Origin of the sequence: Kitasatospora sp. NPDC089797, from assembly GCF_040684795.1 — a bacterium.
In the GTDB taxonomy this organism is placed as follows: domain Bacteria; phylum Actinomycetota; class Actinomycetes; order Streptomycetales; family Streptomycetaceae; genus Kitasatospora.
Genome location: NZ_JBFBGS010000009.1, coordinates 1 through 113,911, shown reverse-complemented (window position 1 = coordinate 113,911; position 113,911 = coordinate 1). Strand labels below are relative to the sequence as shown.

Below are 113,911 nucleotides of genomic sequence, written 5' to 3'. Positions count from 1 at the left end.
CTGCTGGACAACCCTGCCACCGCCGTCTTCTACGGCTGCCCGCCGATGGCCCTGCTCTCCGTCGGGCTCGGCACCCTGCTGCTCGGCTCCCGGGTCATCGGCACCGGCCCCGCCGTCGCCCTGGACGCCGTGCTGTGGGGCGTCGGCACCCTGTACGCGCTGGCCGTCGCGGCCGGCATCCCGTACCTGATGATCACCCGGCACCCGGTCTCCGCCCTGGAGGCCAACCCCACCTGGCTGCTGCCCGTGGTCGCCCCGCTGGTCGCCTCCGCCTGCGGCCCGGCCCTGGTCCCGCACCTGCCCGCCGGAACGCCGCAGCAGGCGATGCTGTACGGCTGCTGGGCGCTGTTCGGGGTCGGCCTGCTGGCCACCCTGGTGCTGCTGCCGGTGGTGTTCACCGGCCTGTTCCACAGCAAGCTGCCCACCCTGGTGCTCACCCCCGCGCTGTTCCTGGTGCTCGGCCCGCTCGGCCAGTCCGTCACCGCGATCCACCAACTCGCCGACGCCGCCCGCCCGGTGCTGCCCTCGCTGGCGCCCGTCCTGCTGCCGCTGGCGGAGCTGTACGGCGTCGCGGTGATCGGCGTCGCGATGCTCTGGCTGGCCGTCGCGCTCACCGCCAACCTGCGCGCCCGGCGGGCCGGCATGCCGTTCGCGATGACCTGGTGGGCGTTCACCTTCCCGGTCGGCACCTGTGTCACCGGCGCCGCCGCGCTCGCCCGGCACACCGGTTTCGGCGGCTTCACCGGGCTGGCCGTCGGGCTCTACCTGCTGCTCGGCACCGCCTGGGTGCTGGCGGCGGGCGGCACGGTCACCGGGCTGCTGCGCGGCCGGCTGCTGGCGCGCTGAACCCGGTGCCCGCCCGCCGGGGCCTGGGCACCCGCCCGACGGCTCCGCCGCCGGCCTTCCCCCTGCTCACCAGCACGCCGGCGTTGCAGGAACGCGCACCGGCGGGACGGCGGAGCACGGCCGACCGGCCGCCGCCGCCCCCACCCCCCGCTGGCCTCGGCCTTTACCGGAATCCCGCCCGCCGCCCCCGGCCCCCCGGCCGCCCCGGGATGCAGATAGCTGCAATTGCGCGAACCTGCACCCGGACGGCACTTGTCCACCGGGCGTCCCGCTGTGAGGGTGGAGGAACGCCAGGCCGTCCGGGCACCGCAGCCCGATGGTGGCGACTTGCTCTTCAGAACGAGCCACCGGTGCAACGTCCCGCACCGGTGGAACGGGGGGGAAGAGCCCCGGCCGGGGTCCATGTGTGGTGATGGCCCCCGGACGGAGCCGGCGAGGCGTTGCTGCTCCGCCTCGACGGAAGCGTCTGAGCCTTGGCGTGCCGATGGCGGCCCCCGGGAGCCCGTGTGCGACGGCACCCGGCCCCGGGGGTCCGCTGTCCGACCGGTACGGTGGGACGCCCGGTCACCGGCCCCGCGCAGCGCACGGAGCGCGCACGGGCGGGAGCACCAGGGGGACACGTCCGGCAGGGGAGAGAGCGACGTGACGGCGGAACCGGCGGTCACGCCGCACCACGCGGCACTCGAGGGCGAGGAACCCGACGAGGCCGCCCGGCAGCTCTACCTGGCGATCATCGCCGAGGGCGGCCGCATCCCGTTCGCCGACACCACCGACGCCGACCGGGCCGCGCTGCGGCAACTCCTCGACATCGGCCTGGTCATGGTCAACCGGATGGACCGCTGCTACACCGCCGTCAGCCCGCGCTCCGTCAGCGACCGGCTCGGCGCCGAACTCCGCAGCGAGGCCACCCGACTGCTGGTCCGCGCCGAGAACCTGCCCGGCGCCCTCGACGGCCTGACCCGCGCCTACGACGCGATGCCCCGCCCCTCCGGCCGCCCCGGCGGTGCCGTCTACGTCGAGGGCCACGTCCACATCCGCCAGCGGATCTCCCAACTGGTCTCCGACTGCCGCTCCGAGGTCCTCACCGCCCAGCCCGGCCAGCGCCCCGCCGACACCCTCCAGGTCGCCCTCGCCCAGGACGTCCAACTCCTCCAGCGCGGCTGCTCGCTGCGCACCATCTACCAGCCGGTCGCCCTCGCCGAACCGGCCGCGCTCGCCTACGCCGACATGGTCACCCGGCACGGCTCGCAGATCCGGGTCCTCGACGAACCCTTCCAACGGCTGATCGTCTTCGACCGCAGCGTCGCCGTCATCTCCGCGAACGACGACAACAGCACCGCCGCGTTCATCAGCGACCCGGCCGCCCTCGCCTTCCTGATCGGCGGCTTCGAACGCGACTGGGCCCGCGCCGACACCGCCGAGGCCGCCGCCCTCGGCCAGAGCCCCGCCCGTACCGTCCCCGACCGGGTCGGCCGGCTGCTCGCCCGCGGCCTCACCCAGCGGGCCGTCGCCACCCGCCTCGGCCTCAGCGAACGCACCGTCGCCGCCCACATCTCCCGCCTGCGCGACCGCTACGGCGCCCAGACCCTCTTCCAGCTCGGCTGGCTGATGCGAGGCGCCCGCGATGACCGATGAGCCCGGCCCGGCCGAACGCGCCCTCTACCTCGCCGCCGTCCGCGCCGGCGGCCGGCTGTTCCCCGAGGACCTCGCCCCCGACGACCACCCCACCGTCGCCGCCCTCGTCGCCCGCGGCCTCCTCACTCCCACCCCCACCGGCTACACCGCCGCCAACCCGCGCTCCCTCGGCGACCGGATCGGCGCCGAACTCCGCCTGCGCGCCACCCGGTTACTGCTCCACGCCGAACGGCTCCCCGGAGACCTCCGGCCGCTCTCGCACGCCTACGAGGCGCTCCACGGGCCGTCCGCGCCCGCCGCCGCCGACGGGCCCGGCGGTGTCACCCGCGTCCCCGACTGCGTCCCCGAACTGCTCGCCGGCTGCACGGAGGAACTCCTCGCCGCCCGCCCCGGCCCGCAGCCCGCCGCCGCCCTCCGGTCCACCCTCACCCAGGACCTCGCCCTGCTCCGGCGCGGCTGCGCACTGCGCGTCCTCCACCAGCCGGACACCCTCGGCGACCCCGCCGCACTGCGCCAACTCTCCCTCCGCAGCCGGCAGGGCGCCCGGATCCGGGTCCTCGGGGAGCCGTACGAACAGGTCCTGGTCTTCGACCGCAGCGTCGCCGTCCTGCCCACCGAGGACCCCGACCGCGGCGCCATCGTCACCGACCCCGGCACGGTTGGCTACCTGGTCGCCCACTTCGAACGCGACTGGGCCCGTGCCACCCCCGCCGACCACTACCTGCGCGCCCCCCACCCCACCACCGTCCGGGTCGGCCGCCTGCTCGCCCGCGGTCTCACCCAGCGGGCCGTCGCCACCCGCCTCGGCCTCAGCGAACGCACCGTCGCCGGCCACATCGCCCGCCTGCGCGACCGCTACGGCGCCCAGACCCTCTTCCACCTCGGCTGGCACCTCCGCGGAGAACGCCATGACTGACCCCACGGCCCTCCCGGACCCCGCCGCCCGCGAGCTGTACCTCGCCATCCTGCGCGAGGGCGGCTGGATCAGGAGCGCGGACGTCCCGGAGGAGCACGCCGAGACCGTCCAAGCCCTCGTGGGCCTCGGCCTGTTGAAGCCGTACGCCTCCTCCGGCTCGCTCAGCGCGATCGACCCGCGCGCGGTCACCGCCCGGATCTCGGCCGGTCTGCGGGCGGCCGGCACCCGTCTGCTGGTCCAGGCGGAGGAGGTGCCCGACCTCTTCGACGACCTCACCACCGCCTACGACTCCGCCCCACGGCGCCACGGCCACACCGGCGGCACGCAGATCGTCGAGGGCTTCGACAACATCCGGCACCGGGTCTCCCAACTCGCCGAAGAGTTCCGCAGCGAGGCCCTCGCCCTCCACCCGGGCGGCGCTCGACCGGCGGATGCCGCGGACGACATCGTGGAGCACGCCCGCCGCTACCTCGAGGCGGGCGGATCGCTGCGCACGATCTACGAGGTCGGGGCCCGGTACGACGGCCCGACGGTCCGGACGGCCGCACGGCTGACGGATGTCGGCTGTCGCATCCGCCTCCTGCCCGTCCCGTTCAGGCAGTTGATGATCTTCGACCGGGCCGTCGCGGTGATCCCCGCGGCCCCGGACAACAGCAGCGCGGGCTTCGTCGAGGACCCGACGGTGGTCGACTTCCTGGTCCGGGACTTCGAGACGCACTGGCAGCAGGCCGAGCGCGTCAACTGGCGCGCACTCGCCGAGGGTTCCGGCGACTCCGGCACCCGCGACCAGGTCGGCCGCCTGCTCGCCCGGGGCCTCACCCAGCGCTCGATCGCGGCCCGGCTGAACCTGAGCGAGCGCACGGTCGCCGGCCACATCGCCCGCCTGCGCGAACTGCACGACGCCGAGACGCTGTTCCAACTCGGCTGGCAGATGCGAGGCGAGCGCCGATGACCGACCACGGCATCACCCTCCCCGACGCCGCCGCCCATGAGCTGTACCGCGCGATCCTGCGCGAGGGCGGCCGCATCCGCGCCGCCGACATCGGCCCGGCGGACCGGGAAGCGCTCGACCGGCTGATCGAGTTCGGGCTGCTGGTGCCGCAAGTGGTGGACAGCTCCTACAGCGCCGTCGACCCCCGCTCGGTCGCCGAGCGGATCGGAGCCGACCTCCGCCGTACCGGAGCCCGGCTGCTGGTCGAAGCGGACCGGATCCCCGATCAACTGCGCGAGCTCACCCGGGCCTACGACACCGCGCCCCGCCGGGAGCCCGGCCGTGGAGGTGCCCGGGTCATCACCGGCAAGGCGGCGATCCGGCACGAAGTGGAGCAGCTGACCCAGGAGTTCCCCAGCGAGAGTCTGACCGCCCAGCCCGGCGCCGCCCGCGACGCCGGACAACTGGAGGAGTCCCTCGTCCGCACCCGGCGCTACCTCGAACGTGGCGGCACCATGCGCTGCCTGTTCGAGCGCGCGGCCCGGAGCGACACCCCCTCGGTCTCCTACGCCGCAGGCGCCGTCCGGCTCGGCTGCGCGGTCCGGGACCTGGACCGCCCGTTCAAACGCTTCCTGGTCTTCGACCGCACCGTCGCCGTCATCCCCGCCGATCCAGACCTCAACAGCGCCGCCATCGTCGACGACCCGGCGATGCTGGCCTTCATCGTCGATGCCTTCGAGCAGCTCTGGCAGCAGTCCGATGCGGTCAACTGGGATGCGTTGGAGGAGCGTTCACCCCAACCGGAGGTCCGTGACTAGGTCGGCCGCCTGCTCGCCCGGGGTCTCACCCAGCGCTCGATCGCGGCCCGGCTGAACGTCAGCGAGCGCACGGTCGCCGGCCACATCGCCCGCCTGCGCGAACTGCACGACGCGGAGACGCTGTTCCAACTCGGCTGGCAGATGAGGGGTGCCCGCGATGTCTGACCTCGATCTCCCCGACGCGGCCGCCCGCGAGCTCTACCGCGCGATCCTGGCCGAGGGCGGCCGGATCCGCACCTGCGAGGTCCAGCCCGAGGACGAGCGGGCCGTCGAGCAACTCGCGGGCCTGGGGCTGCTCGTCCTCCGGACCGCTGACAGCACCTACAGCGCGGTGAACCCACGCGCCGTCGGTGAGCGCATCGGGGCGGACCTGCGGGAGGAGAGCGCCCGCCTGTTGGCCCGGGCCGCCTTGGTCCCCGATCTGCTGGAGGACCTGACTCACGCGTACGACACCGCCCCGCGCCGCGTCGAGCCTGTCGGCGGAGTGCGGCGGGTGGCCGGGATGGTGGAGATCCGGCACCTGATCTCCCAACTGGTCAAGGACTACCCGCACGAGGCCCTCTGCGCACAGCCCGGTGGTGCGCGTCCGCCGGAGCACATGATGGATTCGTTGAGGCAGAGCCGCCGCTACGTCGAAGCGGGCGGCTCCATCCGTACGACCTTCGAGCCCTCGGCGTGCTTGGACAAGGCCACCGTCGACTTCGCCCGGGAATCGACGCGCATCGGTTCCCCGATCCGCGTGCTGGAAGGCGCGTTCACGCGGACGCTGATCTTCGACCGCACGGTCGCCATGATCCCGGCGGCTTCGGACAACACGGTCGTCGCCCTGGTGGACGACGCCTCGGTGATCGCGTACCTGGTCGGGGTCTTCGAGCAGCAGTGGGAGCAGGCGCAGGCCGTCGATTGGGAGTTGCTGGCCGTGGCGGGTTCGGGGCCCGCGATCCACGAGCAGGTGGGTCGGCTGCTCGCCAGGGGGCTCACGCAGCGGGCGATCGCCAGCCGGATGGGGCTGAGCGAGCGGACGGTGGCCGGCCACATCGCCCGGCTGCGTGAGGTCCACGACGCGGAGACGCTGTTCCAACTCGGCTGGCGGATGCGGGGAGCCCGGACGGGGGAGTCCGGTGGGTGAGCTCCGCTCAGCCGGTGGCGGCGCCGGTCGGCCAGTAGCCGGGGACGGCGGACTGCTGACGGGGGACGTTGAAGCGGTCGCCGGGGGCGGTCCAGAAGCCCTCGCGGAGGGAGAGCGCCATGCCGGCCCAGTCGAGTGCGGTCTCCACGGTGTGGTGGAGGGCCTCCTGGGACCAGGTGTCGTCGAAGACCAGCGGCAGGACGGGGGCGACCTGCTCGATGGTGGCGATCAGCGGGTTGTGGGTGATGGCCTCGTCGACGAGCAGGACGATCGGCTTCCGCAGCGCCGACGCCCAACCGAGTTCGAGGCTGACCCCAGCCGAGAGCGGGGCTCCGACGTAGGCGAAGACCAGGTCCGCGGACTGCAGGGCCCGGAAGTCGGAGGGCACCCGGGGCTCGGGGGCACGACCGGCGACGGTCCAGGCGTCGCTGTGGTGCGCGCTGTACACGGCGGCACCGCTGCGGAGCAGGGTGGTGCGGAGCGTCGTCAGCCGCGTCCGGCTGGCGAGCGTCACCACACTGTCCGCGGGGCCGGTCAGCCGCATCAGCGGCGCGGCCAGGAAGACACGTGCACGCCGACCCTCAGGGTCATTGCTGAGGTGACGGGAAGCGGAGCCCTGGTAGTGGTCAGTCATGTCGACTCCATTGAAAGGCCGACCGGGTCGGGGGGACGGGGCCCAGCGGCTGCTGCTGTTTGGTGGTTCTCACACCGAAGACGGTCGTTCAGAGGAAGTTGATGTGAACACATCCGATGTGTCACGCTCGTACGTGGCGATCAGTCGGTGCACTGATCGTGTCGCCGGGCCGGCCTGCGCGTCCACTGGCCTGAGGTGTCATCTCGCTGCATGGCAGAGAGATGACATGCTGGCCGTCTTCGACTGCGCTCGGAACTTTGGAAGAGTTAGGCCGGACAAGAGTGTTGTGGAGCACCTCTCGCTGACACGTTCGGGATTGTGCAGCATAATCAGCGCTGTGGCTCATGCGCGGTCGATTCGCTGAGCGTTCAACATTGTCCGAAGGGGAGTGGTCACAGTGCGTGAGGCGCGTCGGTGTGCGACCGCTATAGCACTGGCTGTAGTGGCGGTTCTGTTTAGTTCGGCTCCCGTGCACGCCGACGTGATCTGGACCAAGCAGCCTGCTGCCTTCCAGGCGCAGTCCACGGCTGCCCGGAACCTTGCCGCTGCCACCATCGCTGATGATGTGATTTGGACTTGAGCGTGCCTCAGTAGGGCGTCTCGGTGTCGTTGAACAGCGGCATGGTGCGGTGACTTTCGGACAGCTTCCAGCCCAGTTGGAACAGGGTGTCGGCCGCGTATTCGTCCCGTAGCTCGGCGATGTGGCGGGCGAGTGTGCGCTCGCTCAAGCCCAGGTTCCTGGCTATGACGCGATGGCCGATGCCCTGCAGCATCATCCTGAGGATGTTCTCGCGGAGCCTCGAAACGACCTCTGGGGGGACGTCAAGCCCTCCTTGGAACGGGATGGCGCGTTCCCAGAAGCTTTCGAACAAGCTGACCATGAAGCCGATCACGGCCTCGTCCTGGATGAATGCTGCCCGCTGCTGGTCGCCGCTGACCGGAATGATCGCGGCGGTGCGGTCGACGATGATCATCCTGGTGAACGGCTCGCCCAGCGTACGGACCTCGCCGCCGGCGGTGGTCATGGCCGCGACGTAGGCCCGCGTGGGAGCGGAGTACCGCGTGCTCGGCTGGTACAGCGTGCGTCGTGAGACTCCGCGCCGGAGCATGTCGGTGTCCAGGGCGATGGCCGCCTCAGTCGGGAAGGAGCGGGAGCCCCCACCCGGCTGGGCGCTCAGCACCTCCTCGCGGCTGCCTTCCATGAGGTCGACCAGTCGGCGGTTGATCTCGGCCAGGCCGTGGAGGTGCTCGATCGGGCCACCGTCGTGCGCCTCGTTTCCCCCGTTGCCATAGGCGTGGGTGAGCTCTTGGAACTCGGTGGGCAGAGCAGCGGCCCGGCTGAGCAGATCGAGGGCCTTGCGTTGCCAGGTCGCCGTGAGAGCGCTGGCGAGTTGCTTTGGGTCGACGGCGACGAGCATTCCCGGATCCTCTATATCCGGTACCAACAAGCCGATATCGACCAATTCGCGGAGGGAGCCGCGATCGCCTTCGTCCGCTATGGCAGCGATCACCCTCCCGGGTTCCCGCAGGACGGCCATGTAGAGAGATCTGGCCTCGGGGGAGAGCTGACTGTAGGCGTTGGCCATGGGACCGGATGCCTCAGTCCCACTCATGTCTTGCTCCCTGCCTCGGCTTGGACCTTTCGGCCTTACTCGGTTGTATTCACTACCAGATTTCGCTGCAACTGTCGCATGACCGAACCTGCTCCCACGTGGCAGGAAGGAGCCTGCCACGCCGACACAACCGCCGGCACCCCCCGAACAGGAGGGAGCCGGCGGCTGGTGGTGCGGTGCGGGTCCCCGGTCAGCGCTTGGGGCGCCAGACGACGAGGGCGCTGGATTGCGGGCTCGGCGGCTGGTACGGGACGAGGTCGCGGCGGTAGGACGCGTGGACGGCGGCCTCGCGCTGCTGGAGGGCGCTGGCGGCGCCTTCCAGGGAGTCGGCCAGCTCGGCGATGCGCGACTGGAGGGCGGTGACCTGGTTCTCCAGCTCGATGATCCGCTTGATGCCGGCCAGGTTGATGCCCTCGTCCTGGGACAGCCGCTGGACCTCGCGCAGCTGCTGGATGTCGCGGGCGGAGTAGCGGCGGCCGCGCCCGGCGGTGCGGTCGGGGCTGACCAGGCCGAGGCGGTCGTACTGGCGCAGGGTCTGCGGGTGCAGGCCGGAGAGCTCGGCGGCGACCGAGATGACGTACACCGGGGTGTCCTCGGTGAGTACGTACTGCGGCGGGGCGGCGGCCCGGCGGGGGCGGCGCGGGCCGTTGCCGGGGAGGCCTTCGCCGAGGCCGGGGCCGATGGCACCGTCGGGGCCGACGGGGTTCATCGGGTTCGGGTTCATCGGGTTCGGGGACATCTGGTCGTCACGCTCCCTTCGCCGCCCGGAAGAGAGCGGCTCGCGGGTCGTCGGAGGCGGTGGCCTCGCGGTACTGCTCCAGTGCGTCCAGCGCGTCGCCGGTGACGTGCTGCGGCACCACGACCTCGACGGTGACGAGGAGGTCGCCGCGGGTGCCGTCCTTGCGGGTGGCGCCCTTGCCGCGGGCGCGCATGGTGAGGCCGTTGGCGCTGCCCGCGGGGAGCTTGAGCTTCACGGCGGGGCCGTTCAGCGTGGGCACCTCGATGGTGGCGCCGAGGGTGGCCTCCGGGAAGGTGACCGGGACGGTGACGGTGAGGTTGTCGCCCTTGCGGCCGAACACGGGGTGCGGGTCGACGTGCACGGTGACGTAGAGGTCGCCGGGCTGGCCGCCGCGTTCGCCCTGGGCGCCCTTCCCCTTGAGCCGGATCCGCTGGTCGGCCTGGACGCCGGCCGGGATGCGGACCTGCATGGTGCGGGCGGAGCTGGCCCGGCCGCTGCCGTGGCAGTCGGGGCACGGGTCGTCGACGATCATGCCGCGGCCGCGGCAGTCCTTGCACGGCTCGGAGAGCGCGAAGGCGCCCTGGCCGCGGCTGACGGTGCCGGCGCCGACGCAGGTCGGGCAGACCCGCGGGGTGGTGCCGGACTTGGCGCCGGTGCCGTTGCACAGACGGCAGGGGGCCTGGCTGGTCATCCGCAGCGGGACGGTCGCGCCGTCGACGGCCTCCTCGAAGGAGAGCGTCACCTCGGTCTCGACGTCGGCGCCGCGCCGGGGCTGGGCCTGCCGGGTGCCGCCGCGGTTGAAGAGGCCGCCGAAGACGTCGCCGAGCCCGCCACCGCCACCGCCGCCCTGGCTGCCGTTGAAGAGGTCGCCGAAGTCGAAGTTGTAGCTGCCGGTGCCGGGGCCGCCGGTGCGGAAGCCGCCGTTGGCGAAGAGGCTGCGGGCCTCGTCGTACTCCTTGCGGCGCTTCTCGTCGGAGAGGACGTCGTACGCCTCGGAGATGTCCTTGAAGCGCTCCTCGGCCTTGGCGTCGCCCTTGTTCGCGTCGGGGTGGAACTCGCGCGCCAGCTTGCGGTAGGTCTTCTTGATCTCGGTGGCGGTGGCGTCCTTGGGCACGCCGAGGACCTTGTAGTAGTCCTTCTCGACAAAGTCCTTGCCGCTCATGGCTTCCGCCACCTCCCGATGTCCATCGTCACTGCGCTGTCAACAGGGGCCGGATGAAGCGCTGTTGACAGCGCGCTGCGGAGTCGGCCGCCGTTTCGGTCGGCGTGTGACTCCGCAGCGCACTGGTTGTCAGCTGTCACAGGTTGTCAGCTGTCCGAGCCACCGTCGGACTTGTCCTGGTCGGCGGACTTCGTCTCGGCGTCCGGGCCGGGCGTCGTCTGGGTGCCCGGCTGGGGCTCGGCCACGGCGACCATCGCCGGGCGGATGATCCGCTCGCCGATGCGGTAGCCGGGCTGGAGCACCTGCACGCAGGTGTCCTCGGTGACGTCCGACGAGTAGCTGTGCATCAGCGCCTCGTGCTGCGTCGGGTCGAAGGGCTCGCCCTCCTTGCCGAACTGCTGCAGGCCCAGCTTGGCGACGACCGTCTCCAGGGACTCGGCGACGGACTTGAAGCCGCCCGTGACCTCGCCGTGCTCGCGGGCGCGGCCGATGTCGTCCAGGACCGGGATCAGGGACTCCAGGATGTTGGAGACCGCGATCTCGCGGACGGTCAGCCGGTCGCGCTCGACCCGCTTGCGGTAGTTCTGGTACTCGGCCTGCAGCCGCTGCAGGTCCGCGGTGCGCTCGGCCAGCTCGCGCTTGGCCGTCGCGGCCTCCTCGGAGCCCTCGCCGGCACCGCCGGCCGCGGCCTCCTCGGCAGCCTTGATCACGGCTTCCTCGGCGGCGGAGTCGTCGCCGGGCTTGCCGCCCTGCGGCTTGTCCGTCATGCCGACGCACCGCCCTTGGGCTTCTCGTCGTCCACGATCTCGGCGTCGACGACGTCGTCCTCCTTGGCGTGGGTGGACTCGCCGGCCGCGGCGGCACCGGCACCGGCGGCGTCGGCGTTGGCGTAGAGCGCCTGGCCGAGCTTCTGGGCGGTGGTGGAGACCTTCTCGGAGGTCTCGCGGATCTTCGCGATGTCCTCGCCCTTGAGGGCTTCCTTGAGCTCGCCGATGGCGGTCTCGACCTCGGTCTTGACGTCGGCCGGCAGCTTGTCGGAGTTGTCGGCGATGAACTTCTCGGTCGAGTAGACGAGCTGCTCGGCGGAGTTGCGGGTCTCGACGGACTCGCGGCGCTTGTGGTCGTCCTCGGCGTACTGCTCGGCCTCGCGGCGCATGCGGTCGACCTCGTCCTTCGGCAGCGAGGAGCCGCCGGTGACGGTCATCTTCTGCTCCTTGCCGGTGCCGAGGTCCTTCGCGCCGACGTGCATGATGCCGTTGGCGTCGATGTCGAAGGTGACCTCGATCTGCGGCAGGCCGCGCGGCGCCGGCGGCAGGCCGGTCAGCTCGAACATCCCGAGCTTCTTGTTGTACGCGGCGATCTCGCGCTCGCCCTGGTAGACCTGGATCTGCACGGACGGCTGGTTGTCCTCGGCCGTGGTGAAGATCTCGGAGCGCTTGGTCGGGATCGTGGTGTTGCGCTCGATCAGCTTGGTCATGATGCCGCCCTTGGTCTCGATGCCGAGGGACAGCGGGGTGACGTCGAGCAGCAGGACGTCCTTGACCTCGCCCTTGAGGACACCGGCCTGGAGCGCGGCGCCGATGGCGACGACCTCGTCCGGGTTGACGCCCTTGTTGGCGTCCTGGCCGCCGGTCAGCTCCTTGACGAGCTCCGCGACGGCGGGCATGCGGGTCGAGCCGCCGACCAGGACGACGTGGTCGATCTCGGCGAGCGAGATGCCGGCGTCCTTGATCACGTTGTGGAACGGGACCTTGCAGCGCTCGAGCAGGTCCGCGGTCAGCTGCTGGAACTGGGCGCGGGTGAGCTTCTCGTCCAGGTGCAGCGGGCCCTCGGCGGAGGCCGTGATGTAGGGCAGGTTGATCGAGGTCTCGGAGGACGAGGACAGCTCGATCTTGGCCTTCTCGGCGGCCTCGCGCAGACGCTGCAGGGCCATCTTGTCCTTGGACAGGTCGACGCCGTGGCCGGACTGGAAGACCTTGACCAGGTGGTCGACGACGCGCTGGTCCCAGTCGTCGCCGCCGAGGTGGTTGTCACCGTTGGTGGCCTTCACCTCGACGACCCCGTCGCCGATCTCGAGCAGCGAGACGTCGAAGGTGCCGCCGCCGAGGTCGAAGACCAGAATGGTCTGGTCGTCCTTGTCCAGGCCGTACGCGAGGGCGGCCGCGGTCGGCTCGTTGACGATGCGCAGGACGTTGAGGCCCGCGATCTCACCGGCCTCCTTGGTGGCCTGGCGCTCGGAGTCGTTGAAGTACGCCGGGACGGTGATGACGGCGTCGGTGACGGTCTCGCCCAGGTAGGCCTCGGCGTCGCGCTTCAGCTTCTGCAGCACGAAGGCCGAGATCTGCTGCGGGTTGAAGTCCTTGCCGTCGATGTTGATCTTCCACCCGGTGCCCATGTGGCGCTTCACCGAGCGGATGGTGCGGTCGACGTTGGTGACCGCCTGGCGCTTGGCCACCTCGCCGACCAGGACCTCACCGTTCTTCGCGAAGGCGACGACGGACGGCGTGGTCCGCGCACCCTCGGCGTTCGTGATGACGGTGGGTTCGCCACCCTCCAGAACGCTGACGACCGAGTTCGTCGTACCGAGGTCGATGCCGACCGCGCGTGCCATCGTAGATACCTCCACGGAAGAGTTGAGCTTTACAGGCTCAAGGATGCACGACTCGACGGGGGGCGTCAACAGCTATGAGCGTTGAGCGCTCAACTTTGCTGAGGCCGACCCCGGCGGCCGGGTGCTCGGCCGCGGGCCGCCGGACGGCGGGCGCGCCGGTCACGTGACTGCCGCCATAGCTTGGGAACCTTCTGGAGAACTGTTGTCCACCGGTAATGTCCGGGCCGTCGGCCCGGCAAGTTACCGACCAGTACAATCACTTCGGAAAAGACTGCTCAACCGCAAGCCGCAGGAGACGGAGAGCGATGCAACTAGCAGCGATCGTCATCTCGCTGGTCACGTTCGTGATCGGCACCGCGCTCGCCCTCCGTGCGGCGTGGCACATCTTCAGGGTGGTGCTGGCCGGCGCGCCGGACGCCACCCGCTTCGGGAAGCCCGCCCAGCGCGTGAAGACCGTCGCGACCGAGTTCTTCGGCCACACCAGGATGAACCGCTGGGGGATCGTGGGCATCGCCCACTGGTTCGTCGCCGTCGGCTTCTTCAGCCTGGTGCTCACCATCGTCAACGCGATGGGACAGCTCTTCGACGCCGAGTTCGAGCTGCCGATCATCGGCCACTGGGTGGTCTGGCAGCTCTTCGTCGAGCTGGTCGGCACCCTGACCACGCTGGGCATCGCCACCCTGATGGTGATCCGGCTGATGAGCCTGCCGTCCAAGTCCGGCCGCAAGTCCCGGTTCGCCGGCTCGATCGCCTGGCAGGCCTTCTACGTCGAGTACACGATCCTCGGCATCGGCCTCTGCATCCTGATGCTGCGCGCCCTGGAGGGCGCCATCAACGGCGTCGACTCGTACGGCCCGGCGCACCTGGTCTCGTACCCGATCGTCTCCGCGCTGAGCGGCCTGTCGCACGGCACGCTGGAGAACCTGATCTGGATCTTCGCCACGGCGAAGATCTGCATCTCCTTCGCCTGGGCGATCACCATCGGCCTCAACCCCTCGATGGGCGTGGCCTGGCACCGCTTCCTCGGCTTCTTCAACATCTACTTCAAGCGCGAGGAGGACGGCGGCACCGCGCTCGGCGCCCTCCGTCCGATGACCAGCAAGGGCCAGCCGATCGACTTCGAGGACCCGGCCGACGACGCCGTCTTCGGCGTCTCCCAGGTCGAGCACTTCTCCTGGAAGGGCATCCTCGACTTCTCCACCTGCACCGAGTGCGGCCGCTGCCAGTCGCAGTGCCCGGCCTGGAACACCGGCAAGCCGCTGTCGCCCAAGCTGCTGATCATGAGCCTGCGCGAGCACGCCTACGGCAAGGCCCCGTACCTGCTGGCCGGCGGCGGCAAGGACATGGAGGGCACGGAGCAGGCCACCGCCGAGCAGCTCGCGGACGTCCCGGCGGCCGCCCTGGCCGAGGCCGAGCGCCCGCTGATCGGCACCGCCGAGGAGAACGGCGTCATCGACCCGGACGTGCTGTGGTCCTGCACCACCTGCGGCGCCTGCGTCGAGCAGTGCCCGGTGGACATCGAGCACATCGACCACATCGTCGACATGCGCCGCTACCAGGTGATGATCGAGAGCAACTTCCCGACCGAGGCCGGGACGATGCTCAAGAACCTGGAGAACAAGGGCAACCCGTGGGGCATGGCCACCAAGGCCCGTCTGGACTGGGTCAAGGAGCTCAAGAAGGAGACCGGCATCGAGGTGCCGGTGATCGGCGAGTCCATCGACCCCGCCGAGGTCGAGTACCTCTACTGGGTCGGCTGCGCCGGCGCCCTGGAGGACCGGGCCAAGAAGACCACCAAGGCCTTCGCCGAGCTGCTGCACACCGCGGGCGTGAAGTTCGCCATCCTCGGCAAGGAGGAGACCTGCACCGGTGACTCCCCGCGCCGCCTGGGCAACGAGTTCCTCTTCCAGATGCTCGGCGCGCAGAACGTCGAGACGCTGAACGCCGCGCTGGAGGACGCCCCGACCAAGCGGATCGTGGCCACCTGCCCGCACTGCTTCAACACCATCGCCAACGAGTACCCGCAGCTCGGCGGGCACTTCGAGGTGATCCACCACACCCAGCTGCTCCAGCACCTGATCGACGAGGGCAAGCTCGTCCCGGTCAACCCGGTCGAGGGCCTGATCACGTACCACGACCCCTGCTACCTGGGCCGCCACAACAAGGTCTACAGCCCGCCGCGCGAGATCATGGACAAGGTCCCCGGTCTGCGCCAGCAGGAGATGCACCGCCACAAGGAGCGCGGCTTCTGCTGCGGCGCCGGCGGCGCCCGGATGTGGATGGAGGAGCGCATCGGCAAGCGGATCAACACCGAGCGCGTGGACGAGGCGCTGTCGCTCGACCCGGACATCGTCTCCACCGCCTGCCCGTTCTGCCTGGTGATGCTCTCCGACTCGGTCAACGGCAAGAAGAACGAGGGCGCGGCCAAGGAGCACCTGAAGGTGGTCGACGTGGCCCAGCTGCTGCTCGACTCGGTGAAGGCGGCCCCGCCCGCCGAGGCCGAGGAGCCGGCGACGGTGGACGCGTAACGGCACCCGCTGTTCGACAGTTCTGCTACAACCGCCCGGCCCGGTGGACGCCGCCAACGCGCCCGCCGGGCCGGGCGTTTCGGTGCCCGGGGCGACGTCCGGAGGTACGGCGGGCGGACGGTGAGTGACGCTGATCGCACGGCTGCCGGACGGGCATTCGGTCGGAAGGAAATACAGTAGGCGCCGGACCGGCTGCGAGCCGGTCGACCCGTTCAGCACGGGTACCGGCCCGTTCAGGACGGGTTCGGACCACCGACGGAGGTATCGGCCGGCCGGGCCGGGCCGCACAGAGCACAAGGGGAACAGCGCAGACCATGACCGAGGCGATCATGCTCGTCGGTGGTAAGGGCACGCGACTGCGTCCGTTGACCACCCACACCCCCAAGCCGATGCTGCCGGTGGCCGGTGTCCCGTTCATCGCGCACCAGCTGGCCCGCGCGGCCGCCGCCGGCGTCACCCGGGTGGTGCTGGCCACCTCCTACCTGGCCGAGGTGTTCGAGGACCACTTCCAGGACGGCACCCCGTACGGCATCGAGCTGGTCTACCTGACCGAGCGCGAGCCGCTGGGCACCGGCGGGGCCATCCGCAACGCCGCCTCCGGGCTGACCTGCGGGCCGGACGAGCCGGTCCTGGTCTTCAACGGCGACATCCTCTCCGGCCTCGACATCGCCGCCCTGCGCGACGGCCACGTGGCCGCCGGGGCCGACGTCACCCTGCACCTCACCCGGGTGGAGGACCCGCGGGCCTTCGGCCTGGTCCCGACCGACGCCGACGGGCGGGTGCTGGAGTTCCTGGAGAAGCCGGAGACGCCGGAGCAGATCGTCACCGACCAGATCAACGCCGGCTGCTACGTCTTCACCCGCTCCGTCATCGACCGCATCCCGGCCGGCCGGGAGGTGTCCGTCGAGCGCGAGACCTTCCCCGAGCTGCTCGCCACCGGCGCCCTGCTGCGCGGCGTCGTCGACACCTCGTACTGGCTGGACCTCGGCACCCCGGCCGCGTTCGTCCGCGGCTCGGCCGACCTGGTGCTCGGCAAGGTCGACTCCCCGGCCGTCCCCGGCCCGACCGGCGACGCCCTGCTGCTGCCCGGCGCCACCGTCCACCCGGGCGCGGTGCTCAGCGGCGGCACCGTGGTCTCCGCGGACGCGGTGGTCGAGGCCGGCGCGATCGTCGAGGGCAGCGTCATCCTGCCCGGCGCGGTGATCGGCCCGGACAGCCTGGTCAAGGACTCGATCGTGGGCGCCTTCGCCAGCGTCGGCGACCGCTCCGCGCTGGACGGCGCGGTGATCGGCGACGGCGCCATCGTGGAGTCCGACAACGAGCTCCCGAACGGCATCCGGATCGCCTGCGGCACCCTGCTGCCGGTCGGCGCGGTCCGCACCACGGCCGGCCCGGGCGGCTGCCCGGCCGGCACCACCGCGGCCGCCGCGGTGCACGGGCCGGCCGTCACCGCCCAGCGGTAGCGGCCGCCCGCCGGGGCGCCTTTCGGCCCCGTTCGTCTCAGGCTCGCTGCAAACCGGCCCCGGCTCCGTACGGGGCGGACGCGCACTGGGCCGGACGGGTACCTTCGGAGCGTGGCTGGTAATCGATACGACAGCGGTCAGGGCGCCGACCGTCCGCACGGCGGATGGCCGGCCCCTCCGCCGGCGACGGCGGGGGCGCCCGGGGGGTACGGGCGGACGGACGGGCCGGTGGACGGCCCCGAGTACTTCACGGCCGCGCACCCGACGGCGTCGGCCGGCGGGCCGGGCGGTGGTCCGGGCGGGCCGGGTGCGCCGGGCGGTGGTCCGGGGGGCACGGTCGGCGACGGGTACGACCCGTACGCGGCCGACCGGCCCGGCAACACCCGGTCCTTCCCGGTGGGCGGCGGGTACCCGGGCGGCGCCCCGTACGGGCAGCAGCAGCCGTACGGACCGGACTACGGCCAGGACTACGGGCCGGACCACGGCCACCACGGACACCAGGGCCAGGGCCCGGGGCACTACGACGACGGCGGCGGCTACGGGCAGCAGCCCCCGTACGGTCAGGAACCCCAGCCCCCGTACGGCGACCAGCAGCCCCCCTACGGCCAGGACAACGTCACCGTCTACCGGGCCGGCGGCCAGTCGGCCCCGCACGCCGGCGGCCCCCGGCCGCAGTGGCGCGAGCTGTTCGTCGGCCTCTTCCGCACGCCGACCGCGATCTTCGACCGCACCCGCGACCACCAGGTCTGGCTGCCCGCGCTCACCGTCTCGCTGCTCTACGGCGTGCTCGCGGTGCTCGGCATCGGGCTGACCCACGACGACATCGTCAACTCGGCCTTCTCGGTGGCGCTGACCGGCCTGGTCGCGGCCGCCGTCGGCTTCACCCTGGCCGGCGCGGTCTTCGGCGGGGTCACCTACGCGCTGGCCCGCCAGCTCGGCGGCGACGGCCCGTGGAAGTCGACGGTCGGCCTGGCGGTGCTGATCGGCTGGCTCACCGACGCGCCCCGGCTGCTGCTCGACCTGGTGCTGCCCTCCGGCAGCGCGGTGGTCCAGGTGGTCGGCTGGGTCAGCTGGATGCTCTGCGCGTACCTGCTGACCAGCATGGTCCGGCGGATCCACGACCTGCCCTGGGGCAAGGCGGCGGGCGCCGCGGCGGTGCAGCTGATCGCGCTGCTGGTGCTGATCAAGCTGCCGACACTGGGCTGAGGGGCGAAGGGCACAATGGTGGGCGGGTCCGGCCGGTAGGCACGGGGCCCGCCCAACCCCCGTCCAGCCCAGTACCGGAGCCAGCCATGACCCTCCCCACCACCCACGTCAGCTTCCCGGCCGGGGCGGTGACCGGAGAGTCCGCGGTGCTGGCGGTGCACCCGCTGGCGGACGGCCGGTACGCGGTGGTGACCGAGGCCACCCCGTTCCACCCGCTCGACCACACCTGGCCCGACCAGCCCGCCGACCACGGCACCCTCACCGTCGACGGCACCGAGCTGGCCGTGGTCGACTGCCTCACCGGCGCGGTCGGCCCGGACGGCGGCGCCCCGCTGGTCGGTGCCGAGATCCCGGTCAAGCGCGGCGACGAGGAGTGGTCCTGGCTGGTCCTGCACGTCCTCGCCACCGACCCCGGCGACCTCACCGGCCGCACCGCCGCGCTCGCCGTGGACAGCGGGCGCCGGGCCGCCCTGAGCGCCGCGCACAGCGGCTGCCACCTGCTCGCCCTCGCCCTCAACGCCGCGCTCGCCCCGCGCTGGCGCAAGGACCCGGGCCGCTCCGACGCCTTCGGCAACCCCGACTTCGACAGCCTCGCCATGGCGAGCTCGGTGATGGACACCGAGGCCAGCACGGACACCTACCGGCTCGGCAAGTCGCTGAAGAAGAAGGGCTTCACCGTGGACGCCACGGAGGAGTTCCCCGCCCTCGCCGACGCCCTGCCCGCCCTCACCGAGGACGTCAACGCCCGGCTCGCCGCCTGGGTCGCGGCCGACGCCCCGGTCCGGATCGACGTCCCCGGCCCCGAGCTGACCGCCCGCCGCCAGTGGCACTGCGAGCTGCCCGAGGGCGGCGCGCAGATCTTCTGCGGCGGCACCCACCTGCACCACCTCGGCGAACTCGCCGCGCTGCGCACCGAGCTGCGGCTGTCCGAGGACGGCGCCGAGCTGGTCGCCGTCACCAGCCCTGAGCGGGCCTGAGGAACGCCGCGGGCGGTCGTCCCCTCCAGGAGGGGACGACCGCCCGTCGTGCGTGCGCTCCGTGCCGGTGCGGTCAGACCTCGCTGCGGTGGAAGTTCAGGTACGAGCGGGACGGCGTCGGACCGCGCTGCCCCTGGTAGCGCGAGCCGTAGCGCTCGGAGCCGTACGGGTGCTCCGACGGCGAGGACAGCCGGAACAGGCACAGCTGCCCGATCTTCATCCCCGGGTAGAGCTTGATCGGCAGCGTCGCGACGTTCGACAGCTCCAGCGTCACGTGGCCGCTGAAGCCGGGGTCGATGAAGCCCGCGGTGGAGTGGGTGAGCAGGCCCAGCCGGCCCAGGCTCGACTTCCCCTCCAGCCGGGAGGCCACGTCCTCGGGCAGCGTGATGACCTCGTACGTCGAGGCCAGCACGAACTCGCCCGGATGCAGGATGAACGCCTCGTCGCCGTCCGGCTCGACCAGCCGGGTCAGGTCCGGCTGCTCCTCGGAGGGGTCGATGTGCGGGTACTTGTGGTTCTCGAACACGCGGAAGAAGCGGTCGAGGCGCACGTCGATGCTCGACGGCTGGATCATCGCCGGGTCGAACGGGTCGACGACGACCCGGCCCAGGTCGATTTCGGTCCGGATGTCCTTGTCAGAGAGCAGCACGCTTCGAGGTTACGTGCACGACGGGGCCCCGGACGAATCGTCCGGGGCCCCGGTGTCCTTCCGTCGGCCGTCAGGCCAGGAACTCCGCGGCCTCCAACCGCATCGCCTGCGCCAGTTGGGCCGTCGACAGCTCCCGCACGTCGGCCAGCACCGAGCTCCGGAGCCGCCCGCACTGCGGGCAGCGGATCAACCGCCCGGGCCCCAGACGCCCGGGACCGAGGTTCTGCATCGGGAACGTGGTGGTGCTGAACAGGTGCCCCTCGGCACAACGAACGACGGCGCGCTGCTCCATCGATCCCCTTCCCATCCCTAACCCAGTACTCACCCGTACTCATCGCACCCCGGCGGCCAGGCCCCGGGACAGCGTCACATTAGGGGATGTTCCGGACATTCCACACCATGGCTCGCCGCCCCGACCCCACACCCACCGGGGCACTCTCACGCGGCCCAAACAGTACGCCCCCACCCCGCCCCGCCCCGGCTCCGCCACGGGCCCGGCCCGGCCGTGCAACCACTGTCGCGAATGGGGTACAGTGACACTGGATTGAGCGGTCTCTGACGGCTCATCAGGCGGGCGTAGTTTAATGGTAGAACATGAGCTTCCCAAGCTTAGAGCGCGAGTTCGATTCTCGTCGCCCGCTCCAGTATTAAAGCCGCAGGTCACAGACCTGCGGCTTGTTTGTTGTCTGGACCAATCGGGGCCTTTCGTGCCAGAAGGCCACTGGCGTGGCGTCTGAGTAGCGGATTCCAGCTCGCCGACTCGACCCATGGAACGCGTGGGCGACAGTCGCCCCAAACGGCGAAGTCCACTTCCTGTGGCCCTCATCACGTACCTGCCAGGGTCGACTGCTGATCACCGTGTGTGGCCGCGTGTCGAGTACGGCGAGCGGCCAGACCCACTTGTCAGTGCTCGACAACTCGTATGTCCAGTGGGGCTGCCAGGTGCCGTCGTCAGATGGCGGTGCCGAGGGCTTCCGCGAGGCGGGCGGAAGTGCCCTGATGCGGACCAGGGCGGCGACGGCAAAGGCGAGATCGAGCGAGCCGCGTCTTCAAGCGCCAGGAGCCCGGTCAGCGGATAGACCGGGCCCCTGCGATATGGGCGGTTACACCTCACTGGCATGCGGTAGAGCGCCCAGGCAAGGTCACGCTGGCGTGTGGGGGTCAGGTTCGCTGAGGTCTCCCCAGGACCCCACCGAGCCGCCACTGAGCCTTCTTGTTCTGGTGTCAGGCGGTCGTGTCAACGATGGGGGAGTCGGACCGGCTCTTGTCGATGGCGCTGAAAGTGATGGGGGCTCGTCCAGCTTCCACTGTGGAGGCCGGCGCCACGAGGGAGAAGACCATGGCGACGTGCCCGGGCGCCACTTCTCCGTTCCGCACGATTGTCGATGGTTCCTCCTCGATGACCGGATAGAGGAGGATCGCTCCGCGTCGTTCTCGCGAGAACGACTCTGTTACTGGGTCTGAGGTCGGCGGTAGGGCGCCTGCGATGCGTCGGGCCGCATCACGGTGCTTCGCGTCGCTGATGTATCCGAAGATCTGGACGCGACGGCGCGTGCGCTTTGAAAGGGCCAGCGGAACTGAGCCGCTCACGCTCGCTGACGTGCCGCGGTGGCCCTCCTGGTAATGGGGGGTGATCAACAACCAGTCGTCGATCAGGTGGGGGTTTTTGGTGATCTCGCGGAGGAAGCGCAGATGAGGCAGGAACGGGGTGGCATTCCACCAACGAACGTTCTCGAGTACCCGCATGAGGTCGGCATGGGAGACCGTCGTCGTCAGCGCGGTGAGGCGGTGAGTCTTGTTCTGTTGCTTGTTGAAGGTTGTGAAGGTCACCGGTGTCGGTGAAAGGTGCCGGAGCAGCGGAAGCCACAGTTCGGTGTTGTGGGCCAGATCGAGTTGGTTCGTCGGGTGAGCCGTTGGTTCGATGATCTGCCCCGGCCTGGCTATCTCTTCTATCTGGGCGTTATACATCTTCGTCCGGCTGCTGGGTTTGAGCCAGGGCAGGTGTTGGGAGACAAGCGGCGGTATTTGCTGGGGAGTGACGAGTGGCTGGCCGTCTTCGCCGAGTTCGGCGTACTGGGCGAGCTGGTCGCGGAAGGTTTCCTCGTCGAGACAGATGGCCTCGAATGCCTCGTAGAGGTCTACCGTGGATTTGCTCGCCTTTGTGAGCTTCTCCGCGCGGCTGATGTAGAGGCGAACGAGGTCCTGGTATCCGGGGCGGAATCCGAACCAGCGGCCCATTTGCATGAGGGTGTCGGCCTGCTGGGTGGTGCGGCGGTAGTAGGTGACCGTGAGGCCCTCGACGGTGAAGCCACGTGAGAGCTTGGTGCCGCCAACGAGGATCTTCCAGACGTGCGGCTGACGGTCGAAGTCGAGGTCGAGCTGGTCGAAGAACTTGTCGCTATCGCCGTTCACGATGACGACGGGATTGCCACCCTTGCGGATCAGGCTGCAGGCCTGGATCACGTACGGGCGGAGGTCGTCGTAGCAGGAGGGGGCCGGCAGGTCGGCGGCGCGGGCCCGGGTGACCGGAAGGACATCCTTTTGGAAGAGGTCGGCTAGCCGCTCGTGCCCATGAGCGCTCGTGGTGTAACCGGCGTGGAGCCACATGGTGTTGAGACGCCGAGCGAGCTCGGCGTGGTCGTCCTTGCGTACGGACTCGTGGACCAACATGGTGTGGTGCCGATATGGGCCGTCGGGGACTCCGTGAGCCGCGCGGTAGAGCTTCATCGCGCCAGTGAGGACGAAGGTGTCCATGGCAGCCTGCATCGACTCGTCATCGATCTCATCCGGCGAGTAGATGCCACGGACGTGGGCCTTGGCACGCGAGTTGGCGTACGTACGCTCGTCCTGCGGAATGGGGGAGTCCAGGTCATGGAAGTCTTGGACGCCCATGTAGCCCTCGGGCCGTGGGAGTGAGATCAGGAAGTCCTTGGGGAAGATGTCCTCACTATCGCTCGGGTCGATGAAGACGTTGGCAAACGGAGTCGCGGTGTATCCGACGTACTGGGAGCGCGGGAGCAGCGACAGCAACTGGGCGATGCGGGAGTTGATGGCCGTGCGCTTGGGGCGGTCTGATTCCCACTTGGCCGGGTTGGTGGTGTTGACCGATGCCTGATCAGACTCGTCATCGATGATCAGGGCCGGGAGTTCGCCGAGGAGACCCTGGATCTGTTTGAGGTCCTTGATCAGTTTGTCGAGGACGGACTTGTTCTTCTTGACGACCATGACGCGGGCGTCCGCGTGATGGAGGTTGCGCGGATCGTAGAGCGCCAGGCCGCGCTCGCGCTTCTCAAACTCGATGCCACGGATGCCCTGAAGGAGACTCTGATAGTCCCGGTCACGGGTGGTGAGGCGTTCGATGTCAAAGGCGTGGAGGGCGGAGGGGCGCCCGCCGTGCGAGACGAACTGAGGCCACTCCTCGTCGTCGCCGATGTAGTCAATCCCGACTAGCGAATCGAGGTCCTCGGGGTCAGCCCCGCGCAGGATGTTCTCCTGGCCGATGAGCTCCATGTCGAGGCGGCGTTGGGTCTGCTTGCGCAGGAGGTTCAGGGTGCCGCCGAGGATGATGACCAAGCGGTAGCCGGCGTCGATGGCCTTGGCAGTGACACCGGTGAAGTTAGCCGTCTTGCCAGACTGAACGTAGCCGACGACCAGGCCGCGCGCCTGCCGGCGCGCCACCTGCTCGGGGTCCGTCAGGCGCTCGACGACCGCCCGGCTAGCCTCGTCGAGGCCGGAGATTGCCTCGCTGCTCCAACCCTTGGCGCGTAGCCGGTTCTCGTAGGCTGGCCAGTAGAATGCCCGTGCTGCGGCGCGTTCCCTGGTGTACCAGGGTGTGAAGTCTGCCGTGATGGTGGTGTGTCCGGGACTCTTGGAGACCACGGCGGCATTCGTGAGGGCCTTGCGGACGTTGTCTTCGAAGCCGAGGCGGTTGTATATCTCCGCGCGACGTTCGCCGGTACGAGGAGGCGTAGCGGCCCAGACGGCCCGCTCTTCGAAGTCCCAGGCTATGAGCTTGCGCTCCCAAAGGGCGGTGAGGGCATCCGCCTCGTCGGCGAGGCGTTGGCTGAAGGTGGTGTCCGTGAGGTCAACGGAGGGAAAGTCCTCCGCCTCGGTCTCGGCCCGGCAAGCGAATGGTTTCGGGCCGCGGGTCATTCCGCCCAAAACAGCGGTGTGGATTTCGAGCAGTGCGTCGGTCACGGTGGGCCGTCCTTCAGTGGATGGAGCGATCACGTTGGGCGCTTACGGCGGCGAGCAGGATCACGTTCCAGTAGTCGAGCTGGTCGCTTCGTTTCTTCTCCCAGCGGGTGAAGCCGAACAATTCCTCGACCATCAGGTAGAGGAGGGTCTTGATGACCGGGGCGTCGTTGGAGCCGCTGTGCTGGCCCATGGTGAAGGTGCTGCGGTGGCTCTTGTTGAGCAGGATCGCGCGGTTCTCGCGGTCCAGCTCGAAGAAGCGGTCGTCGGGGAGCGAGACCCAGGCGAAGGTGATCGGGTCCTCGCTCGGTTTTTCAGGCAGTTCTTCCTGGATAACGCGCTTGACCTTCGGGGAGAGGCCCTTGCCGGGGGGAATAACCGCCCTGCGCTTGATTTCGGTGCGAGAGGCCCCCTCGCGGTAGACGGCTTCCGCGTCTTCGAGGAAGCTGCGGAAAGTGTGGCCCTGCGCGTCCACAGCCTTCTCGACTCCTCGGGCGAAGGCCTGCGTCGCGTTGATGCCTTCCTTCTTCACAGTGAGGCTGAAGACCTGATTTGGCTGTGAAGGGAGATCGACTGCGATACGGGCGAGGTTGAGGTGCCCCTCAGCCGCGCCCCGCTGGCCGTTCCAACCACCGGCCTGGACCAGGCGGTCGTTGCGGTAGAAGTAAAATCCCTGACGCTCCGCCAAGGGCCCGATGAGCTTGTACTCCGCGCGCGGGGACTTGGGTGGCCAGATGTGGGCTGTCAGCTTCACGTCGCCAACGCCTTCGACCGGTGCTGTGAAGGTACGGGGATAGCCAGCCTTGCCCGGGACCTTGTAGTTGAAGGGGTTGAGCGGCTCGACCTCAACGCTGTCGAGAAGTTCCCGGGAGCGCAGGTTCTCCACGGCGATGTCGATTCGGACACTGCCGCTCTCAAGAAAACGGTGAAGATACAGACCGAGGTGGGTTGCCAGCCTCTGTACCGCTTCGGAGAGGAAGCGGTCAGTCTGACTGACCTCCACGGTCTCGAAGGTCCTGACCCTGTCCCACCGCACGACCGTGCCCTGCCATTCGATGATTCCGTTGTAACGATCGAGGAGGGACTGGGCGTAGTCCGGGGTGACGGTGTCACAGCGGTAGTCGTCGGCGAGGGATGAAGATGTCAGCTGGCGTCCCGCAGCGCGGCTGGTCTTGGTCTTGCTGACAAGGGTTAGCGCGTCGGCGTGCGAGAGTGACGCCGACTTGAGGCCTGTTCCGTACATGCCGAGGGCGGTGCCGCCATATGCGCGACGGCGGCCAACGGTCATGGCAGCGTCAAGACCGGGGTCGTTCAGGCCTTGACCATTGTCGACGATGAGCAGGTTGAGGAGCCGGTCGTCATCGCGGAGGAAGTGGACGACGATATGACTGGCCTTCGCATCCACGGAATTGTCTATGAGGTCGGCAACCGCGACCTCGAATCCGTACCCCTGGTTTCGGAGGGCTTCGGCATACCCAGCGTCAGGCGGGAGCCGCTTGCTGCCGCCGGTGGGGACGTCGTAGTGCCAGTCGGCATCCGGCTCGTAAGGCATGGATCTCGCATGGGTAACCAGGCCAGCGCTGAGCGGATGGAATCGGCCCAGGAGGCGACCAAGAGTGTGATGGACAGGTATGACCGTACTTCAGTAGCCCTGGCCCGGGGGGATGATCCCCAATAGTGGGAGCTTCCCCCTCCGACGCGCACATGAGAGAGGGCGCTGGATGGGTCGCTTATGGGGGCGCTGGTCAGCCTTGGCGGGGGGAGTTGGGCTGAGCTGTGCCAGAACCGCGCCATAAGGGTCGTTGAACGGCGGTCGGCGGCGGTCGGAGCTGATCGCCTCGCGCGCCCAGTTGAACAGCTAGCGCCACAGGTCAGAGGCCAATCTCGGCTCGAAGGACCAAAGATTCCCAAGCTTAGAGCGCGAGTTCGATTCTCGTCGCCCGCTCCATACCGAAAGCCGCAGGTCATCTGACCTGCGGCTTTCGTGTTTCCCGGCGCGATCCGGCGCCACTGTGCCAGTGCCGGTGCCCGACCGGCGCGGGCGCGGGGAGCCGGTCGGATCGGGGGGCCACTGACCGGGGCGGACGCGGTGGTCAGCCGGCGTCGAAACGCCGGACCCTCACGTCGCCGTCGTCGTGTCCGGAGGCGTTCGTTCGCCGCCGAACGCTGCCGCGTGCGGCGCTCTGGACGGGTGTCAGCACGGTGGTCGCGAGCGAGGCCGCGATGAACGCGGCGCCGATCGTGTGCAGGCCTGCGGCCGAGGGCATCTGCTGCCCGACCATGGCCAGCGGCGTCCACCACAGGATGCCGCCGACGACGAGAACGACGCTTGCCGATCCGGCGACGGCCACCAGGAGGCCCAGCCCGATGAGGGCCACCCCCGAGGCGAGCCACAGCGCATTCATCAACTCCCCGATCTGCATCACCCGATGGGGGTCGCTGGCCACGGCTCGGGATTCCGACAGGATCTGCAGGGTTTCGTCGGCCGTATGACGGAACCAGAGGAACCGGACCACCGCGAGCGCGCCCGCCAGCGCCGCGCAGCCACCCGCGACCACCCGGACCCACGGTTTGGCCAGGCCGTCGACCAGTGCGACCCAGCAGCGGATCGACCAGTGCAGGAAGCGTCGGTTGCCGATCACCGTGAACAGAAAACGCGTGAACACCGGCTCTCACTTTCGCAGTGTGTCCCTGCCTTTGATCATTCCGTCCCGTTCGACGGGATCCCAGCGCTGAACGGCGGTTCTCGCCCCGTAGACCGGCTGGTTCTGACCCCGCTGCCCGACGGATCCGGTCTCCTCCTGGCGAACGAGCCGGGCGAACGACGGGGCGAATGTCCCTTGCTTGCCCGCCTGCCACCGCCGCGGAACGGGCGGCACCACCACGGGGCCCGGCACCGTCGTTCCGGCGCCACGGGAGTCGCATGAGCCCCGGTGCGGCGCTCATGGCCACAAGGTCCCGGGCTGCGCCGTATGGTGCAATTCGGGTTCGGCCGGGTGCGGAACTGTCCATGGCCGACCGCCGTCCAAGGAGTGACGGAACGCCGGCCCGGGTTGAACGCCGGGAGGAGTACGGAGGGTCCAGTGCAGTCAGGTGGTGCCGAACTGAACCTCGGTTGCCCGGGCGGGTTCCGCCGCGGCGCGTCGGTGAGGCCGCCGGACTGGTGGCCGGTGCTGGCTCCGGATGTGACGGTCGATCAACTCGACGCTGCGGCGCACTGCGAGGCGCTGCTCCGGGACACCGTGGACGCCCTGCGGCCGGCGCCGGCCTGGCAGGAGACGGTCCCGAGGGCGGGGGCGCGGCTGTCGGCGCCGGGGCGGCGCGGGCCCGAGGTGCTCTGGTACGTCACCCGGGGGCGGGATCTGCTCACCGTCGTATCGCCGGGCCGGCGACGGGAGTTGGCCGAGGTGGTGGAGCGGCAGTGGCGGCTGCAGGGCTGGACGATCACCTCGCTGAATGCCGGACGGGATCGGCCCGGGGTGGCCGCCACCACCCGGTACGGCTCTCAACTGACGCTGTGTTTCGGAGAGTTCGGCGAGATACGGCTGACCGCGAGCCTGCTCGGGGTGGCCTGCTCGGAGCGGGTTCCCGCGCTGCCGGGGGCCGGTGAGCCCGACCCGGCGCCGCTGCCCCATGTGCACTGCGCGTACTGGAGCGCGCTGATGTGACCGCTGGTCGGAACGTAGGGGCGGGTGGCGAGGAGGCGTGGAGCGAGTCCCCCCGGACCCGCTCCACGCCGCCTCCTCGAGCGGCTTCGGCGCTGCCGCTCCCCCCGACACCCCGGCAGCCTCGCCGTTCCCCCCTGGTCACTCTCCGGCGAGAGCGTCCGCACAGACCCCGGCGAGTCCCCACCCCCGGGGACGTCGTGGTCTCACGGTAACAAACCGCGTGGTTGGTTTGTCAATAGTGGGATCCACGGAAAACACACAATCGTGATGGTCCGGTCGGATCGGCGTGAGGGGCCTCCCACCAGGCGGTTGCGGGCCTGTCAGGGGATGACGGGGGAGCGCCCGCGTGCCCCGGACGCACGGAGCGCGCCGCCCGGAATCCGACATTCCAAGCATCATGGCAGCACGGAGTGACACTGCGCGAGTGCCCAGCGCAGTGATGTACGTCCGGTCGGGGCACTCGGCCCCGCGACCCCCGCGGACCGGGCCGAGCCGTTCAGCGGAGCAGTCGGCGCTCCGTGGCCACCGCCACCGCGCCCGTCCGGGTGTCCACGCCCAACTTGTCGTAGATCCGCCCCAGGTGCGTCTTCACCGTCGCCTCGCTGATGAACAGCGCCCGCGCGATCTCCCGGTTGCCCAGCCCCTGCGCCAACTGCTCGAGGATGTCCTGCTCGCGCTCGGTGAGTTGGGGCGCGGGCGTCCGCATCTGCGCCATCACCCGGGAGGCGACCGGCGGTGAGAGCACCGTCCGGCCCCGGGCGGCGGCGTGGACGGCGGCGAACAACTCCTCCGGCCGCTCGGCTTTCAGGAGGTAGCCGGTGGCGCCGGCGGCGATCGCCCGGGTGATGTCGGCGTCGGTGTCGTAGGTGGTGAGCACCAGGACGTGCGGTCCGCCCGGGGTGGCGGTGAGCCGCCGGGTGGCCTCCACGCCGTCGATGCCGTCGCCGAGTTGGAGGTCCATCAGGACGACCTGCGGCGCCAGCTTGGCGGCCAGTGCGACGGCCTCCTCCCCGGTGCTCGCCTCGCCGACCACCTCGATGTCGCCCGCGCTGGCGAGCAGCGCCAACAGGCCCGCCCGCACCACCGCGTGGTCGTCGCAGACCAGCAACCGGACAGGGATCGCGTTCATCGGTGCTCCAGGGGGATCGCGGCGGAGACGACGGTGCCCTCGCCGGGGGTGCTCTCCACGGTCAGCGTGCCACCCAGCTGCCGCAGCCGGGCGCGCATGGCCGGCAGGCCGTACCCCCGCGTCCCGCCGCCGGTGCGTCGGTGCCCCGCCGCGGGGTCGAAGCCCTGGCCGTCGTCGGCGATGTCCAGCACGGCCTGGTCGCCGAGGAAGGACAGCGTGATCGCTGCCGTCGAGGCACCGGCGTGCTCCCGGATGTTGGCCAGCGCGCCCTGGGCGATCCGCAGCAGCGCGGACTGCGCCGCCGCCGGCAGCGGGACGGGCGTGCCGTCCAGGTGGAAGCGGACCGGCAGCCCGCTCTCGGCGGACTCCCGCCCGGCCAGCGCCCGCAGGGCCCGGTCGAGGGTGCCGCCGTCGGCGAGTTCGGCCGGGGCGAGGTCGTGGACGAAGCGACGGGCCTCGGCGAGGTTGCGGGCGGCGACCTCGGCGGCGGTGCGGACGTGGATGCGGGCGGTCTCCGGGGCCGCGTCCCAGGTGCGGTCGGCGGCCTGCAGCAGCATCTGCTGGCTGGACAGGCCCTGCGCCAGGGTGTCGTGGATCTCCATCGCCAGCCGCTCGCGCTCGGCGAGCGTGCCCTCCCGCCGTTCGGTGGCGGCGAGTTCGCGCCGGGTGCGGACCAGATCGGCGATCAGCGCCCGCTGCCGGGCGGCCTGCCGGGCCATGAACAGGAAGACCCCGGTGGCCAGCGCGGCCACCGCGGGCGGCAGCAGGACGAGCGTGGCGTCCGCGGTGCCGGGCAGCCGGAACTCGGCGATCAGCACCAGCAGCGTCAGGGCCGCGACCAGCGGGATCGCCGCCCGCGCGGGCAGGGCGCGCAGTGCGGTGTAGATCAACGGGACGGCGCACCAGGCGAAGCTCGGCGCGAGCAGCACCAGGACCACCCAGAGGGCGATCACCGGGGCCAGCGGCCACCGGCGGGGCCGGTCCGGCGCCACCGGACGGCGGTGGTCGAGCCAGGAGGCAGCGGGCTGGGCGACGGCCAGCGCGGCGCTCAGCCCGATCACCCAGGGGATCCGCGGGCTCCCGGCGTGGTGGGTGAGGTAGCGGCTGAGCGCGGCGGCGAGCAGCAGCAGGAAGGCGGAGTCCAGCAGCAGGGCCAGCCGGCCGGCGTCCGGGTCCCCGGCGTCGCGCCCGCCGAGCGGACGGCCGGTGGACGGGCGGGTCTGCTGCACGGGGGGCTCCTGGCGGTACGGGTTCTCGCTGCGCGTTCTCGCGACGGGTGCTCGCGACGGGTTGTCGTGGGGTTCCGGTCGGGGCGCGGCCGGGAGGGGGCGGCCCGCGCGGCGCACGCTGTATACCGACCTGCGCCGATCCCTCGATGGTGGCCCGCCCGGGCCGGTCCCGCATCAGCCGATCGGTTGACGGCGGCGTCCCCCATCATGCCCGGACGGCCGCGCCGGACCGTCGATGCCGCGCGCCCCGGGCCGGCCGGAGGATCGGAGCACAGCCGGGCGGTCCCCCCGCCGCCCGGCCCCGAACCCTCGTGGCGGACCCCGTGGACCGCGGACCCCTCGATCCCGTTGAGCTGAGGAGCTGGACCATGAAGAAGACCTCCGTGCGCGCCCGGGTGCTGACCGGCACCGTCGCCGTCGCCGCGCTCGCCGCCGCCGGCGTCGGGGCCGTCTCGGCCAGCGCCGAGACCACCGAGACCCCGGCCGTGCAGGCCGCGGCCAAGGTCGACGCGCAGAACCGGAACCTCGCCCAGAACACCGGGCTGACCATCGACGCCGCCACCCGCGCCGCCCAGGCCGCCCTGGACGCGGCGACCAAGGCCGGCCAGCACGTCTCGGTCGCCGTGGTCGACCGGGACGGCGTCACCCGGGTCCTGCTCAAGGGCGACGGCGCCGGCCCGCAGGCCCCGGAGTCGGCCGAGCGCAAGGCCTTCACGGCGGTCTCCTGGAACGCCCCGACCTCGGAGCTGGCCAAGCGCCTGGCCCAGGCCCCGAACCTCAAGGACATCCCGGGCACGCTGTTCCTGGCCGGCGGCGCCCCGGTGCAGTCCAAGGGGGCCCCGGTCGCGGCGATCGGCGTCGCGGGTGCGCCCAGCGGCGACCTGGACGAGCAGTTCGCGCAGGCCGGCGTCGCCGCCCTGGCGAAGTGACCCGCTCCGGTCGGTCGGCCCGCCCCCACGGTCGACCGACCGGACGTACTCCCTTACCGACCGGCCGGACGCACTCCTGCACCCGCCGCGCCGCGTGCCGACCGGCGAACTCCCGGGCGGGCGGCCCGAACCGCCGCCCGCCGCGGTCCCGCCCGGCGCCGCGTGGTGTCCTCGTTCGGGTGAACAAGGGGAGGGTCGCCGCAGAACAGGCGATGACCCTTTGAAAAGCCGGTGTCGTTGTCAGTGCCGCGTGGCAGGCTTCCCGGTATGACGGCGTGGACCCTCAACGACATCGAACGTGCGATCCGCTCCTCCTGGGGTGTCGACACCTGTGCGCCCGAGGACTTGGCCCACTGGCGTCCCGACAACCCCGCCCGCGGCCAGTGCGGCGTGACGGCCATGGTGGTGCACGACCTGCTCGGCGGCGAGCTGATGATGGGCGAGGTGCACGTCGATGGGGTCCGGACGGACCTCCACTGGTGGAACCGCTTCGCCACCGGCTTCGAGATCGACCTCACCCGTGAGCAGTTCGGCCCGGGCGAGCTGGTCGGCCCCGGCCGTCCGGTCGCCCGCCCGGCCCGCCCCGGCCGGCTCCAGGCCCAGTACGAGCTGCTGCGCCACCGGGTGGTCACCGAGCTGGAGCGCGGGGCCGCCGCCGGACGGCTCTGCCGCCCGGTCCGCGTCGCCTGACGCCGGGCAGCCCCCGGCTCGTCCGGCCGAGCCTCCGCCCCTGACGTACAGTCGGCCGGGACGGACCACCGGACGGACGGCTGCGGCGACGGGAGTACGCGGATGAGCGGGGCGACGATCGGTTTCGTGGGGTTGGGCGGGATGGGCCAGGGCATGGCGGGCAGCCTGCTGCGGGCCGGTCACGCCGTACGGGTCTGGAACCGCTCGCCCGGGCCGGTGGCCGCCATGGTGGCCCAGGGCGCCGAGGCGGCCGGCTCGCTCGCCGAGGTGTTCGAGGCCGACACGGTGGTCTCGATGCTCGCCAACGACCAGGCCGTGGAGGGACTGTTGCTCGACCCCGCGCTGCTCGCGGGCGCCCGGGCGACCCTGCACGTCAACATGGCGACCGTCTCGCTCGCGCTGGCCGAGCGCGCCGAGGCACTGCACGCCGAGCACGGCGTCGGCTACGTGGCCGCGCCCGTCCTCGGCCGGCCCCCGGTGGCGGCGGCGGGGAAGCTCAACATCCTGGTCGCGGGTGCGCCCGAACTGCTGGACCGGGCCGGGCCGCTGTTCGCCGCGATGGGCGAGCGCAGCTGGCACTTCGGCGACCACCCCCGGCAGGCCAACACCGCCAAGATCAGCATCAACTTCCTGCTGGCCTGCGCGATCGAGTCGATGGCCGAGGCGTGCAGCCTCGCCGAGGCCCAGGGCGTGCGGCCGATCGACCTGGTCGAGCTGCTCAGCGGCACGCTCTTCCCCGGGCCGGTCTACTCGGGGTACGGCTCGATGATCGCCGAACGCCGCTACGAGCCGGCCGGGTTCCGGGTGCCGCTCGGCCTCAAGGACGTCGGCCTGGCCCTGGAGGCCGGGGCCGCGTGCAACGTCCCGCTGCCCTTCGGCGGCATCCTGCGGGATGCCTTCCTGGACGCGCTGGCGCACGGTGACGGCGAGAAGGACTGGGCCGTCGTCGCCGAGGTCGCCCGCCGTCGGGCCGGCCTGACCGACTGAGAGCCGACCGAAGCCCGACCGGAGCTCGACCGAGCCCCGAGACCCCGAGCCCCGAGCTCCGAGACCCGAGACCCCAGGCCCCGGGGCGCCGGGGGCCCGGGGATCGGGGTGCGGGCACGAAACAGCTGCGGACGCGTCATAAGTGCTAGCGCGGAATATCGCGGTTGCGGAATACCCGGACCACGACGGACGCTCGACCTCCTGCCAGCAGTACCGACCAGGGGGAGTATCCGATGACCGAGCAGTCGTCCGGCGCCGCGGCGCCGCGCCGTTTCCTGTTCCTCGACGCGAGTTCGCGCGTCGGGGGCAACACCGAACAACTCGCCCGGCTGGCAGCCGAGTCGAGCCTGCCCGAGGGGGCCGAGCAGCACTGGCTGCGGCTCGACGAGCACCCGCTGCCGCCCTTCCAGGACCTCCGGCACACCGGTGACGGCAGCTACCCGGAGCCGGTCGGCCACGAGCGGACCCTGCTGGAGGCCACCCTCGCGGCCACCGACGTGGTCTTCGTCGCGCCGCTGTACTGGTACACCCTGCCGACCAGCGCCAAGCTCTACCTCGACTACTGGTCGGCCTGGTTCCGGGTGCCGGGGGTGGAGTTCCGCGCCGGGATGCGCGGGGGCACGCTGTGGGACGTCACCGTCCTGGCCGGTGCGGAGGAACTGGCCGGGCCGCTGATCGGCACGCTCAAGCTGACCGCCGACTACATGGGGATGCGCTGGGGCGGCGCGCTGATCGGCAACGGCACCCGCCCGGGGGACGTCCTGAACGACGACCGGGCGCTGGTCGCCGCCAAGTCCTTCTTCGCCGGCTGACCCCACCGGCCAACGGCGGACCCGGCCCCACCGCCGACCCGCGACCGACCCCGCGGGGCCCCGCGGGCGCCCCCGCGACGCACCCCGCTGCGACCCCGGAGACCGGCCGCACGGGCGGACCGATGGATTCACGCCATTCCCGCCCGTGCGGTACCGTCCTCCGGACGTGTACCCGTCACCTTGTGGCCATCCCCGCGCCATCGCAAAAGCCCTACGGTAGGACGGAGTTGGGCGATTCGGACGCCCCCGGCCGGACAACGGCCCACAACAGGGCACCTGCCTTCCGGAGTGGCTGGATCGTTCGGTACTCTCCGTCGGACTTTCAGCTTCGCGGGGGGCATGCGGCGTCTGCGGCCGCCCCCTCGCGCCCGGGCCTCGCCCGGACACTTCCGTGAGGTCTCCTTGTCCATACGTCGCAGTCTTGCCCTTGCCGGCGCCGCCGCGCTCGCGTCCTCGCTCGTGCTGGCCGGTGCCCAGGGCGCCATGGCCGTCGGCACCACCGGCGCGCCGTCCGCCGCCGCCCCCTCCGCCGCCCAGGCCGAGCAGGCGCGGCACCAGAGCCTGGACCTCTCGGTGCGCGGCGTCCCGGACACCTTCGTCGCCGGTGGCGACGCCCGTGTCTTCTCCTACCGGATCCAGAACTCGACCAAGAACGACTTCGTGGCCTTCCCGCTGCTGAAGTTCAAGAACAAGGCCGGCACGCTCAAGGCGAAGGACCTCAAGGTCGAGTACCAGCTGCCGGCCCGCCTGCCCGGCGGCGGCACCTGGAAGACCGGCTCCATCGCGCCCGGCGGCGGTGACGGTGACGACAGCGCCGTGCTGATGCTGCTCGGCGGCGTGAACGGTGACGGCGACGCCGCCGACGACGCGCTGCTCTACCTCGCCCCGGGCAAGCGGATAGACATCGACGTCCGCGTCTCCTTCACCAAGGACACCCCGCTGGGCAAGGCCGGCGTCGTGCCGGTGGTCTTCTCGGCCAACGCCGACGACGAGTCGGACAACGGCCACTTCAGCTGCGACGGGATCAAGGGCGCCGGCTTCACCATCAAGGCCGGTGGCGGCGGCAAGCCCAGCCCGACCCCCACCCCGACCAAGACCGGCAAGCCGAGCCCGACCGCCAGCGCGTCGGCCACGGCCACCGCCACGGCCACCGCGACGGCCACTGCGACGGCGTCGGGAACCCCGACCACCACGCCGACCAGCACCGCGCCGACCACCGGGACCCCGACCACCCCGGCCACCGGCTCCGCCTCGCCGTCCGCCTCCCCGAGCGACTCCGGCCCCGGTACGACCACCAGCCCGGCCCCGTCGAGCAGCAGCACCGACGTCCAGCAGCCGATCGACTTCCCGGTGGACGTGCCCAAGGTCACCCCGCCGAAGATCACCCCGGCCGTCGTCACCAAGGCCAAGACCGCCGCCGACAACGCGGAGAAGACCCTCGCCACCACCGGTGGCGGTGACGACACCACCGCGCTCGCGGCCGCCGGCGGCGCCGTCCTGGTCGCCGGTATCGGCACCCTCGTGGTGCTGCGTCGCCGCAAGTCGGCTCAGCAGGGCTGACGTCCGGGCCCAGCAGGGCTGACGTCCGGGCTCAGCAGGCTGACCCCCCCCGGGGCGGCAGAGCTGACCCGGGGACGGACCGGCGCCGCCGAGCCGGCGCCGGTCCACGGGGCATCCCGAGTGCTCCCGGGCCGTCCGGGCCGCCCCCCAGGGGCGGATCCCCGGGCGGCACGGGCCGTACTCTCCCGTCACATAGGATGTCCGGCCGGAGGGGGCGGAACGGCGGGGAGAGGGACAGGTGCGGGGACTACGCTCGGCACGAGCCACCACCGACTACGAATCCGCAGCCGGTCGGATCGCGGGCCTGCCGCTCCGCAGGCACCACGTGCTGCTGACGGCCTGGACGGTGCTCTGGTTCTTCCTGGTGGAGCCCAGCGGCGGCTTCTCCTGGCACTACCTGCGCCAGGGCGAGCAGCTGCTCTTCAGCGGCCAGCCCGACGGCGGCCTCTCGCTCTACGCCCACCACCCCGAGCTGCAGATCGGCCCGGTCAGCCTGGCCGCGGCCCGGCTCACGGCGCCGTTCCCGCCGCACATCGGCCAGCTGGTCGCCGAGGCGGTGAGCGCCGGGCTCGGTCTGGTGATGCTGGTGGTGGTCGGCCGCACCGCGGCGCTGTACTACCTCGGCACCGGGACGAACCACCGTCGCCTCCAGCAGCGGCTGCTGATCGCCGGCCTCGCGTTCATCCCGATGTGGGTCGAGGTGTCGGTCCGCTTCGCGCACCTGGACGACGTCCTCGCGCTGTTCTTCACCACCCTCGCCGCGCACGCGCTGGCCCGCGGCAAGCCCGTCCAGGTCGCGATCTTCCTGGCCCTGGCGGTGGACTCCAAGCCCTGGGCGCTCGCCTTCGCCCCGCTGATCCTGGCACTGCCCCGGCCGGCCTGGCTGCGCACCGTGCTCTGGTTCTGCTTCCTGGTCGCGATCGCCTGGCTGCCGTTCTACCTGGGCAACCTGGACACCATGGCGGCGGCCAAGTTCACCATTCCGAACCAGCCCGCCTCCGCGCTGCGCTGGTTCGGGGTGACCGACCCGGCCACCCCCTGGTGGGACCGCCCGACCCAGTTCGCGCTCGGCATCGGCCTCGGCTGCATCGCGGTCTGGCGCGGCCGCTGGCCCGCCGTGGTACTGCTCGGGGCGGACGCCCGGATCCTGCTCGATCCGAGCGTCTACACCTACTACACGGCCTCGATCCTGCTCGGCACCCTGCTCTGGGACGCGGTCGGGCAGAAGCGGCTGGTGCCGTGGTGGAGCTGGATCGCGCTGGTCGCCCTGTACGGCGGCACGCTGTTCCTGCCGTCCGACTCGGCCCGCGGCTTCGTCCGGCTCGCCTTCGTGGTGGTCTCCGCCGGGTACGTGCTGCTCTGGCCCACCCAGCAGACCCGTCGGCCCCGGACACCCGCCCAGGGTGGCGGGGAGGGGCGCCGCCGCTCGGCCCGGCGGCGCGAGCGCGAGCTGATCAACGCCTGATCAGCGCCTGACCGGTGCCTGATCAGCGGCTGACCGGTGCCTGGCCAGCGCCCGATCCCCGTCTCCCGCGACACCGGCTTGACCCTCACGCGACGTGAGAGCGGAGGGTGGTGGTCACCACCAGGGAGGAGTTCCGGATGAACGGGGACGAGGGCTACCCGGTCGGCGCCGTGGCGAAGATCGCCAAGGTGACCGTCCGCACCCTGCACCACTACGACGAGATCGGGCTGCTGTCCCCCGAGGGCCGCACCCGGGCCGGCTACCGCCGGTACGTGGACGCCGACCTCGACCGGCTGCAGCAGATCCTCTTCTACCGCGAGCTCGGATTCCCCCTGGAGGAGATCGCGGCGATCCTGGACGACGACTCGGTCAGCCCGAGCGAGCACCTCCGGCGGCAGCACCGGCTTCTGACCGACCGGATCAGCCACCTCCAGGACCTCGCCACCGCAGTCGAACACGCCATGGAGGCACGCAGGATGGGCATTCAGCTGACCCCGGAGGAGAAGTTCGAGATCTTCGGCGAGGGCTACCAGGAGGAGTGGGAGCAGGAGGCCGAACAGCGCTGGGGCCGGACCGAGGCCTGGGCCGAGTCCCAGCGCCGCACCGGCGGCTACGGCAAGGAGGACTGGCAGCGGATCCAGGGCGAGATGACCGCGCTCAACACCCGCCTGGTCGAGGCCCTCACCGCCGGCGAGCCCGCCGACGGCACCACGGCCACGGACCTCGCCGAGGAGCACCGGCAGCACATCTGCCGGAACTTCTACGACTGCACGTTCACCATCCACCGCGGTCTGGCCGACCTGTACGTGGCGGACCCGCGCTGGACCAGCACCTACGAGGAGCTCGCCCCGGGCCTGGCGCAGTGGCTGCACGACGCCATCGTCGCCAATGCCGACCGGCGGGAGCACGCGTAGCGGCGCGGGCGTCCTGGAGCGGCGCAGACCCCCGGGAGGCGAGCGGGCCCGGGAGGCGAGCGGGCCCGGGAGGCGAGCGGGCCCCGGAGGCCGGCGGGCCCCGGGGGGGCGAGCGGCCCCCGGGAGGGCCGCGGCTACGCCACCCCGCGCCCGAAGGAGCGCCGGTAGGCGGTCGGTGAGGTCCGCATCACCCGGCCGAAGTGGTGCCGGAAGGTCGCCGCGCTCTCGAAGCCGACCGCCGCGGCGATCTCCTCCACCGACCCCTCCGGCGACTCCAGCAGCGCCAGACTGGCCGCGATGCGCTGGGTGACGACCCAGCGCATCGGGCTGGTGCCGTTGCGGGCGGTGAAGTGCCGCAGGTACGAGCGGTCCGACATCCGGGCCGTGCGGGCCAGCACCGAGACGGTCAGCGGGTCGGCCAGGTGGTCCAGCGCCCACTGCATGCTGCGGGCGACGCCGTCCTCGTCCTCCTCGACCGGGCGGACCGCCGCCTCGATGAACTGCGCCTGCCCGCCGTCCCGGTGCGGTGCCACGACGAAGCGCCGGGCCACGCTGTTGGCGACCCTGGCGCCGTGGTCCCGGCGGATCAGGTGCAGGCACAGGTCGATCCCGGCCGCGCTGCCCGCGCTGGTCAGCACGTCGCCGTTGTCGACGTACAGCACGTCCGGATTGACCCGCACCCGCGGATGGAGCTGCTGGAGCAGCTCGGCGTACCGCCAGTGGGTGGTCGCCTCCTTGCCGTCCAGCAGCCCGGCGGCGGCCAGCGCGAAGGCGCCCGAGCAGATCGACACGATCCGGGCGCCGCGCTCGTGCGCCGTCCGCAGCGCCTCGACCAGCTCGGGGGAGACACCCCCGGCCCGGCGGCCGGTGCCGCCCGGCCCGCCGCCCGGACCGCCGCCGAAGGGGTTGCGCACCCCGGGGACGATGACGGTGTCGGCCGCCGCGAGGTCGTCCAGGCCGTGCCGGGCGGTCAGCGCGAAGCCGCCCACCGCGTCCAGCGGCGTCCCCGGCCGGTCGGCGCACACCCGCAGCCCGTACCAGGGCGCCGCCAGCAGCCCGCCCAGCTCGGGCCGTGCCAGCCCGAACACCTCGACCACGACGCCGAGTTCGAACGGGGCCATGCCCTCGAAGGCGTACACCGCGACGTCGTGCACGGGCTCCGGGCGGCGGCCGATGGTGACGGCGACCGGGTGGGACCGGACGACCCGGCCCTCGGCGGCGTCTCCGGTCGTCGGCCCGGGGAGGTGCCCGGCGGCGTCTGCGGCGGCCGGTCCGGCGAGGCGTCCGGCGGTCGGCCCGGTGCCGCGGTCGACGCCCGGCCCGGCGGTCTGCTCGGCCATGCGAACCCCCTGCTCACGGGTGGCGGAATCCCGGTGAGTGTAGCCCTCGCGGCCACCCCGGAAGTTTCTTCGAATCCCCCTGCAACCTCCGCCCGCGCCACACGTCCATCACCACGGGGGCGGAGGGAACCGGGCCGCACGCGGCTGCGAGGATCTCCCCCGATCACGATCTTGATCAGGTGACCGACGGTCACGGCGGACACGCCGTCACCGTCCCGGGGGAAAGCAGAACCGCACATGTCCATGGCCATCGGGCCGTTCGCCGCGCCACGGCGCGGGCGCGGGCTCTCCGTCCGCGGAGCCCGTGGGATCCGCGGCGTGGTCGTCGCGCTGTTCGGAGCGCAGGAGGTCGACGAGCCGCTCTCCACGCCCACCGTCGACCAGCCGGTGGAGCAGCGCCGCTCCGGTTTCCGGCTGCTGCGCGGCGGCCGCAAGCCCGCCGAGGACCGGCCCACCCTGACCGACCTCTACCACGCCCACCGGCTGGGCCTGGTCCGGATGGCCGTCCTGCTGGTCGACCACCAGGACCTGGCCGAGGACGTCGTGCAGGAGGCCTTCACCCAGCTCTACCAGCGCCACGGCGAACAGCTGGACGACCTGGACAACGCGCTCGGGTACCTGCGGACCTCGGTGGTCAACGGCGCCCGCTCGATGCTGCGCCGCCGCAGGACCGCCCGGGAGTACGTGCCCCCGCACGAGGCGGACGCGCCCTCCGCCGAGGACCACGCGGTGCTCAACGACGAGCACCGGCGGGTCCTCGTCGCCCTGCAGGAGTTGACCCCCCGCCAGCGCGAGGTGCTGGTGCTGCGCTACTGGTCCGACATGTCGGAGGCGCAGATAGCCGAGACCCTGGGGCTCTCCCGGGGTGCCGTGAAGTCCACCGCCAGCCGGGCCCTGGACGCCCTGGAGAAGCATCTGGAGAAGGTTCGATGACCGACGAGTTCCCCCGCTCGGGCGGCGCCGGCGGCGGGCCGGCCGAGACCGCCACCGAACGGCTGCTGCGCGAGGCGATGACCGCCCGGACGTCCCGGATCACCGCCCACGACCTGCGCCCGGCCGAGCCCCCGAAGGGCCGGGTGCGCCGACTGCGCCCGGTGTACCTGACCGCCGTGCCGATCTTCGCCCTGGCCGCCTCCGCGGCGATCGGCCTGCTCGCCCTGCACGGCGACCCGGTCGCCCGGCAGGACGTCCCCCCGCCCCCGGCGGCCAGCCTCACGGCCGCCCCGAGCCCGACGGCCGACCCCTCCCCGTCGGTCGCGCCGAGCGCCGACGCGACCGACGGGACGCAGACCGGTCAGCCGCTCTCCGACGCCACCCCGACGACGAGCTCGCCGACCACCGGCGCGCCGACCGGGCCGGGCACGCCGTACACCTTCCGCGGCGTCCGGCTGAAGGTGCCGGCGGGGTGGCGGGTCGCGCCGGCGGACCCGGCCGACGTCCACCTGTGCGTCCTGAGCCCGGGAGCCCCGCAGGACGCCACCGCCCGGGACTGCCGGCCGTACGGGGTGGACCTGGCGGTCTTCGACGGGGATTCGGCGGGCTGGCCGTCGGTCGAGGACCTCGACGCGCAGGGCGGCTGGGCCCACCAGCCCGACTGCCCGGTCTGGGGCAGCCCGCACCCGCCCGCCGCGGGGGAGTCCGTCCGGGCCACCGGCCCGGTGAAGAGCGCGCCCACGGTCGCCGGCCGTCCCGCGGTCAAGTCGCAGTGGCAGGTGACCTGCGGTCAGTCGCCCTTCACCGCACAGGTCTGGGCGCTGCCCAAGGACCAGGTGTTCGTCTCGGCGGTCGGCCTCAAGGACGACTACCGCTCCGGCCTCGCGTCGATCGTCGACAGCCTGGACCTGAGCGGCCGGTCGGCCCCGTCGCCGTCGACCACCCCCACCCCGACCCAGAACGACATCGCGGTCAGCATCGACGGCCTCGCGTCCGGCCAGCAGCTGCGGGTGGGGAACGCGGTCGTCACCTTCTCGGTGACCTTCCGGAACACCAGCCGGACCGCGTACGGCCAGGTGGAACCCCTGGTCTACACGGACCGCTACGCGGGCACGCCGACCCGGCTCGGTGCCCAGCCGGTCAACGACGGCAAGCTGGAGCGGCAGACCGACAGCGGCTGGACGGCGGAGCCGATGTCGCCGGACGCCGGCATGGCCTACGCGACGGCCCGGGACGAGGAGCTCTTCGCGCTGGCCCCGGGGCAGAGCCGGACGCTGACCTACCGGCTGACGACGGGGCCCGGCAGCGGCGCCGGGGACATGCCGTTGCGGGCCCAGGCGGTGCTGCCGTACCACGGTGGCGACCTGACCCTGCTCGGGCGGCAGGACCTCTCGCTCAAGCTCGTCGTCTGGTAGCGCGGAAGGGCCCGGCCCCCGTACGGGAGCCGGGCCCTTCACCGTTCACCGGGTCAGGCGAGCGAGGCCATCCAGGCCTCGACCTCGTCGGAGCGGCGCGGCAGGCCGGCCGAGAGGTTCTCGTTGCCGTCGGCGGTGACCAGGATGTCGTCCTCGATCCGGACGCCGATGCCGCGGTACTCCTCCGGCACGGTCAGGTCGTCCTGCTGGAAGTACAGGCCGGGCTCGACGGTGAGCACCATGCCGGGCACCAGCAGGGCGTCGACGTGCTCCTCGCGGCGCGAGTGGGCGCAGTCGTGGACGTCCAGGCCGAGCATGTGGCCGGTGCCGTGCAGGGTCCAGCGGCGCTGGAGGCCGAGCTCCAGGACCTTCTCGACGTCGTACACGGAGGCGTCCAGCAGGCCCCAGGCGAGCAGCCGCTCGGCCAGGACACGCTGCGAGGCCTCGTGGAAGTCGCGGAACCGGGCGCCCGGGCGGACGGCGGCGATGCCGGCCTCCTGGGCCTCGTACACCGCGTCGTAGATCTTCCGCTGCAGCGCGGTGAAGGCGCCGTTGATCGGCAGGGTGCGGGTGACGTCGGCGGTGTAGAGGGTGTGGGTCTCCACGCCGGCGTCCAGCAGCAGCAGCTCGCCGGGACGCACGTCGCCGTCGTTGCGGACCCAGTGCAGGGTGGTGGCGTGCGGGCCGGCGGCGGCGATGGTGCCGTAGCCGACGTCGTTGCCCTCGACCCGGGCGCGGCGCCAGAAGGTGCCCTCGATCCAGCGCTCCGAGGTGGCGACGGCCTGGCCGAGCTCGCGGACCACGTCGGTGAAGCCGTTGACGGTGGCGTCGCAGGCGGCGCGCAGCTCGCCGACCTCCCACTCGTCCTTGACCAGCCGCAGGCCGCTCAGGAACTCCTTGAGGTCGGCGTCCCGGTCGGCGTCCAGCACGTCGGCGAGCGCGGCCTCCAGGCCGGCGTCGTAACCGCGGACGATCCGGGTCGGCACGGTGGTGTCGGCGGCGAGCGCGACCAGTTCCTCGGCGGCCTTGCGGACGTCACGGGCGGGCAGGCCGAGCAACTGCTCCTGCTCGCTCAGGCTGTGCCGGCGGCCGACCCACAGCTCGCCGTAGCCGTCGAGCCAGAACTCGCCGTTCTCGCGGTCGGAGCGGGGCAGCAGGTACAGGGTGAACGCGTGGCCGCTGTCGCCGGTGGGCTCGCCCACCAGCACGGCGTCCTCGGTCTGGTCGCCGGTGAGGTGCACGTACTCGCTGGCGGCGCGGAAGTTGTAGTCGGTGTCGTTGGAGCGCACCGCGAGGTTGCCGGCCGGGACGACCAGCCGGACGCCGGGGTGGGCGGCGGACAGCGCGGCGCGGCGCGCGGCGGCGTACGGGGCCTGGGCGATCGGGGCGAGGCCGTGCAGCTCGGTGTCGGCCCAGCCGGACTTCATCGAGGCGGACAGCTCGTCCGAGATCTCGCCGTAGAGGCCGTTCTTGCGGCCCTTGAACTGCGGCGACTCCTCGCCGCCCTCGGCCTCGGGGTTCTCGGCCACCGCGGGGGTCCGGTCCTCGGTCACGTGCAACGCCTCCTTGGGGGTGGTACCGCCGCCCTCGGGGGAGGTGTCGGGTCGCGACACGCGCGGGCGGCCGTGCGTCCATGGTACGGACGCCCGGCCGCCGATCCGTTCCGGGTTCGAACCTCTACTCGAAGCGGGCGGCCAGCAGCAGCAGGTCGTCGGTGGCGGGGGCGGTGTCCGGGGCGGGGCAGACGGCCAGCAGGTGGGCGCAGAGCCGGGCCGGGTCGACCCGCACGTCGCGGGGGGCGTCGGCGGCGGCCCGGCGCAGGTTGGCCTGGCCGGCGTGCAGGGTGGGGCCGCAGCGGCGGGCCAGGCCCTCGGTGTAGAGCAGCAGGGTGTCGCCGCGCGCGGCGGTGAGGTCGACCCCGGGGGCCTCCCAGCAGGCCAGCATGCCGAGCGGCGCGGAGAGCGAGGTCTCGACGAACTCGGCGCCGTACCGGCCGACCAGGACCGGCGGGCAGTGCCCGGCCCCGGCGAGGGTGATCCGGCGCTCCTCCGGCTCGATCCAGGCGTAGACGGCGGTGGCGGTGCGGGTCGGCTCGGTGGTCTTGAGCAGCAGTTCCAGGTCGCCCAGGACGGAGACCGGGTCCTCGCCCTCCAGCACCGCGTAGGCCCGCAGCGCGGCCCGGATCCGGCCCATCGCGGCGGCCGCGCCGGGCGCGGATCCGGGCCCGGCGCCGGGCCCGTCGCCGGAGACCGAGCCGACGGTGAGGCCGACCGTGCCGTCCGGCAGCGGGATGGCGTCGTACCAGTCGCTGCCGCTGGAGCGGTCCAGGCCGGCCGGGACGAGCCGGGCGGCCAGCCGCAGACCGGGGGTCTGGGGGAGGTGGTCGGGCAGCAGGCCGCGGCGCAGCGCCTCGGTGGTGCGCCGGGTGCGGTCGGCCTCCAGCTGCTTGGCGAGCAGCGGGGCGGCGATCCCGCAGTAGTGGCGGGCGAGTTCGCGCTGGCAGTCGGTGGGCTCGGCGGGCCGGTCGTAGAACCAGACGGCGGCCGCGAGCGGGCCGTCCTCGTCGGTGGCGAGCGGGAGGCCGTAGGCGCCGCCGAGGCCGAGGTGGACGGCGAGTTCGCGCAGCCGGCCGCCGACGGCCGGGTCCTCGGCGAGGTCGACGGAGTGCAGCTGGTCGGGCCGGTCCTGCTCGCGCAGCAGCCGGGCCAGCAGGCTCTGTTCGGTGGGCACGGTCTCCAGGGCGCCGAGGCTGGCCCGGTCGAGGCCGAGGCCGACGGGCTGGCCGGGGCCGCCGCCGGGCAGCAGGGTGACCAGGACGCCGCGGGCGGCGCCGAGCAGGGCGGCGCCGGAGGCGAGGACGGCGTCCAGGGTGGCGGTGAGGCCGCGGGCGCGGGCGAGCCGCTCGGTGTGCTCGTGCAGGCTGGTGATATCGGACAGGCGTCCGGCCAAACGGTCCTGCACCGTGCCGGGCGGTGCCCCGGGGCCGTCGGCGGTGCCGGCGGCGCCGTCCTCCGGCGCGTCGGCGGGGCCGGGCAGGCCCGGCAGCGGGTCGAGGACGGTGAGCCCGCCCGCGCAGCCGGTCTCGGCCGGTTCTGCGGTCGGCGTCGACGGCTGGGACGCCGACGGGTGGGACTTGGTCATGCCGCCACTCCTGACGCGGTGCTACGTGCCATGCGGAACCCCCAGATACGGCCACGGTGGAGCGAGCACGGCCAAAGGGCGCGTTTCGCCTCGATTCGCTACTACTCGTCATTGATCGACAGCAATGCCACCACTTCTACACAGGCCATTCGGGGCATGTCCAGATCCAGGACGACGCGGTGGCCGGTTCCACATCGGCGCGACCCGGTCGGAGGGCGTGCACGGTTCGTGCGCGCGCCGGTCGGGGCCGGAGGCATGGAGGGAGCCGGGAGCGGGCAGAACGGAGGGAACGGACCGGGCGGCCGTCCGGATCGTATGTCCGCGCCGCCCGCGCTCCGGGCTGGCCGGAAGTCTCTCACTCGTACGGTGGAACCAAGCGTGCCCGGGCGGCGTCCATCCGGTCGCATACGGGATTCTCGTTCCAAGGGCTGTTCCAGTGCGCGGCCCTTCTCATGTCGTGCTCCACACCGTGCTCCACGTCGTAGCCGCGCCGTCCGCCATGCCGTCCGCCCCGCTCCGCGCCGTCCGGGGCCGTGCCGCCGCGGGCCCGTGCGGCGAGTCCCGACGGATGCCGGTGGGGCGGAGCGAACCGAGCGGTCAGGGAAAGGAACGAGCGCCATGCGTGAGAACCCGAAGAGCCCGAACAGCCGGTCGCACGAGTCGCACCGGTCGCAGGACCCACAGGATCCGCAGGGGTCGTCCGCCCGGCTGGCCGCGGCCCTGACGGCCGCCGTGGAGCACCGCTGGCCCGTGGTGCCGGGCACCGTGCTGCGCGGCGGGCGCTGTTCCTGCGGGGAGCCGGACTGTCCGGCCCCCGGCGCCCACCCGCACGACCCCTCGCTGCTGGCCGCGACCACGGACCCCCGGATGGTGCGCTGGTGGTGGGAGCGGCAGACCCCGGACGCTCCGGTGCTGGCGGCCACCGGCACCGCGGTCTCGGCGGTCAGCCTGCCCGCGGCGGCCGGTGCCCGGGCGCTGGTCTACCTGGGCGCGCTGCGGCTGCCGCTCGGACCGGTGCTCGCGATGCCGGGCCGCTACGCGTTGCTGGTGGCCCCGTACTCGCTCGACGCGCTGGGCGAGATGCTCGTCCAACTCCCTTGGGTGCCGGGCTCGTTGCGTTACCACGGGCCGGGCGGCTTCCTGCCGCTGCCGCCCGGTGGCGGGGCCGGGCGGGTGCGCTGGGTGCTGGCGCCGCGGCCGGCCGAGGAGGGTGGGGTCCGGCTGCCGCAGGTCGGGCCGCTGCTCGGCGAGTTGGTGGAGGCGACGGTCCGGCTGGACAGCGGCCGCTCGGCGTACTGACGGACCGCCGGGCCGGGGCCGGACTCCGGGCCCGGTGGTGCGGGGCGTTCCGGAAAAGAAAAGATCCGGCCGCTGGCGACGGGGGATGCACCAGCGGCCGGACTCTTTAGACAGTAACAAGGATCCGCGCCCGCGCCAATTTCCAAGACGCCCTACAGGCCCGGAAATTGCGGCTTCACGGCGACAATGTGACGCGTATCACCCGGATCCCCTGCGCTTTAGTTCAAGGTGACCTGACGGTTCACCAGGTTCGCGCGGGTGCGCCGCTCCTCGGCGGTCAGCGGGGAGCCGTCGGAGAGGACGGCGGCGAGCCGCTCGCCGAACTCGGCGGCGGGCTTCTCGCAGTCGGCCGCGGTCATGCCGAGCGGGAGGTCCCACACCGGGACGGTGAGGCCGTGCGCGCGGAAGGAGCCGACCAGGCGGGTGTCCGGGCCGAGCGAGGCCTCGCCGGCGGTGTTCAGCCGGGCCAGCGCGTCCAGCAGCTGCTCCTCGGGGACGGTCATCACCCAGCGCAGGTGGTTCTTGTCCGGGGTGCCGCACCAGTAGGCGGCGTCGACGCTGCCCAGCTTCTCGGTCGGGATGGCCGAGGCGTTGGCGCGCTCCAGCGAGGCGGCGACCTCGCCGGTGGCGGTCTCGGCGTCCTCCAGCCAGAACTCGAAGCCGGTGTGCACGGTGGGCGTGAACGCGGCGGAGGCGTCCAGCAGGTCCTGGAGGCGGCGGCCGCCCGGGACGGTCCGGCGGGCCGGGACCGGGCTGCCCGGCTCGGTGGCCAGGGCCAGCTCCAGGGCGTCCGCGAGGTCGCGGCTGAGGTCGCCGGAGGAGGACTGGGTCTGCAGGCCGAGCAGGATCGAGCCGTCCGGGCGGCGCAGGGCCGGCCAGGCCAGCGGCAGCACGGTGGCCAGGGTCACCGACGGGACGTCGCCGGTGGTCGCGGTCACCCCGGCGGCCAGCGTCAGCGGCACCGTGGCGGCCGGCACCAGCTCGCGCAGCGCGACCCAGTCGGCCTCGCCCGGCAGGCCCTCGAACGGGCGGTGCACCAGCTCCTGCACCGCGTGCGAGGCCTCCCGGCCGTGGCAGGCCTTGTAGCGGCGGCCCGAGCCGCAGGGGCAGTCCTCGCGGGCCCCGACCACGGGGATCTCGCCCGTGACGGCGGTGGTGGACTGGCGCTGCGGCGCCTTCTTGGCGGCCTTCTTGCCCATGCTGCGGCTCTCCCGGGGACGGTGGTCCTGTTCACCGGGAAGCCTACTGACACTTTCTCCGCGACCGGCTCGCCCGGAGGCGAGCCGGTCGGAGCGGGACGCGCCCTACGCGCTGCGGGCGGTGCCGCCCCCGGTGCGGCGGGCGTGCCGGGCACGGGCGGGCAGCGCCGCCCAGACCGTGACCTCGCCGGGGGCGTCGCGCACGCCCCAGTCGCTGGCCAGCTGGTCGACGATGCTCAGGCCGCGGCCGCCGCCGGAGGTCAGCGAGGGGCTGGCGGGCAGCGGCCGGGTGGCCGCGCCGCCGTCGGTGACCTCCAGGGTGAGCACGCCGTCGGCGTGCATCTGCCAGCGGACCAGCACGCCGCCGTCCGGCTCGGTCGCCTCGTCCTCGTGCTCCCGGCCGCCCGGCGCCGGGTGCGTCCCGGAGGGGACGCCGACCAGCAGCTGGTCCACCACCTCGGCCCGGGCCGAGCGGCCCAGCGCGGGCAGCGGGCCGAGCGGACGGGCGTATCGACAGGCGTTGCTCAACAGTTCGGAAAGGATCAGAACAGCATCATCGATGACCGGTTCCGGTATCTGCCGGTCACCCAGATCTCGACGCAGTCGGCGCCGTGCGACCCCGACACTCGCTGGGCCGTGCGGCACTGCCATGGTCGATGAAGTCGGCACTTCACGCGCCACCATCAACGCCACCCCCGGACCTCCTTCAGCGTATGCCGAGGGATGGATGCCCCTTGTTAATGCGCGGGAAACGACCATCGGAGGATCCCGCGAGCCCATTTCGAGCGGCGCGACTCAGGGTCGACAAGAGGTCATTCCGTGCTCACCCTCCGTCGCCCGAACGCAAGAATTCCGGCAATACCGTGCGCGGAAGGTTTGATTGCCGACCAGGGCGATCAGGCTCCACCGCGTCGCGGTGGAGCCGTTCCGGGTCAGCGGCCGAGCTGGGCGAGCACCTCGGCCGGCTTGTTGGTGATGATCGCGGACACCCCGAGCTCCAGGCAGAGGTCGACGTCGGCCGGCTCGTCCACCGTCCACACGTGCACCTCGTGGCCCAGCTCGCGCAGCCGGGGCACCAGCTGCGGCTTGGCCTTGATCAGCTCGATGCCCGGGCCGGCGATCCGCGCCCCGCCCGGCAGCGGCTGCCCGGGGCGGAGCCGGCCGATCAGCGGCAGCATCCGCTCGATCAGGAACACCCGCCGGTAGTCCGGCGCGGCGGCCGCCACCCGGTTCAGCGCGATCGAGGAGAAGCTCATGATCCGGGCGGACGGGCGCTCGCCGTCCGGGGCGGTGCCGATCTTGTACCGCTCCAGCGTCCGCAGCAGCTCGGCCTCCACCCGGCCGCGGAAGCGCACCGGGTGCTTGGTCTCGATCGCGAGGTCCACCGGGCGGCCGCAGTCCACCACCAGTTCGAGCAGCCGGTCCAGCCGCAGCACCCCGCGCAGGTCCGGGTCGGTGCTGGGCCGGCCGGTCTTCCAGGCGCCGAAGTCGTACGCCTCCAGCTCGGCGAGCGTCATCGCGGAGACGGTGCCGCGGCCGTTCGAGACCCGGCCGATCCGGCGGTCGTGCACGCAGACCAGGTGGCCGTCGGCCGTCACCCGGACGTCGCACTCGACGCCGTCCGCGCCCTCGTCGAGCGCGCGCCGGTAGGCCGCGAGGGTGTGCTCGGGCAGCGCGTGGGAGGAACCGCGGTGGGCGATCACCTGGACGGAGGGCGCGGTGCGCGCCGCCGCCGGGGGCAGGTCTGGGCTGGTCACGGCCCCAACGATAGGGGGCGCAGGTGAAGCGGAGGCGAAGACGGCCCCAACCTGCGGGGCCGGCTCCGCCTCCGGGTCCTGCCGGGCCTCAGCCCCGGACGGCGCGCCGGGTCAGCGGGGCGAGCATCGCGGTGGCCGCGGCCGGCACCAGGAAGGCGAACAGCGAGGCCGAGGTCCACTCCTGCGGGGTGAAGTGCAGCGCCTGCTGGGCGGAGGTCCAGAAGTCCACCCACCAGTCGGCCACCGCGGTCGGCGCGATGAACTGGTAGACCGCGAAGCCCAGCAGCCACGGCAGCAGCATCGTCCAGCGGGACGGCGCCCGCTCGGAGAGGTTCCAGCCGTGCCGGCCGGCGCCGAAGAAGTAGTCCACCGCCAGCACCGCCAACAGCGGCACGAACACCGAGCCGATCAGCCCGAGGAAGTTGCTGTAGGTGTCGGTGAAGCGGTCGATCCGCAGCGCCAGCACGGTGGTCAGCACGCCGATCGCGCCGCTCAGCACCCGGCGGTCCACCCGCGGCAGCAGGTTCTGCAGCGACATCGCGGTCGAGTAGACGTTGGCGAAGGACTGGTCGGTCTCGCGCAGCACCAGCACCAGCAGGAACAGCCAGCCGGCCCAGACGCCGAGGAAGGAGTCGAAGATCCGGCTCGGGTCGCCGTCGGACTGCAGGAGCGCCATCAGGCCCAGCACGTAGCACCAGACCTGGGCGACGGTGTAGCCGGAGAAGCTGCCCCAGAACGCCGAGCGCGGGGTGCGCGAGTGCCGGGTGTAGTCGGCCGCCATCGGGACGAAGGAGATCGACACCGCGATCATCGCGTCGGTGGCGCCCAGGAAGCCGTGCCAGTTGCCCGCGCCCGGGTCCGGCACGCCCTGCCGGCCCAGCTGGACGGTGAAGTACACCATCGCGACCGCGACCGCACCGGCCACGAACCGGCGCAGCACCGCGATCGAGCCCAGCGGCCAGATCGTCAGCGCGGTGGTGAGCGCGCCCGCGAGCAGCACGAACAGCCAGCGGTACCCGGTGGTGTGGGCGACGGTCTGCGCGCCCGCCGCGATGGTCAGCAGTTCGAACACGCCCCAGCCGATGCACTGGACGATGTTCAGCACCGTCGGCAGGTAGGACAGCCGGGTGCCGAACAGGCCGCGCAGGTTGGCCATCGCCGGGGCGCCGGTCCGGGCGCCGATCAGCGCGGCCACGCCGAGCATCGCGGTGCCGACCGCCGTGCCGGTCACGATCGCGGTCACCGCGGCGGCCAGCGACAGCTCGCTGCCCTTCGCGCCGAGCACGGTGGCCGCGGTGGAGAAGCCGATCAGGCTGACGCCGAGGTTCATCCAGAGCGCGAAGTGGTCCCGGAAGCGCAGCGTGCGCGGCGGCTCGGTGTCCAGCACCAGGGGGGCCTCGACCCGCTGGTCGGACACCGCGGTGGCGGTGGGGGAGGCGGGGTCGGTGGGGTCGGTGGGGAAATCCTTGGACGCGGGCGCGTCGGAAGAAGAGGATGGCGAAGCAGGCGGCATGGCCGATACTCCCTACGCCGGCATTACCCGGACAGGTTCCGGCGGTCAGCGCCCCCTCGACGGTCCGCCGGCTGATCGCCTGGCGTACGGTCGACATGCGCACTCTCAGCCTGGTCGGTCCAAGCTCCCGCGTGTCAGTTTGGAGCGACAGGCTAACCGGCACGGGTACGAACGCCAAAGGCCACGGGGTGCGGGGTCCGCATCGCGGGACGCCGGGCGGGGGTGGGGAGCCCCGGCTGTCGGCGCGGGCTAAGGATTCTTATGAGTTCTTCAGAGGGGTCCTTACGGCAATCGAATCGTCGGTGCGAAAAACTATGGTCCTTGGTTCTGTCAGCTATGGAGGTCGTCCGTGAGCACCGAGCGCGAGGTTGGGCCCGCCGGGCCGCAGGGGGAGCAGCCCGCGGGGGCGCAGGAAGCGGCCGCTGCCGCGTCCGAGGGCACCGCCCAGGGCGGTCACACGCCGACCATGGCGTTCAGCCGGGTCCCGGAGCCGGCCGCCGAGCCGGTGGCCGAGTCGGTGCCCGGGCCGACCGCGGACGCGGCCGCCGCCGAGGGCAGCGCCCAGGGCGGTCACCAGCCCACCATGGCGTTCAGCCGGGTGCCCGGGCCCGCCGCGGCTCCGGCCGCACCGGAGGCCCCGGCCGCCGCGCCCGCCGGCGCTCCGGCCGAGGGCGGGCACCAGCCCACCGTCGCCTTCACCAAGGTCCCGCCGGCGGAGGCGCCCGCCGCGCCCGCCGTCGAGGAGCCGGCCGTCGACCCGGTCACCGGCTACATCGACGCCCCGCCGCCGGTCCTGCCGCCGGCGCCGCCCGTCGCCGCCCCGGTCGCCCAGGCCCCGGCCGCACCCGCGCTGCCGCCGGGCGTCCCCGGGACCAACCCGTACGCCACCCCGAGCCACGGCGTGCCCGCGGCCGGTGCCCAGGACGTCTACGGCACCCCGGCCGCCAACGCCCAGGAACCGTACGGCGCCCCGGGCGCGCCCGCCGCGCCTCCCCAGCACCCCTTCGGCGCCGGCCAGCCGCTCGGCGGCTGGGGCGGCCACGACGCCACCTCCGGCGGCGCGGGCTACCCCGGCGGTCCGAACGGCCCGCTCGGCTACCCGGGCGAGTACCCGGGCGGCCCGAACGGCCCCGGCGGCCCGCGCAAGAAGCGCGGCGGCCTGGTGGCGCTGCTCGCCGCCGTCGCCCTGGTCGCCGGCGTCGCGGGCGGTGCGATCGGCGTGGTCGCCACCGACCACGCCAACAGCAGCACCTCGGCGGACGACCACCGCAGCACCACCGTCCAGGCCAGCAACACCCAGAAGAACGAGCCCGTCCCCGGCTCGATCGCCAGCATCGCGCAGAAGGCGCTGCCCAGCGTCGTCACCATCAAGGCGCAGGGCAACGGCGAGTCGGGCACCGGCACCGGCTTCGTCTTCGACACCGAGGGCCACATCCTCACCAACAACCACGTGGTCGCGCCGACCCTGACCGGCAGCGGCGGCAAACTGACCGTCAAGTTCGCCGACGGCACGTCCTACAGCGCCTCGGTGCTGGGCCACGCCGAGGGCTACGACGTCGCCGTGGTCAAGATCGACAACCCGCCGAAGGCCAAGCTCGCGCCGCTGCCGCTGGCCGACTCCGACAAGGTCAACGTCGGTGACGCCACCGTGGCGATCGGCGCCCCGTACGGCCTGGAGTCCACCGTCACCAGCGGCATCGTCAGCGCCAAGGACCGCCCGGTGGCCTCCGGCGACGAGACCGGCTCGCAGGCCTCGTACATGAACGCCCTGCAGACCGACGCCTCGATCAACCCCGGCAACTCCGGCGGCCCGCTGCTGGACTCCAGCGGCTCGGTGATCGGCATCAACTCGGCGATCCAGTCCAACGCCTCCTCCAACGGCCGGGCCGGCAGCATCGGCCTGGGCTTCGCCATCCCGATCAACCAGGCCAAGTGGGTCGCCGACACCCTGATCAAGACCGGCAAGCCGGTCTACGCCAAGCTCGACGTGCTGCGCAACGACGACTACAAGGGCGACGGCGCGCAGATCCAGACCAAGGACATCCAGGGCCAGCCGGCCGTCACCCCCGGCGGCGCGGCCGACAAGGCCGGCCTCAAGCCGGGCGACGTCATCACCAAGCTCGGCGGCGCCCCGATCGAGAACGGCCCCGCCCTGGTCAGCCGGATCTGGACGCACAAGCCGGGCGAGACCGTCGACGTCGAGTACACCCGCAACGGCCAGACCATGAACACCAAGGTCACGCTCGGCCAGCGGGACGGCGACCAGTGACCCTCGGGTGCGCGCAATCGTGTGCACCGAACCCCGCCGGAACCGTTAGGCTGACCTCCGCCTGGAGAGCTGCCCGAGCGGCCTAAGGGAACAGTCTTGAAAACTGTCGTGGCGTGACCCGTCACCGTGGGTTCGAATCCCACGCTCTCCGCCGGTAGGAGAACCACACCTGCTCAGGGCGGGTGCCGAGACCACTCGGCACCCGCCCTGAGGTGTTTCCCGGGGCGGTCCACCGGGCGGGGGTTGACCCTGACACCGTGGGAGGCCGTGGAGTGGGAGCACCATGTTGAACATCGGAGACTTCGCCAGCCACGGCCGGGTGTCGGTGCGGATGCTGCGCCACTACGACGCGATCGGCCTGCTCACCCCGGCCCGGGTCGACCCGGTCACCGGGTACCGCTCCTACGAGGCGGGCCAACTCGCCCGGCTGAACCGGGTGATCGCCCTCAAGGAGCTCGGCTTCACGCTGCAGCAGGTCCGGACCGTCCTGGACGAGCAGCCGACCGGGGCCGAGCTGCGCGGGATGCTGCGGCTGCGGCGGGCCCAACTCGCCGCGGCGATCGCCGCGGACGAGCAGCGGCTGGCCCGGGTCGAGGCGAGGCTCCGAACGATCGAGAGCGAGGGGAACATGTCCCAGCACGATGTCGTGGTGAAGCCCTTGCCGTCCGTCCGGGTGGCCCAACTGTCCGGGGTGGCGGCGAGTTACCAGCCCGAGGACATCACCCCGGTGATCGGCCCGCTGTTCGAGGAGCTGTGCCGGCGGGTGGCCGGGGCCGGGATCGAGGAGGTCGGTCCGGCCGTCGCCCGGTACGAGGACGCGCCGGAGCGGGACGGGTCGGTGGTGGTGCTGGCGGCCGTCCAGGTCGCGCCCTCGGTGCGGGGCGGCCGGGAGGACTTCGAGGTGGTCGACCTGGCCCCGATCGAGGAGGCGGCGACCATCGTCCACCGCGGCTCGATGGACGGGTCGATGGGCAGCATCCAGGCGCTGGCCCGCTTCATCGACGAGAACGGCTACCGCTCGGCCGGGTACGCCCGGGAGCGCTACCTGGAGTGCCCGGAGGACGTCGCCGGCTGGGTCGTGGAGCTCCAGGAGCCGGTGAGCCGCCGGTAGCCGCCGGTAGCCGGGCCGGGGGGAACGGCCGGCCCGGCACCGAGGCCCACTTGCCCACCCCCTGCCCTGCGGGCAGAGTGCGGAGGTGGCGGGGGTGCGGCGGCGCGTGGAGGCGGCGATGAGTGATCTGACGGACCGGCTGGCGCAGGGCCTCCCGGCGGGGGCGGTGGTGGTGGACCCGGACGTGACCGCCGCCTACAGCCATGACATGGCGGGCTTCTGCGCCGCCGGGGTGCCCGCCGCGGTGGTGTTCCCGGAGACCGTCGAGCAGGTGCAGCACGTGCTGCGCACCGCCACCGCGCTGCGGGTGCCGGTGGTGCCGCAGGGGGCCCGGACCGGGTTGTCGGGGGCGGCGAACGCGGTCGACGACTGCATCGTGCTGTCGCTGGTGAAGCTCAACCGGATCCTGGAGATCGATCCGGTGAATCGTGTCGCGGTGGTCGAGCCCGGTGTGGTGAACGCCGAACTGTCGCGCGCTGTGGAGGAGTTCGGGCTCCACTATCCGCCGGACCCGTCCAGCTGGGAGTCCTGCACGATCGGCGGCAACATCGGCACCGGCGCGGGCGGGCTCTGCTGCGTGAAGTACGGCGTCACCAGCGAGTACGTGCTCGGGCTGGACGTGGTGCTGGCGGACGGGCGGCTGCTGTCCACCGGACGCCGGACGGCCAAGGGCGTCGCCGGGTACGACCTGACCAGGCTGCTGGTCGGCTCGGAGGGGACGCTCGGGGTGGTGGTCCGGGCGGTGCTGTCGCTGCGGCCGGCGCCGGCCCCCCAACTGGCGCTGGCGGCCGAGTTCCCGAGTGCGGCCACCGCCGGTGCGGCGGTCTGCGCGGTGATGGAGCACGGGCTGACCCCCTCGCTGATGGAGCTGATGGACGCGGTCTCGGTCCGGGCCGTCAACGAGCTGGGGCAGATGGGTCTGCCGGAGTCGACCCGGGCGCTGCTGCTGGTGGCCTTCGACGGGCCGGACCGGGCGGCCGAGTCGGCCCGGGTCGTGGAGCTGTGCCGGGCGGCGGGGGCGACCGAGGTGGTGCCGGCCGAGGACCAGGCGGAATCCGATCTGCTGCTCGCGGCCCGGCGGTTGGCGCTGCCCGCGCTGGACCGGTTGGGCACCACGATGATCGACGACGTGGCGGTGCCGCGTTCCCGCCTGGCCGAGATGCTCGACGGCGTCGCGGTGATCGCCGATCGGCACGGGCTGACCATCGGGGTGGTCAGCCATGCCGGGGACGGCAACACCCACCCGATCGTGATCTTCGATGCCGCGGATCCGGAGCAGGCGCTCCGGGCCCAGCGCTCCTTCGACGAGATCATGGCGCTCGGGCTGGAGCTGGGCGGCACGATCACCGGGGAGCACGGGGTGGGGCTACTCAAGCGGGACTGGCTGGCCCGTGAGCTGGGGCCGGTCGGGCTGGAGCTGCAGCGGCAGGTGAAGGCGGTCTTCGACCCGCTGGGAATCCTCAATCCGGGCAAGATGGTCTGATTTTCAGAGCACGCAAGTGGTCGGCGGATGCGGATTTCCGCACCCGTCGATCCGTCTTTTCGGTACGACTTTCCGATGGTCTGGGAATGGCTGGAAAGTCGACATGGAAGGGTGGTCGAACTTTTCGGGGGCGTGTTCCCTGTCGCCCTGCGCCGGGGTGGTGCGCCCGGTGGTTTCCGATGAGGCCGCCGCGCCCTTTCCGGAGGGCCGCAGAGCGGCCGCCGTTCGGGCGAAATCGCAGGTCAGTAGCGGTGTGTCGGGGCACTGTCCGGATCGGTGCCCGTTATGCGCGGCCTCGGTGGATATCACGCGAACGGGCGAAAACTGCTCCGCTGGCTAGTGCTTTGTCGATTTGTTGCGGAAGTCTGTGTCCCGGCGTCGCAGCCTGCAGGTGTTCGTCTGGCCGGCGAACCCCCGCACCCCTTGCTCGACCAATGCACGATGAACAGCTTCTTGGAGGCTCACATGGCTCGCATCAACACCCGCCGGGTGTCCGGGTTCCTGCTCGCCGCCCCGCTGGCGGCGGGTCTGCTGCTGCTGGGCGCCGGTGCCGCCACCGCCGACAGCGGCGCGGGCGCCGCGGCCGGTTCCAACGCCGGCGTGGTGTCCAACACCGGCAGCGGCAACGTGTTCGGCGGGGTCGACGGCAACTACGTCTCCACCCAGCAGACGGCGACCGGTTCCGGCGCCTCGAACCAGAGCAACACCCTCGCGGTGAAGGACAACGCGGGCAACATCCTGGCCGGCCAGGGCAACAAGAACATCAACGTGATCTTCGCCCCGATCTTCAGCTGACCCCTCCCGGCACCACCACCGGCGGGGGCGCCGGAGGTGGTGGACGACCGCGGGTGAGCTGAGCATCCGCGGAGGGGTCGCAACGGTCTCCGGACGGCGGGTCCGTCCGGGTGCGGACCGGGGAGATCGGAACAGCGTTGACCGGCCAGCGGAAAGGGTCGCCGCGAAGCCGGCCTCGTGGGCGGTGCCGCCATCGGCACCGCCCACGAGTGCGTCCGGCGCCGGGTGCGTCCCGGGTGCGTCCCGGGTGCGCGACGGATGCCCGCCGGGTGGGCCCCAGCAGCCCGGATCCGTCCACCGAGGGCCCGCGCCCGGTGCCGTCGGTCCACGGCGGTACGGTTGCGCTCCGACAGCGCTCCACGCGCCCGGGCCCGGAACGGACGGCCCGGCCGGGGCGACGACCGCGGCAATCGGAAGGAAGGCGCGCGATGGCGGCGGAGGACGAGGGCCTGACCGGCCCGGACGGGGCCAGGCCCGCACCGGAACCGCAGCCGCAGGCGGGCCCGGCACCGCTGGACGAGCGTCGGCCCGGACCGCGGTCGGTCCCCGAACTGCTGCTCGGCCGCCCGCCGATGGCCCGACCGCTGCCCTCCTTCGACCACGAGGCCGCCCCGGCCGAGCCCGGTCCGCTGTTCGTGGACTGGCTCTCCACCGCGCTGGACGCCGGGGTGCTGGACCCGCAGGCCTTCACCCTCTCCACGGTCGACGCCGACGGCATGCCGGACGCCCGGGTGCTGGTGCTGCGCGACGTGGACGCGGCCGGCACCGGCTGGAACTTCTCCGCCGCCGCGGACAGCCCCAAGGGCTGCCAGCTGGCCCACCACCCGGCCGCCGCGCTGAGCGTCTACTGGCCGCAGCTGGGCCGCCAGGTGCGGGTCCGCGGCACCGTCGAGCGGGCCGCCGACCTGGTCGCCGCCGCCGAGTTCGCCACCCGCTCGCCCGCCGCCCGGGTCGGCGCCCTGGTCGGCCGGCAGAGCGAGCCGCTGGGCGGACTGTCCGAGTACGACGAGGCGGTGGCGGTCGCCCGGCGCCGCCTGGAGGCCACCCCGGACGCGGTCGCGCCCGGCCACGCGGTCTACACCCTGTGGGCGCACGAGGTGGAGTTCTGGCAGGGCGACGCCCAGCGGCGGCACGTCCGGCTGCGCTACACCCGCACCGGCCCGGTCCGCACCCCGGAGTGGTCGCGCTCCCTGCTCTGGCCGTAGACGCCGTTCACGCCGTCAAGCCCGTCTGCACCGTTCACGCCGTCACGGCCGCGGGTGCCGCGGGCGCCGGGACGGTCAGCGCCGCCCGGTCAGCGTGGCCCCCACGCTGGCCGCGACCACGCACCCGATGCCGGCCAACTGCGGCACGCCCAGCACCTGGCCGAGCACCACCAGGCCGACCAGCGCGCTGACCGCTGGCTCCAGGCTGACCAGCACGCTGAACACCCGCTGCGGCATCCGCCGCAGCGCCGTCATCTCCAGCGCGTACGGGAGCACCGGCAGCAGCACCGCGACCCCGGCGACCGAGGCGAGCAGCACCAGCGGCGAGGCCCCGGGCGCGGTCAGTCCGTCCCAGGCCTGGCCGAGCCCGAACGGCGCCAGGGCCAGCGCACCGACCGTCATCGACACCGCCAGGCCCTGGAAGCCCTGGAAGGTGGCGCCGACCTTGTCGGTGAACAGGATGTACACCGCGTAGCAGGCGGCCGCGCCGAAGGCGTAGAGCAGGCCGACCGGGTCGAGCGAGCCGCCGCCGTCCCCCTCGCCGAGCAGGGTCAGCAGGACCACGCCGGCCGCCGCGAGCAGCGCCCAGAGCAGGTGGCTGGCGCGCCGGGCGAAGACCAGGGCGACCGCGAGCGGGCCGAGGAACTCGATGGTCGCGGCGGTGCCCATCGGCAGCCGGTCGATCGCCCCGGCGAACAGGAAGGTCATGCCGGCCGAGGCCACGCCCAGCGCCGCGGCCGCGGCGAGGTCGCGCGGGCGCTTGTCGCGCAGCCGGGGCCGGGTGAGGGCGAGCAGGATGACCGCGGCGAAGCCCAGCCGCAGGAAGGTGGTGCCGCTCACCCCGAGCGGGCCGAACAGCGGCTTGGACAGGGCGATCCCGGTCTGCACCAGGAACATCGCGACCAGACAGAGAAGCGGCGCCGGGATCCGCTCCGGGCGCCGCAGGGCCTTGCCGAGCCGACCGGTGGACCGGCCGGCTCGCACCCCCGGGGGCGCCGCGGAGCCGGGCTCCCCGCCTCGTCGCCGGCCACCGCGCTCGCCGGCGGGCTCGCCCTGGGGGGCGGGCGGCATGGCAAGGGCCTCGGCGACCGCGGCGGCCGAGGTGGGGGCAGCGGTTTCGCCGGCATGGGACGTGGGCATGCGGACGAGTTTGCCGTAAGGAGTGATGAACCAGCAAGCTCGTTACAGAAATCAGGACGGATGCGGACGGGTGCGGCCGAAAGGGTGGACTCGTCGAAGGCCTGCGGCGTGGTTGCCGCGTTCGTCCGACGGTCCGTCAGTATCAAGGCCGGGTGCGCTATCTCCGCCCCGCGGCCCTCCTCGCCGCCTCCCTCGTGCTCCTGCTGGCCACCGACGGGACGGGCGCGAGCGCCGAGGCCCGCACCCGGACCGCCGCCGCGGCCGTCCCGCGGATCCGCGCCCTCTCCCTCCCCGACCGCCTCGGCCCGCCCCGGATCCGCGACCAGTGGAGCGGCCCCGCCTTCGACGCCTGCACCGCACCCGCGCCCGAGGCCCTGCGGGCCTGGCGCCCCGCCTCCCCGTACGGCGCGGTCGGGATCTACGTCAGCGGCTCCCAGCGCGGCTGCTCCCAGCCCCGGCTCACCGTGGACTGGGTCCACGAGGCCCGCGCGATGGGCTGGCGCTTCCTCCCGGTGCACGTCGGCCGCCAGGCGCCGTGCGCCGAGCTGAGCCGCAAGCCCCGGCGGATCGACCCGGCCGAGGCCGCCGAGCAGGGCCGGGAGGAGGCCGGCGAGGCGCTGCACGCGATGCGTGCGCTCGGGTTCGGCCAGGGCAGTCCGGTCTACCTGGACATCGAGGCCTACCCGATGCACGACGCCGGCTGCGGCCAGGCCGTGGTCGACTTCGCCCTCGGCTGGACCCAGGCGCTGCACGCGGCGGGCTACCGCGCCGGCTTCTACTCCAGCCTGGACTCCGGCATCGCCGACCTGGCCGCCGCCGCCCGGGCCGGCAGCAGCCCGCTGCCCGACGCCGTCTGGTACGCCCGCTGGGACGACAAGGCCGACACCGCCGGCTCCGGCCCGCTCACCCCGGACCTCTGGCGCTCCCGCCGGCGCGTCCACCAGTACCGCGGCAACGTCCAGGAGACCTACGGCGGCGTGACCCTCACCGTCGACCGCGACCAGGTCGACGGCCCGACCGCCGGCTGACCGCCCCGGGAGGAACCGGGACGAACCCGTGATCCGTGCAACGGGCCCGAGGTACTGACAGCGGGCGGACGGAACGGCACAATCGGGCACGTCCGCGTGCATTACCGCCCGGTAGGTGCGTCGCGGGAGCCGTCAGTGCCGCCCGGTCGAGGAGGACCCGTGTTCAGCACGATGCAGGACGTACCGCTCACCGTCACCCGGATCCTGGAGCACGGCTCCACGGTGCACGCCCGTTCGACCGTCACCACCTGGGACGGCACGGGGCCGGTCGTGCGGACCTACGCCGAGGTGGGCGCCCGGGCCGCGCAGCTCGCCCACGCGCTGCGCGACGAGCTCGGCGTGACGGGGGACGACCGGGTGGCGACCCTGATGTGGAACAACGACGTCCACCTGGAGGCGTACCTCGCCGTCCCCGCCATGGGCGCCGTGCTGCACACCCTCAACCTGCGGCTGCCCGCGCAGCAGCTGTCCTTCATCATCGACCACGCCGCCGACCGCGTGGTGATCGTCAACGGCAGCGTCCTGCCGCTGCTCGCCGCCGTGCTGCCGCAGCTCGCCCCCACCCTGAAGCACATCGTGGTGGCCGGCCCCGGCGACCGTTCGCTGCTGGCCGGCTTCGCGGGCGGGGTGCACGACTACGACGAGCTGCTCGCCGGCCGGCCGGTCGAATACCCCTGGGAGCGCGACCTCGACGAGCGCCGGGCCGCAGTGCTCTGCTACACCTCCGGCACCACCGGCGACCCCAAGGGCGTGCTCTACAGCCACCGCTCGATCTACCTGCACTGCCTGCAGGTCAACACCGGTGACAACTTCGCCTTCACCCCGCGCGACACCGCCCTGCCGGTGGTCCCGATGTTCCACGTGAACGCCTGGGGCATCCCGCACGCCGCCTTCATGTCCGGTGCCAACCTGCTCATGCCGGATCGTTTCCTCCAGCCCAAGCCGATGGCCGAGATGATCGCCGCCGTCCGCCCCACCGTCAGCGCCGCCGTCCCCACCATCTGGAGCGGCCTGCTGGACGAGCTGGACGCGGGCGACTACGACACCTCCAGCCTGCGCATGGTGGTCATCGGCGGCAGCGCCTGTCCGCCCTCGCTGATGCGGGGCTACGAGGAGCGGCACGGCATCCGGGTGCTGCACGCCTGGGGCATGACCGAGACCTCCCCGCTCGGCACCTTCGCCCAGCCGCCGGGCGGCCTCACCGCCGAGCAGGAGTGGCCGTACCGGATCACCCAGGGCGTCTTCCCGGCCTCGGTCGAGGCCCGGCTGATCGGCCCGGGCGGCGAGCGGATGCCCAACGACGGCGTCGCCGCCGGCGAGCTGGAGGTGCGCGGCCCGTGGATCGCCGCGGCCTACTACGGCGGTGCCGGGCAGGACCCGGTCCGCCCGGACGACAAGTTCTCCGAGGACGGCTGGCTGCGCACCGGCGACGTGGGCACCATCACCGCCGACGGCTACCTGACCATCACCGACCGGGCCAAGGACGTCATCAAGTCGGGCGGCGAGTGGATCTCCTCGGTCGAGCTGGAGAACGCCCTGATGGGCCACCCCGAGGTGGCCGAGGCCGCCGTCGTCGCGGTGCCGGACGAGAAGTGGGGCGAGCGCCCGCTGGCCACGGTGGTGCTGCGGCCGGGCGCGACCGCCGGTGTGCGGGAGCTGCGGGCCTTCCTGGCCGAGCGGATCGCCTCCTGGCAGCTGCCGGAGCGCTGGGCGCTCGTCGAGTCCGTCCCGAAGACCTCGGTCGGCAAGTTCGACAAGAAGGTGATCCGGGCCGACTACGCGGCCGACGGCCTGGACGTCACGGTGCTCGGCCGGGACTGACCGACGGCACGGAGGGCCGGACCCGGATCGGACGGGTCCGGCCCTCCGCCGTGTTCCGGGGCCGCCGGGGGCGTCGCCACCGACGGCCGTCGCTCAGCCCGCGGCGGCGACGCCCGCCTCGCCCATCGCGCCGATCCGCCCGAGCAGGTCGACGATCCGGGACTGGACGTCCTCGCTGGTCGAGCGCTCGGCCAGGAAGAGCACCGTCTCGCCGGTGCGCAGCCGGGGCAGCTCGCGCGGGTCGAGGTCGACCGAGGTGTAGACCACCAGCGGGGTGCGGTGCAGCCGGTCGTTGGCGCGCAGCCAGTCCAGCAGGCCGACCCGACGGCGGCGGATCTGGAACAGGTCCATCACCACCAGGTTCGGCTGCACGCTGCTGGCCCGGGCGACCGCGTCGTTCTCGTCCACCGCGTGCTCGACGTGCATGCCGCGCCGCTCCAGGCTGCTGATCATGGCGGCGGCGATGTCCGGGTCGCCCTCGACGAGCAGCACCCGCGGGGCGTGGTGCTCGCCGTCGCGCGGGGCGAGGGCGCGCAGCAGCACGGCCGGATCGGCGCCGTACGCGGCGTCCCGGGTGGCCTGGCCGAGGCCGGCGGTGACCAGCACCGGGATCCGGCTGTTGAGCGCGGCGGTGCGCAGCGACTGGAGCGCGGTCCGGGTGATCGGGCTGGTCAGCGGGTCGACGAAGAGCGCCGCCGGGAAGCCCGCCACCTGGGCGTCCACCTCCTCGCGGGAGCGGACGATCACCGGCAGGTAGCCGCGGGACTGGAGGGCCCGGCCGGTGGCCGGGTCGGGCTCGGGCCAGACCAGCAGCCGACGGGTGTTGGCCAGCTCGCCGGAGCCGGTCTGCGGCCGCTCGGTGTCCGGCCGGTCGGCCGCTGCGGCGGGCAGCTCGGCCAGCGCGCGCGGTGCGGCCGGCGTCGGCGGCTGCGCCGGGAGGGCGGGCACCGGGGCACCGACCGGGGCGATGACCGGTCGGGGCGGCGTCAGTTCGGCCAGGCCGCTGCCGACCGGGCGCGGGCCGCTCTGCTCTTCGGCGGCGGGCAGCGCGGGCCGGGCCGGCTCCAGCGCGGCGCCGCCGGCCTGCGGGGCGGGGGCCCCGGCCGGCGCGTCCGGCGCGGGCCCGGGCGGTACGGAGAGCCGGCGGCGGCGGCCGGTCGGCGCACCGGGGGGCTCGACCGGGGCGGGTGCCGGACCGGTGGGCAGGGCGTTCTCCAGGCCGGGGTACACCGGGGTGTCGCCCGCTCCGGGCAGCGCGAAGCCGCCCGAGGAGTCCTCGGCGGAGGGCAGCGCCCGGCGTCTGCGCGGCTTGGCCTCGCCGCCGTCCTCGGCGGGCGGAGCGGCGGGCGGCGCGGCGGGCTCCGCGGTGACGGGTGCGGGGCCGAGCGCGAGCGGCTCGCGGCCGCCGGGCCGTTGCTGCTGCGGGCGGCCGCCGTCGACGGGCACGGCGTAGGCGGGGCCGGAGCGGCCGTCGTCCTTGCCCCACGGGTCGCTCTGCGCGGCCTCCGGGGCGGCCGGGCCCCGGCGGCCGTACGCGGGGTCGTTGCCGGTGCCGTTCCACTGCTCGGGGACGGCCCGTTCGACCCGGGCGGGGGCGTTCGGCCACTGGTCGGCCGGGGCGGCGGGGGCGGCGGCCTCGGGGGAGGGCTCCTCGGCGGCGGGCCGGCCGCGGCGGCCGCGGCGCTCGGCCGGGGCCTCCTCGGCGGGTGCCTGCTCCGGCTCGGCGCTCTCGCGGCCGGGCCCGGGGTCCTCGGCGGCGGCCTTCGCTGAGGCCGGGGCGGGCTCGGTGTCCCGGTCGGCATCGCCGCTGCTGGGCAGCTGCGGGATGCCGGGCAGTTCGGGCAGGACGGCGCTGTCGCCGTCCTTGGGCCGGTCGGAGCGGCCCTCGGCGGAGGCGCGCTCGGCGGCGGCCTTGGCGGCGGCCGGGTCCAGCGGCAGCTCGACCACGTAGGTGGTCCCGGCCTTGCCGGGCAGCTCGTGCGGCTGGAGCACACCGCCGTGGCGCTCGACCACCGCGCGGGCTATCGGGAGGTGGACGGGGCTGCCGCCGACGCCGGGGCCGCGGATCTCGACCCGGGCGACCTCGCCGCGCTGGGCGGCGGCCAGCACCACGGTCGGCGGTTCGGCGGGCGCGGTCGGGGCGGGCCGGCCGCCCAGCCCGGGGCCGGACAGGCCCGGGACGGCCAGGCCGGGGGAGGGGGCGGCGGGGGCGTCCAGCGCGAGACCGGTGCCGCTGACGTCGGCGACCAGGTGGGCCAGGGCCTGGGCGAGCCGCCGCTCGTCGGCGATCACCTCGACCGCGGCGGCGTGCACCGAGAAGCGCACCCGGCCGGGGCCGACCAGGTCGCCGGCCTCCTCGACGGCCCGGCGGACCACCTTGTCCAGGCCGACCGGCACCCGGCGGGCGGCCTTGCGCCCGGCCTTGCCGCCGCCGCTCCCGCCGTCCTTGGCGTCCGGTCCGTCCTTGGCGTCCCTGCCCTCGGCCGGTCCGGCCTCCCCGGCCTCGGAGCGCTGGTGTTCGAGCACGCCGTCGATCAGCTTGCCGAACCGGCGGCACTCGTCGGCGAGCCGGCGCAGGGTCCAGTTGGCCTCCGGCCAGAGCTGTCCGGCCGGGTCGGCGGCGAGGGCGTCCAGCCGCTGGTTCAGCGCGTTCAGCGCGCCGCCGAGCTCGCTCTCCAGGACGGCGGTGAGGTGCTCGTTGCGGGCGACCAGGGCGAGTTCGCGGCTGCGGTCGGTGAAGGTCATCACCGCGCCGACCAGTTGGTCGCCGTCCCGGACCGGGGCGGTGGTGAGGTCGACGGTGACCGGGCGGCCGTCCTTGCGCCACAGCACGGTGCCGCGCACCCGGTGCTTGCGGCCGGAGGTCAGGGTGTCCAGCAGCGCGGACTCCTCCAGCGCCAGCGGGGTGCCGTCGGCCCGGGAGTGCTGGATCAGCGGGTGCAGCTCGCGCCCGCCCAGCTCGCTCGCCCGGTACTCCAGGATGTGCGCGGCGGCCGGGTTGACCAGCACGCAGCGGCCCTCGAGGTCGACCCCGAGCACGCCCTCGGCGGCGGCCCGCAGGATCATCTCGGTCTGCTTGTGCTGGCGGCGCAGCTCGGCCTCGACGCCGAGCCGGCCGGTGAGGTCGCGGACCAGCAGCAGGAGCAGGTCGGAGGACGAGGAGGGGCGCGGTCCCTCGCGGTACGGCTCGTACGGGGAGCGCCCGTAGCCGTCGCCGCCGTCGGTGGCGAAGTCGTTGCCGGAGACCTCGACCGGGAAGGTCGTGCCGTCGGTGCGGTGGGCGGTCATCCGGACCGGACGGTCCAGGGCGTCGCCGTCGCGGGTGGCCGGGCGCATCGAGCCGGGGATCCGGCTGGGGTCGAACTCGGGCAGCAGGCCGAGCACGCCCATGCCGACCAGCGAGGTGCCCGGCGCCTGCAGCGCCTGGACGGCCGCGCTGTTGGCGTCCACGACCGTGCCGTTGCTGTTCACCAGCAACAACGCGTCGGGCAGGGCGTCGAGTATGGCGTCGAGGCGAGCAGCGCCTCGGATCGGCCTGCTGCTCACGTCGACAGGTCTCCTCGGCTCAGGGCAGCTCCTCCGGAGTCGGCAGTATCTCATTCTTCTTTGCGGCGGGGACGACCCGCCTAGTAACGTTGGCGGTGGTTGGTGCCGAGCCCCACGGTTGTGGCATCATCACTGACACACGGAACGGGTCCGCTGCAGGCGGGCTTGATCCCTGTGGGGAGGCTTCGCCTAGTCCGGTCTATGGCGCCGCACTGCTAATGCGGTTTCGGGGTTATTCCTGATCGAGGGTTCAAATCCCTCAGCCTCCGCAGTACGGGAGCCCCGTCGACGATCACGTCGGCGGGGCTCTTCGCATGTCCGGGGCGTGCCCGCGGCCCGGTGCGCCGGAGGCCGCCGGGGGTCGGATCAACCGATTTCGTCCTGCGTCGCAGGTCATGTAATGTTGTCCACGCAACGCCCCGGAGGCACAGTTCGCCGGGGCGGGCGCTCATAGCTCAACGGATAGAGCACTTGACTACGGATCAAGAGGTTGCAGGTTCGAATCCTGCTGAGCGCACCAATCTCCGCAAGATCGGGTCCGCCCGTTCCTTGCGCTCATAGCTCAACGGATAGAGCACTTGACTACGGATCAAGAGGTTGCAGGTTCGAATCCTGCTGAGCGCACCAGCGAGAAGCCCCCGGCCACCGGCCGGGGGCTTCTCCGTTTTCCGGCTCCTGGTTCCCCGTTCCCGTCCCGTGGTGATGCCGGTCACCCCAGGTCGGTCCGGTTGATCCACGGCACGTCCCGGCGGGCCAGGAACCAGTCCGAGCTGGTCAGCGGCCGGGCCCGGTCGAAGGTCACCGGCACCGGGTCGTGCCGGACCAGTCCGGCGGTGGCGCCCAGGGTGAGCAGCAGCTCCGCGAGCTCGGTGACCAGCCCCGGCGGGCCGGAGAGGTGGACCTCCCAGCCGGTGAAGTCGCCGTGCCCGAGCAGGGTCCGCCGCAGCAGCGCGGTGGTCCCGTCCGGGCCGGCGGAGCGGTCGGGGGTGACGGTCAGGGCGCGCAGCCGGGGGTTGCGGGTGAGCAGTCGCCGCACGGTGTCCAGGTCGTACTGCCCGGCGGCGGTGCGGGCCGCCAGCAGGACGGTGGCCGCCCGGTCCGGCTGCTCGAGGGTGAGCTGCTCCAGCAGGGCCTTGGTCTGCCCCCAGCCGCTGCCCGCGGCGACCAGCAGCAGCGGCCGGTCCGAGGCGGGGGCGAGCACGGCCTCGCCGAGCGGAGGCCCGAGTCGCAGCAGTTCGCCGGGCATCACGTCCTCCACCAGGACGGGGCTCAGCAGCCCGCCGGGCACCCGGCGCACGTGCAGTTCCAGACGGCCGTCCGGGCGGGGCGCGTTGGCGAGCGAGAACGGCCGCCAGACCCGGGGCGTCCGGGGACTGGTGAGGGTGAGGTACTGGCCGGCGGTGAAGGGGTACGGGCGCATCGGCGCGAGGGTGAGCACCACCAGGTCGGGCGCGGCCCGGCGGCGGCCGGCGACCTCGGCCTCCCACCAGGCCGGGTGGTGCCCCGGGAGGTCGGCGGCGGCGCCGGTCATGATCCGGGTGATCACGGCGTAGGCCTCGGTCCAGGCCCGCTCGGTCTCGGGCGTCCAGAAGTGGCCGGAACACTGCCGCAGTGCGGCGATCAGGCTGGCCCCGACGGCCGGGTAGTGCTCGGGCGCGACCTGGAACTTGCGGTGGTCGCGCCCGAGCGCCCGCAGGTACTCGGTGAGCTGCCCGGGATCGTCCAGCCGCAGCACGATCCGGGTGAGCGCGGCGAAGAGCCGGTCCCGCTGCTCGTGCATCCGGGCGGGGAAGAGCGGGCGCAGGCCGGGGTTGTGGCTGAACAGGTGGGTGTAGAAGAAGGTGGTCAGGTGGTCGGCCCGGCGCTCGACGACGGCGAAGCTGGCGCGGATGACGGCGGGGTCGAAGGCCACCGTGCTGCTCCCGGCTAGGCCGACCGGTGTCGGCGGAAGGGTGCGGCGACGACCGGGCCGTGCGGCGCTACGGCGGCGGAGCTGCGCTTGACGAGTACGGGGTCCATGGTCACGGGGCCCGACTCTACTGAGCGGGTGGGTAATTCGAACAGAGTTCCCCGATGAATGGTCAGGTACCGGACACTGGGGTCCGTCTACTCAGCCGGAATTCCCCCCTCTCGGCCATTCGGGTGGGTTCGGCCGTCCGGGTGGGATCCGTTACCGCCCCATGGATGAAATGCAGCCGATTCGGGTACATCCCGTCCTGCCGCCCGGATGGCCGCCAATCGGGTGGGACGCGGCCAAAAGCACAGGTGTCGCAGTATGACCGGTCCAGGGTCGTGATTCCGTTTTGTCCGATCGTGTGCCCGGACTGCCCGTCACCCCGGCAGTCGACCGTGAAGGAGAGCCGGATGAGCCGACGGTTTCCCCGTACAGCCGCCGCCCTGGCCGTCCTCGCGGTCGGGGCGCTGACCGGTGGGAACGCCCCTCTCGCGATGGCCCAGCAGTCCCCTGACGCCTGGTCGGGCGACCACCGGGCGGTGCTGCCCTCCGGGCTCGCCGTCCGGTTCGACACCGCGGCCGGACCGGGCACCGGTGTCACCGCCGAGGCGGGCCGGCTCGCCGACCGCACCGGAGGGGGGAGTTCCGCCGCGGTGTACGCGGACGGAAAACACCCCGGGGACGCCGCCCAGACCTTCACCCTCACCCCCGACCATCCGCAGACGGACGGTTCCTGGCACACCGTCGGAACACTCCGGCTGAGTTTCTCCCGGCCGGTCCGCAATCCCCGGCTGCACCTCAGCGGACTGGCCGCGGTCGCCGCCGGAGCATCCGGCACCACCAGCACGGCGGCCCGGCTGACCCTCACCGGCGGCGCGCCCGCCGCCCCCGCCCTGGTCGGGCGCACCGACTGGCCCGGCTGGACGGTCGACGCCACCTCCCTCGCCCCCACCGGGAGCGACGGCGGCTCCGACGGCGCCCCGGGCACCGCGGCCGAGGGCACCCTGGAGCTCGCCGGGACGGTCGGCACCGCGGAGTTCCGGATCGACCAGCGTTCGACCGCCCGGGCCGGCAGCAGCACCCCCGCGCCCGTCCTGCGCCAGGCCTACACCGTCACGGTGGACGAGGACCTCGGGACGGCCCCGCAGGCCTACGGCAACGCCTCGCACGTGGTCTCCGACCTCTTCCTGGGCGCCGACGCCACCACCCCGTCCCGCCGGGACCGGAGCCGGTCCGGCGACTCCGGGGCCGACGAGCCGCTGGTCGAGCTCGACCACGGCGCGGTCCGGCGCGGCAACCCCTTCGCGAGACCGGCGGCGGGCCCGCCCCCGCCGCCCAAGCTCCAGCCCGGCCGCGGCGAGTACCAGGGCGCCGACCCCTCGCTCGGCTTCCCCGACCAGGCCGCCATCGGCCGCTCCTACCGGGTCACCGTCCCGGTCGCGGTGGGCGCCCAGCCCGCCACCCTGGCCGGCTGGATCGACTTCGGGCACCACGGCCGGTTCGACCCGGCCGACCGGGTGCAGACCGAGATCCGGCCCGGCGCGGACACCGCGACCCTGGAGTGGACCGTCCCCTCGGACGCCGCCGCCGGTGACACCTGGCTCCGGCTGCGGATCGGCCGGGACACCAGCCAACTCGTCCCGTCCGGCGGCTTCGCCGACTCGGGGCAGGTCAGCGACCAGCGGATCAAGCTGACCGTCGGCGCCGCGCGGCCCGAGGTCGCCGAGCCGGTCGACGGCACCGTGCTGGCCGACGGCCGGCCGCAGATCCGCGGCGAGGGTGCGGTCCCCGGCGCCTCGGTGGAGGTCCGGGACGGCGACGCCACGCTCTGCCGGGCCAAGGTCGAGCGCGGCGGGGACTGGTCGTGCCGCCCGGGCGGCCCGCTCGCCGCCGGCGCGCACGACCTCACCCCCGTGGAGACCACCAGCGGCGGCGTGGTGCTGCGCGGCGAGCCGGTCAAGGTCACCGTGAAGACCACCCCGCCGGCCGCGCCCGTGCTCACCCTGCCGGCCTACACCAACGACCCCGGGCTGCAGCTGACCGGTACCGGCGAGACCGGCAGCACCGTGTCGGTCACCGACCAGGCCGGCTCCGCCGAGCTGTGCAGCAGCGCGGTCCGGCCGGACGGCGGGTGGTCCTGCCTGCCGGTCGAGAACCTGGCGGACGGCAGCCACCGGCTCACCCCGGTCGCGGTCGACGCGGCCGGCAACCGGACGGCCGGGCAGCCGGTCGCACTGGTCGTCGACACCGTGCCGCCGGACAAGCCGGTGCTCACCTCCCCGGCCCCGGGCGAACTGCTCCGGGTCAGCCGGCCCCGGCTCACCGGGCGGGCCGAACCGGGCACGGACGTGCTGGTCACGGCGGGCCCGGCGGCGGACTCCGGGGAGCACACGGTGCTGTGCGGGGCCGCCGCGGCGCTGGACGGGAGCTGGACCTGCACCGCCAACCGGGACGTGGCGGACGGCGCGCAGTGGCTGACCGTCACGGCGACCGACCGGGCGGGGAACGCGACGTCGGCGGACCCGGTGCAGGTGCGGGTGGCCGCCGCGCCGGCCGGGCCGGCGGCTTCGGCTTCGGCCTCGGCTTCGGCCTCGGCTTCGGCTTCGGCCTCCGCCTCGCCTTCGGGTTCCGCCTCGCCTTCGGCTTCCGCGCCGGTCGCCGCGCCGGTGGTGCCGGGTCAGGTGACGCCGAGTCCGGTGGCGTCGTCCTCCGGGCCGGGCGTCCCGGCGCCGACGCCGTCCGCCCCTGCGGTGTCCGGTGCGTCGCCGGCCGGGTCCGCCTCGCCGGGGCCGGTCGAGGCCCCGGAGCTGCGGCCGGTCCCGGCCGGGCTGCTGCCGATCGTCGTCCCGCCGGTCGTCCCGGTCGCGGTTCCGGCGTCGCCGGTGCCGGCCGTCCCCGCGCCCCCTGCCGCCCCGACCTCCTCCGCCGTTCCGACCGCCGCGGCCCGCCCGACCGTCCCGGGCTCGCCGCTGCCGACGACCCGCGCCGCCGTGCCCGCCCCGGGCGGTGCCCCGACCGTCGGCGCCCCGACCACCGCGACCACCCCGGCCGGCTCGCCGAGCCCCGCCCCGGCCCCGCCCGGCGGCCGTCCGGCCCGGGCGGCCGATCCGGCGGCGGCCGAACCGCCGCCGACGGTCGGCGCCGAGCCGCTGTCGGCCGCCGACCAGGACGGACCCCGGGTACGGCCGCTGCCCGCGCCTCCGATCGAGGGGGCGGCGGTCGGACGGCCCCGGGAGGCCCGCTGGCACGGCCTGCTCGCCGGGGTGCTGCTGGTGCTCGCCGGAGTCGGGCTGATCACCCGTCGGGTGTTCGCCCGTGGATCCGGTGCCCGACGGCGCTGACCTGCGCCGAACCGTCCCGACCATCCGCCGATGTGCCTGCGCGTCAGGTCAGCTTTGGACGATTCGTCAGTAAATGTCGACACACCTCGGCTCAAATGTCGCATTTGATGACGTATGAACTTAGCCTGACTCTGGCACTGCCCGTCAGATCCGGGCCGCCCGTTGCGCGACACACCAGACCCAGAGGATCCGTGCATGGACGTCACCCGCGATTCTTCGCAGCGACCCGACCATCTGCCCACGTCGTTCCCGCCGGCCCTGCCGGAACGTTCCGCCACCGGGGCCAGCCCGCTGGCCAAGGTCTCGACCGTCAAGGCCGGCAAGCCGCTCGGCCCGGCCGAGCCGGTCGACCTCGGCCCGGCGACCGCCCCGCTGGCCGTCGTCCCCGGTCCGTCCCCGGCCGGCCCCGCCGACCTGCGGGACCCGCTGGAGACGGCCGCCCCGGAGACCGTCGAACTCCCCGGTGCCGTCCAGCCCGGGGCCCCCGCCGCCGCCACCTCCCGCCGCCCCCCGCGCGCGGACCAGGCGCTGCGGGAGCAGACCGCCACCGTGCTGCCCGGCTGGGTCGCCCTGTCGGTGGTGCTGCTCGGCCTGGCCGCGGTGGGGTACGTGCTGCTGCGCACCGGCGTCCTCCCGCACTGGGACGCGCTGCCCGAACTGCGCAGCCCCGCCGCCCGGGACAGCGGCCGGGCCGAGGTGGACGTCCAGGCGATCGCCGCGGCCGCCGCGGCCGGGCTGCTGATCGTGTTCGCACTGGCCGGGCTGCTGGCCAACGCGGGCGGTGAGACCCGGGTGCTGACCCGCTGGGGCCGCTACCGGGGCACGGTGCGCAGGACCGGGCTGGTCTGGGTCAACCCGCTGCTGCGCCGCCGCCGGGTGGACGTACGGCTGCGGCACTGGCGCAGCGAGCCGGTCAAGGTGGTCGACCGCACCGGCACCCCGATCGTGGTCCGGCTGCTGATCGTCTGGCGGGTCAAGGACACCGCGCGGGCGCTGCTGGCGATCGAGGACCACGAGAGCTACCTGCGCGAGCAGGTCCAGGCGGTGCTCACCCGCACCGCCTCCACCCTGCCCTGCGACAGCAACGCGGCCCCCGGCCCGGCGCTGCGCGACGGGCAGTGGTTCGCCGACGAGATGACCCGGGCGCTGGCCGCCGAGGCCGCCCCGGCGGGCCTGGAGGTCTACTCGGTGCAGCCGCTGGCGCTGGACTACGCGCCCGAGGTCGCCGAGTCGATGCGCCGGCGCCGGCTGGCCGATCTCGACGCGGGCCTGCGGACCGTGCTGGTCGACGACGCGGTGGAGGCGGCGGCGCTGGCCGTCCGCCGACTGGAGCGGGCGACCGCGCACGAACTGGACGAGGCCGCCCGCAGCGCGCTGATGGAGCAGCTGCTGGTCGCCTTCGTCGCCCCGGCCGGAGTGGCCGCCTCGGTACCGCCCCCGGCCGCCCGTGCCGGGCGGAAGGAAGGACGACCCGCATGAGGATAGCCACCGGCGCGTACGCCGAACCCGGCCTCGGCCCCGACGCCGACCCCGGTCCGATCGGCTTCGAGGAGCGCCGCGGCAGCATCCCCGCGATCACGGGCTGCGGCTGCCCGAACTGCGCGGCCCGGCCGCGCACCGCCCCCGCCGCCGCGGCGGGTGGTGGCAGCCGAATACACCGGGCCGTGCGAAGTACCTGCCTGGCCACCACCGTGCTGGCGGGCGCCGGCGTGGTCGGCCTGACCGCAGGGGCCGGTTCCGCGCACGCCGCGGCCGGCAAGCAGGGCTGGGACGGTTCGAAGTACTGGTTCAAGAACGGCGCCGGCCAGTGGCGCTGGACCAGCCACTACGACGTCTACGCCAGCCGCACCGGCACGTCCGGCTCGGGCGGTTCCGGCGGCGGCGCCGCCTCGAACGGCTCGGCCTCCTCCGGGGGGCTGCGCCAGGGCTGGGACGGTTCGAAGTACTGGTTCAAGAACGGCAGCGGAGAGTGGCGCTGGACCAGTCACTACGACGTCTACCTCAGCCGCACCGGGCAGTCCGGCGGCGGTTCGGACCAGGACTCGCGGCCGTCCTCGGGCGGGGAGTCGTCCACCGGGAGCACCGAGTCCGCGATCGACTACGCGCTCGCCCAGCTGGGCAAGCCGTACGTCTGGGGCGGCAACGGTCCGTCCGGCTACGACTGCTCCGGGCTGGTCCAGCAGGCCTACCGGCGCAGCGGGATAAGCCTGCCGCGGGTGGCCGACGACCAGTACGCGGCGACCACGCCGATCAGCGCGGGGCAGCTGCGCCGCGGTGACCTGGTGTTCTGGTCGGACAGCGGCCGGGCCTCGGGGATCCACCACGTGGGGATCTACCTGGGCGGCGGAAAGTTCGTGGAGGCGCCCCGGCCGGGCAAGACCGTCCGGATATCGACGCTCAACTCGGGCTACTACCCGACCCACTTCGGGCGGCCGTAGCCCGCGGTCCGGCGGCGGGCCCCCGACGGCACCGTGCCGTCGGGGGCCCGCCGCGCGTGCTCAGGCGGAGGCCCCGTCCAGCAGCGCGGTCTGCTCCGGGGTGAGCCGCAGGGTGGCACCGGCCAGCAGCGGGGGCAGCTGGTCGACGGTGCGGGCGCTGGCGATCGGGGAGGCGACCGTCGGGCGGGCGGCCAGCCAGGCCAGGGCGACGGCGGCGGGTTCGACGCCGTGCTCGGCGGCGACCGAGTCCAGGGCGGCCAGCACCTTGGGGCCGCGCGGCTCGGCCAGGTAGCGGGCGGCGCCCTCGGCCCGGGCGCTGTCGACGCCGGCGGCGCCCGGACGGTACTTGCCGGTCAGGAAGCCGGAGGCGAGCGCGTAGTACGGCACCGTGGAGAGGCCGTGCTCGGCGACCACCTCGGCCAGCGGCCCCTCGAAGGTGCCGCGGGAGACCAGGTTGTAGTGCGGCTGCACCGCGACGTACTTGGCCAGGCCCTCGCGCTCGGCGAAGGCCAGCGCCTCGGCGAGCCGCTCGGCGGAGATGTTGGAGGCGCCCACCGCCCGGACCTTGCCCGCGCGGACCAGCTCGTCCAGGGCCGTCACGAACTCCTCGACCGGGGTGTCGTCGTCCCGGTGGGTGTAGTAGAGGTCGATGTGGTCGACGCCCAGGCGGCGCAGCGAGCCCTCGACGGAGGACTTGATGGTCGCCGCGCGCAGACCGCTCGCCTCGGGGTGGCTGCCGACCTTGGTCGCGATCACGATCCCGTCGCGGTTGCCCCGGCTGCGCAGCCAGTTGCCGATGACCGTCTCGGATTCGCCGCCGGTGTTGCCGGGGGCCCAGGCGGAGTAGACGTCGGCGGTGTCGACGAAGTTGCCGCCGGCCGCCGCGTAGGCGTCCAGCACGGCGAAGGACTGCTGCTCGTCGGCCGTCCAGCCGAAGACGTTGCCGCCGAGCGAGAGGGGGTGGACGGACAGGTCGGAGGTGCCGAGGCGGACCCGGCTCTGGTTTCCGGTCATGCCCGAAGTCAACCCTCTTGTGCGGCGGAGCATTCCGTCGGTCACACGGATTTCACGATCCGGTCGTACCGCCGTCGCACGCCAGGGTGGTGTGTTCGCCGATGAGGGGTCCGGGGTGTGCCTGAGGTGGGCGGATTCGTTAGAGTCCGTGCCATGGCTGACAACGACTACGACCCCGCCGGTAGCACCCAGATGTTCCGGGCGTTCGTCGACGAGAGCCCGGCGCCTCAGGCACCGGGTTCCGTCTCCACCTACGGCAGCAGCAAGAACAGCGGCAGTCGCACCGGCGTGATCGCGCTGGTCGCCGTCGTCGCCCTGGTCGTCCTGGGCGCCGTCGTCTGGCTGGCGGTCAAGTGACCCTCGCGCGGGTGGCCCTGGCCCGGGTCACCCGCGCGACGGGGAGCACCGGCCTCAGCAGGGCTTGCGCCAGGCGTTGAGGTCGAGCTTCTTCTGCATCGAACTGAAGCCCAGGGCCTTGGTCTTGGCGCAGAACCGGTCCGTGTCGAGCTTGTACTCGACATGGAAGACCGCCTTGCCCGCCTTGATGAAGGGCGACACCCGGTCGCACTCGTCGAACTGCGAGCACTCCTCGTTGACCGCGAAGTCGAAGTCCGGCAGCAGCGCGGGGATCTGGTCGAGGTCGTTCTTCAGTCCGATCGCCAGACCGCGCTCGTGCGCGAGTTGGGCCAGCATGCGGTTGTACGCGATCTGGTCGTCCGGGGTCAGCGGGAAGCCGCTGTTCTGGTTGTAGGCCTCGATGGTGTCCGGCTCGATGGCGTCGAAGCCCTTGCTCCTGCACATGTCGAAGCGGGCGGCCATCAGCGGCTTCAGCTGGTCGAGCTTGCGGATGTCGAACCACTTCTCGCCCTTCCAGCCGGTGTCCGAGCCCTGGAGGGACTTGGCGAAGGCGGCGGAGTCGGGGCGGAAGTCCTCCCAGGAACCGGCGTTGATGTAGCAGATCACCTTGCGGCCCTTGGCGTGCAGCGCGGCGACCACCGAGGCGTCGTTCTCGAATCCGTCGATGTCGTAGACCGGCACGTCCACCGACTGGTCCACGGTGCCGCCGAGCTGCCACTGCCAGGCCAGGCCCGGGGTGGGCTGCCAGCGGGCGCCGGCCGCCGGCGGGGTGGTGGTGCCGGGCGGGGTGGTGCCCGGGGGCTTGGTGCCCGGGGCGGTGGTGGCGCCCGGGGTGCCGGGGGTGCCGGGGGCCGAGGTGGTGCCGGTCTCGCTGGGCGTGCCCGGCGGGGTGGGCGTGTCGGTGCCGGGGGTGCTCGGAGCGGTGGCCGTCGGTGAGGCGCTCTGGGTGCCGTCGGCCGAGTCGTGGTCGTCCTCCGAGTCCGAGCTGCTGCACGAGCTGACCAGCAGGGCGGTGGCGGTGGCGAGGGCTATGGCGGCCGGCAGCAGCCGGGTGCGGCGGTTCACGGTAGTCGAACTCCGGATCGGGTCAGGTCAGTTCAGCGGCGGTCAGGCCGTAGGGCAGGGTGCGCCAGGGGTTCTCCCCGGCGCCCGGTACGGCGCAGCCGACGCCGGCTCGGCGGGCGGCGATCAGTGCGGAGGCGTCCCGGGCGGACTCGGCCGGGACGTCGTAGACCAGGTGGCAGAAGCGGGAGGCCGCGTGGCGGCCGGTCCACAGCGGCAGGGTCATCGCGCGGTACGCGTCCCAGTCGCCCTCGAAGGTGACCAGCAGGTCGGCCAGGCCGACTTCGGCGTAGCCCGGGTCCGGGTGCTCGCCGTGGCCGAACACCACGGTGCCGCAGCCGGCCGCCCGGGCCGCCGTGGCGAGGCGCCGGTAGTGCGCCAGTGCGCCCGGGTGGGTGGTGACCTGGTCGAGGTAGACGCCGGTGATGCCGTGGCGCTGACGGTACGTCAGGATGTCGGCGACCACGGCCGCGTGGGGACGACGGCCGTAGTCGGTGTCGGCGTAGCCGACCAACGGCAGTCCGGCCGCGCGGAGTTCCTCGGCGGCCTCGGCGAAGACGTGGTCCGGGAGCTCGCCCGGGCCGTCCGCGAGGTTGAGCACCACGGCGGCGATCCGGGCGGGGTCGGCGGCGGCGACCGCCCGCCAGGCCGCCGGGTCCACCGCGGGGTGGACGTACAGCGGCACCAGCAGGCGGCCGTCGGGGGTGGTCCCGGTCATGCGACCACCGGGGTCGGCGCGGGCTCGGGGGTGCTGAGCCACAGGTCGCGCAGGGTGTCGGCGAGGTCGGTCGTCGGGTGCCAGCCGAGCTCCCGGGCGGCGGCCGAGACGTCGGCCTGCTGCCAGGAGACCGCGGCCGAGCGCTCGGAGCCGGCCCCGCTCTCGTCGATCCGGCCGGTGAACCCGGCCGCCGCGACCAGCCCGTCGGCGATCGCCCGGACCCGCTGGGCGCGTCCGGAGGCGAGGTTGAGCACCCGGGGGAGCGGTCCCGGGGCGGTGACGGCCAGGCCGACCGCCCCGGCGATGTCCCGGGCGTCGACGAAGTCCCGGAAGGCGGAGAGGTCGCCGACCGTGACCACGCCGTCGGTGCCCTCGGGCGCCGCCCGGCGCAGCTCGGCCGCCAGCCGGCCGGGCAGCGAGCCCGCCGGTGCGCCCGGGCCGACCGGGTTGAACACCCGCAGCACCACCGCGTCCAGCGGCGAGCCGGCCACCGCCAGGGAGCCGGCCAGCTTGGTCGCGCCGTACACGCCGACCGGGCGGGCGTCGGCCTGCTCGGACAGCGACTCGCCCTCGGCGCAGACGCCGTACTCGCCGGCCGAACCGATGTGCACCAGCCGGGCCTTCGGGGCGCCCAGGGCGAGCGCCTCGCAGAGCACCGCCGGTCCGCGGGCGTTCACCTCGGCGAGCTTGACCGCGCTGCCGGCCACCGCGCCGGCGAAGTTGACCACCGCGTCGGGGGCCAGCGCGGCCAGTTCCTCGCCGAGGGGGCCGGCCTGGGCGGTGCCCAGGTCCAGCCGGAGGTCGTGAGCGGGCCGTCGGCCCGCGGTCAGCACGGTGGCCCCGGGCAGTGACCGCAGGACGGCGGAGGCGTGACGGCCCAGGAAGCCGTCGCCGCCGAGCAGCAGGATCCTCACGCGGCCCGTCCGTCGCTCTCGGCGCCCGCGGCGGCGGGCTCGTCGACCGTGTCGTCCGGGGCGGTGCGGGCGGCCGGGATCGGCAGCTCCGCGAGGCCCGGTACGGCGCCGGTGGACTCGAAGGGCATCAGGACCGGGCGGATCGAGGAGAACTCGGCGTTGGCCCGGTCGTAGTCGTCCGGGCGGCCGATGTCCAGCCAGTAGCCGCCGAAGTCGTACGCGGCCGGCGGGGTGTCGGCGGCCAGCAGGTCGAGCACCAGCTCGTCGAAGCCCAGCGGCAGGCCGGGGGTGTACTTGGCGAGCGCCGAGCGCGAGACGCCGTAGACGCCCATCGAGACCCGGTAGTCGATGCTGGGCTTCTCCTGGAAGCCGGTGATGGTGCCGGAGTCGGTGGTCAGCACACCGAAGTCGATCTTCACCTGGCGGGCGTAGGTGGCGATCGTCAGCGGGGCGCCGGACGACTCGTGGTGCTTGAGGACCCCGGCGAAGTCCAGGTCGGTGAGGATGTCGCCGTTCATCACCAGGAAGTGCTCGGGCAGGCGGTCCTGCATGGTGAGCAGCGGGCCCATGGTGCCGAGCGGGCTGTCCTCGACGGCGTAGCCGACCCGCAGGCCCCACTGCGAGCCGTTGCCGACGTAGGCGCGGATGATGTGGCCGAGGTGGCCGATCGCCAGGGTGACGGTCTTGAAGCCCGCGGCGGCGAGCTGGCGCATCACGATCTCCAGGATCGCGTGCTGGTCGCCGATCGGGACGAGCGGCTTGGGAAGCGCGGTGGTGTACGGGCGGAGGCGGACGCCCTTACCGCCGGCCAGGATCACTGCGTGCATGGTGTTTCCCCCACGGAAAAGGTGTGTAGGACACGGACCTTGGCTACCAGGACGAGCATGATCGGTACGGCGGTCAGACGTTGTAGATGTCGGTCTTGTAGCGGGCCAGGTTGGCCGGGTCGCGGAAGAACTCGATGGTCTGCTCCAGGCCCTGCTCCAGCGTGAAGTTCGGGGCCCAGCCGGTGGCCTCGCGCAGCCGGGTGGCGTCCGCGACCAGGCGCATGACCTCGGAGTTGGTCGGCCGGATGCGCTGCTCGTCCTCCTTGACCACCAGGTCGACGCCCATCAGCTTGCCGACCAGGGTGACCAGGTCGCCGACCGAGATCTCGCCGCCGGTACCGGCGTTGAAGGTCCGGCCGACCACCGTCTCGGCGGCCGCGGTGCCCACCGTGCGGAAGGCGTTGGCGGTGTCCTTGACGAAGGTGAAGTCGCGGGTCGGGCGCAGGTCGCCGAGGGTGATCTCGGTCTGGCCGGCCGCGACCTGGGCGATCACGGTCGGGATGACGGCGCGCATCGACTGGCGCGGGCCGAAGGTGTTGAACGGGCGCAGGGTGACGACCGGGGTCTCGAAGCTGGCGTGGTAGCTGTCGGCCAGCCGGTCCCCGCCGGCCTTGGAGGCGGCGTACGGGGACTGGGTGTTGATCGGGTGGTCCTCGGTGATCGGCACGGTCTGCGCGGTGCCGTAGGTCTCGCTGGTGGAGGTGTGCACCAGGCGCGGGATCTCCAGGTGGCGCACCGCCTCCAGCACGTTCAGGGTGCCGGTGACGTTGGTGTCCACGTACGAGTGGGGGGCGCGGTAGGAGTACGGGATCGCGATCAGCGCGGCCAGGTGGTAGACCGCCTCGGTGCCCTTGACCAGGCCGTTGACCGAGCCCGGGTCCCGGACGTCGCCGAGGATGATCTCGACCGAGTCCAGCACCTCCTGCGGCAGGGTCTCCAGCCAGCCGAAGGAGGAGAACGAGTTGTACTGGACCATCGCGCGGACCTGGTGCCCGTCGGCAACCAGGGTCTCGACGAGGTGGGAGCCGATGAAGCCCTCGGCTCCGGTAACCGCAACGCTGCTCATGCGCTTCGCTTTCTCGATGTTCGGGAGCAGCCGGACGCTTGCTCACGGCCGGCCGGTGGTGCCTCGGGGGAGGCGGTTTCTCAGCGGTGTTGGGTGGTGCGGCCGAGCGCGGGCCCGGCGGTTGCGGTGAGGACGAGAGCGGCCGTTCCGCAGCCGATCAGCTGCAGGACGATCGGGTCCGCACCGGTCAGCAGCCCGACGCTCTCGGCGACCGCGGCGGCCAGACAGATGAGGGCGGTGCTCCAGCTGAACCCGAAGGCGTTCAGCAGCAGCGCCAGCCAGAGCGAGCCGCCCAGGAGCAGCATCGCGCCGAGCTGCGGGACGCCGAGCGAGGGTGCGCCCGGCCACAGCACGGTCGCGGCGGCGTCCAGCGCGGCCACGGTGGTGAGGTAGATGAACAGGCAGCCGAGCAGGATCCCGCCGGTGCGGCGGGTGAACTGCCCGGTGGTGTGGCTGGTGCGCAGTGCGGCCACGGCCATCGCCCGGTAGCGGAACAGCAGCCACTCGGCGAGCCCGAGACTGAGCGTCAGCGCGATCATGGCCGGGCCGGTCGGGGTGCTGCCCACCCCGCCGTGCACCGGGGCGTGGGCCGGGTGCGAGGCGGCCTGCACGGCCTGGTGGATGGTCTCGCCGAGGCCGGCGATCAGGGTGAGCGCGCCGCAGGCCAGCCCGAACAGCAGGTGCGGGACCTCCTGGCGGATCGGCAGCTTCAGGTCCACGCCGTCCTGCTCGCCGGCGCGGGCCGCGACCAGCAGCTCCCGCACGGCCAGGCCGACCGCGAGCGCCACCGAGGCGAGCAGCACCACCGTGCGGACCGTCTCCGGGACGTCGACCGCCAGCACCACGCCCGCGCCGACCGAGGCCGGGGCCAGCGCCAGCAGCAGGAACTTCTCCCGCCCGAGCACCAGCAGCGCGGTGGCCGCGCCCAGGTAGCAGGACTGCCCCGCGGCGAACCACAGCGCGCCGAGCGGGCCGCCGACCACGTACGCGGCGGCGGACGCCAGCAGCGCGCCGGCCGGTGCGCCGACGGCCAGGCAGACCGCCGCCTCCCGGCGGCGCAGCCGGCCCAGCCAGCGGTACGCGCGGTGCGCCAGCGCCTGGTTGAAGCCCCAGCTGACCAGCGTGGCGATGGACAGCGCGAGCATGCCCGAGGGCAGGCCGAAGCGCATCCGGGTGGTGGCGAACAGGTTGGCGCCGAGCAGGTAGCCGAGCCCGGGCAGGGCGAACACCAGGCCGCGGACCACGCAGCGCCAGGGGTCGGCCCGCCAGGGGTTGGCGAACTCGGAGCTCGGGCCGGGGTAGCGGCGCTCGACCTTCTCGAACAGCTCCTCGGCGACGGTGAAGGCGTCGGGGCGGCCGTAGAGCAGGGCGGCCTGCTCGTCGGAGAGGCCGTCGGACTCCAGGAAGGCCGCGATCTCGTACGGGTGGACGGCGTCGGCGCAGATGTCGTGCAGGCGCTCGGCGAGTTCGTCCAGCGGGTCGTCGGAGAGGCCGAGTTCCTCGGCGGGGTCGGGCTCGGCGGGCGGGGCGGGGCGACGGCGCTTCAGCGGCAGGGTGCGCAGCTGCATCGTCCGCTCGGCGCCGCCCTCGTCGGGGATGAGGCGGATCGGACCGCTCATGCTCCGACCTCGCTCGGCTCGGGCCGGGCGGCGGCCAGCTGCTGGTCCCAGTCCGGGCTGGGCACCTGGTCGGTGACGGCGACCATGCCGCCGGGCATCCAGCGGGCGGTGCCCAGGAGTTCGGTGTAGATGCCGCGGAAGCCGTCGATGTTCTGGCGGAGCGTGAACTGGTCGATGACCCGCAGCCGGGCGCCCTCGCCCAGCCGGGCGCGGCGAGCCGGGTCGCGCAGCAGCTCGATCGCGGCGGCCGCCATCGGTTCGGGCTCGCGCGGCGGGACGACCAGTCCGGTGTCGCCGACCGCCTCGCGCACGCCGCCGACATCGGTGGAGACGGTCGCGCGGCCGCAGGACATCGCCTCGATCAGGGTGAACGGGAAGCCCTCGCTGATGCTGGAGAGCATCACCACGTTGCCCGCCGCGTACGCGTCGGTGATGTCGGCGACGCGGCCTTCGAAGGCCACCGAGTCGGCCACGCCGAGCTCGGCGGCCAGGGCTATGCAGCCGTCCCGGTACGCCTCGCCGCCCTTGGGGGTGCCCCCGAAGAGCCGCAGCCGCGCCTCGGGGATCTCACGGTGGACGAGGGCGAAGGCCCGGATCAGCGTCTCCAGGTCCTTGATCGGGTCGACCCGGCCGGCCCAGCTGAGGGTCGGTGTCTCGGGCTCCGGCCCGGCGGGCGGGAAGGCCGCCGGGTCCACGCCGTTGTAGACGGTGCGGATGTGCGCGGACGGGGTGCCGCCGCGTTCCTCCCAGCGCCGGTTGTACCGGTTGCCGGGGGTGACCAGCGCGGCGACCCGGTAGCTCTCCTCGGCGAGCATCCGGTAGAAGCCCAGCAGCAGCGCCTTGACCGGCCAGCGGTAGGGGCCGGTGCGGTAGCCGAGGTAGCGCTCGCGCAGGTAGATGCCGTGCTCGGTGAGCAGAAACGGTACGCCGTACTGCTGGGCGGCGATCAGCCCGGGCAGGGTGGCGAGGCCGCCGCTGGCCGCGTGGGCGACGCCGTCCTTCGGCGGCTCGACCGACAGCGGGCGCAGCGCGTGCTCCAGCAGGTCGGTGGCGTTCAGCGCGTCGTGCAGGGTCGGCCGGGAGACGGCCGTGGGCAGGTAGTCGCGGGTCCAGACGTGCTGGAGGGTGCGCAGGGCGCGCTCGCTGCGCAGCGCCGGGCTGAGCAGCCCGCGCCGGGCGAGGTCGGCGAAGCCGTACAGCTCGGTGCCGAAGTGGGTGGTGTAGACCGGATCGAGGATGGAGTGGAGGAAGCGCTCGTACGCGTTGAGGAAGCGCCGCATCTCCTTGCCGCGCGGTGCCCGGGCCTCCGCGGCCGGGCCCCACAGCGGGGCGGTGGTGACCGACCGCACGTTGGCGGGCAGCTCCCAGGCCAGCGGTTCCTGGCCGGTTCCGGTGACGGCGATGACGTCGAAGTCGACGTCCGGCATGCCCTGGACGAGCTGGTCGCACCAGACGCTCACGCCGCCGTGCTGGTGCGGGTACGTCCCCTCGGTGAGCAGGGTGACGCGCATTCCTGTCCCCCCTCCTGTTCTTGCGTCGTTTGTCCGGCCTGGGTGGCCGGAGCGGGAGCCGTGGCGGGGTCGGACCGGTCACCCGGTCCGACCCCGCCAAGGGGTGTCGCGGGTTACCGGTGGCCGGGGTTTCCGGTGCCGGTGGTGCCGTGCGAGGCCGTCCCCCCGGACGGCTTGCCGGTCTGGGCGCCGTTGCCCTGGGTGCCGGCGCCCGGGACGACGTCCTTGCCGGGAACCGGGGTTCCGCTGCCGGGGACGAGCGACTGGGCGGGCTTGCGGGTGACGTCGCTCGGACCCACCGGAACGGGGGTGGCGACGCCCTGCGGCACGACCTTCTTGTCCGCCGGCGCCGGTGCCGGCACGGACTTGGCCGCGACGTTCGGCGTCACGGCGGCCGGGGCGGCCGGCGCGCTGCCGGAGGGGAGCTGCAGAACGACGCTGCTCTGCAGGGCGCCCGGGGACACCCAGCCCGAGAGCGTACCGGCGTAGGCCGAACCGAAGGCGGCCGTACCGATGACCATCTTCTGAGCAGTTCCGGTCGGCATGGTGGCCTGGACCTGAACACCGGCGGGCGCGTTGACGGTGACGGTGTTGCCGATCTTGTACGCGGTGACCTGACCGGCGGAGACGGCCTTGTTCCAGGCGGCGCGCTTCTGGAACTCCTGGCCGATCTCGCGCTCGCCGAGGTTCACGATCGGCGCGCTGTCCGTGTACAGCGAGCGGTAGGTGCCGAGGATCTTCTCCAACACCGGGTACAGGATGCGGTCCTCGGAGAGGTTCGACTGGTGCACGAAGTGCGGCCGCGGGTCGTTGTTCAGCACGTGGCCGAGGTCGATCCGGGCCTCCAGCGGCACGATGTACGACTGGAAGCCGGTGGCGGTGTCCAGCGGCTGGGGCAGGCAGGTGGAGTTGGCGTTGTTCTCGCAGACGCCGCTGCCGCCGTTGGCCTTGCTGGTGTAGATCCAGTTGTACTCGTCGGCCTCCTCCTTCGCCGTACCGGCGTTGTAGAAGACGTTCATCGGGTACCGCGGCACGGTCAGCGTGGACGAGCCGACGGCCCGCTGGGCGGGCTCGCGGGAGGCGTCGCTGCCGGTGTACTTGATGCCGTTGGCGGCCAGCGCCGGCGCCAGGTACGGGTTGTCGCTGGTCTCCTGCGGGGCGGTGAGCAGACCCGAGTGCTCGCCGGTGACGAGCACCTGCGGGTCGACCTTGAGGCCGTTCGCGGTGGCCCAGTCGAAGTTCTGCTTGATCTGGCCGGAGATGGTGTTCTGGTCCACCCAGACGGTGTTGCCCGAGGCGTCCTTGGTGCACTTCCACGGCACCACGGAGACGTCCTGCACGCAGCCCAGGTACGGGTGGGTGAAGGTGTGGTTGACCCACCGGTAGCTGGTCTGGTCGGCGATCAGCTGGTTGGCGGTCGGGTCGACCGTGGTCTGGTGGTCGGACTTCCAGTCCTCGCTGCCGCCGCCGTTGAACACCATGTCGATGGTGAAGTTGTTGGCGGTCTGCCACTGCTTGAGGTGCTGGGCGTCGGCCGGCGTCATCCGGATCGGGTTGGCGGTGTCCGGGGTGCCGGGCGGGCAGGTGACGTCACCGGGGGTGCACTTGAGCACGGTGTCCCAGCGGTCGTCGGCCAGGAACACGTCGTCCACGTGGGTGGCGAAGTAGTTGCGGTCGTAGCCGAGGTGGACGCCCTGGGTGATCCAGTCGACCATGCCGCGGGCCAGCAGCCGGTACTGCTGCTGGTACTGGTTGTAGACGAAGGTGACGACCAGTTCCTTGCGGCCGTCGTGGGTGTACTCGCCGACCAGCGAACCGCGGGTGGTCGAGCCGGGTATCGCGGCGTCGACCAGCGGGACGAAGGAGGCCCCGGACGGCAGGTTGGCCAGCGGGGTGGCGAGGTAGCCGTAGCTCTCGCTGACGTTCGGGTCGTTGTCCTCGAACGGCACGGAGCCCTTGAGGTACCCGAACGGGCCCGAAGTGCCCGCCGTGGTGGTGGCCGCCTGGAATCCGTCGAGGGTGCCCACGAATCCGGGATTCTCGGCGTAGTTGAGGCCGACGGCCGGGCTGGCCCAGGTGTACGCGTCGATCTGCCGGACGTTGAAAGCCGCCTCGTAGGTGGCGATCGCGGTCATCTCGGCCGCGCTGTTGGGGAAGGGGTTTTCGTTGGGCAGGACGATGCCCTGGTACTTGCCCCGGGGGAGCCCGTTCACCGTGTCGCTGAGGAAAGCGGCGTTGATGACGGGGCGGTTGGGGTCATTGAGGGTGACGACCTTGTACGGCGTGCCCTGGCTCTTCAGCTCGGCGGTGATCGCCGCGACGGACGGGCCCCCGTCGTCGATGACCAGGACGGTGAGGTCGATCCTGGGCTGCGGCGTGGTGTCGCCGTGGGCCAGGGTGGTCTGCAGGCCACTGGCCAGCAGAACTGCCGCTGCGCAAGCGGCAACTCTTCGGGTCGCTCGACCCATGTCTGATCCTCCCCTTGGGACAGGTGCCGCGCTGCTCGGCGCTCGCCTGCCCGTGTAGCTGTTCGCGGGCAGCAGGCTGCCCGGCGCCCATCCTGGTCGAGGGTCGGCCGTGCGAGGGACCAATTGGGCGAGAGTGCAGCGAACCTGTTACCAACGTTCATGGTGAAGCCATGGAGGCGCTGATTGTGACCGTAACCGGACCGCCCGCGCAAATAATGAATTGAAAATGAAAAACCGGAAGCCGACCGCTACACCTGGTTACCGACGGTGCTGCTCGCACGGATCCGTGGGGCACCTACACTGTCGTCGTTGCGACATGACACTCTTGCACATCCTGTCGTTCCATTGGGCAGGTTCATGCAATATCGGGCACCGCTGTGCCATGTGACAGTCCGAATATGCAATGGAGGCCGCGGGTGGCCGATCGTCGGATCGCGTCCGAGCGAATCGGGGACGTACGGAATGCGTTCCCGGCGGCGGACCGAACGGTCCTGGTCGGGCGCAGTCTCGGCCTGCGCGGCGCGGTCAACGCCCGCGATCTGGGAGGGTACCGGACGGCGGACGGGCGGTCGCTCCGCGCCGGTGCGGCGCTCCGCAGTGATGGCCTGAACCATGTCACCGCCGAGGACCTCGACCCGCTGGGCGCGCTCGGGCTGCGGGCGGTGGTCGACCTGCGCAGCCCCGAGGAGATCCGCGAGGCCGGGCCGGACCGGCTGCCGGACGGCGTGGTGGCCCACCATCTCCCATTGCTGGCAGTTGACTTCGACATCCACCTGACCCTGCGCGGCGCCCTGGCCGAGCGCAGCCCGGACCGGCAGCGCGGGCTGCTCGGCGACGGCCGGGCGGCCGCCATGATGACCGGCCTCTACCGCTGGTTCGTCACCGACCCGGTCGCCCGGGAGCGCTTCGCCGCCCTGCTGCGGCTGCTGGCCGACCCGGCCGGCGTGCCGCTGCTCTTCCACTGCTCGGCGGGCAAGGACCGCACCGGCTGGGCGGCGGCGCTGCTCCTGACCGCCCTGGGGGTGGACCGCGGGACGGTCCTCGCCGACTACCTGCTCACCAACGAGCGCTCCGCCCCGGTGGTCGACCGGGTGCTGGCGGACTTCGCCGGCCGCGGTCTGATGCGCGAGCCCGAGCTCCTCCTGCCGGTCTTCCGGGCCGACCGCGACTACCTGGACGCGGCCTTCGCGGAGGTCGAGGCCGGTTGGGGCGGCTTCGACGCGTTCTGGCGGGAGGGGCTCGGGCTGGACGAGCGCGTGCTGGCCGGGCTGCGCGCCAACCTCCTGGCGGAGGACGGCGGTTGACCGGAGCGGTGGTCAGCCCTCGTTGATCAGCCCGGCGCGCAGCTGGGTCAGCGTCCGGGTGAGCAGCCGGGAGACGTGCATCTGGGAGATCCCGATCTCCTCCCCGATCTGCGACTGGGTGAGGTTGCCGAAGAAGCGCAGCATGATGATCCGGCGCTCGCGCGGCGGCAGTTTGGCCAGCAGCGGCTTGAGCGACTCCCGGTACTCCACGCCCTCCAGCGCGAGGTCCTCGTAGCCGAGCCGCTCGGCGAGCGGGCCGTCGCTGTCCTCCTCGCCGGGGCTGGAGTCCAGCGAGCTGGCGGTGTACGCGTTGCCCACCGCGAGGCCCTCGACCACGTCCTCCTCGCTGACCCCGAGGCAGGCGGCCAGCTCGGCCACGGTGGGGGAGCGGTCCAGCCGCTGGGACAGGTCGTCCCCGGCCTTGGTGAGCGCCAGCCGCAGCTCCTGGAGCCGGCGGGGCACCCGGACCGACCAACTGGTGTCCCGGAAGAAGCGCTTGATCTCGCCGACCACGGTGGGCATCGCGAAGGTGGGGAACTCCACCCCGCGCTCCGGGTCGAAGCGGTCGATCGCCTTGATCAGGCCGATGGTGCCGACCTGGACGATGTCCTCCATCGGCTCGTTGCGGCTGCGGAAGCGCGCCGAGGCGTACCGGACCAGCGGCAGGTTGAGCTCGATCAGGGTGTCGCGGACGTAGGTGTGCTCCGTGCTCCCGGGCTCCAGTGCGGCCAGCCGCAGGAACAGCGAGCGGGAGAGCGTCCGGGTGTCCAGCCCGGAGCCGGGTGGTGCCTGGGCGGACGACCCCGGACCGGGTGTCCCGGCGCCGGGCCGTTCGAGCGACGTGGCCCGCTGGAGCGGGATCCGGTCCTCGGCGACCGCCGTACCCTTGGCCTGACCAGCGTGGATCTCCGCAGTGCCCAGCTCTCCGGACATGCACCCACCCCCTTGTGACTGACAGTTGAACGGGGGCCGTCGCGCGGAGGTTCCCGCCGGAGGCCCAACCCCCTCCATACCGGAACACGGTGCACGGCAAACCCGGACGTCGCAAGATGTCACGCCGGGGTAACGCGCTGCAATCTCACCCTTCCCAGGAGTTGCCGGTCCGAAGCCTGGTCAGGATCCGCGAGAGCAGCCGGGAGACGTGCATCTGGGACATCCCCAGTTCGGTGCTGATCTGCGACTGGGTGAGGTTGGCGAAGAACCGCAGCATCACGATCCGCCGCTCCCGCTCGGGGAGTTGGACCAGCAGGTGGCGGACCATGTCGCGGTGCTCGACCTCCGCCAGCGCGGCGTCCTCGTAGCCGAGCCGGTCGAGCAGGGCGAGCCCGCCCTCGTGCTCCTGGGCGGCCTCCAGGGAGGCCGCGTTGTAGGCCCGCCCGGCGTCCAGGCAGGCCCGGACGTCCTCCTCGGGGATCCGCAGGCTGGCGGCGATCTCGGGCACCTTGGGGGTCCGGCCGTGCAGCACCGTCAGTTCCTCCATGGCGCCGCTGACCTGGACCCACAGCTCCTGGAGCCGGCGCGGGACGTGCATGGTGCGCACGTTGTCGCGGAAGTAGCGCTTGATCTCGCCCAGGATGGTCGGCAGCGCGTAGGTGGGGAACTGCACGCCCCGGGTCGGGTCGAAGCGGTCGATCGCGTTGATCAGGCCGATGGTGCCGACCTGGACGACGTCCTCCATGGGTTCGCTGCGGCTGCGGAAGCGGGTGGCCGCGTAGCGGACCAGCGGGATGTTCACCTCGATCAGGGCGGCCCGGACCCGCTCCCGCTCGGGGGCGTCCGGGGGCAGCTCGGAGAGCCGCTCGAACAGCACCCGGGTCAGCGTCCGGACGTCCACGACGGGCCGGCCGCCGGGGCCGCGGAGCCCGTCGGGGCGGAGCTCGCCGGCCGGGCTGATGATCGCAGCCAACACGTCGTCCACGGACACGTCACCCCTCCCAAAGTCGACAACGGGGGCCCTGCGGATCGGGTGTCGCGGCTGGTTCGCACCTCGCCATGTCCGGCAAAACCGGTCATAGCATCACAAGGTGGGCACAGGTCGGGCAAGCACCCGGTGGAGGTGTGTTGGTGGGGCCGGCAGGCGGTACCCGCCCGGTCGGCGAGGCGCCGCAAGGGTCGTTCCCGGACAGAACGGAACGCCCCGCCCGGAAGCCGGACGGGGCGGGCGCGGGCCGTCCGGGGGACGGTCGCGGGGGTCAGACCTCGATGTCGGCGATCACCCAGGTCGCGAACTCACGCCACTGGCCGGCCGCGGCCTGGTGCGCGGGGTGGGTCAGGTAGGCCTGGAGGGCGGTGCGGTCCTCGACCAGGCTGTTGATCGCGTAGTCGTACGCGATGTCGCGCTCGGTGGTGTTCCAGCCGCTCTCCCACTCGCGCAGCTCGGGGATCAGCGGGCCGAGCTCGGCGAACGCCTTCGCGCCCGCGAGCACGCGCGGCTCGTCCGCGGCGACGCCCTCGTTGAGCTTGAACAGGACCAGGTGGCGGATCACGATTGCCGCTCCTTACTTGATCAGACCGGTCATGAAGGTGCCGACCGCCTTGGCCGCGTTCGAGATGCCCTCGAAGCCCAGCTGGACGAGTTCGGCGGACCGGGCCGGCGAGGTGATGATCGAGTAGAGCACGAAGATGAGCAGGAGGGCCATGCCGATCTTCTTCGCCTGCGCCATCGTGACCTTCCTCCCAGCGGTGGGCCGCCGTCATCCGGGTCCCCGAGCGGTCCTGCAGGGCAGCTTATCCACCGGACGGGCTATCAAGTGTGCGACGCGTTCGCCCGGCGGGACGAAGGTCCCCGGGAGTGGGGCCTTTCTCCGGATGCCCCGGCGCGGTCCGGGCGGCAGGATGGGACACGTGCCGAGGATCTGGCAGGAATCCCCGGCAGGTGGATCCGGAGTCCCCGCTGTGGGACCGGTCGCCGCGGCTTCCCCCCACGCGGCGCCGGTTGTGGGTCTCCGCCGGGGGAGCGGTCAGTCCCCCCGAACCGCTCCCCCTCCAGGCTCCGTACGAGCCGGGCCATGGTGGTCATGGGCCCGGTGTACGGAGCCCTTTTCGCGTTCCGGGGCGCCCTCGACGCCGGCGTGGGGACGGGACGGTGACGGGGTGGCGGTCCGACGGCCTTTCGGCAGCCCTTCCGGTGCCCCTGCGAAGGCCTTTCCCGCGTGATTCCGGGGTGTGCGGAAACGCCGAGGGCCCGTCCGGATCGGACGGGCCCTCGGGCTTTCGGCGGTAGCGGTGGGATTCGAACCCACGGTGAAGTTGCCCCCACACACGCTTTCGAGGCGTGCTCCTTTGGCCGCTCGGACACGCTACCGAGAGGAACTCTACCGGACGGGCGGCGCGGTCACGAAATCCGTATCCGGAGGCCGCTCCCGGGCGGGGTCAGCGGTGGGCGTCGAAGAAGGCGCGCAGCTGTGCGCCGCACTCCTCGGCGAGCACGCCCCAGATCACCTCGGGCCGGTGGTTGAGCCGGCGGTCGCGCATCACGTCGAAGAGCGAGCCGGCCGCGCCGGCCTTCTCGTCGAGGGCGCCGTAGACCACCCGGTCGATCCGGGACAGCACGATGGCGCCCGCGCACATCGTGCAGGGCTCCAGGGTGACCACCAGGGTGCAGCCGCTGAGCCGCCACTCGCCCTCCCGTCGGCCGCCGCCGTCCGGCGCGTCACGGGCGGCCCGCCGCAGGTTCTCGGCGGCCTGCCGGATCGCGACCACCTCGGCGTGCGCGGTCGGATCGCCGACCGCCTCGCGCTCGTTGTGGCCGCGTCCGATCACCTCGCCGTCCGGGCCCAGGACGAGCGCCCCGACCGGGACGTCCCCGGTGGCCGGCGCCAGGGCGGCCTCGGCGATGGCGAGGCGCATCGGCGCCGCCCAGCGGTCGCGGACCGGGTCGGGGCGGACGGGGGCGGGCAGCGGGGGGACGTACGGGACGGTCAGCGGGGTGGATGCGGGCTGCATGGCATCCAGTGTCGGGCATCCGGCGGCGGGCACCGGTGCGACCGGTGCCGCTACCGGACCGCCTCCAGGACCTCGCCGCAGCCCAGGGCCTCGGCGATCTCCTCCAGGGCGTCGCCCGGCACCGCGCCCTCGCCGCTGAGACCGAGCAGCTCGTCGGCGGCCAGACCGAACTCGGTGAGCAGGTGGGCGTCGCCCAGCGGCCCGACCGGGACGCCGCCCCGGCCGTCCGCGTCCTCGTCGTCCTGCTCCTCGGCCTCGGCCTCCTCGTCCAGCAGGTGGTCCAGGTCGCCGAACTCGCTCTCGCCGGCCTGGTCGACCAGCTCGTCGGTGAGGACGGAGCCGTAGGAGCTGCGGGCGGCGGCGGCGCCGTCGGACACGAAGATCCGCGGGTCGTCCTCACCGTCCACCCGCACGATGGCGAACCAGGAGTCCTCCTGTTCGATGAAGAGCAGGACGCTGTCGTCGTCCTGCGCGGCGTCACGGGCCAGGTCGGCCAGATCGGCCAGGGTTTCGACGTCGTCGAGCTCCGTCTCGCTCACGTCCCACCCGTCCTCGGAGCGAGCAAGCACTGCAGCGAAGTACGCCACCAGGGACACTCCCAAGATCATCGGTCTCGGCTGTCGGCGCGCTCGGGCGACGCGAAATTCTGGCCGCCCCCGCGCCAGAGGCGGTCCGCTTGTTCGGACCGTCCCCTCGGAATCGTGACAGAAAGCCCGCGCTTGCGGGGGGTGTTCTGCAGCGCGTCTTTGCAGGTCGTGTCGGAAGGGCCGGGCGGCGGACGGCGGAACCGGGCCGGGGGTGTCCGAAGCCGGTCGAATCGCGCCCCGAACGCCTGTCGGATTCGCCGTAGGCCTTGACGGGGCCGGGCCGCGGTGGTGCCGGAGCGGCGGCGGACGGCCCCGGCGGGTCAGATCCGGAAGGTCCGCATCCGCATCGCCTCGCGCATCCGGCGCTCCTTGGTCCGCCGGGGCTGGACCCGCTCCCTCAGCTCGCGGGCCTCGGCGAGCTCGCGCAGGAAGACGGCGCGCCGCTTGCGGCGCTCCGACTCGGTCTCCGGGGGGTCGTGCGGGGGCCCGGCGCGGAACGCCGCCCCGCCGACGGGCTCGTCCGCCGAGCCGTCCCCGGCGTTCGGGTTGCTCGTCATAAGACGTGACATTCCCAGAACGGCCGGGTTGATACCACAGGAGACGGTTCCGTCCGGACATACCGGCACTGTCACGGCGTGTCACCGGAAGATGACCGCGGCCGGTGGGCGGCCTGGCACGGCGTGTCGTACGGGCGTCCAGGACCGGGCTAACCTCGGTACATGCGTCTCCACGTCGTCGACCACCCCCTGGTCGCCCACAAGCTCTCCACCCTGCGCGACGAGCGCACCGACTCGCCGACCTTCCGTCGCCTGACCGACGAGCTGGTGACCCTGCTCGCCTACGAGGCCACCCGGGACGTCCGCACCGACGAGGTGGAGATCACCACCCCCGTGGCGGTCACGCTCGGCACCCGGCTCAGCTACCCGCGCCCGCTCGTCGTGCCGATCCTGCGGGCCGGCCTCGGCATGCTGGACGGGATGACCCGCCTGCTGCCGACCGCCGAGGTCGGCTTCCTCGGCATGGTGCGCAACGAGGAGACCCTGGAGGCCTCCACGTACGCCACCCGGATGCCCGACGACCTGTCCGGTCGCCAGGTCTACGTGCTGGACCCGATGCTGGCCACCGGCGGCACCCTGGTCGCCGCGATCAAGATGCTGATCGAGCGCGGTGCCACCGACGTCACCGCCGTGGTGCTGCTGGCCGCGCCGGAGGGCGTCGAGGTCATGAAGCGCGAGCTGGCCGACCTGCCCGTCACCGTGGTCACCGCCGCGCTGGACGAGCGGCTGAACGAGAACGGCTACATCGTCCCCGGCCTGGGCGACGCGGGCGACCGGCTGTACGGCACGGCCGGCTGAGCCCCTTCCCCGTACGACCCCGAACGTCCGAGAGCCCCCGGCACTGCGTCTGCCGGGGGCTCTCCTGGTGTCCGGTGCTCAGCAGCTGCCGGTGGCGGCCGGGGTGGGGGAGGGCTTGACGGCCAGGGCGAGGGCGGCCGCCGCCTGGGTCTCGTCCAGCAGGGCGTTGTAGCTGTCGCCGATCACGAAGTCCACGCTGGCGTCGGTGCGGGCGTCCGCGGTGACGGTGGCTCCGGCGATCTGCGAGCCCACCAGGGTGCCGGCGCCGGCGCCGGTCGGGCCGGCGATCACCTGGGCGGTGCCGGGCACCTTCTTGTCCAGCTCGGCGGGCGCGTTGCCGACCTTGCCGATGACGAAGCCGCGCTTCTTCAGCTCGTCGGCGGTCCGTCCGGCCAGGCCGGCCTTGGTGGTGGCGTTGTAGACGTTCACCGTGACGGCCGAGGGCTGCGGAACGGCGTGCGGGTCGACCGCGGCGGGCGCGCCGGAGGCCGCGGGGGCGCCCGGGGAGGCGCCCGGGGTCGGGGCGGCCAGCGCCTTCCCGGAGGGGGCGGCGCAGGCCTGGGCGGCGGCGTTCTTGTCCTTGCCGCGGAAGATGTCGTACAGCTGCACGCCGCCGAGACCGATCAGGGCCAGGGCGAGGAGGGCCGCGAGTGCGGCGACCACCTTGCGGCTCCTCTTCGGGGGGCGGCCCAGCCGCGGGTAGGCGTTGCCGGTGACGCGGTACTGCTTCCCCTTGAGGCCTTGGGGAGTCAACATGCTCACGGTCTGTCTCCCCCTCGTGCCGGGGCGGGGTCGGGATGACGGGAGGGCCGAGCAGGGAGTTCCCCGGGTGCGGGCGGATCCCCTGGTCGCGGCCGTAGTCAGCAGCGTAGTGCCGGACAGCTGTGAAGGTACTAAACGATCATCATCTGGAGTACCCCGGTACCCGAAAGGGGGTACCCGGGTACGACGGGACCGCCCTCCGCCGGGTGGCGAGGGGCGGTCCGGTGCGGCCGGTACGGCCGTCAGTCCATTTCGAGGACACGGGCGTGCAGCACCTGGCGCTGCTGCAGCGCGGCCCGTACGGCCCGGTGCAGTCCGTCCTCCAGGTAGAGGTCACCGTGCCACTTCACCACGTGGGCGAAGAGGTCCCCGTAGAAGGTCGAGTCCTCGGCCAGCAGGGTCTCCAGGTCGAGTTGGCCCTTGGTGGTCACCAGCTGGTCGAGCCGCACCGGGCGTGGGGCGACGTCAGCCCACTGTCGGGTGCTCATCCGGCCGTGATCCGGGTACGGCCGCCCATTGCCGATGCGCTTGAAGATCACACGGAAAGCCTACCGTTCGGACGGCGCGCGGCGCAGCAGCCGCGGCGCCGCCACGCGCACGGGTGCGAGCTGCGCGCGGGCGATTGCGGCTGTTTGATGGGAAATGTCGTGAACATCGCCCGGTCCCGGCCGGGTTCAGGACCAGCTTCCGACCGCCGATCCCGTCCAGGAGCGTGCATCGATGGACCCCGCCCTCACCCCGCCGACCGTCCGGGAGATCGCCGCCGGGTACGCCTTCACCGGGCCCGCGCTCGACCTCGGCGCGGTGCTGCTGGACGGCACCGCCTATCCCGACGCCCAGGTGCGCATCCCGCTCGCCGTGCTCAACCGGCACGGGCTGGTCGCCGGGGCCACCGGCACCGGCAAGACCAAGACCCTCCAACTGGTCGCCGAGCAGCTCTCCGCGCAGGGCGTGCCGGTGTTCCTCGCCGACATCAAGGGGGACGTCTCCGGCATCGGCGCGCCCGGCACGCCGGGCGAACGCACCGAGACCCGGGCCGCCGAGGTCGGACAGCAGTGGACCCCGCAGGGCTGTCCGGTCGAGTTCTACTCCCTCGGCGGGCAGGGCACGGGCATCCCGATCCGGGCCACCGTCACCAGCTTCGGCCCGCTGCTGCTCGCCAAGGTGCTGGACCTGAACGAGACCCAGGAGTCCTCGCTCAGCCTGGCCTTCCACTACGCCGACCGCCAGGGCCTGGAGCTCTACGACCTCAAGGACCTCACCGCCGTCATCGGCCACCTCACCTCGCCCGAGGGCAAGGAGGAGCTGCGCACCATCGGCGGCCTCTCGGCGGCCACCGCCGGGGTGATCCTGCGGGCGCTGACGGTGCTGGAGAACGAGGGCGCCGGGGCGTTCTTCGGCGAGCCCGAGTTCGACACCGCCGAACTGCTGCGGACCACCCCGGACGGCCGGGGCGTGGTCTCGGTGCTGGAGCTGCCTGCCGTCCAGGACCGGCCGCGGCTGTTCTCCACCTTCCTGATGTGGCTGCTCGCCGACCTGTACCAGGAGCTGCCCGAGGTCGGCGACCTCGACCGGCCCAAGCTGGTGTTCTTCTTCGACGAGGCGCACCTGCTGTTCAAGGGCGGCTCCAAGGCCTTCCTGGAGGCGATCACCCAGACCGTGCGGCTGATCCGCTCCAAGGCCGTCGGGATCTTCTTCGTGACCCAGACGCCGCGCGACGTCCCGGCCGAGGTGCTCGCCCAGCTGGGCAACCGGGTGCAGCACGCGCTGCGGGCCTTCACCCCGGACGACGCCAAGGCGCTCAAGGCCACCGTCTCGACCTTCCCGCGCTCCTCCTACGACCTCAGCGCGGTGCTCACCTCGCTGGGGACCGGTGAGGCCGTGGTGACCGTGCTCTCCGAGAAGGGCGCGCCGACCCCGGTGGCGGCCACCCGGCTGCGGGCGCCGCAGTCGCTGATGGGGCCGATCGAGCCGGCCGCGCTCCGGGCGGCGGTGGACGCCTCGCCGCTGACGGCGCGCTACCGGGACCCGATCGACCGGGAATCGGCGTACGAGAAGCTGGCGGCGCGGGCGCCCCGGCCGGAGGCGGAGCCGGCCGGACCCGCGCCGGCCGGACCCGCCCCGGCCGAGCCCGCACCGCGGCGGGAGCCCGCGGCCCGGCGGGAGCAGCCGAAGGAGGCGGGCGGACTGCTGGGCTCGCTGCTCAGCAACCCGACCGTGAAGTCCTTCGCCCGCTCGGCCGGGAAGCAGCTCGGCCAGGAGATCTCGCGCAGCCTGTTCGGGACCTCCAAGCGGCGGCGCTGAGGCTCCGGGCGGGCTCCCGGGTCGGCCGGCCGGGGGCTCGTGGGCGGGCCTGTGGGTGGTGCTCCGGTCGGCTCGTCAGCCGGCGAGTGCGGCGCCGATCCGGTCGAGCGAGGACAGCCGCATCAGGCCGTAGTGGTAGAACTCGACCTCGGGGACGCCGAGTTCGCGCAGCACGGCGATCTTGGCGGCCAGGTTCTCCGGGCCGTCGCAGTCCGAGGCCATCGGGCGCAGGATCACCGCCATCCGCTCCGGGCGGACGCCGTGCAGGGCGAAGGCGGCGAGCTTCTCCCGGACCGCCTCCGGGGTCCTGGCGTAGCCGAGGGTCTCGATCTGGTCGACGGCCCCGGTGAGGGCGGGCAGGTCGATGCCGGACAGCCAGCCCTTGCCGGGGCCGCCGCCGTCCATGAAGCTCAGCCGCATGCCGTGCCGGCGGGCCTGCTCGGTGAGGTCGGCGGCGAGCGCGGTGACGGTGGCGGCGGAGGCGTCCAGGTAGGCGGCGAAGGCGCCGTCGGCGAGGGTGCTCAGGTCGGCGGGCTCGGCGGCGGCGGTCTCGTCGGCCAGCCGGCGGCGCAGTTCGGCCCGCACCGCCTCGGCGACCTGGTCGGCCGGGACGCCCGCGCGGGTGGCGGCGGCGCGGCAGTGCGGGCAGAAGCAGACGCCGAGCAGGGCCTCGGCGGTCGGGCCCAGCTCCTCGAAGTAGCGCTCGTGGTGGTAGCCGTGGCGCAGGCCGTGGAAGTGCAGGGACTCGGCGCGGATCGCGTCCACGCCGTACCGGGCCAGCTCCTCGAGCAGGGTCAGCGCGTAGGCGCGGACCTCCGGGTGGGCCGGGCAGAGCTCGGTGAGGTGGCGGTCGCCGAAGGCGTTCGCCGGGGCGCAGTCGGGGTGGGCGAAGCCGAGCCGGTCGTTGTGGCAGAAGACCGTCCAGGCGTGCAGCTTCAGGCCCCGGCGGTCCGCTTCGGCGGCGGCCTCGGCGAAGGGGTCGCGGTCGCCGATCGCGCCGGACGGCGCCGGGGCGAGCCGGCGGCCCGACCAGCGGGCCGGGTCCGGGCGGAAGTAGGCGGCGCCGGGCTCCAGGTAGCGGATCACCCGGCGGGGGTTGTGCGGGAAGACGTCGCGGGCCTCGTGGTAGACGGAGGCCAGGGTGACGCCGCCGACACCGGCCCGGTCGGTGAGGTTGCCGAAGAAGGTGTCGGGGCCCTCGTCGAGCAGGTCGGTGGCGAAGGCGAGGACGGACGACTCCACGGTGCGGCTCCGGAGCTGGGGGAAGGTGCGCCGTTCACGCTAGCCGCAGGGGTGGGAATGGTCTATACCTGGCTGCCCCGGGCGGGTCAGAGGCCGAGGTCGTCGAGCTCCTTGAGCAGGGCGGCGTTCGGGCTGGTGGGGTCGGTGCCAGCGGCCTTGGTGCTGCTCTTCTTGGACTCGGCCGCGGGCCCGGCCTGGGTGCGGCCCGCGGCCCGGGCGGCCGGGCGCGGGGCGCGGTTGCGGAAGATCCAGGCGCCGGCCAGTCCGCCGACCAGCCCGCCGAGGTGGGCGGCCCAGCTGATGCCGTGGGGGGCGACGCCGGGCACGGCGCCGGTCACCATGTAGGCGAAGGAGGCGCCGAGGACGACCCCGATCAGGGTGTCGACCAGGTTCCGGTCGATGATCCCGCGCAGCACCACATAGCCGAAGTACCCGAACACCACACCGCTGGCACCGGCCCCGATCGTGTTCGGCGGGTCGAAGACCCAGGCCGTCAGCTCACTGGTCAGCACGACCAGCAGGGTGAGGCCGAGGAACTTCTTCACCCCGCGGTAGGCCGCGAGGAAGCCGAAGACGAACAGCGGGCCCGAATTGGCCTCCAGGTGGGCCCAGTTCCAGTGCAGGAAGGGCGCGGTGACGATGTTCGGCAGCCGGTCCAGCTCCTGCGGGCGCACGCCGAAGTTCCGGCCGAGGTCGTAGTCGTCCATCCAGTTCACCAGCTGGATCAGCCAGAGCGCGGCCAGCACCCCGACCATGGTGAAGAGCGCCCGACGGGCGTCCGCGATCATCCGGACCGGGTCGAGCGTGCTCGCCGTGCTGCTGGGCTGTTCCGTGGCCATGAGCCCGACTCTAGGGGGCGTCGGATCGGACGTGCACCCCATTACAGTGACCGGTGTCATCCCGACCGTGAGAGGTGCACCCATGAGTGTTCGTCCGCCGTTGCCGTACGAGTTCCTGCCGCAGGTGCCGTCCTTCCCGCTGAGCAGCCGGGACTTCGCCGAAGGCGCCACGCTGGGCGAGGAGTTCATCCACGCCGGCGGCAACCTCTCGCCGCAGCTGGCCTGGTCGGGGCTGCCGGAGGGCACCCGGAGCATCGCCGTCACCTGCTACGACCCGGACGCCCCGACCGGCTCCGGCTGGTGGCACTGGCTGGCCCTCGGCCTGCCCGCCGACACCGTCGAACTGCCGCGCGGCGCCGGTTCGTCCGACGACACCCTGCCGGGCGCGGCCTCCTTCCACGGGCGCACCGACTTCCCCGGCAACAAGTACGACGGCGCCGCCCCGCCGCCCGGCGCCCCGCACCGGTACGTGTTCGCGGTGCACGCGCTGGACGTGGAGAAGCTGGACGTCACCGCCGACACCCCGGCGGCCCAGGTGGGCTTCCACCTGACCTTCCACACCCTGGGGCGGGCCCTGCTGACCGGCGAGTACGGGGTCTGAGACCCGATGCCGGTGTCCGAACGTCCGGTCGAGGTCTGGCGGCTGCCCGAGGAGGAGCGGCGGGCCGGCCGCCGGGCCGTGGCCTGGACGGTCGGGCCCGGCGGGGAGTTGGCCGTCCTGCTGGTGCCGGAGGAGTACGCGGCGCCGGCCGGGTCGTGGGCGTCCGTCCGGCTGCCGTTCGACGGCGAGGTGCTGGTGGCGCCGGGGACGGCCGGGGAGCGGCGGGTGCCGCTCGGCCGGGTTCCGGAACCGCCGGACCACCTCGCGCTGCTGCCGGGCGGGCGGGTGCTGCTGGCGGGCGCCCGGGCCGAGCAGCAGGGCGGGGAGTGGCTGCCCAACGGCTCCGGGTACGGCCCCGACGGGACCCCCGGGCCGGAGCTCGCCCTCGGTGACGACATCCGGGTGCTGGTGACCGGCCGGGACGGCCGGATCTGGATGGCCTACGGGGACGAGGGCATCTACGGGGACCATCCGCTGTCCTGCTCCGGACTCCGCGCCGTCGACACCCGGGGCCGGTCGGTGTGGAGCCCCGACCGGGCCGGCCTGCCCGGCCACCCGCTGGAGGGACTGGCCGGCGCGACCGAGGGGCCGCGGGCCTGGCTGGCCTGGTACCCGGGCTCCTCGGGCAGCTACCTCACCCGGGTCGACCCGGCCGACGGCACCCAGTTCACGGTGCCCTGCCCGGTCCGGCTGCCGGTCGGCTTCGCGATCCGCGGCCGGGAGGGCGTCTTCCTCTCCAGGGACGGCGAGTTGAGCCGGCAGCTGCTGGTCGGGAAGACCTGGAAGCGGACCGGGCGGAGCACGCCGGACCTGCCCGGGGAGCCGGACCGGGAGCGGGCGTTCGGGCGGGACGGCGTGCTGTGGTTCCGCCGCGGCGGAAGCTGGTACCGGGTCTCGGTCTAGGGTCTGTGTCCTGGGGCCTCCCTAACCGTCGCCCTCCGCGGCGCGGGCGGCCCGGGTCGCCAGGGTGCGCAGGTGGGCGCGCAGCTCCGGGGGTTCGTGCACCTCGAAGTCGCAGTCCAGCATGAGCAGTCCGGCCGCCATCCACTTCACCGAGTCCGCGCGGGCGCGCAGCCGGCAGCTGTGGTCGTCGATCGGCTCGATCTCGTACTCCCCGGTCCAGGGCATCCAGCCGTCGACCTCGGCGGCGGGGCGGTGGACGGTGGCGACCAGGGAGCGGCTCGGCGAGCGGCGCAGCCGGTTGGCCACGAAGGCGGCGGCGTCCTCGGCCGGGAGCGGGCGCGGGGTGAAGCGGGCGCCGGTGGCGAACGGCTCGGTGATCCGGTCGACCCGGAAGAGCCGCCAGTCGTCGCGGTCCAGGTCGTAGCCGATCAGGTACCAGCGGCGGCCGGTGGAGACCAGCCGCTCGGGCTCGACGTTGCGCCGGGTCTCGGCGCCGTCGCGGGCCCGGTAGGAGAAGCGCAGCCGCTCGTGGTTGGTGACGGCGCCGGCGAGCAGGGTGAGGCTCTCCGGGTCGACGGTCGGGCCGTCCCCGCTGAGCAGCGGCACGGTGGCGTTGTTGAGCGCGCCGACCCGGTGCCGCAGCCGGCCGGGCAGCACCTGGAGCAGTTTGCCGAGCGCCCGTACCGAGGCCTCCTCGATGCCGACCACGGCGTGCCCGGCGGCCGCCCGCAGGCCGACCGCGATGGCCACCGCCTCCTCGTCGTCCAGCAGCAGCGGCGGCATCGCGGTGCCCGCGACCAGCCGGTAGCCGCCGACCGCGCCCATGCTGGCCTGCACCGGGTAGCCGAGCTCGCGGAGCCGGTCGACGTCCCGGCGGATGGTGCGGGGGCTGACGCCGAGCCGCTCGGCGAGTTCGCTGCCGGGCCACTCGCGCGGGGTCTGCAGCAGGGAGAGCAGGTTCAGCAGCCGGGCCGGGGTGTCGGTCATGCCGTCCAGCATGCCGGATGAACTGGGACAGTTCCTGACCTAGATGACCCGTACCGTCGTCCGGGTGCAGCAGACGAGGACGAGCGAGGAGAACGGAATGAGTACGGCGGGAGCCGACCGGCGGAGGTGGATCGCGCTGGCGATCGTGATGGTCGCCTCCTTCATGGACCTGGTGGACGTCACCATCGTCAACATCGCCATCCCGAGCATCCAGGAGGACACCGGCGCCTCCTTCAGCGCCATCCAGTGGGTCACCGGCGGCTACGCGCTGGCCTTCGCGATCGGCCTGATCACCGGTGGGCGGCTCGGCGACATCCACGGTCGCAAGCGGGTCTTCCTGCTCGGGATCGGCGGCTTCACGCTGGCGTCCGCGCTGTGCGGGCTGGCCTCCGGCCCGGAGATGCTGGTCGCGATGCGGATCCTCCAGGGCCTGACGGCGGCCCTCATGGTGCCGCAGGTGCTGTCGATCATCCACGCGACCTTCCCGGCCGAGGAGCGCGGCAAGGTGTTCGGGATGTTCGGCGCGGTGGTCGGGCTGGGCGCGGTGTCCGGTCCGATGATCGGCGCGCTGCTCACCGAGTGGAACCTGCTGGGCCTGGAGTGGCGCCCGATCTTCCTGATCAACCTGCCCGTCGGCATCGCCGGCCTGCTGCTCGGCCGCCGCTTCATCGACGAGTCCAAGGCCGAGCACGCGCTCAAGCTGGACCTGGTCGGTGTGGCCCTCGCCAGCCTCGGCCTGCTGATGCTGATCTACCCGCTGACCCACGGGCGCGAGGCCGGCTGGCCGCTCTGGGGCCACCTGTCGATGGCCGGCAGCCTGCCGGTGTTCGCGCTGTTCGTGGCGTACGAGAAGGCCAAGACCCGGCGGGACGGCTCGCCGCTGGTCGAGCTCTCGCTGTTCCGGGTGAAGAGCTTCGCGGCCGGCATCTGCGTGCAGCTGGCCTTCGGCGTCGCGCTCGGCATCTTCTTCCTGGTCTGGACCCTCTACATGCAGGTCGGGCTCGGCTGGAGCCCGCTCAAGGCCGGTGCCACCGGCATCCCGTTCTCGCTCGCCGTCTCCACGGCGGCCGGGCTGTCCGTGCAGAAACTGGTGCCCCGGTTCGGGCGGAAGGTGCTCCAGACCGGCGCGCTGGTGATGGCGGCGGGCGTGCTCACCTACATCTGGGAGGCGCACCACTTCGGCACCGGGATCACGCCCTGGCAGATGGCGCTGCCGCTGGTCGTGATGGGCCTCGGGATGGGGCTGATCGTCGCGCCGATCACCGACGCGGTGCTGTCCGAGGTGCCGCGCCGGCACGCCGGGTCGGCCTCGGGCCTGATCAACACCGTGCAGCAGGTCGGCAACGCGCTCGGGCTCGGGCTGGTGTCGGTGGCCTTCTTCGGGGCGATGGACGACGTGGTCGCGCCGGACGCGCTGGGGACGGCCTTCGGCGGGGCGTTCGTGCACGCGCTGTGGTGGGTCGCGGGGGTGCTGCTGGCGGTGTTCCTGCTGATGTTCGCGCTGCCGCGGAAGCGTGCGGTGGCGGCCGCGGGTGTGGACGCCCCGGACGCCTCTGATGGTCCGGCCGCGTCGGCTGCGTCGGCTTCCTCGGCCGCCGGGGCCGTTGCGGAGGCCGACGACGAGCAGGCGCCCGCGCTGGTCTGAGGCTTGTCCGTGGAACGAGGGCCCCGGTCGCGCTGCGCGACCGGGGCCCTTGCCGCACGGGGTGGGCGGCCGGGTGGGCTCAACGGGCCCCGGTGAGGCCAGCGGTGACGGACCGGGTGGTGGTGCGCGGCTTGGCGGCGGCCTTGGCCTCCTTCGCCGCCCGCTTCGTCTCCTGCTTGAACTCCCTGACCAGCGTCAGGGATTCGGGCCCGGTGATGTCGGCGACCGAGCGGTGCGCGCCCTCCTCCCCGTACACGCCCGCCGCCTCGCGCCAGCCCTCCGGCCGCACCCCGTACTGCTTGCCCAGCAGGGCCAGGAAGATCTGCGACTTCTGCTTCCCGAAGCCCGGAAGGGCGTTGAGGCGGCTGAGCAGTTCCTTGCCGGTGCGGGTGTCCCGCCAGAGCGCGGCGGCGTCGCCCTCGTACTGCGCGACCAGGAACTGGCAGAGCTGCTGCACGCGTTTGGCCATCGCCGCCGGGTAGCGGTGCACGGCCGGCTTCGCGGAGAGCAGGGCGACGAACTCCTCCGGGCTGTAGGTGGCGATCTCGTGGGCGTCGAGGTCCTTGTGGCCGAGACGCTGGGCGATGGTCAGCGGGCCGGTGAACGCCCATTCCATCGGCACCTGTTGGTCCAGCAGCATGCCGACGAGCGCGGCGAGCGCGCTCCGTCCGAGCAGTTCGTCGGCCTCGGGCTGCTGGGCGAGCCGGACGGTGACGTTCATGAGGTGTGCCCTCCTCGGAGTTGACGTCGGTCGGCGCCCAGTCTGGATGACGCGGCGTGGACGGACACGGTCAACACGCCCGTCTCTGGGGAAGTCTTGGTGTTCCGGCCCTTGTCAGAGCTGCTTTGTTCGTTGGCGGAGCGGTTGTTGGGGACGTTTCGACGGGGTGGCGGAAACATTTTTGTCCGCGGTACCCGTGCCCGCCGCACGCTCCGGGTCGGTGCGGTCTCCGGCCGGAACTGACCGGTTCCGACCGGATCCGATGGGGGGTGGCGCGCTCGGGACGGTGCGGATCGGCCTGTCGCGAGGGGTGGAAAACGGGCGTTCGGCGGGTGGGTTGGGGAATGGGTCATTTCATATGACTGTTTCGGATGTTGCGGTGGGGTGGGTGGGGGCGGGTCATTCTTGGTCCCCAACGACGTGTCCAGAAAGGCCCGCCCGCCGTGACCCAGCCGTTCGAACTGCCGTCCTTCTACGTGCCGCACCCGGCGCGTCTCAATCCCCACCTGGCGGAGGCCCGGGCCCACTCCTCGCTCTGGGCGCGGGAGATGGGGATGCTGGAGGGGTCGGGGGTCTGGGAGCAGGCGGACCTGGACGCCCATGACTACGGCCTGCTCTGCGCGTACACCCATCCCGACGCGTCGGCCGAGGCACTGTCGTTGGTGACCGACTGGTACGTGTGGGTGTTCTTCTTCGACGACCACTTCCTCGACATGTTCAAGCGCACCAACGACCGCGAGGCCGGCAAGGCGCACCTGGACCGGCTGCCGCTGTTCATGCCCGCCGATCCCACCGCCCCGGTGCCCGAGCCGGAGAACCCGGTGGAGGCGGGGCTGGCCGACCTGTGGCGGCGCACCGTGCCGGCGATGGGCGAGGACTGGCGGATCCGGTTCGCGGAGAGCACCCGCAACCTGCTGAACGAGTCGCTGTGGGAGCTCGCCAACATCGACGCCGGCCGGATCGCCAACCCGGTCGAGTACATCGAGATGCGCCGCAAGGTCGGCGGGGCGCCGTGGTCCGCGCAGCTGGTCGAGTACGCGGCCGGGGCCGAGGTGCCGGGGGAGGTGTCCGGCTCGCGTGCGCTGCGGGTGCTGATGGACGCCTTCTCCGATGCCGTGCACCTGCGCAACGACATCTTCTCGTACCAGCGCGAGGTCGAGGACGAGGGCGAACTCAGCAACGGCATCCTGGTGTTGGAGCGGTTCCTGGAGTGCTCCACCCAGCAGGCTGCCGACGCGGTCAACGACCTGCTCACCTCGCGGCTGCAGCAGTTCGAGAACACCGTGTTCACCGAACTGCCGGTGCTGTTCGCGGAGACCGGGCTGGACGCGGCGGGCCGCGCCCGGGTGACGGCGTACGTCAAGGGGCTGCAGGACTGGCAGTCCGGCGGGCACGAGTGGCACATGCGGTCCAGCCGGTACATGAACGGCGGTGGGGCGGCGGCGGGTTCGGGCGGTGAGGTGCCTCCGGGGACGGGCGGGGGCGGGCTGCCGGGGCTTTCCGGGGCGACGGGCCTTCCGGGGCTTCCCGGGGTGGCGGGCAACTGGTGGGACCGGTACGCGATCGGCGGGATCGGCACCTCGGCGCTGGACATCCTGCGTCAGGGCGGTGGGAGCGCCCCGGCTCCGGCCGGAAGCACCGTGGCTCCGGCCGGAAGCACCGTGGCTCCGGCCGTACGGCGGGCGCGGGCGCACGCGCACGTGCCGTACCAGGCCGTCGGGCCCTCCCGACTGCCGGAGTTCAGGCTGCCGTTCGCGTTGACGCTGAGCCCGCACCTGGACGGTGCGCGGGAGCGGGTGGTCGAGTGGGCCGAGCGGGTCGGGATGCTGGCCGCCCGCTCCGACGTCCCCGGGAGCGGGCTCTGGGACGCCGGGGCGATGCGCGACTACGACCTCGCGCTCTGCGCGGCCGGACTCCACCCGGACGCCACCGCCGACCAACTCGACCTCGCCTCGGCCTGGTTGGCCTGGGGCACCTGGGCCGACGACTACTACCCGAGCGTCTTCGGCCGCACCCGTGACCTGGCCGGGGCCAAGGCCGCCAACGCGCGGCTGGAGCTGTTCATGCCGCTGGAGGGAGGCCCGACGGCTGAGCCGGTGAACGCGCTGGAGCGCGGGCTCGCGGACCTCTGGGAGCGCACCGCCGGGCCGATGGCCGTCGACGCCCGCGACCGGCTGCGCGGGGCGGTCCGGGCGATGACGACGAGCTGGATCTGGGAGCTGGCCAACCGGATCCAGAACCGGGTCCCCGACCCGGTGGACTACCTGGAGATGCGCCGCTCCACCTTCGGGTCCGAGCTCACCATGGCGCTCGCCCGGCTCGGCCACGGCCGCACCGTCCCCGAGGAGGTCCACCGGCACGGCTCGATGCGCGCGCTGGAGGACTCCGCGATGGACTACGGCTGCATGGTCAACGACCTGTTCTCGTACCAGAAGGAGGTCGAGTACGAGGGCGAGCTGCACAACCTGGTGCTGGTGGTGCAGACCTTCTTCAACTGCGACTACCCGTCGGCCGTCCGGATCGTCGACGACCTGATGCACTCCCGGCTGGAGCAGTTCCAGCACGTCGCGCAGAACGAACTCCCGGTGATGTACGAGGACTTCGGGCTGTCGTCGGAGGGCCGGGAGCTGCTCGGCGGGTACGTGGCGGAGCTGGAGAACTGGCTGGCGGGCGTACTGAACTGGCACCGGGAGTGCCGTCGGTACGGCACGGCGGACCTGGAGCGGCACTTCGGCGCCGAACGGGACCTCGCGGGCGCGGTCCGGGCCCGGGCGGGCGCGGTCCGGGCCCGGGCGGGGGCGCCCGGGACCGGGGCGGTGTCCGGGGTGGCGCCCGGGGTGGCGTCCGGGGCGGTGGCCGGAGTGGTCGCGGTGCCGGTCGGCCCGACCGGGCTGGGCACCGCCGCGGCCCGGGTGCGCCGCTGACCGGGGCGGCCCCGGGTGCACCCGCGCGGCCAGCCCGCGCGGGTGCACCGCCTCGTGACTAGGCTGGCGAGTCGGGGGCCGCACGGGCCTGCCGGCCCGCGCCCGCACCGCCGGACACGAGGGCTGAGAGATGGCTGCGCTACCTGAGGGCACACCCTGTTGGGCCGACGCGATGTTCACCGACCTGGAGGGCGCCAAGGCCTTCTACGGGGACGTCCTCGGCTGGACCTTCGGCGAGAGCTCGTCGGAGTACGGCAACTACACCCAGGCGTACTCGGACGGCAAGGCGGTGGCCGCGATCGTGCCGCCGATGCCGGGCGGCCAGACGCAGTCCGCCTGGTGCCTGTACCTGGCCTCGCCGGACGCCGCCGCCACCGCCGAGCGGATCCGCGGCAACGGCGGCGAGGTGGTGATGGGGCCGATGCAGGTCGGCGACTTCGGCACCATGGTGATCGCCAGGGACCCGGGCGGGGTGGTGTTCGGCGTCTGGCAGGCCGGGATCCACCAGGGCTTCGAGAAACAGGGCGTGCCCGGCGCGTACAGCTGGGCCGAGATCGTCACCCGCGAGCCCGGCTCGGCCGACGGCTTCTTCCCGGCGGTCTTCCCGTACGGCGTGAAGAAGTTCGACGCCGAGCACTTCGACTACCGGATGTTCCTGGTCGGCGGCCGACCGGTGCTGGGCCGGATGGCGGCGGGCGACTTCCTGCCGCCCGAGGCGCCCTCGTACGTGAGCGTGTACTTCGCCGTGGACGACACCGACGCCGCGGTCGCGCGGCTGACGGCGCGCGGCGGCACGGTGTACCACGGGCCGCAGGACAGCCCGTTCGGGCGGTTCGCGGCCGTCGGCGACCAGCAGGGCGCGGCCTTCGGGCTGATCGACCTGGGCCGTACGGTCGGCGAGCAGCCGCCGACGGTGGACGCCTGATGGGCGAGCGCGAGGAACTCGTCGAGACCCTGGACAAGCACCGCGGCCTGCTGCGCCGCACCGCCCGGGACCTCACCGACGAGCAGGCGGCCCGGCGCACCACGGCCAGCGAGCTGTGCCTCGGCGGCCTGATCAAGCACGTGGCCGCGGTCGAGGCGCGCTGGGCGCGGTTCATCACCGGCGGCGCGGCGGCGATGCGCGGCGGCCAGGACGGCGAGTGGGCGGAGCAGTTCCGGATGGCCGAGGGCGAGACCCTGGCCGGGCTGCTCGCGGGGTACGAGGCGGTGGCGCGCGGTACGGACGAGCTGGTCCGGAGCCTGCCCGACCTCGACCTCGCCCACCCGCTGCCGTCGGCGCCGTGGTTCGAGCCGGGGGTGAGCTGGTCGGCCCGCCGGGTGCTGCTGCACCTGATCGCGGAGACCGCCCAGCACGCCGGGCACGCGGACATCATCCGGGAGGCGTTGGACGGGGCGAAGTCGATGGGGTGAGCGGGTGGGCGCCTGCGGGGGCGGGGGCAGGGGCAGGGGCGGGTGTCAGGGCAGCTCGACGCCGAGCAGCTCGTGCAGGGCCCGGCCGCCGTCGGGGGTGACCCGCAAGGCCCGGCCGGAGCCGATCCGCTCGACCCAGGCGCGGTCCAGCGCGGTGCGGCAGAGCGCGGCGCCCAGCGCGCCGCCGAGGTGGCTGCGCCGTTCCGTCCAGTCCAGGCAGCTGCGTACCACCGGACGCCCGCCCGGACGGCCGGCCCGCGCCGGCAGTTCGATCGCCTGGGCCGCCAGCCAGGCCCGGCCGTGCTCGGTGACGGCGAGCCCGGCGCGGTCGGTGACCAGGCCGCGGGCGAGCAGGGCGTCGGCGACCGCCACGCCGAGGCGGCCGGCCAGGTGGTCGTAGCAGGTGCGGGCGCGGGCCTCGGCGCTCTGCCGGGTGGCCTCGCGGAGGTTGCGGGGCGCCGGGCGGCCGTCGGCGGTGCGGGCCATAGCGGGACGGCCCGTGGCGTGTGCCGCCGCCGTGGCCCGGTCCACGGCCTCGGCGGTGGCTCCGGCGACGGCCTCGGCGGTGGTGTCGGCGAAGACGGTGAGGTCCTCGATCAGGGTCGCCACGGCGGGGGAGGCCAGCCGGACGTACCGGTGCCGCCCCTGCCGCTCCTCGGACAGCAGCCCGCCCGCGATCAGCCGGGACAGGTGCTCGCTGGCCGTGGACGGTGCGACGCCCGCCGAGCGGGCCAGCTCGCCCGCCGTCCAGGCGCGGCCGTCCAGCAGCGCGGAGCAGAAGGCGGCCCTGGTGGGGTCGGCGAGCAGCGCGGCGAGGGCGGCGAGCGGTGAGCCCCGGTGATCCACTGGCATGCGTCCATGGTCGGCCATGCCCCCATGGTCGACCCGGCACGGTTCGGCCGGCGCCGAAACGAGTCGGGGCCACGATGACGGCATGAACGACGGCATGAACGCTCAGACGGAGCAAGACCTGACCTTCTCCCGCTACCCGGACGTGATCGCGGCCCTGGCCGATCCGGCGCTGGTCCCGCTGCCCGCGACGCCCGGCCCCTACGGCACGGTGGCCTGGCTGCGGTCCACCGTCGCCCGGTTCAGCGCGGGCGAGCCGCACGCCCGGCGCCGGGCGCTGGTGCTGGCCGACCTGGAGCGGCTGGACCGGGACACGCTGCGGGTGCTGGCGGCGGGCGGTTACGAGTCGGACGTCCGCTTGCGGGTGGTGCGGGTGCTGGCGAGGGCGCTCGGCCTGGCCGACCCGGAGGCCGTCGCGCGGGACGTGCGGGCGGTGGCCGGGGCGTACTTCGAGCCGGCGGCGTCGCGCGGAGCGGTACGGGACGGAGCGGCGCAGCAGGGATCAGAGCGGGACCGGGAGGCGGACGCGGCGGTGGCCCGGCTGCTGCCCGCGATGGGTGACGACGACCCGGAGACGGCCGCGAACCGGATCGGCCTGCTGGTCCAGGCCTGCGACGCCACCGCCACCCTGGTCGAGCACGCCCGGCGCGGCGAGGGCAGCAGCCCGGCCGCGGTGCTGCGGGACGACCCGCCGGTCCGGTCGATGCGCCGGTTCGCGGCCCGGGCGACCGCGATCGGCGGGGTCGCGGTGCCGACCGGGACACGGGTGCTGCTCGACCTCGACGCCGCTCGGGAGGGGGACCGTGAGCCGCTGGCCTTCGGCGCCCCGCCGCGGCTCTGCCCCGGCCGCACGCACGCCCTGGTGATCGCCGAGGGCATCCTGTACGGCTCCTCCGATCCGTCGGACACCTCGGTGCCGCCCGCCGAGGACCACCTCGATCAGGCCGAACTCGCCGAGCTGATCCCGGAGATGATGGTCCACGTGCTCGCCCTCGCGGACACCTGGACGGCCTGGGACGGCCACCCGGTGATCAACGCCGACGGCCGGACCTACACCCCGCACAAGGTGATCCGCCGGGTCGCCGACCACCTCCTCGACCACCTGGCCGAGGTGGAGGCCCGGCTCGCCGGGGAGACCGCCGCGCCCGACCACTGGCACGCCTCCAACGTCACCACCCCGGCCGACCTGGTGCCGTTCACCGTCGCCGACCTGGACGAGGCGCGCAGCCGTCTCACCCGGATCGGGCGGATCTGGTCCCTGCGGGTCGCCGCCCTGCCGGAGCGGCAGTTGGACGATTCGCCGGGGGCGGGCTGGAGCTTCCGGCAGATCGTCTGCCACCTCGCCAGGACCGCCGCCTACTACGCGGACTCGGTCGGTCCCACGGCGGGCGACAGGCCCACCCCGGGGGATGCCCCTGCCGCAGAGGCCAGCCGCACCGTGGAGGCCGGCCCCGCCGCCACTCCCACCGGCAAGGAGCAGTCGCGATGACTGCCACCCCCGCCGCGACGACCCGGTTCGCCGCCCTGCACCACCGGCCCGGTCACCCGCTGCTGCTCCCGAACGCCTGGGACCACGCCTCGGCCGCCGCCCTCGCCGCCGCCGGTCACCTCGCGATCGGCACCACCAGCCTGGGCGTCGCGGCCGCCGCCGGACTGCCCGACGGCGCCGCCGCCACCCGTGCGGAGACCGTACGGCTGGCGCGTCGGCTGGGTCGTGACGGCTTCCTGCTGAGCGTCGACGCGGAGTCCGGGTTCAGCGACGATCCGTCCGAAGTTGCGGCGCTTGCAGTGGAGTTGGTGCAGGCCGGGGTGGTCGGCATCAACCTGGAGGACGGCCGGCCGGACGGCGGTCTGACACCGTCCGACCTGCACGCGGCGAAGGTCGCGGCGGTGAAGGCCGCCGTGCCGGAGCTGTTCGTCAACGCCCGTACCGACACCTACTGGTGCGGGCACGACGACTCCGGGAGCGACGGTCCCGGCCCGGAGACCCTCCGGAGGCTGGCGGCCTACCAGGAGGCGGGCGCGGACGGCGTGTTCGTGCCCGGGCTGGCCGGTCCCGCGGCGATCGGGCGACTGGTCGGCGGGCTGTCCGTCCCGCTCAACATCCTCTGGACGCCGACCGGTCCGGGCCTCGCGGAGCTGGCCGGCCTGGGTGTGGCCCGGGTCAGCCTGGGGTCGCTGCTGTACCGCTCGGCGCTGGCGGCGGCGGTGGGGACGGCGGCCGCCGTGGCCTCGGGCGGGCCGGTCGGGCCGGTGCCGGGGTACGCCGACGTCCAGGCGCTGAGCGGGAGGTGAGGGTCGGTCGGTGAGGACCGGTCGGGGTCGAGGGCGGGAGCGGGAGCAGGGTCGGGAGCGGGGTCGAAGGCGGGGTCGGGGCCGGGGGAGGTCCGGAGCCGGGGAAGAGGCCGGGGTCAGCCCTTGTGCTGTGCGGTGCGTTGCGCCTCGATCCCACTGATGATCACCTTGATGCCCCGGGCGAAGCTGCCGTCCCGGCTGCCCTCGTTGACCTCCCGCTGCACCTCGGTGGTGTACAGCCGGTGCAGGCGCGGAAAGTCCTTGGTGGCCTCGATGACGGTGGGCAGCAGTTGGCTCAGCCAGACCTGTTCGTCCTGGCCGCTCCTGTTCAGCGCGCTCAGCCAGGCGGCCTCCACACAGGCGGTGCCGATGGTGTAGCCCATGATCGCGCTCATCGCCTCATTGGCTTCGAGGAGCCCGAAGCCCGCCACCTCCATCAGCGTGAGCATGCTCTCGGAGACCCGCATCCAGTTGGGGCCGAGGTAGACCACCCCGACGTCGCCGAACACCGTGACCATCCACGGGTGGCGCAGGATGACCGTGCGCGTGTTCTCGGCGCACTCCAGGATCTTCTCCCGCCAGACCGCCAGGTCCTCGGCGCCCTCCGGGTCGGCCAGCGGGAGCTGACCGAAGACCTGGTCGACCACCAGGGCGAGCAACTCGTCCTTGTTGGCGACGTGGGTGTACAGGGAGGTCGCGCCGGCGTTGAGGCGGGCGCCGAGCTTGCGCATGCTCAGGGCCTCGATGCCCTCGGCGTCCAGCAGCGCGGAGGCCTCGGCGACGATCTGATCCCGGCTGAGGGCGGGCTGGGTCCGTCGCTTCTGCGGGCGGTTCCACGGCGAGGCGATGCCCGGCTGTGCTTCGACCCGGTGCTCCGGCGGGGTCTCGTCCTCCGACTTGGCCGTCATCAGGTTTCTCCATTCCACGTGCGCCCTGGTCGGGTGCGGTCCGTCCAGCATAGGCCCCGCCACCGAACACCGTACGGAGCAGCGCACAGTGTTCGGTATTGCGAACGGTGTTCGGCCTCCGTACAGTGTTCGGCGTGGCGCACACCGTTCGGTCGGGGACGGCGGACGATGTGCGCCGCGATGACTTCCGAACCGAAAAGGGGGGATCGTGGTGGACCGTCAGACGGATCGTCACCCGCGTCGCTGGCTCATCCTGGTCGTGCTCTGTCTCAGCAGCCTGGTGCTGGTGATCGACAACATGGTGCTCACGGTGTCCATCCCGCCGATCGCGGAGGACCTGAAGGCCGGGGCTCAGGACATCCAGTGGATCATCGACTCGTACATCCTGGTCTTCGCGGGCCTGCTGCTGACCTCGGGAAGCCTGTCCGACCGGTTCGGACGGCGGAAGGTGATGATCATCGGGCTGGTGCTGTTCGGTGCGGCCTCCCTGGTCGCGGCGGTCGCCGCCACCCCCGGTGAGCTGATCGCCGGGCGGGTGCTGATGGGCGTCGGCGGTGCCCTGGTCATGCCGAGCACCCTCTCGATCCTGATCACCGTCTTCGACGACGAGGAGCGGCGCAAGGCGATCGCCGCCTGGACCGCGGTGGCCATGGTCGGGCTGGTCGGCGGCCCGGTGCTGGGCGGTGCGCTGATCGCCCACTTCTGGTGGGGCGCGGTGTTCCTGCTCAACGTGCCGGTCGCGGTCGTGGCCGTGGTCGCGGCGGTCGTGCTGATGCCGGAGTCCAAGGGACCGTGGCGCAAGCCCGACCTGCCCGGCATGGTGCTGTCGATGGTGGGCATGACCGCGCTCGTCTGGTCGATCATCGTGCTCCCCCGGGACGGCTTCGCCCACGTCAACACCCTCGGTCCGCTGGCCGTCGCGGTGGCCGCGCTCACCGGGTTCGGCATCCGGCAGGTCCGCGCCGAGTCGCCGATGGTCCCGCTCAAGCTGTTCCGCAACCGGGTCTTCACCGGCGCCAGCTTCTCCCTCGTCCTGCTCACCTTCGCCACCGGCGGCCTGATGCTGGTGCTCACCCAGTACCTGCAGTTCGTGCTGGAGTTCACGCCCACCGACACCGGCCTGGCGTTCATCCCGCTGGCCGTCGCCTCGCTCGCCTTCAACGTGATCGGTGCCGCGCTCGGCAAGAAGGTCCCGGCCCGGGTGCTGACCTCGACCGGCATGGTGATCATCGCGGGCGGCTTCGGCCTGCTGGCCACCCTCTCGGTCGGCGACGGCTTCACCAAGGTCGCCCTGGCCATGCTGGTCCTGGGCATCGGCTCCGGCCTCGGCATGCCGGCCGCCGCCAACGCGCTGATGGGCGCCATCCCCGGCGAGCACGCCGGCGTCGGCTCCGCGCTCAACGACACCATCCAGCAGTCCGGAGCCGCGCTCGGCGTCGCCATCCTCGGCACCGTGCTCTCCAGCACCTACACCGGTGCGATGCCCGCCGACGCCCCCGCCCCGGCCCGGCACGCCGTCACCGACGCGCTCGCCCTCTCCGCGGGCAACGGCGACGGCACCCTGGCCCGGGCCGCCCGGGAGGCCTTCAACACCGCCACCTCCACCACCTTCACGGTCGGCGGGATCGCGGTCCTGGCGGCGGCGGTGCTCACGCTGGTGCTGATGCGGGGCGGGGCGGCCGCCGCGCCGACCGAGGGTGCCGAGGGCGGCGAGCCGGCTGAACCCGCCGTCGAGGCGGCGGTCTGAGCCCCCTCCCAGCCCTGCCCCCACCGGCCCCACCAGCCCCACCGGCCCCGGCTGCCCCGCGCAGTCGGGGCCGCGGGCTCCCGGAGCGCGGAGGCCGTCCGTCCGCGTAGCCTTCGAGCATGGCCACCGACTACGCGGAGCGCGCGTCACGGTTGCCCGGAGCGGTGCTGTGGACGAAGGGCGCCGCGACGGCGGCCGCTGCTGCGGAGGCGGGCGGTGCGGCGGGCGATGCCGCGGAGGCCGCTGCCGAGGGGATCGGCGGCGCGGCCGGGCTGGTGCTGCCGGACGGGTGCATGGACCTGCTGTGGACGCCCGGGCGGCTGCTCGTCGCGGGGCCCGACACTCGGGCGTTCCGGCCCGGGCCGGGGCTGCGCGGACCATGGGCCGGGATCCGCTTCCGGCCCGGCGCCGGGCCGGTGCTGCTCGGCGTTCCCGCGCACGAACTACGGGACCAGCGAGTCGAGTTGGCCGATCTACGGCCCGCCGGTGAGGTGCGGCGGCTGACCGGACGGATCGACGCCGCCCCCGACCCCGCCGCCGCGCTGGAGCAACTGGCGCTGCACCTGGCGACCGCGGCCCGGCCCGAGGACCCGCTGGTGCGTGCCGTGGCGGGCGCTCTGGCGGCCGGGCGCAGCGTTGCGGAGACGGCCGAGACGGTCGGGCTGGGTGCCCGGCAGCTGCACCGCCGTTCGCTGACCGCCTTCGGTTACGGTCCCAAGACGCTGGCCCGGATCCTGCGGCTGCAACGGGCCCTGGGGCTGGCCCGTGCGGGCGTCCCGCTGGCCGAGACGGCGGCCCGGACCGGCTACGCCGACCAGGCGCACCTGGCGCGTGACGTACGGGAGTTGGCGGGGGTCAGGGTGACGGAGCTGCTCCGGGGGTAGGGGCCGCGGCCCAGCCCCGGCTACAGCGGTGCGAGCAGGTCGACCCCGTTGCCGTCCGGGTCGCGCAGCGAGGCGTAGCGCTGGCCCCAGAAGGCGTCCCAGGGCTTCAGCTCCCCGTGGTGCCCGGCGGCGGTCAGCTCCTGGTACAGCGCGTCGACGTGGGCCGGGCTCTGGCAGCGGAACGCCAGCGCGGCCCGGGCACTGCCGGTCGGCGGCCGCCAGTCGGGGTGGAAGGAACGGATGGTCGACTCGGCGTCGAGGACCAGGAGCAGCCCGCCGGGCAGCTCGGCCTCGACGTGCGGCTCCTGCTCGGTGCCCTCGGGGAAGGCGAGGCCGAGCCGGCGGTAGAAGGTGACCGAGGCCGCCATGTCGGAGACGGCGAGGCCGATGAAGGCGAACTGCGGTGCGGGTGTGCTGTTCATGTCCGCCACGGTAGGCGCGGCGCGGGCCGGGGGTCTTGAAGGAATCGGACGTCCGCCGCCGACCGGCCGCACCCCCGCCCGATCGAGTCCTTCCTTGTCAGTCCCTCCTTGTACCGTCGACCCGTGCCGCCGATCGCGGCAACAGCAGCACGGACACGGGGGCATGGCGCATGATCAGGACCGACCCGGAGACGCCCGACGTCTTCCTCACTCCGGTCGGGGACGTCTTCGTCCGCAACCACCTCGGCCGACATCCGCGGCTCGACACCGACAGTTGGACGCTCAGCGTCGAGGGCCTGGTGGAGCGGCCCCTGCGGCTGGACTTCCGGGCTCTCCAGGGCCTGCCGCAGACCAGGTTCACCGCCGTCCACGAGTGCTTCGGCAATCCGTTGCACCCCGAGGTGCCGACCCGGGCCGTCACCAACCTGGAGTGGGCCGGGGTGCCGCTCGCCGAGGTGCTGGAGCTGGCCGGGCCGCGCCCGGAGGCCCGGCACGTCTGGCTGGAGGGCGCCGACCGGGGGGACTTCGCGGGGGAGAGCGGCCTGAGCTACCTCAAGGACCTGCCGCTGGCGGAGGCGCGCGCCGAGGTCGTGCTCGCGCACGCGATGAACGGCGAACCGCTGCGCCCCGACCACGGGTTCCCGGTGCGGGCGGTGGCGCCGCGGATGTTCGGCACCAACGCGGTCAAGTGGCTGACCAGGATCGTGCTGGCCGCCGAGCGTCCCGAGCACCTCTTCACCACCCGGCTGTACACCCGCGTCCTGCCGGGGGAGAGCACGGCCCGGCCGGTCCGCGAGAAGGACGTCAGCAGCAAGCTGCTCACGCCGCGGGACGGCAGTACCGTCCCGGCCGGAGTCGGTGAACTGGCGGGCTACGCCTGGAGTTCCGTCGAGGTGACGGCCGTCGAGCTGGCCGTGGACGACGCCGACTGGCAGCCCGCCGAGCTGGAGCGCCGTGGCCCGCACCCGAGTTGGCAGCGCTTCCGGCTCCGCCGCGAGCTCGCGCCGGGCCCGCACCGGATCCGCTGCCGGGCCGTCGATTCCGCCGGGCGGGTCCAGCCGCTCACCGGGGACCGCAACGCCGTCCACGAGATACGGGTGACCGCGGTGCTCGACGACTGACTGCGGGGCTCAACGGCGGATCGCAGTGGCCGGCGGGTGACCCGCGGCGGTCACCGGCCGACCAGCCGGCCGGTGACCGCCGGGCGGACCTTGGTGAGCATCAGGTCCAGGAACCGGTCGGGGTGCCGGAAGCTCGCGAAGTGGCCGGCGTTCCGGATCAGCGCGAACTCCTTGACCGGGGCGGTCACGTCGTCGAAGAACCGCCGGGCCATCGCGGCCGGCGCCTGGGCCCCCGACCCGGTCGACCCCCTGGAGTTCGGCCTCGCCCGGATCCTCGACGGCGTCCAACTCCTCCTCCAGCAGCCCGCCGCGGAGCGCTAGCCGCCGGCCCCGCCGCCTGACCGCGTCACCGTGCAGACGGCCGAGAACCCCGAGGGCCCGGACCACTGCCGCAGTGGTCCGGGCCCTCGGGGGTGTGAGTAGGGCACCACGGGG

95 protein-coding genes, 6 tRNA genes, 2 pseudogenes and 1 riboswitch (1 of these 104 cut by a window edge) are annotated in these 113,911 nt (G+C 73.1%); of the genes and pseudogenes, 53 read left to right on the top strand and 50 right to left on the bottom strand.

The window, feature by feature from the left end:
• From AB0O91_RS09510 to AB0O91_RS09480, 7 genes are all read left to right on the top strand, one after another.
• Positions 1-846, top strand: partial view of a TDT family transporter gene (locus AB0O91_RS09510; protein ID WP_363429662.1) — the 3' portion only. It extends 369 nt beyond the left edge of the window; only the last 846 of its 1,215 coding nucleotides appear in the window; its start codon lies beyond the left edge, outside the window; its stop codon occupies positions 844-846.
• A gap of 642 nt (positions 847-1,488) precedes the next feature.
• On the top strand, positions 1,489-2,481 hold the full coding sequence (locus AB0O91_RS09505; protein WP_363429660.1) for a LuxR C-terminal-related transcriptional regulator: 993 nt from the start codon (positions 1,489-1,491) through the stop codon (positions 2,479-2,481).
• Positions 2,471-3,397 carry a LuxR family transcriptional regulator gene (locus AB0O91_RS09500; protein WP_363429658.1) on the top strand — a complete coding sequence of 309 codons (927 nt, stop codon included), beginning with the start codon at positions 2,471-2,473 and terminating at the stop codon, positions 3,395-3,397. The genes AB0O91_RS09505 and AB0O91_RS09500 overlap by 11 nt, the downstream gene beginning before the upstream one ends.
• Complete coding sequence (locus AB0O91_RS09495) at positions 3,390-4,349, top strand: LuxR C-terminal-related transcriptional regulator (RefSeq protein WP_363429656.1); 960 nt, start codon at positions 3,390-3,392, stop codon at positions 4,347-4,349. Before AB0O91_RS09500 ends, AB0O91_RS09495 begins: the two co-directional genes overlap by 8 nt.
• A complete protein-coding gene (locus AB0O91_RS09490; protein ID WP_363429654.1) occupies positions 4,346-5,146 on the top strand; it encodes a LuxR family transcriptional regulator in 801 nt (266 codons plus the stop codon). The genes AB0O91_RS09495 and AB0O91_RS09490 overlap by 4 nt, the downstream gene beginning before the upstream one ends.
• Positions 5,147-5,155: 9 nt before the next feature.
• Positions 5,156-5,311, top strand: coding sequence for a LuxR C-terminal-related transcriptional regulator (locus tag AB0O91_RS09485; protein WP_363429816.1), 156 nt, complete (start codon positions 5,156-5,158; stop codon positions 5,309-5,311).
• A complete protein-coding gene (locus AB0O91_RS09480; protein ID WP_363429652.1) occupies positions 5,304-6,275 on the top strand; it encodes a LuxR family transcriptional regulator in 972 nt (323 codons plus the stop codon). Before AB0O91_RS09485 ends, AB0O91_RS09480 begins: the two co-directional genes overlap by 8 nt.
• Positions 6,276-6,282: 7 nt before the next feature.
• On the opposite strand, the gene AB0O91_RS09475 is transcribed toward AB0O91_RS09480, so the two are convergent.
• The 6 genes from AB0O91_RS09475 to dnaK form a co-directional block, all read right to left on the bottom strand.
• Complete coding sequence (locus AB0O91_RS09475; protein ID WP_363429650.1) at positions 6,283-6,909, bottom strand: hypothetical protein; 627 nt, start codon at positions 6,907-6,909, stop codon at positions 6,283-6,285.
• 587 nt (positions 6,910-7,496) lie between these two features.
• Positions 7,497-8,495: a hypothetical protein gene (locus AB0O91_RS09470; protein ID WP_363429648.1), complete on the bottom strand. Its 999-nt coding sequence runs from the start codon at positions 8,493-8,495 to the stop codon at positions 7,497-7,499.
• A 217-nt stretch (positions 8,496-8,712) separates the two neighbouring features.
• A complete protein-coding gene (locus AB0O91_RS09465; protein ID WP_363429646.1) occupies positions 8,713-9,261 on the bottom strand; it encodes a helix-turn-helix domain-containing protein in 549 nt (182 codons plus the stop codon).
• A gap of 7 nt (positions 9,262-9,268) precedes the next feature.
• Positions 9,269-10,423, bottom strand: a complete 1,155-nt coding sequence (dnaJ, locus tag AB0O91_RS09460; protein ID WP_363429644.1) for a molecular chaperone DnaJ — start codon at positions 10,421-10,423, stop codon at positions 9,269-9,271.
• A 146-nt stretch (positions 10,424-10,569) separates the two neighbouring features.
• A complete protein-coding gene (gene grpE, locus AB0O91_RS09455) occupies positions 10,570-11,190 on the bottom strand; it encodes a nucleotide exchange factor GrpE (protein ID WP_363429642.1) in 621 nt (206 codons plus the stop codon).
• The gene (gene dnaK / locus AB0O91_RS09450) at positions 11,187-13,034 is read right to left on the bottom strand and encodes a molecular chaperone DnaK (protein ID WP_363429640.1); all 1,848 of its coding nucleotides are present in this window, start codon (positions 13,032-13,034) and stop codon (positions 11,187-11,189) included. The genes grpE and dnaK overlap by 4 nt, the downstream gene beginning before the upstream one ends.
• A 305-nt stretch (positions 13,035-13,339) precedes the next feature.
• On the opposite strand from dnaK, the gene AB0O91_RS09445 reads away from it, so the two are divergent.
• From AB0O91_RS09445 to AB0O91_RS09430, 4 genes and pseudogenes are all read left to right on the top strand, one after another.
• Positions 13,340-15,562: a (Fe-S)-binding protein gene (locus tag AB0O91_RS09445; protein ID WP_363429638.1), complete on the top strand. Its 2,223-nt coding sequence runs from the start codon at positions 13,340-13,342 to the stop codon at positions 15,560-15,562.
• Between the two features lie 314 nt (positions 15,563-15,876).
• Positions 15,877-16,950, top strand: a pseudogene (locus tag AB0O91_RS09440) (NDP-sugar synthase); the annotation flags it as partial.
• A gap of 186 nt (positions 16,951-17,136) precedes the next feature.
• Positions 17,137-18,231 carry a Yip1 family protein gene (locus AB0O91_RS09435; RefSeq protein ID WP_363429636.1) on the top strand — a complete coding sequence of 365 codons (1,095 nt, stop codon included), beginning with the start codon at positions 17,137-17,139 and terminating at the stop codon, positions 18,229-18,231.
• Between the two features lie 86 nt (positions 18,232-18,317).
• Positions 18,318-19,208: a metal-dependent hydrolase gene (locus AB0O91_RS09430; RefSeq protein WP_363429634.1), complete on the top strand. Its 891-nt coding sequence runs from the start codon at positions 18,318-18,320 to the stop codon at positions 19,206-19,208.
• Between the two features lie 73 nt (positions 19,209-19,281).
• Here the strand turns inward: AB0O91_RS09430 and dcd are convergent, their stop codons facing one another.
• Complete coding sequence (gene dcd, locus AB0O91_RS09425) at positions 19,282-19,857, bottom strand: dCTP deaminase (RefSeq protein WP_363429632.1); 576 nt, start codon at positions 19,855-19,857, stop codon at positions 19,282-19,284.
• A 70-nt stretch (positions 19,858-19,927) separates the two neighbouring features.
• Complete coding sequence (locus AB0O91_RS09420) at positions 19,928-20,149, bottom strand: hypothetical protein (protein WP_188304334.1); 222 nt, start codon at positions 20,147-20,149, stop codon at positions 19,928-19,930.
• Positions 20,150-20,427: 278 nt separating this feature from the next.
• Here AB0O91_RS09420 and AB0O91_RS09415 point away from each other — a divergent pair.
• Positions 20,428-20,501, top strand: a tRNA-Gly gene (locus AB0O91_RS09415).
• A 580-nt stretch (positions 20,502-21,081) separates the two neighbouring features.
• Here the strand turns inward: AB0O91_RS09415 and AB0O91_RS09410 are convergent.
• From AB0O91_RS09410 to AB0O91_RS09400, 3 genes are all read right to left on the bottom strand, one after another.
• Positions 21,082-24,054: a Z1 domain-containing protein gene (locus AB0O91_RS09410; protein ID WP_363429629.1), complete on the bottom strand. Its 2,973-nt coding sequence runs from the start codon at positions 24,052-24,054 to the stop codon at positions 21,082-21,084.
• A gap of 13 nt (positions 24,055-24,067) precedes the next feature.
• On the bottom strand, positions 24,068-25,603 hold the full coding sequence (locus AB0O91_RS09405) for an ATP-binding protein (protein WP_363429627.1): 1,536 nt from the start codon (positions 25,601-25,603) through the stop codon (positions 24,068-24,070).
• Positions 25,604-26,144: 541 nt separating this feature from the next.
• Entirely contained in the window at positions 26,145-26,717 is a 573-nt protein-coding gene (locus AB0O91_RS09400) for a hypothetical protein (protein WP_363429625.1), read from the bottom strand.
• Between the two features lie 519 nt (positions 26,718-27,236).
• Here AB0O91_RS09400 and AB0O91_RS09395 point away from each other — a divergent pair.
• Positions 27,237-27,719 (top strand): hypothetical protein, encoded by a 483-nt coding sequence (locus tag AB0O91_RS09395; protein WP_363429623.1) that lies wholly within the window; start codon positions 27,237-27,239, stop codon positions 27,717-27,719.
• 496 nt (positions 27,720-28,215) lie between these two features.
• On the opposite strand, the gene AB0O91_RS09390 is transcribed toward AB0O91_RS09395, so the two are convergent.
• The gene (locus AB0O91_RS09390) at positions 28,216-28,848 is read right to left on the bottom strand and encodes a response regulator transcription factor (RefSeq protein ID WP_363429621.1); all 633 of its coding nucleotides are present in this window, start codon (positions 28,846-28,848) and stop codon (positions 28,216-28,218) included.
• Positions 28,845-30,005 carry a sensor histidine kinase gene (locus AB0O91_RS09385; protein WP_363429814.1) on the bottom strand — a complete coding sequence of 387 codons (1,161 nt, stop codon included), beginning with the start codon at positions 30,003-30,005 and terminating at the stop codon, positions 28,845-28,847. The genes AB0O91_RS09390 and AB0O91_RS09385 overlap by 4 nt, the downstream gene beginning before the upstream one ends.
• 440 nt (positions 30,006-30,445) lie before the next feature.
• On the opposite strand from AB0O91_RS09385, the gene AB0O91_RS09380 reads away from it, so the two are divergent.
• The 7 genes from AB0O91_RS09380 to AB0O91_RS09350 all read left to right on the top strand — a co-directional run bounded on the left by AB0O91_RS09380 (position 30,446) and on the right by AB0O91_RS09350 (position 37,434).
• Positions 30,446-31,006, top strand: coding sequence for a heme-binding protein (locus AB0O91_RS09380; protein ID WP_363429619.1), 561 nt, complete (start codon positions 30,446-30,448; stop codon positions 31,004-31,006).
• A 267-nt stretch (positions 31,007-31,273) separates the two neighbouring features.
• Complete coding sequence (locus AB0O91_RS09375; RefSeq protein ID WP_363429617.1) at positions 31,274-31,696, top strand: hypothetical protein; 423 nt, start codon at positions 31,274-31,276, stop codon at positions 31,694-31,696.
• Positions 31,697-31,798: 102 nt separating this feature from the next.
• The gene (locus AB0O91_RS09370) at positions 31,799-32,683 is read left to right on the top strand and encodes an NAD(P)-dependent oxidoreductase (RefSeq protein ID WP_363429615.1); all 885 of its coding nucleotides are present in this window, start codon (positions 31,799-31,801) and stop codon (positions 32,681-32,683) included.
• Positions 32,684-32,916: 233 nt separating this feature from the next.
• Positions 32,917-33,495 (top strand): NAD(P)H-dependent oxidoreductase, encoded by a 579-nt coding sequence (locus tag AB0O91_RS09365; RefSeq protein WP_363429613.1) that lies wholly within the window; start codon positions 32,917-32,919, stop codon positions 33,493-33,495.
• 402 nt (positions 33,496-33,897) lie between these two features.
• Positions 33,898-35,055 carry an LPXTG cell wall anchor domain-containing protein gene (locus AB0O91_RS09360; RefSeq protein WP_363429611.1) on the top strand — a complete coding sequence of 386 codons (1,158 nt, stop codon included), beginning with the start codon at positions 33,898-33,900 and terminating at the stop codon, positions 35,053-35,055.
• A gap of 304 nt (positions 35,056-35,359) precedes the next feature.
• Positions 35,360-36,520: a hypothetical protein gene (locus AB0O91_RS09355; RefSeq protein WP_363429812.1), complete on the top strand. Its 1,161-nt coding sequence runs from the start codon at positions 35,360-35,362 to the stop codon at positions 36,518-36,520.
• Positions 36,521-36,657: 137 nt separating this feature from the next.
• Complete coding sequence (locus tag AB0O91_RS09350; protein WP_363429609.1) at positions 36,658-37,434, top strand: MerR family transcriptional regulator; 777 nt, start codon at positions 36,658-36,660, stop codon at positions 37,432-37,434.
• 134 nt (positions 37,435-37,568) lie between these two features.
• On the opposite strand, the gene AB0O91_RS09345 is transcribed toward AB0O91_RS09350, so the two are convergent.
• Positions 37,569-38,774 (bottom strand): helix-turn-helix domain-containing protein, encoded by a 1,206-nt coding sequence (locus tag AB0O91_RS09345; protein WP_363429607.1) that lies wholly within the window; start codon positions 38,772-38,774, stop codon positions 37,569-37,571.
• Between the two features lie 237 nt (positions 38,775-39,011).
• On the opposite strand from AB0O91_RS09345, the gene AB0O91_RS09340 reads away from it, so the two are divergent.
• Both AB0O91_RS09340 and AB0O91_RS09335 read left to right on the top strand, forming a co-directional pair.
• Positions 39,012-39,707 carry a SigE family RNA polymerase sigma factor gene (locus AB0O91_RS09340; RefSeq protein ID WP_363429605.1) on the top strand — a complete coding sequence of 232 codons (696 nt, stop codon included), beginning with the start codon at positions 39,012-39,014 and terminating at the stop codon, positions 39,705-39,707.
• Positions 39,704-41,122, top strand: a complete 1,419-nt coding sequence (locus AB0O91_RS09335) for a hypothetical protein (RefSeq protein WP_363429603.1) — start codon at positions 39,704-39,706, stop codon at positions 41,120-41,122. The genes AB0O91_RS09340 and AB0O91_RS09335 overlap by 4 nt, the downstream gene beginning before the upstream one ends.
• 53 nt (positions 41,123-41,175) lie before the next feature.
• Here AB0O91_RS09335 and AB0O91_RS09330 read toward each other — a convergent pair whose 3' ends face one another.
• Both AB0O91_RS09330 and AB0O91_RS09325 read right to left on the bottom strand, forming a co-directional pair.
• On the bottom strand, positions 41,176-42,651 hold the full coding sequence (locus AB0O91_RS09330) for an aminopeptidase P family protein (RefSeq protein ID WP_363429810.1): 1,476 nt from the start codon (positions 42,649-42,651) through the stop codon (positions 41,176-41,178).
• A gap of 148 nt (positions 42,652-42,799) precedes the next feature.
• On the bottom strand, positions 42,800-44,263 hold the full coding sequence (locus tag AB0O91_RS09325; RefSeq protein WP_363429601.1) for a PP2C family protein-serine/threonine phosphatase: 1,464 nt from the start codon (positions 44,261-44,263) through the stop codon (positions 42,800-42,802).
• A gap of 618 nt (positions 44,264-44,881) precedes the next feature.
• Between AB0O91_RS09325 and AB0O91_RS09320 the strand changes: the two genes are divergently transcribed.
• On the top strand, positions 44,882-45,562 hold the full coding sequence (locus AB0O91_RS09320) for a bifunctional DNA primase/polymerase (RefSeq protein ID WP_363429599.1): 681 nt from the start codon (positions 44,882-44,884) through the stop codon (positions 45,560-45,562).
• A gap of 218 nt (positions 45,563-45,780) precedes the next feature.
• Here AB0O91_RS09320 and AB0O91_RS09315 read toward each other — a convergent pair whose 3' ends face one another.
• The 4 genes from AB0O91_RS09315 to AB0O91_RS09300 all read right to left on the bottom strand — a co-directional run bounded on the left by AB0O91_RS09315 (position 45,781) and on the right by AB0O91_RS09300 (position 50,031).
• Positions 45,781-46,761, bottom strand: coding sequence for a DUF5926 family protein (locus AB0O91_RS09315; RefSeq protein ID WP_363429597.1), 981 nt, complete (start codon positions 46,759-46,761; stop codon positions 45,781-45,783).
• Between the two features lie 105 nt (positions 46,762-46,866).
• Positions 46,867-47,412: an ATP-binding protein gene (locus AB0O91_RS09310; protein ID WP_363429595.1), complete on the bottom strand. Its 546-nt coding sequence runs from the start codon at positions 47,410-47,412 to the stop codon at positions 46,867-46,869.
• A gap of 281 nt (positions 47,413-47,693) precedes the next feature.
• Positions 47,694-48,518, bottom strand: coding sequence for a glycerophosphodiester phosphodiesterase family protein (locus tag AB0O91_RS09305; protein ID WP_363429593.1), 825 nt, complete (start codon positions 48,516-48,518; stop codon positions 47,694-47,696).
• Between the two features lie 88 nt (positions 48,519-48,606).
• The gene (locus tag AB0O91_RS09300) at positions 48,607-50,031 is read right to left on the bottom strand and encodes a cytosine permease (protein WP_363429591.1); all 1,425 of its coding nucleotides are present in this window, start codon (positions 50,029-50,031) and stop codon (positions 48,607-48,609) included.
• A riboswitch (TPP riboswitch) is annotated at positions 50,024-50,172 on the bottom strand. It overlaps the preceding gene by 8 nt.
• A 208-nt stretch (positions 50,173-50,380) precedes the next feature.
• Here AB0O91_RS09300 and AB0O91_RS09295 point away from each other — a divergent pair.
• The 6 genes from AB0O91_RS09295 to AB0O91_RS09270 all read left to right on the top strand — a co-directional run bounded on the left by AB0O91_RS09295 (position 50,381) and on the right by AB0O91_RS09270 (position 56,894).
• Positions 50,381-52,300, top strand: a complete 1,920-nt coding sequence (locus AB0O91_RS09295) for a trypsin-like peptidase domain-containing protein (RefSeq protein WP_363429589.1) — start codon at positions 50,381-50,383, stop codon at positions 52,298-52,300.
• A gap of 63 nt (positions 52,301-52,363) precedes the next feature.
• A tRNA-Ser gene (locus AB0O91_RS09290) sits at positions 52,364-52,451 on the top strand.
• Between the two features lie 132 nt (positions 52,452-52,583).
• Positions 52,584-53,411, top strand: coding sequence for a MerR family transcriptional regulator (locus tag AB0O91_RS09285; RefSeq protein ID WP_363429587.1), 828 nt, complete (start codon positions 52,584-52,586; stop codon positions 53,409-53,411).
• 118 nt (positions 53,412-53,529) lie between these two features.
• A complete protein-coding gene (locus AB0O91_RS09280) occupies positions 53,530-54,894 on the top strand; it encodes an FAD-linked oxidase C-terminal domain-containing protein (protein WP_363429585.1) in 1,365 nt (454 codons plus the stop codon).
• A 465-nt stretch (positions 54,895-55,359) separates the two neighbouring features.
• The gene (locus tag AB0O91_RS09275; protein ID WP_363429583.1) at positions 55,360-55,689 is read left to right on the top strand and encodes a hypothetical protein; all 330 of its coding nucleotides are present in this window, start codon (positions 55,360-55,362) and stop codon (positions 55,687-55,689) included.
• Positions 55,690-56,117: 428 nt separating this feature from the next.
• Positions 56,118-56,894, top strand: a complete 777-nt coding sequence (locus AB0O91_RS09270) for a pyridoxal 5'-phosphate synthase (RefSeq protein ID WP_363429581.1) — start codon at positions 56,118-56,120, stop codon at positions 56,892-56,894.
• A 75-nt stretch (positions 56,895-56,969) separates the two neighbouring features.
• Here AB0O91_RS09270 and AB0O91_RS09265 read toward each other — a convergent pair whose 3' ends face one another.
• Positions 56,970-58,034, bottom strand: coding sequence for an EamA family transporter (locus tag AB0O91_RS09265; protein ID WP_363429579.1), 1,065 nt, complete (start codon positions 58,032-58,034; stop codon positions 56,970-56,972).
• 152 nt (positions 58,035-58,186) lie between these two features.
• Between AB0O91_RS09265 and AB0O91_RS09260 the strand changes: the two genes are divergently transcribed.
• Positions 58,187-59,062, top strand: a complete 876-nt coding sequence (locus tag AB0O91_RS09260; protein WP_363429577.1) for a DUF1906 domain-containing protein — start codon at positions 58,187-58,189, stop codon at positions 59,060-59,062.
• 159 nt (positions 59,063-59,221) lie between these two features.
• A complete protein-coding gene (locus tag AB0O91_RS09255) occupies positions 59,222-60,883 on the top strand; it encodes a long-chain fatty acid--CoA ligase (protein ID WP_363429575.1) in 1,662 nt (553 codons plus the stop codon).
• Positions 60,884-60,976: 93 nt separating this feature from the next.
• Here the strand turns inward: AB0O91_RS09255 and AB0O91_RS09250 are convergent, their stop codons facing one another.
• Complete coding sequence (locus tag AB0O91_RS09250) at positions 60,977-64,429, bottom strand: PAS domain-containing protein (protein ID WP_363429573.1); 3,453 nt, start codon at positions 64,427-64,429, stop codon at positions 60,977-60,979.
• Positions 64,430-64,607: 178 nt separating this feature from the next.
• Between AB0O91_RS09250 and AB0O91_RS09245 the strand changes: the two genes are divergently transcribed.
• The 3 genes from AB0O91_RS09245 to AB0O91_RS09235 all read left to right on the top strand — a co-directional run bounded on the left by AB0O91_RS09245 (position 64,608) and on the right by AB0O91_RS09235 (position 65,056).
• Positions 64,608-64,698, top strand: a tRNA-Ser gene (locus tag AB0O91_RS09245).
• A gap of 175 nt (positions 64,699-64,873) precedes the next feature.
• Positions 64,874-64,949: transfer RNA gene (locus tag AB0O91_RS09240), tRNA-Arg, on the top strand.
• A 31-nt stretch (positions 64,950-64,980) separates the two neighbouring features.
• Positions 64,981-65,056 (top strand) — tRNA-Arg (locus tag AB0O91_RS09235).
• 82 nt (positions 65,057-65,138) lie between these two features.
• Here the strand turns inward: AB0O91_RS09235 and AB0O91_RS09230 are convergent.
• A complete protein-coding gene (locus AB0O91_RS09230) occupies positions 65,139-66,341 on the bottom strand; it encodes a globin domain-containing protein (protein ID WP_363429571.1) in 1,203 nt (400 codons plus the stop codon).
• 452 nt (positions 66,342-66,793) lie between these two features.
• On the opposite strand from AB0O91_RS09230, the gene AB0O91_RS09225 reads away from it, so the two are divergent.
• The 3 genes from AB0O91_RS09225 to AB0O91_RS09215 all read left to right on the top strand — a co-directional run bounded on the left by AB0O91_RS09225 (position 66,794) and on the right by AB0O91_RS09215 (position 72,162).
• On the top strand, positions 66,794-69,724 hold the full coding sequence (locus tag AB0O91_RS09225; RefSeq protein WP_363429569.1) for an Ig-like domain-containing protein: 2,931 nt from the start codon (positions 66,794-66,796) through the stop codon (positions 69,722-69,724).
• A 195-nt stretch (positions 69,725-69,919) separates the two neighbouring features.
• A complete protein-coding gene (locus tag AB0O91_RS09220; RefSeq protein WP_363429567.1) occupies positions 69,920-71,203 on the top strand; it encodes an SPFH domain-containing protein in 1,284 nt (427 codons plus the stop codon).
• A complete protein-coding gene (locus AB0O91_RS09215) occupies positions 71,200-72,162 on the top strand; it encodes a C40 family peptidase (protein WP_363429565.1) in 963 nt (320 codons plus the stop codon). The genes AB0O91_RS09220 and AB0O91_RS09215 overlap by 4 nt, the downstream gene beginning before the upstream one ends.
• Before the next feature lie 60 nt (positions 72,163-72,222).
• On the opposite strand, the gene AB0O91_RS09210 is transcribed toward AB0O91_RS09215, so the two are convergent.
• The gene (locus tag AB0O91_RS09210; RefSeq protein WP_363429563.1) at positions 72,223-73,176 is read right to left on the bottom strand and encodes an aldo/keto reductase; all 954 of its coding nucleotides are present in this window, start codon (positions 73,174-73,176) and stop codon (positions 72,223-72,225) included.
• Between the two features lie 153 nt (positions 73,177-73,329).
• On the opposite strand from AB0O91_RS09210, the gene AB0O91_RS09205 reads away from it, so the two are divergent.
• A complete protein-coding gene (locus tag AB0O91_RS09205) occupies positions 73,330-73,533 on the top strand; it encodes a hypothetical protein (RefSeq protein ID WP_363429561.1) in 204 nt (67 codons plus the stop codon).
• A 54-nt stretch (positions 73,534-73,587) separates the two neighbouring features.
• On the opposite strand, the gene AB0O91_RS09200 is transcribed toward AB0O91_RS09205, so the two are convergent.
• From AB0O91_RS09200 to AB0O91_RS09165, 8 genes and pseudogenes are all read right to left on the bottom strand, one after another.
• Positions 73,588-74,598, bottom strand: a complete 1,011-nt coding sequence (locus AB0O91_RS09200; protein WP_363429559.1) for an endo alpha-1,4 polygalactosaminidase — start codon at positions 74,596-74,598, stop codon at positions 73,588-73,590.
• A gap of 22 nt (positions 74,599-74,620) precedes the next feature.
• Positions 74,621-75,313, bottom strand: coding sequence for a spherulation-specific family 4 protein (locus AB0O91_RS09195; protein ID WP_363429557.1), 693 nt, complete (start codon positions 75,311-75,313; stop codon positions 74,621-74,623).
• The gene (locus AB0O91_RS09190; protein ID WP_363429554.1) at positions 75,310-76,227 is read right to left on the bottom strand and encodes an NAD(P)-dependent oxidoreductase; all 918 of its coding nucleotides are present in this window, start codon (positions 76,225-76,227) and stop codon (positions 75,310-75,312) included. The genes AB0O91_RS09195 and AB0O91_RS09190 overlap by 4 nt, the downstream gene beginning before the upstream one ends.
• A gap of 125 nt (positions 76,228-76,352) precedes the next feature.
• Positions 76,353-77,054, bottom strand: a pseudogene (locus AB0O91_RS09185) (nucleotidyltransferase family protein); the annotation flags it as partial.
• 73 nt (positions 77,055-77,127) lie between these two features.
• Positions 77,128-78,120, bottom strand: a complete 993-nt coding sequence (locus AB0O91_RS09180) for an SDR family NAD(P)-dependent oxidoreductase (RefSeq protein WP_363429552.1) — start codon at positions 78,118-78,120, stop codon at positions 77,128-77,130.
• An 80-nt stretch (positions 78,121-78,200) separates the two neighbouring features.
• Positions 78,201-79,739: a hypothetical protein gene (locus AB0O91_RS09175; RefSeq protein ID WP_363429549.1), complete on the bottom strand. Its 1,539-nt coding sequence runs from the start codon at positions 79,737-79,739 to the stop codon at positions 78,201-78,203.
• A complete protein-coding gene (gene pelF, locus AB0O91_RS09170) occupies positions 79,736-81,250 on the bottom strand; it encodes a GT4 family glycosyltransferase PelF (protein ID WP_363429547.1) in 1,515 nt (504 codons plus the stop codon). Before pelF ends, AB0O91_RS09175 begins: the two co-directional genes overlap by 4 nt.
• 113 nt (positions 81,251-81,363) lie before the next feature.
• Positions 81,364-83,718, bottom strand: a complete 2,355-nt coding sequence (locus AB0O91_RS09165) for a hypothetical protein (RefSeq protein ID WP_363429545.1) — start codon at positions 83,716-83,718, stop codon at positions 81,364-81,366.
• Positions 83,719-84,134: 416 nt separating this feature from the next.
• Between AB0O91_RS09165 and AB0O91_RS09160 the strand changes: the two genes are divergently transcribed.
• Entirely contained in the window at positions 84,135-85,022 is an 888-nt protein-coding gene (locus AB0O91_RS09160) for a tyrosine-protein phosphatase (RefSeq protein WP_363429543.1), read from the top strand.
• 12 nt (positions 85,023-85,034) lie between these two features.
• On the opposite strand, the gene AB0O91_RS09155 is transcribed toward AB0O91_RS09160, so the two are convergent.
• The 8 genes from AB0O91_RS09155 to AB0O91_RS09120 all read right to left on the bottom strand — a co-directional run bounded on the left by AB0O91_RS09155 (position 85,035) and on the right by AB0O91_RS09120 (position 90,111).
• A complete protein-coding gene (locus tag AB0O91_RS09155) occupies positions 85,035-85,955 on the bottom strand; it encodes an RNA polymerase sigma factor SigF (RefSeq protein WP_363429541.1) in 921 nt (306 codons plus the stop codon).
• A gap of 145 nt (positions 85,956-86,100) precedes the next feature.
• Positions 86,101-86,856, bottom strand: coding sequence for an RNA polymerase sigma factor SigF (locus AB0O91_RS09150; protein WP_363429808.1), 756 nt, complete (start codon positions 86,854-86,856; stop codon positions 86,101-86,103).
• A 358-nt stretch (positions 86,857-87,214) separates the two neighbouring features.
• A complete protein-coding gene (locus AB0O91_RS09145; RefSeq protein WP_363429539.1) occupies positions 87,215-87,508 on the bottom strand; it encodes a Dabb family protein in 294 nt (97 codons plus the stop codon).
• A gap of 12 nt (positions 87,509-87,520) precedes the next feature.
• Complete coding sequence (locus AB0O91_RS09140) at positions 87,521-87,685, bottom strand: hypothetical protein (RefSeq protein ID WP_188304848.1); 165 nt, start codon at positions 87,683-87,685, stop codon at positions 87,521-87,523.
• 554 nt (positions 87,686-88,239) lie between these two features.
• Positions 88,240-88,326 (bottom strand) — tRNA-Ser (locus AB0O91_RS09135).
• A gap of 68 nt (positions 88,327-88,394) precedes the next feature.
• Complete coding sequence (locus tag AB0O91_RS09130) at positions 88,395-88,967, bottom strand: nucleoside deaminase (RefSeq protein ID WP_363429537.1); 573 nt, start codon at positions 88,965-88,967, stop codon at positions 88,395-88,397.
• Between the two features lie 50 nt (positions 88,968-89,017).
• Complete coding sequence (locus AB0O91_RS09125) at positions 89,018-89,575, bottom strand: tRNA adenosine deaminase-associated protein (RefSeq protein ID WP_363429535.1); 558 nt, start codon at positions 89,573-89,575, stop codon at positions 89,018-89,020.
• Between the two features lie 299 nt (positions 89,576-89,874).
• Complete coding sequence (locus AB0O91_RS09120; protein ID WP_363429533.1) at positions 89,875-90,111, bottom strand: hypothetical protein; 237 nt, start codon at positions 90,109-90,111, stop codon at positions 89,875-89,877.
• A gap of 162 nt (positions 90,112-90,273) precedes the next feature.
• Between AB0O91_RS09120 and upp the strand changes: the two genes are divergently transcribed.
• Positions 90,274-90,909, top strand: a complete 636-nt coding sequence (gene upp / locus AB0O91_RS09115) for a uracil phosphoribosyltransferase (RefSeq protein WP_189913140.1) — start codon at positions 90,274-90,276, stop codon at positions 90,907-90,909.
• Positions 90,910-90,987: 78 nt separating this feature from the next.
• Here upp and AB0O91_RS09110 read toward each other — a convergent pair whose 3' ends face one another.
• Together AB0O91_RS09110 and AB0O91_RS09105 are read right to left on the bottom strand one after the other, a co-directional pair.
• On the bottom strand, positions 90,988-91,665 hold the full coding sequence (locus tag AB0O91_RS09110) for a LytR C-terminal domain-containing protein (RefSeq protein WP_363429806.1): 678 nt from the start codon (positions 91,663-91,665) through the stop codon (positions 90,988-90,990).
• A 248-nt stretch (positions 91,666-91,913) separates the two neighbouring features.
• Positions 91,914-92,210: a type II toxin-antitoxin system VapB family antitoxin gene (locus AB0O91_RS09105; protein ID WP_350517433.1), complete on the bottom strand. Its 297-nt coding sequence runs from the start codon at positions 92,208-92,210 to the stop codon at positions 91,914-91,916.
• A gap of 181 nt (positions 92,211-92,391) precedes the next feature.
• On the opposite strand from AB0O91_RS09105, the gene AB0O91_RS09100 reads away from it, so the two are divergent.
• Positions 92,392-93,975, top strand: a complete 1,584-nt coding sequence (locus AB0O91_RS09100) for a helicase HerA-like domain-containing protein (protein ID WP_363429530.1) — start codon at positions 92,392-92,394, stop codon at positions 93,973-93,975.
• Between the two features lie 75 nt (positions 93,976-94,050).
• Here AB0O91_RS09100 and AB0O91_RS09095 read toward each other — a convergent pair whose 3' ends face one another.
• Positions 94,051-95,217, bottom strand: coding sequence for a hypothetical protein (locus tag AB0O91_RS09095; RefSeq protein WP_363429528.1), 1,167 nt, complete (start codon positions 95,215-95,217; stop codon positions 94,051-94,053).
• Positions 95,218-95,303: 86 nt separating this feature from the next.
• Positions 95,304-96,056 carry a rhomboid family intramembrane serine protease gene (locus AB0O91_RS09090; protein ID WP_363429526.1) on the bottom strand — a complete coding sequence of 251 codons (753 nt, stop codon included), beginning with the start codon at positions 96,054-96,056 and terminating at the stop codon, positions 95,304-95,306.
• Positions 96,057-96,138: 82 nt separating this feature from the next.
• Here AB0O91_RS09090 and AB0O91_RS09085 point away from each other — a divergent pair, with 82 nt between their 5' ends.
• Entirely contained in the window at positions 96,139-96,657 is a 519-nt protein-coding gene (locus tag AB0O91_RS09085; RefSeq protein WP_363429524.1) for a YbhB/YbcL family Raf kinase inhibitor-like protein, read from the top strand.
• Between the two features lie 12 nt (positions 96,658-96,669).
• Positions 96,670-97,560: a hypothetical protein gene (locus tag AB0O91_RS09080; RefSeq protein WP_363429522.1), complete on the top strand. Its 891-nt coding sequence runs from the start codon at positions 96,670-96,672 to the stop codon at positions 97,558-97,560.
• A gap of 21 nt (positions 97,561-97,581) precedes the next feature.
• Here the strand turns inward: AB0O91_RS09080 and AB0O91_RS09075 are convergent, their stop codons facing one another.
• The gene (locus tag AB0O91_RS09075; protein WP_363429520.1) at positions 97,582-98,547 is read right to left on the bottom strand and encodes a YafY family protein; all 966 of its coding nucleotides are present in this window, start codon (positions 98,545-98,547) and stop codon (positions 97,582-97,584) included.
• 97 nt (positions 98,548-98,644) lie between these two features.
• On the opposite strand from AB0O91_RS09075, the gene AB0O91_RS09070 reads away from it, so the two are divergent.
• Positions 98,645-100,192 (top strand): MFS transporter, encoded by a 1,548-nt coding sequence (locus tag AB0O91_RS09070; RefSeq protein WP_363429518.1) that lies wholly within the window; start codon positions 98,645-98,647, stop codon positions 100,190-100,192.
• A 79-nt stretch (positions 100,193-100,271) separates the two neighbouring features.
• On the opposite strand, the gene AB0O91_RS09065 is transcribed toward AB0O91_RS09070, so the two are convergent.
• Positions 100,272-100,913, bottom strand: coding sequence for an HhH-GPD-type base excision DNA repair protein (locus AB0O91_RS09065; protein ID WP_363429516.1), 642 nt, complete (start codon positions 100,911-100,913; stop codon positions 100,272-100,274).
• 443 nt (positions 100,914-101,356) lie between these two features.
• Here AB0O91_RS09065 and AB0O91_RS09060 point away from each other — a divergent pair, with 443 nt between their 5' ends.
• The 3 genes from AB0O91_RS09060 to AB0O91_RS09050 all read left to right on the top strand — a co-directional run bounded on the left by AB0O91_RS09060 (position 101,357) and on the right by AB0O91_RS09050 (position 105,250).
• On the top strand, positions 101,357-103,837 hold the full coding sequence (locus AB0O91_RS09060; protein WP_363429514.1) for a terpene synthase family protein: 2,481 nt from the start codon (positions 101,357-101,359) through the stop codon (positions 103,835-103,837).
• A 130-nt stretch (positions 103,838-103,967) separates the two neighbouring features.
• Positions 103,968-104,762, top strand: a complete 795-nt coding sequence (locus AB0O91_RS09055) for a VOC family protein (protein WP_363429512.1) — start codon at positions 103,968-103,970, stop codon at positions 104,760-104,762.
• Complete coding sequence (locus tag AB0O91_RS09050) at positions 104,762-105,250, top strand: DinB family protein (protein ID WP_363429510.1); 489 nt, start codon at positions 104,762-104,764, stop codon at positions 105,248-105,250. Before AB0O91_RS09055 ends, AB0O91_RS09050 begins: the two co-directional genes overlap by 1 nt.
• Before the next feature lie 45 nt (positions 105,251-105,295).
• On the opposite strand, the gene AB0O91_RS09045 is transcribed toward AB0O91_RS09050, so the two are convergent.
• The gene (locus AB0O91_RS09045; RefSeq protein ID WP_363429508.1) at positions 105,296-106,102 is read right to left on the bottom strand and encodes a winged helix-turn-helix domain-containing protein; all 807 of its coding nucleotides are present in this window, start codon (positions 106,100-106,102) and stop codon (positions 105,296-105,298) included.
• Positions 106,103-106,196: 94 nt separating this feature from the next.
• On the opposite strand from AB0O91_RS09045, the gene AB0O91_RS09040 reads away from it, so the two are divergent.
• Together AB0O91_RS09040 and AB0O91_RS09035 are read left to right on the top strand one after the other, a co-directional pair.
• Positions 106,197-107,588: a hypothetical protein gene (locus tag AB0O91_RS09040; RefSeq protein WP_363429506.1), complete on the top strand. Its 1,392-nt coding sequence runs from the start codon at positions 106,197-106,199 to the stop codon at positions 107,586-107,588.
• Complete coding sequence (locus tag AB0O91_RS09035; RefSeq protein ID WP_363429504.1) at positions 107,585-108,394, top strand: isocitrate lyase/phosphoenolpyruvate mutase family protein; 810 nt, start codon at positions 107,585-107,587, stop codon at positions 108,392-108,394. Before AB0O91_RS09040 ends, AB0O91_RS09035 begins: the two co-directional genes overlap by 4 nt.
• Before the next feature lie 116 nt (positions 108,395-108,510).
• On the opposite strand, the gene AB0O91_RS09030 is transcribed toward AB0O91_RS09035, so the two are convergent.
• Complete coding sequence (locus AB0O91_RS09030) at positions 108,511-109,302, bottom strand: TetR/AcrR family transcriptional regulator (RefSeq protein WP_363429502.1); 792 nt, start codon at positions 109,300-109,302, stop codon at positions 108,511-108,513.
• A 208-nt stretch (positions 109,303-109,510) separates the two neighbouring features.
• Here AB0O91_RS09030 and AB0O91_RS09025 point away from each other — a divergent pair, with 208 nt between their 5' ends.
• Both AB0O91_RS09025 and AB0O91_RS09020 read left to right on the top strand, forming a co-directional pair.
• On the top strand, positions 109,511-111,049 hold the full coding sequence (locus AB0O91_RS09025) for an MFS transporter (protein WP_363429500.1): 1,539 nt from the start codon (positions 109,511-109,513) through the stop codon (positions 111,047-111,049).
• Positions 111,050-111,168: 119 nt separating this feature from the next.
• Complete coding sequence (locus AB0O91_RS09020; protein WP_363429498.1) at positions 111,169-111,933, top strand: helix-turn-helix domain-containing protein; 765 nt, start codon at positions 111,169-111,171, stop codon at positions 111,931-111,933.
• 20 nt (positions 111,934-111,953) lie between these two features.
• Here the strand turns inward: AB0O91_RS09020 and AB0O91_RS09015 are convergent, their stop codons facing one another.
• A complete protein-coding gene (locus tag AB0O91_RS09015; protein ID WP_363429496.1) occupies positions 111,954-112,355 on the bottom strand; it encodes a VOC family protein in 402 nt (133 codons plus the stop codon).
• 170 nt (positions 112,356-112,525) lie between these two features.
• On the opposite strand from AB0O91_RS09015, the gene AB0O91_RS09010 reads away from it, so the two are divergent.
• Entirely contained in the window at positions 112,526-113,476 is a 951-nt protein-coding gene (locus AB0O91_RS09010) for a molybdopterin-dependent oxidoreductase (protein ID WP_363429494.1), read from the top strand.
• Positions 113,477-113,526: 50 nt separating this feature from the next.
• Here AB0O91_RS09010 and AB0O91_RS09005 read toward each other — a convergent pair whose 3' ends face one another.
• Positions 113,527-113,664, bottom strand: coding sequence for a hypothetical protein (locus tag AB0O91_RS09005; RefSeq protein ID WP_363429492.1), 138 nt, complete (start codon positions 113,662-113,664; stop codon positions 113,527-113,529).
• On the opposite strand from AB0O91_RS09005, the gene AB0O91_RS09000 reads away from it, so the two are divergent.
• Positions 113,648-113,797: a hypothetical protein gene (locus AB0O91_RS09000; RefSeq protein WP_363429490.1), complete on the top strand. Its 150-nt coding sequence runs from the start codon at positions 113,648-113,650 to the stop codon at positions 113,795-113,797. The two genes, AB0O91_RS09005 and AB0O91_RS09000, sit on opposite strands and share 17 nt — an antisense overlap.
• Positions 113,798-113,911 lie beyond the last annotated feature (114 nt).

Coding starts and splice junctions, on each gene's coding strand:
- AB0O91_RS09110 (WP_363429806.1), bottom strand. CDS start 91,665: ATGTTGACTCCCCAAGGCCTCAAGGGGAAGCAGTACCGCGTCACCGGC.
- AB0O91_RS09205 (WP_363429561.1), top strand. CDS start 73,330: ATGGCTGACAACGACTACGACCCCGCCGGTAGCACCCAGATGTTCCGG.
- AB0O91_RS09220 (WP_363429567.1), top strand. CDS start 69,920: ATGGACGTCACCCGCGATTCTTCGCAGCGACCCGACCATCTGCCCACG.
- AB0O91_RS09225 (WP_363429569.1), top strand. CDS start 66,794: ATGAGCCGACGGTTTCCCCGTACAGCCGCCGCCCTGGCCGTCCTCGCG.
- AB0O91_RS09375 (WP_363429617.1), top strand. CDS start 31,274: ATGACGGCGTGGACCCTCAACGACATCGAACGTGCGATCCGCTCCTCC.
- AB0O91_RS09500 (WP_363429658.1), top strand. CDS start 2,471: ATGACCGATGAGCCCGGCCCGGCCGAACGCGCCCTCTACCTCGCCGCC.
- AB0O91_RS09175 (WP_363429549.1), bottom strand. CDS start 79,739: ATGAGCGGTCCGATCCGCCTCATCCCCGACGAGGGCGGCGCCGAGCGG.
- AB0O91_RS09285 (WP_363429587.1), top strand. CDS start 52,584: ATGTTGAACATCGGAGACTTCGCCAGCCACGGCCGGGTGTCGGTGCGG.
- AB0O91_RS09070 (WP_363429518.1), top strand. CDS start 98,645: ATGAGTACGGCGGGAGCCGACCGGCGGAGGTGGATCGCGCTGGCGATC.
- AB0O91_RS09035 (WP_363429504.1), top strand. CDS start 107,585: ATGACTGCCACCCCCGCCGCGACGACCCGGTTCGCCGCCCTGCACCAC.
- AB0O91_RS09140 (WP_188304848.1), bottom strand. CDS start 87,685: ATGGCGCAGGCGAAGAAGATCGGCATGGCCCTCCTGCTCATCTTCGTG.
- grpE (WP_363429642.1), bottom strand. CDS start 11,190: ATGACGGACAAGCCGCAGGGCGGCAAGCCCGGCGACGACTCCGCCGCC.
- pelF (WP_363429547.1), bottom strand. CDS start 81,250: ATGCGCGTCACCCTGCTCACCGAGGGGACGTACCCGCACCAGCACGGC.
- AB0O91_RS09065 (WP_363429516.1), bottom strand. CDS start 100,913: ATGAACGTCACCGTCCGGCTCGCCCAGCAGCCCGAGGCCGACGAACTG.
- AB0O91_RS09125 (WP_363429535.1), bottom strand. CDS start 89,575: ATGATCTTGGGAGTGTCCCTGGTGGCGTACTTCGCTGCAGTGCTTGCT.
- AB0O91_RS09100 (WP_363429530.1), top strand. CDS start 92,392: ATGGACCCCGCCCTCACCCCGCCGACCGTCCGGGAGATCGCCGCCGGG.
- AB0O91_RS09390 (WP_363429621.1), bottom strand. CDS start 28,848: ATGAACGCGATCCCTGTCCGGTTGCTGGTCTGCGACGACCACGCGGTG.
- AB0O91_RS09050 (WP_363429510.1), top strand. CDS start 104,762: ATGGGCGAGCGCGAGGAACTCGTCGAGACCCTGGACAAGCACCGCGGC.
- AB0O91_RS09130 (WP_363429537.1), bottom strand. CDS start 88,967: ATGCAGCCCGCATCCACCCCGCTGACCGTCCCGTACGTCCCCCCGCTG.
- AB0O91_RS09340 (WP_363429605.1), top strand. CDS start 39,012: ATGTCCATGGCCATCGGGCCGTTCGCCGCGCCACGGCGCGGGCGCGGG.
- AB0O91_RS09310 (WP_363429595.1), bottom strand. CDS start 47,412: ATGGCAGTGCCGCACGGCCCAGCGAGTGTCGGGGTCGCACGGCGCCGA.
- AB0O91_RS09280 (WP_363429585.1), top strand. CDS start 53,530: ATGAGTGATCTGACGGACCGGCTGGCGCAGGGCCTCCCGGCGGGGGCG.
- AB0O91_RS09085 (WP_363429524.1), top strand. CDS start 96,139: ATGAGTGTTCGTCCGCCGTTGCCGTACGAGTTCCTGCCGCAGGTGCCG.
- AB0O91_RS09090 (WP_363429526.1), bottom strand. CDS start 96,056: ATGGCCACGGAACAGCCCAGCAGCACGGCGAGCACGCTCGACCCGGTC.
- upp (WP_189913140.1), top strand. CDS start 90,274: ATGCGTCTCCACGTCGTCGACCACCCCCTGGTCGCCCACAAGCTCTCC.
- AB0O91_RS09495 (WP_363429656.1), top strand. CDS start 3,390: ATGACTGACCCCACGGCCCTCCCGGACCCCGCCGCCCGCGAGCTGTAC.
- AB0O91_RS09265 (WP_363429579.1), bottom strand. CDS start 58,034: ATGCCCACGTCCCATGCCGGCGAAACCGCTGCCCCCACCTCGGCCGCC.
- AB0O91_RS09430 (WP_363429634.1), top strand. CDS start 18,318: ATGACCCTCCCCACCACCCACGTCAGCTTCCCGGCCGGGGCGGTGACC.
- dnaK (WP_363429640.1), bottom strand. CDS start 13,034: ATGGCACGCGCGGTCGGCATCGACCTCGGTACGACGAACTCGGTCGTC.
- AB0O91_RS09155 (WP_363429541.1), bottom strand. CDS start 85,955: ATGTCCGGAGAGCTGGGCACTGCGGAGATCCACGCTGGTCAGGCCAAG.
- AB0O91_RS09180 (WP_363429552.1), bottom strand. CDS start 78,120: ATGAGCAGCGTTGCGGTTACCGGAGCCGAGGGCTTCATCGGCTCCCAC.
- AB0O91_RS09365 (WP_363429613.1), top strand. CDS start 32,917: ATGACCGAGCAGTCGTCCGGCGCCGCGGCGCCGCGCCGTTTCCTGTTC.
- AB0O91_RS09405 (WP_363429627.1), bottom strand. CDS start 25,603: ATGCCTTACGAGCCGGATGCCGACTGGCACTACGACGTCCCCACCGGC.
- AB0O91_RS09490 (WP_363429654.1), top strand. CDS start 4,346: ATGACCGACCACGGCATCACCCTCCCCGACGCCGCCGCCCATGAGCTG.
- AB0O91_RS09315 (WP_363429597.1), bottom strand. CDS start 46,761: ATGGGCAAGAAGGCCGCCAAGAAGGCGCCGCAGCGCCAGTCCACCACC.
- AB0O91_RS09275 (WP_363429583.1), top strand. CDS start 55,360: ATGGCTCGCATCAACACCCGCCGGGTGTCCGGGTTCCTGCTCGCCGCC.
- AB0O91_RS09075 (WP_363429520.1), bottom strand. CDS start 98,547: ATGACCGACACCCCGGCCCGGCTGCTGAACCTGCTCTCCCTGCTGCAG.
- AB0O91_RS09195 (WP_363429557.1), bottom strand. CDS start 75,313: ATGACCGGGACCACCCCCGACGGCCGCCTGCTGGTGCCGCTGTACGTC.
- AB0O91_RS09300 (WP_363429591.1), bottom strand. CDS start 50,031: ATGCCGCCTGCTTCGCCATCCTCTTCTTCCGACGCGCCCGCGTCCAAG.
- AB0O91_RS09270 (WP_363429581.1), top strand. CDS start 56,118: ATGGCGGCGGAGGACGAGGGCCTGACCGGCCCGGACGGGGCCAGGCCC.
- AB0O91_RS09055 (WP_363429512.1), top strand. CDS start 103,968: ATGGCTGCGCTACCTGAGGGCACACCCTGTTGGGCCGACGCGATGTTC.
- AB0O91_RS09345 (WP_363429607.1), bottom strand. CDS start 38,774: ATGGCCGAGCAGACCGCCGGGCCGGGCGTCGACCGCGGCACCGGGCCG.
- AB0O91_RS09045 (WP_363429508.1), bottom strand. CDS start 106,102: ATGCCAGTGGATCACCGGGGCTCACCGCTCGCCGCCCTCGCCGCGCTG.
- AB0O91_RS09020 (WP_363429498.1), top strand. CDS start 111,169: ATGGCCACCGACTACGCGGAGCGCGCGTCACGGTTGCCCGGAGCGGTG.
- AB0O91_RS09030 (WP_363429502.1), bottom strand. CDS start 109,302: ATGACGGCCAAGTCGGAGGACGAGACCCCGCCGGAGCACCGGGTCGAA.
- AB0O91_RS09215 (WP_363429565.1), top strand. CDS start 71,200: ATGAGGATAGCCACCGGCGCGTACGCCGAACCCGGCCTCGGCCCCGAC.
- AB0O91_RS09335 (WP_363429603.1), top strand. CDS start 39,704: ATGACCGACGAGTTCCCCCGCTCGGGCGGCGCCGGCGGCGGGCCGGCC.
- AB0O91_RS09475 (WP_363429650.1), bottom strand. CDS start 6,909: ATGACTGACCACTACCAGGGCTCCGCTTCCCGTCACCTCAGCAATGAC.
- AB0O91_RS09210 (WP_363429563.1), bottom strand. CDS start 73,176: ATGACCGGAAACCAGAGCCGGGTCCGCCTCGGCACCTCCGACCTGTCC.
- AB0O91_RS09380 (WP_363429619.1), top strand. CDS start 30,446: ATGAAGAAGACCTCCGTGCGCGCCCGGGTGCTGACCGGCACCGTCGCC.
- AB0O91_RS09165 (WP_363429545.1), bottom strand. CDS start 83,718: ATGGGTCGAGCGACCCGAAGAGTTGCCGCTTGCGCAGCGGCAGTTCTG.
- AB0O91_RS09120 (WP_363429533.1), bottom strand. CDS start 90,111: ATGACGAGCAACCCGAACGCCGGGGACGGCTCGGCGGACGAGCCCGTC.
- AB0O91_RS09470 (WP_363429648.1), bottom strand. CDS start 8,495: ATGGCCAACGCCTACAGTCAGCTCTCCCCCGAGGCCAGATCTCTCTAC.
- AB0O91_RS09015 (WP_363429496.1), bottom strand. CDS start 112,355: ATGAACAGCACACCCGCACCGCAGTTCGCCTTCATCGGCCTCGCCGTC.
- AB0O91_RS09325 (WP_363429601.1), bottom strand. CDS start 44,263: ATGACCAAGTCCCACCCGTCGGCGTCCCAGCCGTCGACGCCGACCGCA.
- AB0O91_RS09040 (WP_363429506.1), top strand. CDS start 106,197: ATGAACGCTCAGACGGAGCAAGACCTGACCTTCTCCCGCTACCCGGAC.
- AB0O91_RS09445 (WP_363429638.1), top strand. CDS start 13,340: ATGCAACTAGCAGCGATCGTCATCTCGCTGGTCACGTTCGTGATCGGC.
- AB0O91_RS09010 (WP_363429494.1), top strand. CDS start 112,526: ATGATCAGGACCGACCCGGAGACGCCCGACGTCTTCCTCACTCCGGTC.
- AB0O91_RS09420 (WP_188304334.1), bottom strand. CDS start 20,149: ATGGAGCAGCGCGCCGTCGTTCGTTGTGCCGAGGGGCACCTGTTCAGC.
- AB0O91_RS09320 (WP_363429599.1), top strand. CDS start 44,882: ATGCGTGAGAACCCGAAGAGCCCGAACAGCCGGTCGCACGAGTCGCAC.
- AB0O91_RS09370 (WP_363429615.1), top strand. CDS start 31,799: ATGAGCGGGGCGACGATCGGTTTCGTGGGGTTGGGCGGGATGGGCCAG.
- AB0O91_RS09480 (WP_363429652.1), top strand. CDS start 5,304: ATGTCTGACCTCGATCTCCCCGACGCGGCCGCCCGCGAGCTCTACCGC.
- AB0O91_RS09465 (WP_363429646.1), bottom strand. CDS start 9,261: ATGTCCCCGAACCCGATGAACCCGAACCCGATGAACCCCGTCGGCCCC.
- AB0O91_RS09350 (WP_363429609.1), top strand. CDS start 36,658: ATGAACGGGGACGAGGGCTACCCGGTCGGCGCCGTGGCGAAGATCGCC.
- dnaJ (WP_363429644.1), bottom strand. CDS start 10,423: ATGAGCGGCAAGGACTTTGTCGAGAAGGACTACTACAAGGTCCTCGGC.